Origin of the sequence: Escherichia sp. E4736 (assembly GCF_005781225.1) — a bacterium.
Lineage (GTDB): Bacteria > Pseudomonadota > Gammaproteobacteria > Enterobacterales > Enterobacteriaceae > Escherichia.
This window is the reverse complement of the sequence record NZ_VATT01000025.1, coordinates 1-114372: the sequence shown is the minus strand read 5'-3', so window position 1 is coordinate 114372 and position 114372 is coordinate 1. Positions and strand designations below refer to the sequence as shown.

Here is a 114372-nt window from a genome sequence, read left to right as displayed (position 1 = left end):
TGCAATTCAGTATTTCCAGAAAAACGATTACCTGGCTAAAACAGCACTGGCAAACCCAACCAGCGCACAGAACGCCATCATCAATGTTGCGGCGATCGGCATCACCTTAAACCCGGCCAGCAAACTTGCTTATCTAGTTCCGCGCGACGGCATGGTTTGCCTTGATATCAGCTATATGGGATTACTTCACCTTGCGCAATCGACAGGTTCAATTAAGTGGGGGCAATGCAAACTGGTGTACTCAAACGACACCTATGAATCAAATGGCCTTGATTCAGCACCAACCCACAAATACAACGCATTTGGTGAGCGAGGCTCTATTGTTGGTGGTTATTGCACGGTTAAAACAGCAGATGGTGACTACCTGACTGAAGAAATGAGTCTGGCAGAAATTAAAGCAGTGGAAGCAACGAGCAAGGCAAAGAATGGACCGTGGAAAACATTCTGGGAAGAGATGGCGCGTAAAACAATAGTTAAACGCGCCAGCAAATACTGGCCTAAAGCCCAGCGACTGGATAATGCCATTCACCTGCTTAACGAAGATGAAGGTATGCATCAGGAACCAGTTATGCCGCAGAAATCAGAGGAAGATATCCACGAAGATGAACGGAAACGCCAGCAGGAAATAACGGATAAAGCACAACTTCTTTGTGATGAAATGGCCCAGGCTGAAAACATGGATGATTTGAAGCGATATTTTGCAGAAGCATATCGCCTGACATCTGGAATGAAATTGCAGCAGAACGTACAAGCCATTTACATAGAATGCAAAGCGAAACTGGAGGTTGCCAGTGAGCAAACTATATGAAATAGCCAATGAATACGCAAAATTGATGGATTCAGATTTAGAGCCAGAGATGATTGCTGACACAATAGAAGGCATGGAAGGAGAATTTACCGATAAAATAGAGCAACTTCTCGCCATTATTAAAAATGAATCTGGTTATGCTGAACGCCTCAAGGACGAGGCAAAGTCACTGAATGAACGAGCCGCAGTAATTCAAAATAAGATTGACAGCATTATGGCGTATATAGCGTCATCGCTTGAAATGGTTGGCAAGAAAAAGATTCGAGCAGGTATCCACCAGGTAACAATCCGCAAACCGTCAGAAACTGTAGAAATCATCGACTCAAGCGCCCTTCCTCAAGAATACGTTGAGTTTGAAACGACAATTAAAGCCGACAAACTGGCAATCAAACACCAACTAAAAGCAGGAATAAATATCCCCGGCGCTCAACTCAAAGTTGGGAAACCTTCACTTCTTATCAAATAACGGTATCGCCTATGAAAAAGACTCCATGGGAGAAATGGGAAGTCGATTTCTTGCGCGAAGTAGCGGCGACAATGCCAGTTGAAGTTATCGCTGAAAAACTGGAAAGGACTGAAAAAGCAGTAATGGCGAAAGCAACAAGGATTGGCGCTGACATTGTTAGCCGACTTCGTGGAAGACGATGGACAAGAGCCGAAGTATCACTTTTCGGTAAGTTCTCCGCAGAAGAAATAGCAATTGCAACCTGCCGCTCAATTTATTCAGTAAGGGCTATGCGATACAAGCTAAAAAAACTCGATGAAAAAAGAGCAGGCATACAAATAAATTAACATGGAGTAATTAACAATGAAGCTAAACATCGACCTCGGTAAATACGTTATTACTGGAACAAAACACGACCTGATTCTTAATGAAAGAGGAATTATCAAAGAAGGTGAGAATGCAGGGAAAGAAACACTAAGCCGTATCGGTTATTACAGCAAGTTTGAGCATCTGGTCAAAGAGTTATGCAACCGTGAAATCCTGTTATCTCAGGCGCAGACGCTACAGGATATTCAGCAGCATATCGAAACTTTAGGTATGTCACTTAGCATGGCTATTGACCAGTTCGTGGAGAGTAAATCATGAGAGGACTTGCATACAATCCCGGCATTCTTCCAGCAGAAATGATTATTCGCCAACGCGTAAAGCCAATGCCATCGAGAGAGGAATTACTTAAGCGAAACTCGTTTCCATCAGTGAATCAAAACAAACATCTGAATGCGATGTGGCGCAAAGGAGGCGACCAGTGAGCAAGATTGACTATCAGGCACTGCGTGAAGAATTTCAATACATGCAGGAGCATTACAGCGATCCTGCGGATCGTGAAAAACAGGAACTTTATATTTACGCAGAAACGTTGCTGTATGAACTGGATAAAAGCCAGCAATACATAAAACGCCGCGACCAGGAGAACGAGGATATTGCGCTAACGGTTGGGAGGCTGCGTGTTGAGCTGGAAGCAGCAAAAAAGCGCATAGCAGAACTGGAAGCCGAACCTGTAAGCCAAACTTACAAGTTGCACGAGCTGTCGGGCAGCTCTCCGGTAACTCCGGATGGTTGGATAAGCTGTAGTCAGCGAATGCCTGATGATGGTCAGCACGTAATTATTTTATGTGATGGTGCATTCGTTCTTTATGCGCAATATCGAGACGGTGAGTTTTTTGATGTCGTCCGCAATGGTGAGGAGTTCTTCGAAACGCAGAGCCGCAATGTAACCCACTGGATGCCGCTACCAGAACCGCCGCAGGAGGTGAAATGATGGACTCCTTTGCAAAATATACGATTATTGACTGGATGGCCTTCCTTCAGGTTTTGCTCATCTGGTTTTATATGGCTTACAGGAGTGGGCAGTGGATTGTCAACGTGGCCTGTAGCAAGGGATGGCGTTGGTGGAACCGAAAGAATAAAAAAGCACTGGCCTTGGATTCGTTTTACGAAGCATTCAATCTCAACAGTCTTCAGCCTGGTTCTGCCATTGTAGTCACCACTCAAAGCGGCATGACAATACAAATTCACAAGCCAAAGGAGGAAGGTCGTGGCTAACCTGCAACTTGCCGTCAAAGGTGAATACTTCGATGCCATGATTCGCGGGGAGAAAACGGAAGAGTATCGCCTGTGTAATGACTACTGGAATAAGCGAATCATGTTCCGGGAGTATGACCGCCTGATTATCACAAAGGGATATCCGAAGCGCGACGATTCCAGTCGCAGAATTGATGTTCCGTATGACGGATATGAAGTGAAGACAATCACACATCCACACTTTGGCGATAAACCGGTAAAGGTGTTCGCTATAAAGGTGAATATCGGCAATGAATAATAATCCTCGCACTCGAGGGGATTTCTTTTATCTGAACTCGCTACGGCGGGTTTTGTTTTATGGAGACAAGAAATGTCAGATTTGGCTATGAAGATTTTGAAATGGCAATCGACTGGCGATGTCGGCATCAGTAGCGCAACTCTTGCCTCAATCGCATGTGGACTGAAAAAGAATATCTATGGTCATCACTTCGGCGCTCCACATGACGCAGCCGATTTCCGACGATGCGTTGCACTTGTTGAGCAGATTCCAGAAATCAGAGATTCATTCGACAAGGTTGCAAAGCGCGTTCCGGCATTCAAAGGCATCCTCAACGAATGGGATTCCCTCGTTGCTCTGTTGAAGTCTGAAATGAAGATACACGGAAACAAAGCACCAGAGACTTACAGAAGAATTAGCGAACTACGCAAGGACTAACCATGGAATCACACAGCCTCAAACCCAATGAGGCCTGTTCATTTCTCAAGATATCCAGACCTACCATCGCCGCATCAATGCGGTTTTTTTATTGCCTGATTTGCAGGTTCGATTCCCTATTCGGAGATAGCACTCATGCAACATGAACTACAGCCTGATTCACTGGTTGATTTGAAATTCATCATGGCTGATACTGGCTTCGGTAAAACCTTCATCTATGACCGTATTAAGTCCGGCGACCTGCCAAAAGCCAAAGTTATCCACGGGCGAGCAAGATGGTTATATCGTGACCATTGTGAATTCAAAAATAAGCTCTTAAGCCGCGCCGATGGGTAAAATAGCGGGTAAAATATTTCTCACATCTAAAAAACACCATTCCAATCAATCCTCTGCAGTGTCAAGTAGATGTCTGCAGGGGACACCATGTTAACGTCTTGATTACCGCCTTCCATACCCCACCATAAAGCGAATCATCAATCCGCAGGCTGGTGCAAGAAACATAAATATTCCCGTGACCAACTCATTGCCACTGGTTAACCACATCGTGGAGTAATAAATGAGTGCGGCAAGGATGACCATACCGAAAAATGAAGAGACAGCAGAAACTACATTTAATACCTGACCGATATATCCGCTAACGCAGACGATACACAGGGCGAGAAACATCCATAAATAAATCATAGCTCAACCTCCTGCCGTGCTAAAAAACGTGTTACTTCAATTACTCCAATAGTAAGACAATTCTTAACCACTGGCAATTTCAGCAAAACATCAATAAAAACAATATATTATCAACATAACTATAAATCACTGAAAAATATTCACTTGAGTGATAAATAATCAGTAGCTGAAAATAATCAGCTGGTGATAAAATAGAAATACCGTATTCATGCTCCTCGTGGTTATGTCCTGACTAGTCTTTACACTCTTTACAGGAACCATTGTCGTACATGATGGCCCAATCAATTGAGTGTACCGCTGTAGACATGGAATCTTCTGCGATACAACAATTCGTATCTACAGAAGGTAACTATGTTTCCACAATGCAAATTTTCCCGCGAGTTCCTGCATCCTCGCTACTGGCTGACGTGGTTTGGTCTTGGCGTACTCTGGCTTTGGGTACAACTTCCTTACCCTGTTCTGTGCTTCCTTGGCACGCGTATCGGCACAATGGCCAGACCGTTCTTGAAACGTCGCGAATCCATCGCCTGCAAAAACCTTGAGCTTTGCTTCCCGCAGCTTTCCTACGAAGAGCGCGAGAAGATGATTACTGACAACTTTCGCTCGCTCGGAATGGCGTTGGTAGAAACTGGAATGGCGTGGTTCTGGCCAGATCGTCGCGTGCGTAAATGGTTTGATGTTGAAGGGCTGGATAACCTGCAACGCGCGCAAATGCAAAATCGCGGCGTGATGGTTGTCGGTGTGCACTTTATGTCGCTGGAGTTGGGTGGCCGCGTAATGGGGCTTTGCCAACCGATGATGGCAACTTACCGTCCGCATAATAATCAACTGATGGAATGGGTACAGACCCGTGGTCGCATGCGTTCCAATAAAGCGATGATCGGTAGAAATAATCTGCGCGGCATTGTCAGTGCGCTGAAAAAAGGTGAAGCCGTATGGTTTGCACCTGACCAGGATTATGGTCGTAAAGGTAGCTCCTTCGCGCCGTTCTTTGCGGTAGAAAATGTTGCTACAACCAATGGCACCTACGTTCTCTCTCGCCTCTCTGGCGCAGCTATGCTAACTGTGACGATGGTACGAAAAACCGATTATAGCGGTTACCGTCTGTTTATTACGCCAGAAATGGAAGGCTATCCGGCTGATGAAATTCAGGCCGCCGCCTATATGAATAAAATTATTGAGAAAGAGATTATGCGCGCACCAGAGCAGTATCTCTGGATCCATCGCCGCTTCAAAACGCGTCCGGTGGGTGAAGCCTCGTTATACGTTTAACAAATAACCCAGGCTTTTTCCCTCCTCAGATAAGCCATAATAACATCATGGTTTTTATGGCTTTTTTCTTAAGATTTTTCCCTTCGCTGAATCGTGAATTATTACTTCCAGAAATCAATCTGTCGCCGATATGCGACACTCGTAAGTTACTAAAAGTAAATAAGAAAATGCCACTTGTTTCGATTTAGTTTTAGGCGTACATTAGCGCCGTCTCGAGCCAATATGCTCAGAATTCTGAGGTGATGCCCGCGGGTGTCAGCTCACTGTAACAGGTGTAATGAAGTCATTCAGGCGTAACAGTAATTACGCGGAGAGATGTAAAGTGAAATATTTCTTTATGGGCATTTCTTTTATGGTCATCGTTTGGGCCGGTACTTTTGCCCTGATGATCTAAAAGTTAACTGCGAAACGAAAAACAGGAGCCATCAGGCTCCTGTTTGCATTTCTGGCGATGGTGTTTATTCCGCGTTTTCGTGAATATGTTTGCTGCTGACGGGCAGTAAGCCGTCAGCGCGGAACATCGCTTTAATCCCACGAATCGCCTGACGAATACGGTCGCGGTTTTCAATCAGCGCAAAGCGGACATGCGTGTCGCCGTAGTCGCCAAAGCCGATGCCGGGTGAGACACAAACCTTCGCTTCGTTAAGCAGCTTCTTGGCAAATTCCAGCGAGCCCATTGCCGCATACGGTTCCGGGATTTTCGCCCAGACATACATCGAGGCTTTCGGCATTTCAACCATCCAGCCCGCTTCATGCAGCCCTTTTACCAGCACATCGCGGCGGCGTTTGTACTGTTCGGCAATGTCGCGCACGCACTGTTGATCGCCCTCCAGCGCCGCAATCGCCGCCACCTGCAACGGTGTAAAGGTACCGTAATCGTGATAGCTTTTAATACGTGCCAACGCGCTGACCAGCGTTTTATTGCCGACCATAAAACCAATTCGCCAGCCCGCCATATTGTAGCTTTTCGACAGCGTAAAGAACTCGACCGCTACGTCACGTGCGCCCGGCACCTGCATGATTGACGGCGCTTTCCAGCCATCGTAGACGATATCCGCATAGGCCAGGTCATGGACCACCAACACATCGTAGCGTTTCGCCAGCGCCACTACTTTTTCGAAAAACTCCAGTTCCACACATTGCGCGGTTGGGTTTGACGGGAAGCCAAGGATCATCATCTTCGGTTTCGGATAACTTTCACGAATAGCGCGTTCCAGTTCATTGAAGAAATCAACACCTTCCACTAGCGGCACTGAACGTACCTGAGCACCAGCAATCACCGCGCCGTAAATATGAATGGGGTAGCTTGGATTCGGCACCAGCACGGTGTCACCGTGATCCAGCGTCGCCAGCATCAGGTGCGCCAGCCCCTCTTTCGAACCGATGGTGACGATGGCTTCTGATTCCGGGTCGATTTCAACGTCGTAACGTTCCTGATACCAGCGGGAAATCGCGCGACGTAACCGAGGAATACCGCGTGAGGTGGAGTAACCGTGTGTGTCCGGTCGCTGCGCCACAGTACATAATTTTTCGACAATATGCGGCGGGGTCGCGCCGTCCGGGTTGCCCATACTGAAATCGATAATATCTTCGCCGCGCCGACGCGCAGCCATCTTCAGTTCAGCGGTAATGTTAAAAACGTAGGGCGGGAGACGATCAATGCGCGTAAAGCGACGTTCAGGGCGAGTGTCAGCCATAATTTCCTCAGATTAACGTTAGCGCCCGGACCGTCCGAGCGACGCTGCCACGATGGTGGCTGTTTTGAAAATAGCCTGATTAATTTCTGTCTGTCCAGCGTTTTGGAAAATTTTTATTAATGCGAAAAAAGAGGAACAAAAACTTAAAAACAAGAAAGTCAGATTCGCCAACAAGAAAATTATCACCCATTACATTAACAATATAATTTCAATAAATTTACCAATTAGCTTGATACTGACAAGAGATGTATTGCCAGTACACCATTTAGCTTTCAATCCCCTTTTAAATTTGTGGTTTTTCCTCAAAAGTAGCGCACTGGTCATCAGCCTTCAGGTTACCTATCATAGAGGTTTAAACCTTATTCAGAGTTACCCGTGCACGAAATATTCAACATGCTGCTGGCGGTCTTCGATCGGGCAGCGCTAATGCTTATCTGCCTGTTTTTCCTCATCCGTATCCGCCTGTTTCGCGAGCTGTTGCACAAGTCGGCGCACTCAGCGAAAGAGCTGCTCGCTGTTACCGCCATTTTCTCGATGTTCGCCTTGTTCAGCACCTGGTCCGGCGTACCGGTGGAAGGTTCGCTGGTTAACGTGCGTATTATTGCGGTGATGTCGGGCGGGATTCTGTTTGGCCCATGGGTGGGCATCATTACCGGGGTAATCGCGGGTATTCATCGTTATTTAATTGATATCGGCGGCGTGACGGCTATCCCCTGCTTTATCACCAGTATTCTGGCGGGATGCATCTCTGGTTGGATCAACCTGAAAATCCCCAAAGCGCAGCGTTGGCGCGTCGGTATTCTCGGCGGCATGCTCTGTGAAACGTTGACCATGATTCTGGTGATTGTCTGGGCGCCGACCACTGAGCTGGGGCTGGATATCGTCTCCAAAATCGGTATCCCGATGATCCTCGGCAGTGTCTGTATCGGCTTTATTGTGCTGCTGGTACAAAGCGTTGAGGGAGAAAAAGAAGCCAGCGCCGCGCGCCAGGCCAAGCTGGCGCTGGATATCGCCAACAAAACGCTGCCTCTGTTTCGCCATGTCAATAGCGAGTCATTACGCAAGGTCTGCGAAATTATCCGCGATGACATTCACGCTGACGCGGTGGCAATCACCAATACCGATCATGTGCTGGCGTATGTCGGCGTGGGCGAACACAACTATCAGAATGGCGATGACTTCATTAGCCCGACTACCCGCCAGGCGATGAATTATGGGAAAATCATTATTAAAAACAATGATGAAGCCCACCGTACACCAGAGATTCATTCCATGCTGGTGATCCCATTGTGGGAGAAAGGCGTTGTGACCGGAACGCTGAAAATTTACTACTGCCACGCGCACCAGATTACGTCATCATTACAGGAGATGGCGGTCGGTCTGTCGCAAATCATCTCTACCCAACTGGAGGTTTCTCGCGCCGAGCAGCTACGGGAAATGGCAAATAAGGCAGAGCTTCGCGCCCTGCAAAGCAAAATTAATCCCCATTTTCTGTTTAACGCTCTGAACGCTATTTCATCGTCGATTCGTCTGAATCCGGATACTGCTCGCCAGCTAATCTTTAATTTGTCGCGCTATCTGCGCTATAACATTGAATTAAAAGACGATGAGCAAATTGATATCAAAAAAGAGCTGTACCAAATTAAAGACTATATCGCCATTGAGCAGGCCCGCTTTGGCGACAAGTTGACGGTTATCTATGATATTGATGAAGAGGTGAATTGCTGCATTCCCAGCCTGCTGATCCAGCCGTTGGTGGAGAACGCCATTGTCCACGGTATTCAGCCCTGCAAGGGAAAAGGTGTTGTCACCATTAGCGTTGCGGAGTGCGGTAATCGGGTCCGTATTGCGGTAAGAGATACCGGGCATGGCATCGATCCAAAGGTGATTGAGCGGGTCGAAGCGAATGAAATGCCGGGCAATAAAATCGGCCTGCTGAATGTGCATCATCGCGTGAAGTTGTTATATGGCGAGGGGCTGCATATCCGCCGCCTGGAACCAGGAACGGAAATTGCGTTTTACATTCCTAACCAACGCACCCCTGTCGCCTCACAGGCTACGTTATTGCTTTGAGCCGGAGTGATATTGTGAAAGTCATCATTGTTGAAGACGAATTCCTGGCACAACAGGAACTTAGCTGGCTTATTAAAGAGCACAGCCAGATGGAGATTGTCGGCACCTTTGACGACGGTCTGGACGTGTTGAAGTTTTTGCAGCATAACCGCGTCGACGCTATTTTTCTGGATATCAATATTCCGTCGCTGGATGGCGTGCTGCTGGCACAAAACATCAGCCAGTTCGCCCATAAGCCGTTTATTGTGTTTATCACCGCGTGGAAAGAACATGCGGTGGAAGCGTTTGAACTGGAGGCGTTTGACTACATTCTCAAACCGTATCAGGAGTCACGGATTACCGGGATGCTGCAAAAGCTGGAAGCCGCCTGGCAGCAACAGCAAACCAGCAGCACGCCTGCCGTGCCGTTAACGCGTGAGAATGACACCATTAATCTGGTGAAGGATGAACGCCTCATCGTGACGCCGGTCAATGATATCTACTACGCCGAAGCGCACGAGAAAATGACCTTTGTCTATACGCGGCGTGAATCTTATGTGATGCCAATGAACATCACCGAGTTTTGCAGCAAACTGCCGTCGTCGCACTTTTTCCGCTGCCATCGCTCGTTTTGCGTCAACCTGAACAAAATCCGCGAGATAGAACCATGGTTTAATAATACCTATATTCTGCGGCTGAAAGATCTGGATTTTGAAGTGCCAGTCAGCCGCAGCAAAGTTAAAGAATTCCGCCAGTTAATGCATCTGTAATCGGGAACTTTCATGAAAGCAGCAGGCTTGCCCGCCGATCAACAATTTTTCGCCGATCTGTTCAGCGGCCTGGTGCTTAACCCGCAACTGCTTGGGCGCGTCTGGTTTGCCTGCCAGCCCGCCTCGCTGCCGGTAGGCAGTTTGTGTATTGATTTTCCCCGACTGGATATTGTGCTACGCGGCGAATATGGCAATCTGCTGGAAGCAAAGCAGCAGCGTATGGTGGAAGGAGAAATGCTGTTTATTCCGGCGCGCGCGGCTAATTTACCGGTCAACCACAAACCGGTAATGCTGTTAAGCCTGGTGTTTGCGCCGACCTGGCTGGGGTTATCGTTTTACGATAGCCGCACCACGTCGTTACTGCATCCTGCTCGCCAGATCCAGCTTCCCAGCCTGCAACGCGGCGAAGGTGAAGCGATGCTTACCGCCCTCACCCATCTTAGCCGTTCGCCACTGGAGCAGAGTATCATTCAACCGTTGGTGTTAAGTTTGCTGCATCTTTGCCGCAACGTGGTCAACATGCCACCGGGTAATTCGCAACCGCGCAGCGATTTTCTCTACCACAGCATTTGTAACTGGGTTCAGGATAACTACGCTCAGCCGCTCACTCGCGAGAGCGTGGCGCAATTTTTTAATATCACGCCCAATCATCTGTCAAAACTGTTTGCGCAGCATGGGACGATGCGTTTTATCGAGTATGTTCGCTGGGTACGAATGGCAAAAGCGAGGATGATTTTGCAGAAATATCATCTGTCGATTCATGAAGTGGCGCAGCGTTGCGGCTTTCCGGATAGCGACTATTTTTGTCGCGTCTTCCGGCGTCAGTTTGGCCTGACGCCGGGAGAGTACAGCGCCCGTTTTCAGGGCTAAGTTTAGAAGGTTATTTCCGTTTCCAGCAGCGTCAGGATGCTTTGCGCATCACTTGCGGCGAAAAGCGACTGGCGGAAGTTTTTATTCACCAGTTTACGCGCCAGCTGCGAGAAGACTTTCACATGATTCATCCCTTCGTTAGCGCCCAGCGTCAGCATGATCACCAGTTCGACTTCGCCCATTTCTGACTGCCAGTCAACCGGTTTCACCAGTCGGGCAATGCTGATACTGGAATGGCGGATCCACTGCGATTTGGTGTGCGGGATCGCCACGCCAAAACCAACGCCAGTAGTAACAATCTCTTCCCGCTGCCAGACATCTTCTTCCAGCTCGAACGGATGCTCAGTACGCCCGTTAACGCCGAGGTTACCGCACAGGAACTGAATCGCCTGCTCTTTATTGCTAAAGTCCTGATCAACGAAGATATTCTCCAGCGCCAGCAGTGGGCGAACGTCTTCTTCCGGCGTAAACGCGGTGAGTAACGCTTCAATTTCCTGCGCGCTGCGGCATTCACATGCCTGACGCGCCAGTTCCCGACACGCCTCGCTATCCAGTTGACGAAGCTGGCTTTTCACCGCCGGAATGCGTGGGCTACTCATGCTTAGCTCATCCAGGCCCAGCCCAAGCAGAAGCGGCAGATAACGGCTTTCACCACCCAGTTCACCGCAAATACCTACCCATTTGCCCCGCTGATGCGCAGTGGTAACTATCTGCTGCAACATGCGCAGAAACGATGGCGAGATCGGATTATATAGCGGCGATACCCGCGGGTTATTACGATCGACCGCATACAAATACTGGGTCATATCGTTAGAGCCCATGCTGAAGAAATCGACCTCATCGCAGAAGTGATCGATGATGTAACATACCGACGGCACCTCAACCATGATCCCCAACGGGATCGTTTCTGCATGACGCAGGCCATCGCGCTTAAGATCAACGATCGCTTTCTGGATCTCACCTTTCACCCATAAGATCTGATCAAGGCTGTGGACCATCGGGATCATCAACTGGGCGTTGCCGAAACTGGCCGCGCGCAAAATCGCCCGCAGTTGAGTGCGGAACAGGCCAGCAAATTCCGGATAAATACGTACCGCGCGATAGCCGAGGAACGGGTTCTCTTCCTGGGGAATGTTGAGGTAAGGAATGCTTTTATCACCGCCGATGTCCATCGTGCGAAAGATAATCGGTTTGTCGCCCGCCGCCAGTAATACCTGCTGGTAGGCTTCAAATTGCTCCTGTTCGTCCGGCGCGCTGTCACGATCCATATAGAGCATTTCGGTACGAAACAACCCGACGCCTTCCGCGCCGTTAGCAAACGCGCCTGGTGCTTCCAGAGCAGTGCCAATATTCGCCGCAATATCAATACGCTTGTTATCACGAGAATAGGCCAGCTGCGCGGCGGCCTGCGCCTGTTGCTGCTGACGTTTATCCGCCAGCGTCTGCGCAACCTGATAATAACCGCTCACCGCGTCATCAGGATTTACCGCCAGCACGCCACATTGTGCATCAAGCACCGCCGGTTGTTCGGCATAACGGGCAATGGCATCCAGCGGCAGGCCGCTCAAAACCGGGATCGCCGAGGCGCGGGCCAGAATCAGAGTATGCGAGGTGCGCCCAGTTTTCTCCAGAATCATGCCTGCAAGATTTTTTAAATCGAGGCTCAAAAACTGGCTAGGGGTTAAATCCTCGGCCACCAGAATGGTCGGTTTTTCGAGCACCAGATTATTACGCGGCTTCAGTTCCGGCCAAGTAATATGCAGCAACTGTTCGCTGATATCACGAATGTCGCTGACCCGCTCGCGCAGATAATCGCTGGCAGAGGCAGAAAGTTTGGCGCAAACCTGCTCCATATTGCTGATGATCGCCGCTCCCAGCCCCTGATGCTGTTCTGCCATCAGGCGACGGATATTCCCTGCAAATTCATCATCCTGAATCAGCGACAAATGGGCGCTGAGGATGGTTTTGCTTTCGCCGTCACGCTCGCGCAACTGCTGGTTCAGTTGCTCGGCAAGCGTTGCCAGGCTGTGTTCCAGCCAGGTGGAGTCTTGCGCACTGGCCGGGATTGCCCGATAACTGTCGAGGCTGTTGCTCTGTAACAGGGTCAGCGTACCCACGCCGACGCCGCTTGCCAGCACATTGCCGTACAGTAAATCAGGGTTCAGGCGGCTTAATGAACGCGGCAGCGGGTGCGCCGTCAGTTCTGCCTGCGTCGGCTGGACGCTGTCGCTGTCGATAAAGCGCACCTGGATGTACTCTTCCAGCACGCGCCGCGCCTGCTCTTCATCGCTGCCGCTAATGTTCAGGCTGCAACTGTCATTAAATAATGTGCCGGTGCCAATCAGCGCCAGCGAACTTTTGGCATCCGCCTTCGCGTTCTGGCGATGGTTGATGAAGGTGATTTCGCTTTGCCAGTGGCTGCACTGCTCTTTAAGTTCCCACGCCGGACGAGCATGCAGACCGTTTGGCAAAGGACAGAGAAATTGAATCGTTAACATAACCGCTCCGGGTTAATCAGGAGATCATCTGAAATCCGTCAATTGAACAACCGTCTCACGGGTAAGACGTTGAATAAGGGCAGATAAAAGCTGCTGCATCTGCAAAATGTCGCGGCAGTCGGCAATCGATGCGGCGCAATGTCCATGGCGGGTTGCTGGCCCCATCACCACTGTGGGTATGCCAGTACCGGTTAAGTGCACCGCTCCACCGTCCGTGCCGCCGTTACTGAACATATCCACCTGTAACGGCACGCCAATTTCTGCCGCCACAGTTTCGATCCAGGCGGTAAGTTTTGGCGGCGCAATCAGTGACTTATCGCTTAACACCAGCATCGGTCCGTGACCAATCTGGCGATGGTTAGCTGCGCCATAATCAAAGTTTTTCGCCCAGCAGGCGGTATCAAGCACAATGGCGACATCCGGCGACACCGCACGCGTGGCGGTTTGCCCGCCGCGTAAGCCCACTTCTTCGCTGGAACTTGCCACCAGCCACACTTCCGCAGGCAGTTCAGCGTCGTGCAGCTCGCGCAGCAAAGTCACCAGCAGGTAGCAACCGAGGCGATCATCAAAGGCTTTCCCCATCACCCGCTGGTGAGGGAGAACCTGAAAAGTAGTATCAAACGTGACGCGATCGCCTGGACGAATTCCCGCCTGCATCACTTCGTCATACGAGCGCGCGCCAATATCCACGCGCATGGCGCTAACGTCATTCCCCTGCCGCTCGCCATCAAGCAGGCCGGGAATTTTGCACTCTTCACGGGTGGTGATGCGCACCGGCTGCAACTGACGGGCAGTCATGCGCACATTGCCAACTGGCAGCACATCAATCGCCCCTTCGCGGGAGATGCTGCGCACCATAAATCCCACTTCGTCCATATGCGCACAGATCATCACCTTCGGACCTGTCGATTCATTGAGGCGGATCAGCACCGATCCCAGGCCGTCAAATCGCACTTCTTTTTGCAGGCGATCCGCTTCATCCAGCAGGATCTGCCGCACTTCCTGTTCCGAGGAGGCGATCGCATCTGCCTCGCTCAATGCTTTTAATAGCGATAAATCCATTATGCCTCTCCCGTGAGCAACACTGTTTTCGGCATGGCGTAGAGCACTTCTGCGCCTTGCGGGGTGACCAGCACGACATCTTCGATGCGCACGCCCCCTTGCCCTGGCAAATAAATCCCCGGCTCCACGGTCAGTAGCATGCCTGGCTGTAGCGTCGTGGTGTCCCGCGGTGAAAAACGCGGATCTTCGTGTACTTCAATGCCGATAGCATGACCGGTGTTATGACCGAAATAGTCGCCATAACCGGCTTCTGTAATCACCCGGCGCGCGGCATCGTCAACCTGTTGGCAGCGCACGCCGGGGCGAATCGCGGAGATTGCCGCTAGCTGTGCCTGCAGGACAATCTGGTAGACGTTAAACAGCGGGTGAGATTCGGCGCTCACCCCTTCGCCATTCACCAGCAAGGTGCGCGTCATATCAGAGCAGTACCCCTGATACAGCGCACCGAAATCGAGAGTGACAAACTCGCCTGCTGCAACAATCTTGTCGCTGGCTTTACCGTGCGGCAGCGCCCCACGCCAGCCGCTGGCGACAATGGTGTCAAAAGAGGCTTTTTCTGCGCCCTGCTGGCGCATAAACCACTCCAGTTCAGCGGCTATCTCGCATTCGCTCATACCTGCCTGAATAAAGCGGCGAATATGCTCTGCTCCGCGATCGGCAATCCCACAGGCGAGGCGGATTTTCTCCACCTCCTCTGGCGTTTTGATTTGCCGCAGCACATCCGGCGTGGCGCTTACCAGTTTCGCATTGAGTTCAGACTGCCAGTGGTGCGCGGTTTCCCAACTCACCTGTTGGCCTTCAAAACCGAGCGTTTGCAACTGCTCATCGGCAATGATTTGCCTGACGATGGTGGCAAGCGTGTGCATCGCGTCAAGCAAATGCAGCTGGTAGCCTTGCGCACGGGCTTCCACCTCAACGTAATAGCGCGAATCCACCAGAATGTGCGCACTTTCACGGCTAATCACCACATAACCTGATCCGGTGGAGATCCCCAGATGCGGCTGTTTGTTCTGCCGTGAGGAAAGGAGCACCGCATCCAGTTGTTGCGCCTTAAGCCAGTCGCGCAGCGAAGCGAGTAATGTCATCTGGATTTTTCCTTCTTACAGGCTATCGATTAACAATTTGCCTTTGCGGAACATCATCAGACGCAGGAACACCACCATCAGCGCAGTAATGATTGCTCCCAGCGCGATCCCCGCCATATAGACGCCCAGATTAGTGACCAGCGGCCACGCCCAGATAGCGGATTCCGGGAACCATTGCACTGCGCCCAGCCAGACAGCAGCAGTGGAACCGACAATCGCGCCAACCATATAGGACGGAATAGCGGTGATGGGGCTTTCCAGCGCAAACGGAATCGCACCTTCACTGATCCCCATAAACGCCAGGAACATCGCGGTTTTACCCTGCGGATAAAGCTGGGCGTTAAACAGGCGTTTGCCAGTTAAGCGACGATCGATAATGGTCGCCAGACCCAGACCAATCGGCGGAATAACAATAGCGATAGAACGCGCGGTGACTGGTAATACATGGTCGGTGGTAAAGCTGAAGGCGACGAAACCAGCTGCTTTGTTGATTGGACCACCCAAGTCGATTGCGGTCGCCGCAGCAATGCCCATTGCGTACATCAGCGCACCCTTCTCACCAGCAGCGGTCAGCACGGTACGGATCCCGCCGTTGATCCAGCCACCAAACGGCGTGATCACGTAGTACATCGCCAGCATGACAAAAATGGCGGAAAGAATCGGTAGCAAAAATGTGGTTTTGAACGCTAACAGGAAATCCGGTAACTGGATTTTCTGGTTCATCCATTTCACGAGGTAACCCGCGACGATAGAAATAATCAGCGCACCAATGAAGGTAGACGGAACTGGTGAAGAGGTCGCCCACTGCATAGTGCTGGGATCGAAGTTCAGCAGTTGCGTGGGCTGGGTAGACATCAACCCGCCGATAAACCCAGCCGGGAACGCCAGTTTGCCGCCAATAGAATTCGCCACAAAAGCGGCAAACATCGGAATGGCAAAGCCAAACAGCACGCCGCCAAAGGACTGCGACAGCCAGGCAAATTTCAGTAAGGAGAGGTCGAAACCGGAAAATTTCCCGCTATTAAGAGCATCCATAATGCCGATGTCTGCGGGAATTTTAAGCCAGCTATAAGCAATCAGCTGGCTGAAAGCGAGGATCACACCGCCCATAATTAAGGTCGGCACCATGCGTGAAATCCCTGACATCACATGCTGCGGGAGTTCACCCCAGAAGCTGGTTTTAGAGGCCTGCGGATTCTTAACTGCCGCTGCCGCACCGGATGCGCCAGGCACAACGGTTGCACTGCGTTTTTTAATGGCCATAACAATTATCCCTGTCGAATATTACTGTTGTTCAGCGGCAATCATCTCTTCGATTTCTTTGATGATGCCCGCAGCGTTTTTAATTGCGTCCTGCAAAGTGATTTCATAAACGTCGCGTGATTCGAAACGCTCGTTATCTTCTGGTGTTACTGCCACGGAATGAATGATGATGGTCGCTTCGGCGATATCCTGCGCCGTCAGGCGGTTCTGGATGCCGTCCGCGCCCTGGGTTTCAATTTTCACTTCATAGCCGGCTTCCACTGCCGCTTCTTCCAGCGCCTGGGCGGCCATAAAGGTGTGAGCCAGGCCCATTGGGCAGGCACATAAGGCAATCAGTTTCTTACTCATCGTTATTTCCTCGTTTGTTTATAGTTGACGAATGAAATTATGAACGTGCAAAACAAATTGCCGTTACCAGACAAATAATGCATTTACTGGAGAATTAATCCCGTAGTGCGGAAGTGTGACGCAGGTCGGCCTTGTGAAGAGACACAAAGAAAAATTGAATTAACTGATTGATTTAAAAGATTATCGGGAGAGTCACCTCCCGATATGACAGGAAGGATTTACAGAATGTGGCCTAAGGTCTGGCGTAAATGTGCACCGGAACCGAGAAGCCCAGGGTTATCGTGCACAATTAAATAGACCGGAATATCATGAACATAATCTTTAAAGCGCCCTTTGTCTTCAAAAGCGGCACGGAAACCGGAGGCTTTGAAGAACTCAAGGAAACGCGGAACGATACCGCCCGCAATATAGACGCCGCCAAATGTTCCGAGATTGAGCGCCAGATTGCCGCCAAAACGCCCCATAATGACGCAAAACAGTGACAACGCGCGGCGGCAATCGGTGCAGCTGTCAGCCAACGCGCGTTCGGTAATATCTTTTGGCTTGAGATTTTCCGGCAGGCGGTTGTCCGCTTTCACAATCGCGCGATACAAATTCACCAGTCCAGGGCCAGAGAGCACGCGTTCAGCCGAGACATGGCCAATTTCCGCGCGCAGTATTTCAAGGATAATGGCTTCTTCTTCACTGTTTGGCGCAAAATCAACGTGACCGCCTTCACCAGGCAGGCTTACCCAGCGTTTATCGACATGGACCAGATGTGCGACCCCAAGCCCTGTCCCGGCACCGTACACCGCGACAGGTTTACCTTCAACTGGTTCTGCGCCGCCAAACTGGATCAGATGCTCTTTTTTCAGCATCGGGATCGCCATCGAAACCGCCGTAAAATCGTTAATAATCTCCAGGTGGCTAAAACCGAGATTCTTTTTCATTTCGGCAATCGAAAACGCCCAGGTGTGGTTGGTCATTGCCACCCAGTCACCAGTAATTGGGCAAGCAATGGCGATGCAGCCATCTTTCACCTCGACTTTATTCTCTTCAAGATAAACGCGAATGACCGCTTCCAGGCTGGGATAATCAAGCCCTGAATAGGTTTTAGCCTGCGAGATTTCACCACTGGCAATATCACACAGAGCAAGACGTGCGTTAGTACCGCCCACATCACCGACTAATGCATACTTTGTCATTCTTCAACTGCTCCGCTAAAGTCAAAATACTTCTTTCTCACACTGTAAATACGTGGGGGCATAACAACAACGCCGAAAAGGCAGGCTCCCTGTAAATATCGATCTGGGTCACACATTTACTTTATCGTTTCAGCATCAATTGCAGCGATGTCTTTGTGCAAGCTGGGCAAACTAAATATCTGAACCCGCATAAAGGAATAGAACATGCTCCATCCGCGAGCCAGAACCATGTTGTTATTATCGCTCCCCGCTCTGGCAATTGGGATTGCGTCCAGTCTTATTCTGATGGTGGTAATGAAAATCGCCTCGGTATTACAGAATCTGCTCTGGCAACGACTGCCGGGAAGTCTGGGGATAGCCCAGGATTCACCGCTCTGGATCATCGGAATTTTAACGCTGACAGGGGCTGCTGTTGGGCTAGTCATCCGTTTCAGCCGGGGTCATGCCGGGCCGGATCCTGCCTGTGAAGCGCTGATAGGCGCGCCAGTCCCTCCCTCTGCGCTACCAGGACTGATCGTAGCATTAATTCTCGGTCTTGCTGGCGGCGTCAGTCTTGGGCCGGAACATCCCATTATGACCGTCAATATCGCCCTCGCGGTGGCGATTGGCGCGCGTCTGTTACCACGAGTGAACCGGATGGAGTGGACTATTTTAGCCTCTGCGGGCACCATCGGCGCACTGTTTGGCACACCTGTTGCGGCGGCGTTGATATTTTCGCAAACCTTAAATGGCAGCCACGACGTTCCACTTTGGGATCGTCTCTTTGCGCCGTTAATGGCAGCGGCGGCTGGTGCGCTAACCACCGGATTGTTTTTCCATCCTCATTTTTCGCTGCCCATTGCTCGTTACGGACAGATGCAGTTAGCAGACATCATCAGTGGTGCAATTGTGACGGCGATCGCCATTGCGGCAGGTATGGTTGCAGTGTGGTGTTTCCCACGGGTGCACGCGATGATGCATCAGATTAAAAATCCGGTCCTCATGCTGGGGGTTGGCGGCTTTATTCTCGGTATTCTGGGTGTTATTGGTGGGCCTGTTTCGCTATTTAAAGGGCTGGACGAGATGCAGCAAATGGTGACAAATCAGGCTTTCAGCACCAGCGATTACTTTTTGCTGGCGGTAATCAAACTCGCCGCCCTGGTCATTGCCGCCGCCAGCGGGTTTCGCGGCGGGCGAATCTTCCCGGCGGTATTTGTCGGCGTAGCGTTAGGGTTGATGCTGCATGCGCACGTTCCCGCCGTTCCAGCGGCCATTACCGTCTCCTGCGCGATTCTCGGCCTCGTACTGGTGGTAACGCGCGATGGCTGGCTAAGTTTGTTTATGGCGGCGGTCGTTGTACCTGATTCCACATTGTTACCGCTATTGTGTATCGTCATGCTTCCGGCATGGTTATTACTGGCAGGTAAACCGATGATGATGGTGAATCGTCCAAAACAACAGCCACCCCACGATAACCTTTAGCAAAAAATGCTCTCCCTTATGATTTAAGAGTTATGGCGATGAAACGGGGCTTTACCTCCCCGTAATATTGCGTTAACAGGCCGCTGACGGCTTCGATCGTGAAGGAGAATAACAATGTTCAGGTCACTGTTTCTGGCGGCCGCCCTGATGGCATTTATCCCGCTTGCAGCAAACGCAGGTGAAATTACCTTGCTGCCATCAATTAAATTACAAATTGGCGATCGCGATAATTATGGTAACTACTGGGACGGTGGTCACTGGCGCGATCGTGACTACTGGCACCGTAATTATGAATGGCGTAAAAACCGCTGGTGGCGTCATGATAATGGCTATCACCGTGGCTGGGATAAGCGTAAAGCGTATGAGCGTGGCTATCGCGAAGGCTGGCGTGACCGTGATGATCATCGCGGAAAAGGCCGTGGACATGGGCATCGTCATTAAACACATTCGCTAATGAAGCACAATGCCTGATGCGACGCTTGCGCGTCTTATCAGGCCTACAAACCCACTTCATTTAACGCGTAGGGCGGATAAGGCGTTTACGCCGCATCCGCCAGTGGTGCCTGATGCGACGCTCATTCAACTACAGCCCCAATGCCGTTCCCACCAACAACCAGATATTCAGCGTTACCACCAGCACCACAATCATCCAGCCGATTTGTTTAACCCATTTGCTATTCACCAGATCGCCCATCAACTTGCTGTCACTGGTGAAAATCAGCAGCGGCACCAGCGCCAGAGCAATACCAAAACTGAGCAGCACCTGACTCATAACCAAAATCCGTGTCGGATCCAATCCCATCAGAATGACAATAAATGACGGCAGCATGGTTACCGTACGGCGTACCCACAGCGGAATATGAAAGCGAATGAACCCCTGCATCACCACCTGCCCTGCCAACGTCCCCACTACCGTTGACGAAAGCCCCGCCGCCACCAGACTTAAACCAAAAACCGTTGCCGCAGCATTGCTTAACAGCGGTTGCAGCGTAAGGTAAGCCTCATCAAGATCGGCAACACCAGTATGACCAGAAAAATGAAACGCTGCGGCAGCCGTTGCCATCATTGCCAGATTGACAAAGCCAGCGATGGTCATGGCAATCGCCACATCCCATTTAGTCGCAGAGTAACGTTGTTGGCGTGAACCACCGTGTAGATGCTGGGTAAGCGAAGAGTGAAGATAAATCACATGCGGCATAATCGTCGCCCCTAACACGCCAGCCGCCAGGAAGACCGCTTCCGAGGTCGGTAAACTCGGTATCGCCATACCTTTGCTCAACTGCACCAGATTCGGTTGGGAGAAAATCAGCTCAACAATGTAGGCCGCCGCGACAAACAACAGAAGCCCACCAATCACTTTCTCCAGCGGTTTTTGCCCGCGACGTTGCAGCATTAAAATCAGGAAAGTGGCGATACCTGTCAGCACCGCCCCCTGCAATAAAGAAACACCAAGAATGAGTTTGAAACCGATCGCCGCACCAATAAATTCCGCCAGATCGGTCGCCATCGCAATAATTTCCGCCTGGACCCAATAGAACCAGACTACCGGACGTGGATAGTGATCGCGAATTTGCTCCGCCAAATTTTTACCAGTGGCAATCCCGAGTTTGGCCGAGAGAATCTGAATCAGCATTGCCATCAGGTTGGCCCAGACGACCACCCACAGCAGTTGATAGCCGAAGCTGGCGCCCGCCTGAATATTGGTCGCAAAGTTACCGGGATCGATATAACCAATCGCCGCAATGAACGCAGGTCCCATTAATGCGAGCCTCATCTTGCGCGCTGCCCGACCGCTGCTACTCTCAACGCGATAGTTCGTCATCTTGTGCCTCTAAAACATAGCCTTTGCTATGTTTCATGCTATGTCAAACGAGAATGATTATCAAATTCATTTAAATGGATTGTGGTGATTTCTCTGATAGACCAGGATTATGACTACGAAAAGATTGATGATTTGAATGTTATGATTATGTTTAATGTTAGCACATTTACATAACTTTCAGCTTCCATACACAACATAGCAAATATGTATGACAGGTCACTATTTTTGAAGCTTGTCACAGGACGTCATTATAGTGTGTGTCAGATCTCGTTTTCCTTACCCATGTTACATAGAATGTGCACGGAAATTTAACCTGCCTCATATTTGGAGCAAATATGGACCGCGTCCTTCATTTTGTACTGGCACTTGCCGTTGTTGCGATTCTCGCACTGCTGGTAAGCAGCGACCGCAAAAAAATTCGTATCCGTTATGTTATTCAACTGCTTGTTATCGAAGTGTTACTGGCGTGGTTCTTCCTGAACTCCGACGTTGGTCTGGGCTTCGTGAAAGGCTTCTCCGAAATGTTCGAAAAACTGCTCGGATTTGCCAACGAAGGGACTAACTTCGTCTTTGGTAGCATGAATGATCAAGGCCTGGCATTCTTCTTCCTGAAAGTGCTATGCCCAATCGTCTTTATCTCTGCGCTGATCGGTATTCTCCAGCACATTCGCGTATTGCCGGTGATTATCCGTGCAATTGGTTTCCTGCTCTCCAAAGTCAACGGCATGGGCAAACTGGAATCCTTTAACGCCGTCAGCTCCCTGATTCTGGGTCAGTCCGAGAACTTTATCGCCTATAAAGATATCCTCGGCAAAATCTCCCGTAATCGTATGTACACCATGGCAGCCACGGCGATGTCCACCGTTTCTATGTCCATCGTTGGTGCATACATGACGATGCTGGAACCGAAATACGTAGTTGCTGCGCTGGTACTGAACATGTTCAGCACCTTTATCGTGCTGTCGCTGATCAACCCTTACCGTGTTGATGCCAGCGAAGAAAACATTCAGATGTCCGACCTGCACGAAGGCCAGAGCTTCTTCGAAATGCTGGGCGAATACATTCTGGCAGGCTTCAAAGTGGCCATTATCGTTGCCGCAATGCTGATCGGCTTTATCGCCCTGATCGCTGCACTGAACGCTCTGTTTGCTACCGTGACTGGCTGGTTTGGCTACAGCATCTCCTTCCAGGGCATTCTGGGCTACATATTCTATCCGATTGCATGGGTGATGGGTGTTCCTTCCAGTGAAGCACTGCAAGTAGGCAGCATCATGGCGACCAAACTGGTTTCCAACGAGTTCGTTGCGATGATGGATCTGCAGAAAATTGCGTCCACGCTCTCTCCGCGTGCTGAAGGTATCCTCTCTGTGTTCCTGGTATCCTTCGCTAACTTCTCTTCTATCGGGATTATCGCAGGTGCCGTTAAAGGCCTGAACGAAGAGCAAGGTAACGTGGTTTCTCGCTTCGGTCTGAAACTGGTTTACGGCTCTACGCTGGTGAGTGTGCTGTCTGCGTCAATCGCAGCACTGGTACTGTAAGCGAATCCATTAAAAAAGCCGGGGATAATTCCCCGGCTTCAGTTTGTTGACAACGTGTGCTCTGTTTATGCCGGATGTGGCGTGAACGCCCTACCCAGCCTACAAAACAACGCAAATTCAATAGATTGTGTTTCCATGTAGGCCTGATAAGCGCAGCGCATCAGGCAATTGTCCGTTTGTCATCAACCTCAAATGCCGGGGATAATTCCCCGGCATTTTTACGCCTGTTAATCAACTAATGGTTGCGGGCGACCAATTAAATACCCTTGCAGATATTGCACCCCGAGCTTATGCAATAGCGCCTGCTGCTGTTGCGTCTCGACAAACTCCGCGACCACACTCAATGACTTCGCTTTCGCCAGATCGGTAATTGATCTCACTATCATCGCATCCAGTGTATTAGTGACGATATCCTTAACGAAGACGCCATCAATCTTGATGATATCAGCCTGCAAACGTTTTAACCGTTCGTAGTTGGCATAGCCTGTGCCAAAGTCATCAATCGCAATACGGAAGCCAAACTTATGCAGTTGTTCGATATTGTACATACTGCTTTCTGCGTTAGAAAACGCCTGCTCCTCGGTGATCTCAATAATCACAGCCTCCGGGGAGACACGGTAACGTTTAAACAGACGAATAATTCGCCCGGCGATATTCTTTTGCAGCAGAGTGAGCGGCATTAAATTGACTGAAAAGCGCGGGCCTTTCTTGTCGCAAGGGTGGGTTGCCAGCCACTTCAGCAGGGATTCCAGCACCTGTAAATCGAATCGCGCGCTAAGGTTAAACTGAGCAATAAGGGGCAGAAACTTATCCGGGGTCATAATGCCGCCGTCATACTTCAGTCGCGCGAGGATCTCATCATAACCTTCACCCTCTTTGTTGCGAATTGGCTGGGCGTAGAGAAGCAAATCACCCTGATCTAACGCCGTGCGAATGGTATTCAGCAATAGCACCTGTTTAGTGGTCTGCCCGGAAACCATCTCCTCTCTGCTGTCCAGCGCCAGCACATGATGATGTGCGCAGGATTGCTCCGCCAGCCAGCTTAACTGCCCCAGCATTGGCTGCAGAGTATCCTGATTACCGTCAAAACGTCCCCAGGCAGCACCATAGCCCATATCCAGCCCGGTATTGTTCCAGTGGATTTGCCGACTGTTGAGAATGTTAACCATATGCTGTAACCGCCCTTCCGTTTCCGGCCCGGTCAGTACCAACAGCAATTCGCTCCCCGGCAATTGATACAACTTTTCGTTTTCCTGCATCAACGGCAGCAATGTACGGTAAATTGAGCGAATACAATGAACGCGCATCATTAACCCGTAATGGCGACTCATAAACTCAAGATTATCAATGCGCAGACAGCAAAAACTCTTACCAGCCTCTTGCTCCTGCGATTGCTCCAGTGCGCGAAAGTTGGGTAATAGCGTTAACGGATCGGTCAGTGCCTGCAAATGCCAGCGACGGTTAAGCCATTCGCTACGATAATAAATGCGTACCATATAGAGCAGGCAAACGCTAAAGGAAATCAGCACTGCGAGAATAAATGCCAGCGAATATTCGGTTAGTACCCCTTGCAAAAAGTTCTGGTTGTAATTCAGAAGGCAAAGCGTTGAAACAGCCCAAGTGAGATTTAAAAACGGATAGCGAAGCTTACCGACACCGAGGGTAAAGATGATAAAGAAAACAGGTACCAGATAACCGGCAATAAAGTCATTTTCATACGGTGTGCACATCAGAAGTAGCAGCACGCTAAGAGCTGCCAGCCAGCTTAAGGTAAATGCGCGTTTCTCTTTGCTCAACGACGGAGCGATATCCCTACGCCACAATATCTGTGCAAAGTGGGGACTTACAATCATGCGGGTGAGATAGTAAAAAAGCATGTTGTAAATCAGCACTGCGGTGAAAAGGCTTAGCAAATCAACGACCGTGAAAATGGCATCCGCATCGCCGAAAAAGGTAGATATCTTTAGCGGGAAATCAAAGAAGCTCCCCACAAGATACATGCTGCATTTGATGCCGATCGGTGTCACCAAACCAAGCCAGAACAGACGTTGCCAGACATATCGGCTGGTCAATCCATAACGCCAACGCGTCCCCAGCTGCCAGCGTAATATTGCGCAGGCACACAACACGACAAACGTCTGGCTGCCGAGCATGACCGCGGTCTGTAAAAAAGAGAGATGAAAGTTCCACAGATTGGTGCAAAACATCCCGCATAAAACAGGAACGACACCGCGCCAGCCAAAGATAAACAAGATTGACAGCATTACGCACAGTGGCATCCACGCCAGGAAAATATAGCTGGAATGGATAACAGCAAGTGGCGAGATAAAACGGGATAGCTGAATAAGTACCACGGTGAGCGTAAACGCTAGTGCAAATATCTTGATATTTTTTATCAGGTTATGCTCCACAAACATGAGTACACTACTCTCACTGATCGGGGTTTTAAGGCACACAAATAATATGTTTATTCGCATCGCGAAGCAAACAGGGACCGACCTGTTGCCGATATTTCATCCAATGATGTTTCCAACAGGCAACACTAACCTGGAAGGTAGACTGTATTACAAAAGCGGCAAAAAGCAGAGACAAAAAACCCCCGCTTCGCAGCGAGGGTTTGAAATTTGGTGGAGCTAAGCGGGATCGAACCGCTGACCTCTTGCATGCCATGCAAGCGCTCTCCCAGCTGAGCTATAGCCCCACGAGTCGTTTACGTACCAAATTTGCTGGGTGCAAAATTTGGTGGAGCTATGCGGGATCGAACCGCAGACCTCCTGCGTGCAAAGCAGGCGCTCTCCCAGCTGAGCTATAGCCCCATCACGTAAAGCTTGTCGAGTTGACGGGCGGCATCATATGAATTCCGCCCGAATGTGTCAACGGCAAATTGCAAGGCGTAGTTTCAATCGCTGAAAAATCAGGCAAATGAACTATTTTGGATAGTCGCTCGCATTCAGTAGTTATTCCTGTCACGGTTTCTTGTAAAGTGGTGTTATAAAATGAACCACTAATAGACCCGCAATCATTCAGGGAATTGTTATGTTCAAGGAGAGGATGACGCCAGATGAACTTGCCAGGCTGACCGGTTATAGCCGCCAGACCATTAATAAATGGGTACGCAAGCAAGGCTGGACGACATCACCAAAACCAGGTGTCCAGGGTGGCAAGGCCCGGCTGATTCACGTCAATAAACAAGTTCGTGAATATATTCGTAATGCAGAACGTCCGGACGATCAAAGAGAGGCACCTGAACTGTCTGCCGATACGCCTCTTGAAGTGCTGCTGGTGACGCTGGCGAAAGAGATGACGCCTCTTGAACAAAAACAGTTTACATCCTTGCTTCTGCGGGAAGGGATTATCGGATTATTACAACGCTTAGGGATTCGCGACAGCAAATAATATGAAAAGATTACGTAATAAAATGACCACCGAAGAGCTGGCGGAATGCCTGGGTGTGGCTAAACAAACTGTTAACCGTTGGATCAGAGAAAAAGGCTGGAGAACGGAAAAATTTCCCGGCGTGAAAGGAGGTCGTGCCAGACTTATTCTGGTCGATTCGCAGGTTTGCGAGTTTATTCAGAACACGCCTGCGTTCCATAACACACCAATGTTGATGGAAGCTGAAGAGAGAATTGCTGAATACGCTCCTGGAGCACGCGCCCCGGCGTATCGACAAATTATCAACGCGCTAGATAATATGACTGACATTGAGCAGGAAAAAGTCGCGCAATTTTTGTCACGTGAAGGAATTCGCAATTTCCTCGCCCGTCTCGATATTGACGAATCAGCATAAATAAAAAAACGGCAGGATATTATCTCCTGCCGTTTATCTTTTTATACGCTAATTACTGCTGATTTTCGCGTTCAGCAATAAAGGCCAGCGCTTTGTTGATACGCTCAATGCTACGTGTCTTACCGATCGCGTGAACGGTAACGTCCAGCGCCGGAGACTGCCCCGCACCGGTAACGGCGACACGCAGCGGCATACCAACTTTACCCATGCCCACTTCCAGCTCATCCGCCGTTGCCTGAATTGCGTGGTGAACATTTTCCGCCGTCCAGTCAGTGATAGCAGACAGTTTATCGCGCACTACTTCCAGCGGCTGACGCGCTACCGGACGCAGATGTTTTTTCGCAGCATCGGCATCAAACTCAGCAAAATCTTCGTAGAAATAACGGCAGCTTTGCGCCATCTCTTTGAGAGTTTTGCAGCGTTCGCCCAGCAGTTTCACCAGCTCAGCAAGCTGCGGACCGTTACGGGTATCAATATTTTCCTGCTCGATGTGCCACTGTAAGTGAGTAGCCACATACTCCGGCGGCAGCGCGTTAATATAGTGATGGTTCAACCACAGCAGTTTGTCAGTGTTGAACGCACTGGCAGATTTGCTGACGGCATTCAGGGTGAAGTACTTGATCATCTCTTCACGGGTGAAGATTTCCTGATCGCCGTGAGACCAGCCCAGACGCACCAGATAGTTCAACAGTGCTTCTGGCAGATAGCCGTCGTCGCGGTACTGCATTACGCTGACTGCACCGTGACGTTTGGACAATTTTTTACCGTCATCACCGTTGATCATAGAAACGTGCGCGTAAACCGGTACGGGCGCTTTCAGTGCTTTCAGGATGTTGATCTGGCGCGGCGTGTTGTTGATATGGTCTTCACCACGGATGACGTGAGTAATTTCCATATCCCAGTCGTCGACAACCACACAGAAGTTATAGGTCGGAGAACCATCGGTACGGCGGATAATCAGATCATCCAGCTCCTGGTTGCTGAACTCGATCGGACCACGGATCTGATCGTCAAAAACAACGGAACCTTCCTGTGGGTTAGCAAAACGTACAACGCACGGTTCATCATCAGCGTGATGTTCATGGCTGTGGCGGCAACGGCCGTCATAACGCGGCTTCTCGCCTTTTGCCATCTGCTCTTCACGCAGCGCTTCGAGGCGCTCTTTAGAGCAGTAGCATTTATAGGCAGTACCCTCTTCCAGCATCTGATCGATCACCGCGTTATAGCGATCGAAACGTTTGGTCTGGAAGTACGGGCCTTCATCCCACTCCAGACTCAGCCAGTTCATGCCATCCATAATGGCTTCGATAGCTTCCGGCGTGGAACGCTCAAGATCGGTGTCTTCAATACGCAGCACGAACTCACCGCCGTGGTTACGTGCAAAAAGCCAGGAGTAAAGAGCAGTACGCGCGCCGCCAACGTGCAGATAGCCTGTTGGGCTTGGCGCGAAGCGAGTTTTGATTTTCATGAAATGGCCTTACGTTTAGAAAGATGCCGACAACCGGCAAATCCTGGAAAAATTGAGTGGGCGATATTCTATCACTCCCGCCTGATTCCTCAATGTAGTTCGGGTTGCTACCTTACGCATTATTGTTTTCGTTGACAAATTGCGCAATACGGTCTGTTTTGCGATCACCTTGCTTAAATTTACGACGAACAAACAATTTCTTTAGAAAATGCGTTGACTCATTTCCAACTCTCCCTATAATGCGACTCCACACAGCGGGGGTGATTAGCTCAGCTGGGAGAGCACCTCCCTTACAAGGAGGGGGTCGGCGGTTCGATCCCGTCATCACCCACCAACTACTTTATGTAGTCTCCGCCGTGTAGCAAGAAATTGAGAAGTGGGTGATTAGCTCAGCTGGGAGAGCACCTCCCTTACAAGGAGGGGGTCGGCGGTTCGATCCCGTCATCACCCACCACTTTCTCGCCAGCTAAATTTCTTGTAAAAATGTGAAGTACCGAAGTGGGTGATTAGCTCAGCTGGGAGAGCACCTCCCTTACAAGGAGGGGGTCGGCGGTTCGATCCCGTCATCACCCACCACTTCGGGTCGTTAGCTCAGTTGGTAGAGCAGTTGACTTTTAATCAATTGGTCGCAGGTTCGAATCCTGCACGACCCACCAATGTAAAAAGGCGCCCTAAAGGCGCCTTTTTGCTATCTGCGATACTCAAAGATTCGAACCTGCAGCAGGTTCGAGTTGAGCGCAGCGAACTCCGTGTAACATTCTTTATTCAATAAAATACCCGTTCTAAAACCAGCGCTGACCACGCTAAAACTGCTATGTACATCAGTAGTAATAACCTCCTGTGATTTTTTCGGCTGTCACATAGTTTCCTCAGTTAACAGCCCCTATTTGTCAACCAGGCGAAGCTCCCCCTGACTTCCCATTACCACGCACAAATTGATAAGCAATTCAGTTTTATTTATCAATCAGAACAACGCACAATGAAAGCATCGGTCATCTGGAGTCTTTATGAAACTTTTTCGTATCCTCGATCCTTTCACTTTAACCCTGATCACGGTGGTATTGCTGGCTTCTTTCTTTCCGGCCAGAGGCGGTTTTGTCCCCTTCTTTGAAAATCTGACCACGGCAGCTATTGCCCTGTTGTTCTTTATGCACGGTGCGAAGCTGTCGCGTGAGGCGATAATTGCTGGCGGTAGTCACTGGCGATTGCATTTGTGGGTAATGTGCAGCACCTTCGTACTGTTTCCGATTCTGGGCGTACTGTTTGCCTGGTGGAAACCGGTAAATGTCGATCCGATGCTCTATTCCGGTTTTCTCTATTTGTGCATTCTCCCGGCTACCGTGCAGTCTGCAATCGCCTTTACTTCAATGGCGGGCGGTAATGTTGCGGCGGCGGTTTGTTCTGCGTCGGCATCCAGCCTGCTGGGGATTTTCCTTTCGCCGTTGCTGGTCGGTCTGGTAATGAATATCCACGGAGCAGAAGGCAGTCTGGAACAGGTCGGTAAGATTATGTTGCAACTACTGCTGCCGTTCGTGCTGGGACATCTTTCTCGCCCGTGGATTGGTAACTGGGTAGCACGCAATAAAAAGTGGATAGCAAAAACCGACCAGACATCCATTCTTTTGGTCGTTTATACGGCATTCAGCGAAGCCGTCGTTAACGGCATCTGGCACAAAGTCGGTTGGGGTTCGCTGCTGTTTATTGTGGTAGTTAGCTGCGTATTGCTGGCTATTGTGATTGTGATTAACGTCTTTATGGCGCGTCGACTGGGTTTCAATAAGGCGGATGAAATCACTATCGTCTTCTGTGGCTCGAAAAAGAGTCTGGCGAATGGTATTCCGATGGCGAACATTCTGTTCCCCACATCGGTGATCGGTATGATGGTACTGCCGTTGATGATTTTCCATCAGATCCAACTGATGGTCTGCGCGGTGCTGGCGCGTCGTTATAAGCGCCAGACCGAGCAACTACAGGCGCAGCAGGAAAGCAGCGCCGGAAAAGTTTAAAGCGGACGTTTCAGGGGCTGGACCAGTTGCGCCAGCCCCTCGGTTTTAATCAGCAACGTGATTTGCATTAACTCACCGAGTTTGCCTGCCGGAAACTCATCTTTGCGGGCAAACCACAGCAGATACTCTTCCGGCAGGTCGATTAAGCGACGCCCTTTGTACTTGCCAAACGGCATCACCGTATTGGCAATTTCAATCAGCTGCTCTTTCTCCACCTCAGCTCCCCAGCAAACGCAGCATTTCAGCTTCGTAGATGACTTCAATACCCAGTTCCTGCGCTTTCGCCAGTTTAGAACCTGCAGCTTCTCCGGCAATCACCAGATCGGTTTTCTTCGACACGCTGCCCGCCACTTTCGCGCCCAGTTCGATCAAGCGAACTTTAGCGTCATCACGCGACATCTGACTTAAGCTACCGGTGAGCACCACGGTTTTACCGGCAAACGGGCTGTCGATCTCTTCCGCGTTAATCACCACCGGCGCAGGCCAGTGAACGCCTTCAGACAACAGTTCACTGATGACATTACGGTTACTTTCTTCGGCAAAGAAGTTGTGAACATGAGATGCCACCACGATCCCGACGTCTGGCACTTTTTGCAGCTCTTCAATCGAGGCTGATTCCAGCGCTTCCAGCGTGCCAAAATATGCCGCCAGACCTGCTGCGGTAGCCTCACCGACTTCACGGATGCCAAGGGCATAGAGGAAGCGGGCAAAGGTGGTTTCTTTCGCTTTTTCCAGCGCGTTAACCACATTTTGTGCCGATTTCGGCCCCATTCGCTCCAGTCCGGTAAGTTTGCCTGCGGTGAGTTTGAACAGGTCCGCCGGAGTGTGAACGTATTCTTTTTCAACCAGCTGGTCGATAATTTTGTCACCCATGCCATCAACGTCCATCGCACGACGGGAAACAAAGTGTTTCAGCGATTCTTTACGTTGAGCACCGCAAATCAGGCCACCAGTACAGCGAGCAACCGCTTCACCTTCCACACGTTCCACGTCAGAACCACATACCGGGCAATGCGTCGGGAATACAACCTCACGGGTATCTTCCGGGCGTTCAGAAAGCACGACGTTAACCACTTGTGGGATCACGTCACCTGCGCGGCGAATCACCACTTTATCGCCAATGCGTAAACCGAGACGTTCAATTTCGTCGGCATTATGCAGTGTGGCGTTGCTCACCAGCACGCCTGCAACATGGACAGGTTCCAGACGCGCAACGGGCGTAATCGCTCCTGTACGCCCAACCTGAAACTCTACATCGCGCACAAAAGTCATTTGTTCCTGCGCAGGGAATTTAAACGCAACAGCCCAGCGCGGGGCGCGGGAAACAAAGCCAAGTTGCTCCTGCTGCGCCAGCGAGTTGACCTTAATGACTACACCGTCAATATCAAAGCCCAGCGTCGGGCGGTCTTCTTCCACTTTGTGGTAAAACGCCAACACGTCTTCTGCTGATTCGCAAAGCGTTACCCGATCGCTGACTGGTAATCCCCACGCTTTAAACTGCATTAAGCGGCCCAGATGAGTATCCGGCAACTCGCCACCTTCCAGTACGCCAACGCCATAGCAGAAGAAAGTAAGCGGTCGCTTCGCAGTAATACGCGGATCAAGCTGGCGCAGAGAACCTGCCGCCGCATTACGTGGGTTAGCAAACACTTTTCCGCCCGTGCGTCGCGCCTCTTCGTTAATCTTCTCAAAGCCCGCCTGCGGCAGGAACACTTCACCACGCACTTCCAGACGTGCTGGAATATTCTCACCATGCAGTTTCAGCGGAATGGCGCGAATGGTACGCACGTTAGACGTGATGTCTTCCCCAGTAGTGCCATCGCCACGGGTTGCCGCGCTTACCAGTACACCATTCTCATACAGAATGCTGACGGCAAGCCCATCGAGCTTTAACTCGCAGCACCAGGTCACTTTTTCGTTGCTTTTCAGACGATCCTGTACGCGTTTGTTGAAGGCGAGAAAACTCTCTTCATCAAATACGTTATCCAGCGACAGCATTGGTACTTCATGACGGATCTGGCTAAAGGCTGCCAGCGGCGCAGCACCTACACGTTGGGTAGGTGAATCAGGGGTAATCAGCTCTGGATGTTTGGCTTCCAGCTCACGTAACTCGCGCATCAGCCTGTCGTATTCAGCGTCGGGAATTTCCGGCGCATCCATCACATGATAAAGATATTCATGGTGGCGAAGCGTCGTTCGCAGTTCTGTCAGTTGTTGTTCGATTGATTCCATATCGCACCATCAATGCTAAAAACCCCCGACAAGCGGGGGTTCGAAAAGAAGTTAATTTGCCTTAAGTGTATCAGGCGTTGGCGTCTTTGACTTCGCGGATGATGTCCTGATACTCGCGCAGTTTCTGCGGAGTCATCATACGGCGCTGATCGTCAAGCACTACGCCGCCTACTTCATCGGCAATATGCTGCGCGGATTGCAGCATCAGCTTGAAGTTTTGCAGTTCATCACCGTAAGACGGCACCTGCATGAAGATAGTGACACCCGGCGTTGTGAAATCCTTCATTTCAGGATCAAAGGTTCCCGGTTTCACCATATTCGCCAGGCTGAATAACGCAGGGCCGCTGCCATCCGGGCTAAGATGGCGATGATAAATATTCATATCGCCAAAGATAAAGCCCGCCTGTTGAATGCTATTAAGAAGCAGTTCACCGTTTAGCTCGCTACCGTGATGCGCCGCGACGTTCATGATGATCACCGCTTCTTTGCGCTTCGGCTTATCCATCACAGGCGCTGGTTCAGCTACAGGTTCAGGCTGTGGTGCCGCTACAGGTTCCGCGGTCTGGAAAGTAGGCTGCGGAGCTGGAGGCACCTGCGAAACAACCGGCTGTTCAGGCTGCGGCGGGTAAGCCGGCTGCTGTACTGGCTGCGGTTGTTGCACTGGCTGCGGTTGCTGAACAGGCTGCGCTGAATGCGGAGCATGTTGCGGCGGTACCTGCGCTTCAGGCGGCTGCTGAACCGGTTGACGCGGTTGCGCAGACGCATAAGGCGGTTGGTACTGGTGTTGCGGCGACGGACGAGCAGCCTCATGCTCCTGGGCGTTAGCCGGGGCATGATTTACGCGGTGAACACGAACCTCACCAACGCCCTCATCATCTTCGACATCCTCGTCATAAGAATCGTCGTCACGTTTTGACTTCATTCGTTTTAGTGGCCGATCGCGAAACATAGAAGATCGTTCTTTACGGCTGGTCCAGAAACCATGTACCAGTAAAGCGATTATGGCGATCGCGCCAACAATGATTAATATCAGACGCAAATCCTGCATCATTATATTCTCTGTTGTTCTAACACCTTGCCACCACGGCAAACATTTACTCACTAAGAGTATTTGTCGATTACCTCAAGTGCAAGTGCACTATTAACTTTCACAGCACAAAGATAGATGAAATCGTGCTTTTTGCTGGTTTTTCGAACATATCCTAACTGTCCATTGCGCAAATACCCGGTAAAATACGCAGAACTTTCCTGGGATTGGTCAAAAGGAGCATATCCTGATTATGGTTTCAACATTCACATCTGCCTCACGCAGCGGTTTTTACTATTTTGCGCAAGGCTGGAAGCTCGTCTCGCAACCTGGGATTCGCCGTTTTGTCATCTTACCGCTGTTGATCAATATCTTGTTGATGGGAGGCGCATTCTGGTGGCTCTTTAGCCAGCTGGATGTTTGGATCCCGTCGTTAATGAGTCACGTACCTGACTGGCTGCAATGGTTGAGCTATTTGCTGTGGCCTGTAGCGGTTATCTCCGTGCTACTGGTTTTTGGCTATTTTTTCTCCACCATCGCCAACTGGATTGCCGCACCATTTAACGGTTTGTTGGCTGAACAACTGGAAGCAAGACTGACTGGCGCTACGCCACCGGATACCGGTATTTTCGGCATCATGAAAGATGTGCCGCGGATTATGAAACGTGAATGGCAAAAGTTTGCCTGGTATCTGCCGCGCGCGATTGTATTGCTGATCCTTTACTTCATCCCTGGCATTGGGCAAACCGTCGCACCGGTGCTGTGGTTCCTGTTCAGCGCCTGGATGTTAGCCATTCAGTACTGCGACTATCCGTTCGATAACCACAAAGTGCCATTCAAAGAGATGCGCACTGCCCTGCGCACGCGCAAAATCACTAATATGCAGTTTGGTGCTTTAACCAGCTTGTTCACGATGATCCCGGTACTCAACCTGTTCATCATGCCGGTGGCCGTTTGTGGCGCTACGGCGATGTGGGTCGATTGCTACCGCGCTAAACATGCATTATGGCGGTAACAATTTACCGATTATTTTGTAAACATTATGTGTGGAACAGGGGTGGCTTATGCCGCCCCTTATTCCATCTTGCGAGCCATTATTTCCCTTCTGCATATAGATATGCTAAATCCTTACTTCCGCATATTCTCTGAGCGGGTATGCTACCTGTTGTATCCCAATTTCATACAGTTAAGGACAGGCCATGAGTAAGATTTTTGAAGATAACTCGCTGACTATCGGTCACACACCGCTGGTTCGCCTGAATCGCATCGGTAACGGACGTATTCTGGCGAAGGTGGAATCCCGAAACCCCAGCTTCAGCGTTAAGTGCCGTATCGGTGCCAATATGATTTGGGATGCCGAAAAGCGCGGCGTACTGAAGCCGGGCGTTGAGTTGGTGGAGCCAACCAGCGGCAATACCGGGATTGCACTGGCGTATGTGGCTGCCGCTCGCGGTTATAAACTCACTCTGACCATGCCGGAAACCATGAGTATTGAACGCCGCAAGCTGCTCAAAGCGTTAGGTGCAAATCTGGTGCTGACCGAAGGTGCTAAAGGCATGAAAGGTGCGATTCAAAAAGCGGAGGAAATTGTTGCCAGCAATCCAGAAAAATACTTGCTGCTGCAACAATTCAGCAATCCGGCAAACCCGGAAATTCATGAAAAAACCACCGGCCCGGAGATCTGGGAAGATACTGACGGCCAGGTCGATGTGTTTATTGCTGGTGTCGGCACTGGCGGTACGCTGACCGGCGTCAGCCGCTACATTAAAGGCACCAAAGGCAAGACTGACCTCATCTCTGTTGCCGTAGAACCAACCGACTCTCCCGTTATCGCCCAAGCGCTGGCAGGTGAAGAAATCAAACCCGGGCCGCATAAAATCCAGGGCATCGGTGCTGGCTTTATCCCGGCTAACCTTGATCTCAAACTGGTCGACAAAGTTATTGGCATCACCAATGAAGAAGCCATCTCTACTGCGCGTCGCCTGATGGAAGAAGAAGGCATTCTTGCCGGGATCTCTTCCGGCGCGGCTGTTGCTGCGGCGTTGAAACTACAAGAAGATGAAAGCTTTACCAATAAGAATATTGTGGTTATTCTTCCATCATCGGGTGAGCGTTATTTAAGCACTGCACTGTTTGCCGATCTCTTTACCGAGAAAGAATTGCAACAGTAATGCCAGCTTGTTAGAAATGCGTAAAAAAGCACCTTTTCAGGTGCTTTTTTGTGGCCTGCTTCAAACTTTCACCCCTCCTGGCATTGATTCAACTTGTCGGAACTGGTATTTAACCTGACTAATTATTTTGATGCGCGAAATTAATCGTTACAGGAAAAGCCTTAGCTGAATCGATTTTATGATTTGGTTCAAGTCTTCCTTTAGCGGCATAATGTTTAATGATGAACGAAACGTCAGCGGCCAACATCCGCCAGCAATGGACTGTATAGAGCACTTCGTGCGTCGCGTCTGTTAAAACTGGCGCTAACAATACAGGCTAAAGTCGAACCGCCAGGCTAGACTTTAGTTCCACAACACTAAACCTATAAGTTGGGGAAATACAATGTTCCAGCAAGAAGTTACCATTACCGCTCCGAACGGTCTGCACACCCGCCCTGCTGCCCAGTTTGTAAAAGAAGCTAAGGGCTTCACTTCTGAAATTACTGTGACTTCTAACGGCAAAAGCGCCAGCGCCAAAAGCCTGTTCAAACTGCAGACTCTGGGCCTGACTCAAGGCACCGTTGTGACTATCTCTGCAGAAGGCGAAGACGAGCAAAAAGCGGTTGAACATCTGGTTAAACTGATGGCGGAACTCGAGTAATTTCCCGGGTTCTTTTAAAAATCAGTCACAAGTAAGGTAGGGTTATGATTTCAGGCATTTTAGCATCCCCGGGTATCGCTTTCGGTAAAGCTCTGCTTTTGAAAGAAGACGAAATCGTCATTGACCGGAAAAAAATTTCTGCCGACCAGGTTGATCAGGAAGTTGAACGTTTTCTGAGCGGTCGTGCCAAGGCATCTGCCCAGCTGGAAACGATCAAAACGAAAGCTGGTGAAACGTTCGGTGAAGAAAAAGAAGCCATCTTCGAAGGGCATATTATGTTGCTCGAAGATGAGGAGCTGGAGCAGGAAATCATAGCCCTGATTAAAGATAAGCACATGACCGCTGATGCAGCTGCTCATGAAGTTATCGAAGGTCAGGCTTCTGCCCTGGAAGAACTGGATGACGAATACCTGAAAGAGCGTGCGGCCGACGTACGTGATATCGGTAAGCGCCTGCTGCGCAACATCCTTGGGCTGAAGATCATCGACCTGAGCGCCATTCAGGATGAAGTAATCCTGGTTGCCGCTGACCTGACGCCGTCTGAAACCGCACAGCTAAACCTGAAGAAGGTGCTGGGTTTCATCACCGACGCAGGTGGCCGGACTTCCCACACCTCTATTATGGCGCGTTCTCTGGAACTGCCAGCCATCGTGGGTACCGGTAGCGTCACCTCTCAGGTGAAAAACGACGACTATCTGATTCTGGATGCCGTAAACAATCAGGTTTACGTCAATCCAACCAATGAAGTTATTGATAAACTGCGCGCCGTTCAGGAGCAAGTTGCTTCTGAAAAAGCAGAGCTTGCTAAACTGAAAGATCTGCCAGCAATTACGCTGGACGGTCACCAGGTCGAAGTGTGCGCTAACATCGGTACTGTTCGTGACGTTGAAGGTGCAGAGCGTAACGGCGCTGAAGGCGTTGGTCTGTATCGTACCGAATTCCTGTTCATGGACCGCGACGCGCTGCCAACCGAAGAAGAACAGTTTGCTGCTTACAAAGCGGTGGCTGAAGCGTGTGGCTCACAGGCAGTTATTGTTCGTACCATGGACATTGGCGGCGATAAAGAGCTGCCGTACATGAACTTCCCGAAAGAAGAGAACCCGTTCCTCGGCTGGCGTGCTATCCGTATCGCGATGGATCGTAAAGAGATCCTGCGCGATCAGCTTCGCGCTATCCTGCGAGCCTCTGCTTTCGGTAAATTGCGCATCATGTTCCCGATGATCATCTCTGTTGAAGAAGTGCGTGCACTGCGCAAAGAGATCGAAATCTACAAACAGGAACTGCGCGACGAAGGTAAAGCGTTTGACGAGTCAATTGAAATTGGCGTAATGGTGGAAACACCGGCTGCCGCGACAATTGCGCGTCATTTAGCCAAAGAAGTTGATTTCTTTAGTATCGGCACCAATGATTTAACGCAGTACACTCTGGCAGTTGACCGTGGTAATGATATGATTTCACACCTTTACCAGCCAATGTCACCGTCCGTGCTGAACTTGATCAAGCAAGTTATTGATGCTTCTCATGCTGAAGGCAAATGGACAGGTATGTGTGGTGAGCTTGCTGGCGATGAACGTGCTACACTTCTGTTGCTGGGGATGGGTCTGGACGAATTCTCTATGAGCGCCATTTCTATCCCGCGCATTAAGAAGATTATCCGTAACACGAACTTCGAAGATGCGAAGGTGTTAGCAGAGCAGGCTCTTGCTCAACCGACAACGGACGAGTTAATGACGCTGGTTAACAAGTTCATTGAAGAAAAAACAATCTGCTAATCCACGAGATGCGGCCCAATTTACTGCTTAGGAGAAGATCATGGGTTTGTTCGATAAACTGAAATCTCTGGTTTCCGACGACAAGAAGGATACTGGAACTATTGAGATCATTGCTCCGCTCTCTGGCGAGATCGTCAATATCGAAGACGTGCCGGATGTCGTTTTTGCGGAAAAAATCGTTGGTGATGGTATTGCTATCAAACCAACTGGTAACAAAATGGTCGCTCCGGTTGACGGCACCATTGGTAAAATCTTTGAAACCAACCACGCGTTCTCCATCGAATCTGATAGCGGCGTTGAGTTGTTCGTTCACTTCGGTATCGACACTGTTGAACTGAAAGGCGAAGGCTTCAAGCGTATTGCTGAAGAAGGTCAGCGCGTGAAAGTTGGCGATACTGTGATTGAATTCGATCTCCCGCTGCTGGAAGAGAAAGCCAAGTCTACCCTGACTCCGGTTGTTATCTCCAACATGGACGAAATCAAAGAACTGATCAAACTGTCCGGTAGCGTGACTGTGGGCGAAACCCCGGTTATTCGCATCAAGAAGTAATTCTTGCCGCAGTGAAAAATGGCGCCAATCGGCGCCATTTTTTATGCTTCCGCCAACGGCGGCAAAATCAATTCATCGCTCTCATGTTGCTGGGTGTAGCGCATCACCTCCAGTACGCGTAAGCCTGCGCTATGTACCGCGTCAGTTAATTCCTTACCTTTCAACAAGCCACTGATGAGCTGGGCGCAAAACAGATCGCCTGTTCCTTTAAGGTCCGTCTTTACCCGAGAATGGGAAATGACATTCACGCTGTCGGCACTGACCACTACCACCTGCATCTCCTGATTTTCTTCGTTACCAGAGGCGCTGGTAATAACCACCCATTTTAATGTGTCTGAAAGCAAACTTTTTGCTGCGGCAATGGCGCTGTCGAGATCGCGGCAGTTTTTACCGGTCAGGATTTCCAGCTCAAAGATATTTGGCGTAATTCCCTGCGCCAGTGGCAACAAATATTGCCGATACGCATCGGGCAGGTCAGGTTTGACGTAGATACCGCTATCAATATCGCCAATCACCGGATCTACCATAATCAATAAGTCAGGATGGTTTTCGCGTAATACAGTCAGCCACTCGGCAAGTATTTTGATTTGCGACGCGGTTCCCATATAACCGGTGGTGACAGCGCGCAGCTGGCGCAGCGCATCGCGCTCCTGTAGTGCGCGTAAATATCCGCTAAACCATTCGTCCGGAATCGCACCACCGTAGAACGTATCATAATGTGGCGTATTGCTGAGCAACACGGTCGGCACGGCAAAGACATTCAGGCCGTTCTGTTTAATAGCAGGCACGGCAATGCTGTTGCCTACGCTGCCATACACCACCTGCGACTGCACAGCGACAATATCCGCCTGCAACGCTCTGCTCTTATCGTTAAACAACAACAAACTACTCATTTAATTTTTCTCCTTGCCGATGATCCTCATCGCATCCCAACCGAAACTTTACCTGATTTTGGCAGTCAAATCGGCTATCACAAAACAAGGATATGGTAATTCAGTGAAGAAAATCATTTGTCTGGTCATTACGCTGCTAATGACACTCCCCGCTTACGCGAAGTTAACTGCCCACGAAGAAGCCCGCATCAACGCCATGCTGGAGGGATTAGCACAGAAAAAGGATTTGATATTTGTGCGCAACGGTGATGAACATACCTGCGATGAAGCAGTTTCGCATCTGAAGTTGAAGCTCGGCAACACGCGCAACCGCATTGATACCGCCGAGCAGTTTATTGATAAGGTGGCTTCGTCATCATCGATTACCGGTAAGCCGTATATCGTGAAGATGCCCGGTAAGAGCAATGAAAATGCACAACCTTTTTTACATGCGTTAATTGCGCAGACGGATAAAACAGTGCCTGCGCAATAACCTTAAATCCCCGCCCCCTGGCTAAAGTGCTCTTCCCCGAATACCCCGGTGGAAAGGTAGCGATCGCCGCGATCGCAGATGATCGCTACCACCACCGCGCCAGGGTTAGCTTTTGCCACGCGTATCGCGCCAGCAACCGCACCGCCGGAGCTTACGCCGCAGAAAATCCCTTCCCGCACCGCCAGTTCGCGCATGGTGTTTTCCGCATCGCGCTGATGAATATCCAGCACCTCATCCACCAGCGAAGCGTTAAAGATGCCAGGCAGATATTCCGCAGGCCAGCGGCGAATGCCGGGAATACTGCTGCCCTCTTCCGGCTGCAGGCCGACAATGGTCACCGGTTTGGATTGCTCACGCATAAAGCGTGACACGCCGGTAATGGTGCCGGTCGTCCCCATGCTGGAGACAAAATGGGTAATGCGACCGCCAGTTTGCTGCCAGATTTCCGGCCCAGTGGTGGTGTAATGCGCATAAGGGTTATCGGGATTATTGAACTGATCGAGCAGCTTGCCTTCACCACGATTTGCCATTTCAAGCGCCAGATCGCGCGCGCCTTCCATGCCCTGCTCTTTGGTAACCAGAATCAGTTCCGCGCTGTAAGCCAACATCGCCGCACGACGTTCCTGGCTCATGTTGTCGGGCATCAGCAATTTCATGCGATAGCCTTTTAGCGCGGCAATCATCGCCAGCGCAATGCCAGTATTGCCACTGGTGGCTTCAATCAGCACGTCGCCCGGTTTAATTTCCCCGCGCTTTTCCGCCTCGGCGATCATCGATAGCGCCGCACGATCTTTCACCGAGCCTGCCGGGTTATTGCCTTCCAGTTTTAACCACACTTCACTGCCGTTATCCGGCCCCATTCGCTGCAACTTTACCAGAGGCGTATTGCCAATTGTTTGTTCTAATGTACTCACGATCTCTGTCCATACGTGGTGTTGCCTGATGCGACGCTTGCACGTCTTATCAGGCCTACAGGTTACAAACCTTGCCATTAAAAAGCCCGGATCGCGGGAAGCGCCTCCGGGCGTTTAACATTCACTCAACCTATCAGGCGCTTTGTGCAAGAGCAAGTTCCTCATCGCGGGTTTCAATACGCTCGTCGCCGTTATACAGCCGCGCATGTTGCAGGCCAACGAATAAACGCTCGCCACGCTGCGGGGCATCGTCGCCATGCATCACGACCGTCAGCGGATCTTCATACCACCCCAGTGGCTGCACGACTAATTGGGTGTAGTGGCCTTTCGGGCTGGCTTCCAGCACCTGTACCGGCAGCGGCGATTCAAGGCTGGTGCGGCGGCTGATATCCACTTCCCACGGGCGCAGGAAGAGATCCACCGGCCCCTGATACGCAGGTGTATACCCCAGCGGCCAGCGGTGCGCGCCAACGTGGAACTGCCCGCCGCGAATCGTTCCCTGCAGGCGGTTCACTTCGCCCATAAATTCGAGCACAAAACGGGTCGCCGGTTCGCGCCATACCTGATCCGGTTCATCGGCCTGTTCGATATTGCCCTGACTCATCACCACCACGCGGTTGGCGACTTCCATCGCCTCTTCCTGGTCGTGGGTAACGAATACACTGGTGAATTTCAGCTCTTCGTGCAGCTGACGCAGCCAGCGACGCAGCTCTTTACGCACCTGCGCATCCAGCGCGCCAAACGGTTCATCAAGCAGCAGAATTTGCGGTTCCACGGCAAGCGCGCGCGCCAGCGCTACACGCTGTTTCTGGCCGCCGGAAAGCTGGGCCGGATAACGATCCGCCAGATGGGCAAGCTGCACCATCTCCAGCAATTTTGTCACTTTCGCTTTGATCGCCGCGGCATTCGGGCGCTCGCGACGCGGCAGCACCGTCAGGCCAAAGGCGATATTGTCGAACACCGTCATATGACGGAACAGCGCGTAATGCTGAAACACGAAACCGACTTTACGATCGCGCGCGTGCAGGCGGCTGACGTCGGTGCCGTGGAAGCGAATATGCCCACTGGTTTGATGCTCCAGCCCGGCAATAATGCGCAGCAGCGTGGTTTTCCCGGAACCGGACGGCCCCAGCAATGCGACCATCTGACCAGAAGGAATATCCAGTGAGATATCGTTCAGCACCTGGGTGCGACCAAACGACTTCTTAATATTGGCAATCTCAATGCTCATGATGTTCCTCCTGCTGCGCGCGTTTTTCCTGATTTTCCAGGCGCCACTGCAACATACTCTTTAAAAACAGGGTGATAATCGCCATCAGCGTCAACAGCGCAGCAGCGGTAAAGGAGCCGACGGTGTTGTAGTCCTGCTCCAGCAATTCAATCTGTAACGGCAGCGACAGGGTTTCGCCGCGAATCGAGCCGGAAACCACCGATACCGCGCCAAACTCGCCAATCGCGCGGGCGTTGGTCAGCACCACGCCATAAAGCAGCGCCCAGCGAATATTCGGCAATGTGACGCGGCGGAACATCTGCCAGCCGGACGCGCCAAGCAAAATCGCCGCTTCGTCCTCCTGGCTGCCCTGGCTTAACATCACCGGCACCAACTCGCGCACCACAAACGGGCAGGTGACGAAGATAGTGACCAGCACCATTCCCGGCCAGGAGAACATAATTTGCAGATTATGTTCATCCAGCCAGCCGCCCAGCGGGCCGTTAGAGCCGTAGAACAGCAGATACACCAGGCCTGCGACCACCGGAGAGACGGCAAACGGGATATCCAGCAGCGTCAGCAGCAACTGACGCCCAGGAAAATCAAAACGTGTTACCAGCCAGGCCAGCAGGATGCCGAACACCAGGTTTACCGGCACGGCAATCAGCGCAATCATCACCGTCAGCCAGATGGCGTGCAACATGTCCGGGTCAGCCAGATTCTGTAAAACTGGCATCAGCCCTTTGCTGAACGCCTGCACAAAGATGTAAATCATCGGCACCAGCAGGATGAACGCCGAAACCAGCATCCCGATACCAATCAGAAACCATTTGCCCCAGTTAATCGGGCGCGCGTCATAACGCTTCAACTGTGTCACTTCCGCCATTAATGACCTACCACACGCCGACCAAAGCGACTTTGCAGAGTATTAATTGAGAACAGCAGCAGCAGGGATGCCGCGAGGATCACCGAAGCAATCGCGCTCGCCGCCGGGTAATCAAACTCCTGTAAGCGAACAAAAATCATCAGCGACGTCACTTCCGTCTTCCAGGCGATGTTCCCGGCGATAAAAATTACCGCGCCAAACTCACCGAGGCTACGGGTAAACGACAGCGCCACGCCCGCCACCAGCGCCGGAGAAAGCTCCGGCAGCACCACTTTACAGAAACTCTGCCAGCGCGTTGCGCCGAGCGTTTCTGCCGCTTCTTCATATTCTGGGCCTAACTCTTCCAGCACCGGCTGCACAGTACGCACCACAAACGGAATGCTGGTAAAGGCCATCGCCACCGCAATCCCCAGCCAGGTATAGGTGACTTTGATATCAAACTTCGCCAGCCATTCACCGTAAAAACCATTCACGGAAAAGAGCGAGGCCAGCGTCAAACCGGCCACCGCCGTCGGCAACGCAAAGGGTAAATCCATCAGTGCATCAAGCAGCGTGCGGCCAGGGAAGCGATAACGGGTTAAAATCCACGCCATCAACAGGCCGAAAACACCGTTAAAAATCGACGCCACAAACGCCGACAGCAGCGTCACTTTGTAGGCCGCGACCACCTGCGGGTTGGTGATCACTTCCCAGTACTGCGCCCAGCTCATCTCAGAGAGCTGCATCACCAGCGCGGAGAGCGGCAGCAATAAAATCAGGCACACAAACAGCAGACTGGTGCCGAGGCTTAAGGTAAAGCCCGGCAGCACGCGTCTGGAGGAGACAGCAAACATCAGTTACGCCCCGCGGCTAACAGCTTGTCTAACTCACCGCCGCTGGTGAAGTGGGTTTTCATCACTTCCGGCCAGGAGCCAAATTTGTCTTCCACGCGGAACAGCTCGGTCTGCGGGAATTTATCTTTCAGTTTGTCCATGACTTCTGGGTTATTCACGCGGTAGTAATAGTCGGTGATAATGGTCTGCGCCTGCGGGCTGTAGAGCCAGTTCAGGTAGGCTTTTGCGGCTTTTTCTGTGCCGTTGGCCTGCACGTTTTTATCGACCCATGCCACCGGAAATTCCGCCAGAATATTGGTTTTCGGAATCACCACTTCGAAGCCCTGCGCTTCATACTGTTTACGGATGTTGTTCACTTCCGATTCAAAGCTAATCAGCACATCGCCCAGGCCGCGCTCGGCAAAGGTGGTAGTTGCGCCACGACCGCCGGTATCGAACACTTCAACGTTTTTCAGGAACTGCGTCATAAACTGTTCGGTTTTGGCTTTATCGCCACCGTCGGCTTTATCCGCTGCGCCCCACGCGGCTAAATAGGTGTAACGCGCGTTACCGGACGTTTTCGGGTTCGGGAAAATCAGCTTCACGTCGGAGCGCACCAGATCGTTCCAGTCGTGGATATTCTTCGGGTTGCCCTTACGCACCAGGAAGCCCATGGTGGAGTAGAACGGCGAGCTATTATTCGGCAGGCGCGACTGCCAGTCCGCCGGGATCAGCTTGCCTTTGTCGTGCAGGATTTGTACGTCGGTCACCTGGTTATAAGTGACAACGTCTGCTTTTAAGCCCTGTAAAATCGCCAGCGCCTGTTTTGATGACCCGGCATGAGATTGTTTAATCGTCAGTTTGTCGCCGCCGTTATCTTTTGCCCATTGCTGTTCAAACGGCGGGTTCAGGGCGGCAAACAGCTCGCGGGAGACGTCATAAGAACTGTTCAGCAGTTCTGTTGCCTGTACATGGCCTGCCAGCAGCAGAGAAGCGACCAGCGCGAGTGAGTTCTTTTTCAGTAAGTTAACGGCCATTGCGCACCCTTATATATTTAATGACTTTCTAATAGCCATCATATTTATAACGGGCATGAAAGGAGTAACGGTTTTATATACCGTTTGGTGATTTGGAAGTTGAAAAGGGAATAAGAACCGGGTTCAAAACGAAATCCTCCCCACACAAATGCAGGGAGGAAACAGAGGTGAATCAGATGCCGACGCTAACCGTCTCCGGCAGTGTGCTGCCGCCATCGATCACATTCTGTGTACCGGTTAAATAGCTGGATTCATCGGATGCGAGGAAGGCCGCGAGTTCGCCGACTTCCAGCGGATCGGCGAGGCGACGCATCGGGATTGCTTTTGCCATTTCAGTCAACACCGATTCTGGATCTTCCGGGTTCGACTGACGGGCAATACTTTCTGCCATTGGCGTGCGCACGTAGCCCGGACAAATCGCATTTACGCGAATACCAGACTGCGCGTACTCCACCGCCAGCGATTTAGTCAGGCCAACAATCGCCGCTTTCGTTAAGGCATACGCCGTTTCGCCAGGATCGGCCACCATATCGCCAGTGACCGAAGACATCATCACAATGCGGCCATCTTTGCGGGCAATCATCTCCGGCAGCACCGCCTTTGTGACGTTCCATACGCCTTTAATATTGATATCAATATGGAAATCGCGATCGTCATCGCTCATATCGAGGAAACTACCCAGGCGACAAACGCCTGCGTTATTCACCAGGATATCAATGCGCCCTTCTTTTTCCTTCGCGCGCTTGATAGCAGCGGCTACCGACGCCGGGTCACGCACATCGGCGACAACCGCCGTACAGCGATGACCACGACCACACAGTTCGTCCGCCAGCTTTTCGATCTCAGGGGAGATATCCAGCAAGATTAGATTCGCGCCATGACGTGCAAAAGTTCTGGCAATTCCTTCGCCAATTCCCTGCAATGCGCCTGTAATCAGTGCTGTCTTGCCCGTGAGTTTACCCATTTTAATGCTCTCCTTGTTAATACAGAGCGTTACACTCCATTCCCTCTGAAAATACAGGATAAACAAAATATTGCTGCGTATCAGCTCACTAATTCAGGAAAATCTCAATCCAGTCGCTGCTTTATGCATCATTTCAGGCGTTGTGTTAGCTCACTGCTGCGCTCAATCATTTTCAATGACTCCACATCATTGAGTTGCACCAGGCCAACAAACAGTAAATCGGTAACAGAATTTTGCGCCGTGCGGGTAGACATCGACGAGCTACGCCATTCGGTTTCGCCGGAAACGGTATCGAGCGTGAAATGCGCCAGCCGCCGCAGCGGAGAGTCAGTCAGAGAAGTAATGGCAATCACCGTTGCCCCCTGCTTTCGTGCCGCTTCTGCGCACAAGACAATCTCTTTTTTACTGCCGCTGTAAGAGATAGCGATTTGTACATCGCCTTTTTTTAACGCCTGGGAAACGGTGGCTTGTACGTGCGTGTCGGCTTCGCAGGCCACGCGATAGCCAATTTTCATCAGTTTGAACGACAGATCGCGCCCCACCAGCGCCGATCCGCCCAGGCCCGTTATCTGAATAAATGGCGCTTTACTGATGACATCAATGATTTTTTGCAGCCGCGCGTAATCGAGCAACGCGCAGGTCTGTTCCAGCGCCAGCTCTTTTTCGCGATTCAGTTTGCGGGCAATCACTTCCAGCGAATCATCACTGGTAATCGAACTGTGCAGGTGCAGCGCCGTGGCATTCGTTTTCTCCCGGCTGGCACTGTATTCGCCAATTAACGCCATACGCAATTCAGTAAATCCTTGTGCGCCGAGCTTCTGGGCAAACTTCACAATACTCGACTGACTGATGCCGAGCTGTTTCGCCATCTTGCGCGAAGAGACGGATTTCAGTTCGCTCACCCTGGCTTGCAGAAAGTCGGCTATCTTTTGCTCATTTTCAGTAAAGTCACTTTCTGCATTGCGTAATTTTGTCAGGTACAACATCTTCCACTCCCTCACCACATCCTGCGCGCAGCATAGCACACGGATTTTGCCCTTTGACGCTCTTCACACTCTGTGATTTCAGACTCAATGATTCCTTTAAAACTAGCAAATTGAGATATATGATTCCATCAATATGCAATTATTTGATTGTGAATACTAAGGTCACCACTGATGCAACTTGAAAAGATGATTACAGAAGGCTCGAATGCCGCCTCGGCTGAAATTGACCGCGTTTCGACACTGGAGATGTGCCGGATTATCAACGATGAAGATAAAACCGTACCACTCGCCGTTGAGCGCGTACTGCCAGATATTGCAGCGGCGATCGATGTTATTCACGCCCAGGTGAGCGGCGGCGGCCGTCTGATTTACATCGGTGCGGGGACCTCTGGTCGTCTGGGTATTCTTGATGCCAGTGAATGTCCGCCGACCTACGGCGTGAAACCGGGCCTGGTAGTTGGTTTGATTGCTGGCGGCGAATATGCCATTCAGCACGCGGTGGAAGGCGCGGAAGATAGCCGGGAAGGCGGCGTTAACGATCTGAAAAGTATTAATTTAACGGCACAGGATGTGGTGGTTGGTATTGCCGCCAGCGGTCGTACGCCGTATGTGATTGCCGGACTGGAATACGCCCGCCAGCTCGGTTGCCGCACAGTGGGAATTTCCTGTAATCCGGGGAGCGCCGTTTCAACTACCGCAGAGTTTGCTATCACGCCGATTGTTGGGGCCGAAGTGGTCACGGGTTCTTCGCGAATGAAAGCTGGCACGGCGCAGAAACTGGTGCTCAATATGCTCTCCACCGGTCTGATGATTAAGTCAGGCAAAGTGTTCGGCAACCTGATGGTCGATGTGGTCGCCACCAATGAAAAACTGCATGTACGCCAGGTCAATATCGTTAAAAACGCCACCGGATGTAGCGCTGAGCAAGCGGAAGCGGCATTGGTTGCCTGCGACCGCCATTGTAAAACGGCTATTGTGATGGTGCTGAAAAATCTCGATGCCGCAGAAGCTAAAAAACGCCTGGATCAACACGGCGGCTTTATTCGCAAAGCTCTGGAAAAGGAATAACCCATGGCTAAAGAGATCAGCAGTGAACTTCTGAACACCATTCTTACCCGGGTCGGTGGCCCGGGTAACATCGCCAGCTGTGGTAACTGTATGACGCGTCTGCGTCTGGGTGTACATGACAGTTCACTGGTTGATCCCGATATCAAAACCCTGGAAGGCGTAAAGGGCGTCATTTTGACCAGCGATCAGGTGCAGGTGGTTTTTGGGCCGGGCAAAGCGCATCGTGCCGCAAAAGCCATGAGCGAGTTGCTGGGCGAAGCACCGATACAGGATGCCGCAGAGATCGCCGCCCAGAATAAACGCCAGTTAAAAGCCAGACAAACTTCCGGCGTGCAACAATTTCTCGCCAAATTCGCCACCATCTTTACACCGCTGATCCCCGGTTTTATTGCTGCGGGTCTGTTGCTGGGGATAGCGACGCTAATCGCCACGGTGATGCACGTTCCGGCAGATGCTCAGGGAACGCTGCCCGACTCGCTGAATTTTATGAAGGTGTTCAGCAAAGGCTTGTTCACCTTCCTGGTAATTCTGGTGGGCTATAACGCGGCCCAGGCGTTCGGCGGCACGGGCGTCAATGGCGCAATTATTGCCGCGCTCTTTTTGCTCGGTTATAACCCTGCTGCCACCACTGGTTACTACGCCGGATTTCACGATTTCTTCGGTCTGCCCATCGATCCGCGCGGCAATATTATCGGCGTGTTGATTGCCGCCTGGGCCTGCGCCCGCATTGAAGGCATGGTGCGCCGCTTTATGCCGGACGATCTCGACATGCTGCTGACCTCGTTAATCACTCTGTTGATCACCGCTACGCTTGCGTACCTGATCATTATGCCGCTGGGCGGCTGGCTGTTTGAAGGCATGTCGTGGCTGTTTATGCACCTGAACAGTAATCCGCTCGGTTGTGCGGTTTTAGCCGGGCTGTTCCTGATCGCCGTGGTGTTTGGCGTGCATCAGGGCTTCATTCCTGTTTATCTGGCTTTAATGGACAGTCAGGGGTTCAACAGCTTATTTCCCATCCTTTCGATGGCGGGCGCGGGCCAGGTAGGCGCGGCGCTGGCGCTCTACTGGCGAGCGCAACCGCACAGTGCACTACGCAGTCAGGTGCGCGGGGCGATAATTCCCGGTCTGCTGGGCGTTGGTGAACCGTTGATTTACGGCGTCACCCTGCCCCGCATGAAGCCGTTTGTTACCGCCTGTTTAGGCGGCGCGGCGGGCGGTTTGTTTATCGGACTGATAGCCTGGTGGGGTCTGCCAATGGGCTTAAACAGCGCCTTCGGACCGTCTGGCCTGGTGGCACTACCGCTGATGACTTCCGCTCAAGGTATCCTTCCGGCAATGGCGGTATATGCAGGTGGGATTCTGGTGGCATGGGTTAGTGGGTTTATTTTCACCACGTTCTTTGGCTGCCGTAACGTCAATCTGGACTGATTATGAAACGGACAATGCTCTATCTTTCTCTGCTGGCTGTCAGCTGTAGCGTCAGCGCCGCAAAATACCCTGTTCTGACAGAAAGTTCGCCAGAGAAAGCAGGGTTCAATGTCGAACGGCTTAACCAGATGGATCGCTGGATTAACCAGCAAGTTGATGCCGGTTATCCCGGCGTAAACCTACTGATTATTAAAGATAATCAGATTGTGTATCGCAAAGCCTGGGGGATGGCGAAAAAGTACGATGGCAGCGTGTTGATGGCGCAGCCTGTAAAAGCCACCACCGAGACGCTGTATGACCTGGCCTCAAATACCAAAATGTACGCCACTAACTTCGCTCTGCAAAAGCTGATGAGCGAAGGCAAACTGCATCCTGACGATCTGATTGCGAAATATATTCCAGGGTTTGCCGACAGTCCAAATGACACCATCAAAGGCAAAAACACGCTGCGGATTTCTGATCTGCTGCATCACAGCGGCGGTTTCCCGGCGGACCCACAATACCCGAATAAAGCGGTCGCGGGCGCGTTATATTCGCAGGATAAAGGCCAGACGCTGGAGATGATCAAGCGCACGCCGCTGGAGTATCAGCCCGGCAGCAAACATATCTACAGCGATGTCGATTATATGTTGCTTGGATTTATCGTCGAGTCAGTTACTGGCCAGCCGCTTGACCGCTATGTTGAAGAGTCGATTTATCGACCACTCGGCCTGACGCATACGGTATTTAACCCGCTGCTGAAAGGCTTTAAACCGCAGCAAATTGCCGCGACGGAACTGAACGGCAATACCCGCGATGGCGTGATCCACTTTCCGAATATCCGCTCCTCCACTATCTGGGGTCAGGTGCACGATGAAAAAGCGTTCTATTCGATGGGCGGCGTTTCCGGACACGCAGGTTTGTTTTCCAATACCGGCGATATTGCGGTGTTAATGCAAACGATGCTGAACGGCGGTGGCTATGGTGATGTGAAGCTGTTCAGTGCGGAAACGGTGAAGATGTTCACCACCAGCTCAAAGGAGGACGCCACTTTTGGCCTTGGCTGGCGCGTGAATGGTAATGCCACCATGACGCCGACGTTTGGCACGCTGGCAAGCCCGCAAACGTACGGTCACACGGGCTGGACCGGGACGGTAACCGTTATCGATCCGGTCAATCATATGGCGATTGTGATGTTAAGCAACAAGCCCCATTCGCCAGTTGCCGATCCACAAAAAAATCCCAATATGTTCGAAAGCGGTCAGTTACCGATTGCAACTTATGGTTGGGTAGTTGATCAGGTGTATGCGGCGTTAAAGCAGAAGTAATAAAAAGGCCAGTCAGTTTTGTTACTGGCTGGCCTGAGACTGCTGACAAACGCAATACTGCCTGATGCGCTACGCTTATCAGGCCTACGCGCCCCCTGCAATGTATTGAATTCGCACGATTTGTAGGCCGGATAAGACGTTTACGTCGCATCCGGCGTGTACAACGCGCACTTTATCAACAATCTGAAACCAGTCAGTAATGCTATTGGCTGGCCTTTAATCATCGAATCAGAAACGCTTACAGCGCCATCAGCTTGTCCAGCGACGGCGCGAAGTAATAGCCGCCGGTTACCGGTTTGGTGAAACGCAACATCGCATCACGCTTACCATCGGTATCGCCAAACATGCTCAGCAATTGCTGCTCAATGTTATGCAGACGCGCACAGTAGGCGCAGAAGTACAGACCGTGAGTGCCACTGGCGGTGCCGTACGGCAGGCTCTGGCGAACAATCTTCAGTCCTTTGCCATCTTCTTTCAGATCAACACGGGTCAGGTGAGAAGTTTCCGGACGTTCGTCGCCATCAATCTCTTCGTTGGCTTCTTTGGTACGGCCGATCATCATCTCCTGATCGTGAACGCTCATACGGTTGAGTTGCTTCAGGTTGTGCTCCCAACGCTGCACAAACACATAGCTGCCGCCCGCATCCACGCCGTCTTTGATAACCGCAACTTCGCGACGCGTCTCTTCACCCGCCGGGTTTTCTGTGCCGTCAACAAAGCCGCTCAGGTCACGCTCTTCCACCCAACGGAAGCCGTGGATCTCTTCTTTCACTTCAATGCAGTCACCAAAGGCTTCCATCGCCGCCTGGGCGACAGAAAAGTTTACGTCATGACGCAGAGAAAGAATGTGGATTAACACATCGAACTGAGTGGTCGGCGCAAGACCTTTGCCGTAGCCCGGAAAATCTTTCAGCTCTTCGGCACCAACGCCGCCGCTCAGAGCACGCCAGGTGTTGTTACCAAAGGCAACGACTGCACCAAGATGTGCGTCCGGGAATTTCGCTTCAAAAGTTGCCAGTTTGTCGGCAAATGTTTTACTGGCCGCACGCAGGGCATCAACTTCCCCTTTTACGTTGGCTTCGATCCAAATCGCCGCGCGGCAATGTTCTGGCAAAATGCCACTCTGAACCTGAGACATTGTTCCTCCTGAAAATAATAATGCCACGCAATCCGTGGCATTGTTGGGCGCTATTTTACGTGTTTTTTGTGATTAGCGGTTTGCTCAGACGCAAATTAACGTCGCCAGATAATTTTACTGACTTTCCAGTTTTTCAAGGTATCGTCCGAAGGCATTAACCCTTCAGGACCACTCCATTCACCGCTGAACTGGTAGCTAATATGTTGACTGCCTTCAGCTTTACATTCGACAGCACGATCATCACCATCTGCTTTTTGGCAATTGCCAAATGCTTTGCTGTAAAGGTCGCTAAACGGTGTACCGATTTTAACACCGGAGTCCGCAGGAATATTGCTGTCTGAAACGTCAATGCGGCTGATTGTACCTTGATCACCATTGATGACCATCGCCACGCTGTCGCCTTTCATCACTTCAAAAAAGCGCACTACATTACCGTTAGCGGTTTTCATTCCGCTGCGCAGACGATAATCACCATCAAGCGCATCGGCAATAGCTTGTTCTTGTAATGGTGTGGACGCCGTTAATTCGCCCACGCCCTGCTCGCTCACTTTGGTAGATGAACCAAACCAGTTCCACGGATTAGCGGCAGACCAGTTAACTGACGACATAGTGGAACAGCCGGTCAGCATCAACGGCATAGCGCATAACATTAAACGCAGCGATTTCATCTCACTTCCTTTGGTTATTCAATAACGTTGCTTGGAGTGCGAATTTGCAAAAAAGTGCCGTTAGAGGTAGATGACAAACACAAAATTGCCTGATGCGCTACGCTTATCAGGCCTGCTTTTTCCTGCAATATCTTGAATTTTCGATGTTTTGTAGGCCGAATAAGGCGTTCACGCCGCATCCGGCATAAACAAAGCGCACCTCTGCGTTATTCTTTTTCTTCATTAAAACAAGCGCGTAAACGTCGATTAGTCAGCAGCCAGATTAACGCCACAATATCCGCCACTACCAGCGCCAGACCGATTCCGCTAACCGATTCACCGTTCAGCCACAGCCACGGTTGCCAGCAAAGTAAAACCACTTGCGCCAACAGCAACAGAAAATAGAGCCCATGCCAGATACGGGGAAACGTAGCCCGCCGACCACTCAGCAAAAACGCCAGCACTGCTGGAATGCCGGGAATTAACCCCAGCCAGAAATTATCATGATCGGGATAAAACAGATTCAACAGCGCAGTACCCTGCTCACGCGACGCACCGGCAATCACAAACAGCACCCAGGTTCGCGCCTGAAGCAGTAGCACAAGCCAGAAAAGGAAGGGTAAACGCAGGCGTCCGTGCGCATCATAATGGACAGGATGAAACTCAGTACTCTTCATCTTCAATCAAACGCTTACCCAGACTCAGCACATCAGCGTGTTCGTATCCCAGGCGTTCGTACATTCCGAGCACCATGTCATTGTCTTCCGGCACGTTGATCTGAATTTTCGGGCAACCGCGGGCAATCAGCTTTTTCTCCAGCCGATTAAGCAAGGCGTTAGCAATGCCGCGCCCGCGAAACTCCGGATGCACGCCAAGATAATAAGCAGACCCACGATGCCCGTCATAACCGCCCATCACCGTTCCCACCACTTCACCATTCACTTCCGCGACCAGGAACAAACTGACGTCATGGTTCATCTTGCGTTCGATGTCCATTTCCGGATCGTTCCACGGACGCAGCAAGTCGCAACGCTCCCAAAGGGTGATGACCTCTTCGAAATCTTCCTGGCGAAATACGCGTATCTCCATGGTATGAGTTACCTTTTTGGGGGTTAAAAGGGTGATTATGGCGTGAACGACCGAATTAGCCAATATCTGACGAAAATCGGTTGAAAAAGTGGCATAATGACGCGTTGTCATTTATTGAAATGAAAAGTAAAACAATTCTCACCAGCAAACCGTCGTAACGGATTACGCGATACGATATAACATCTGGAACTTCATTATTACAACTCAGGCCGTATGAGCACTTTTAAACCACTAAAAACACTCACTTCGCGCCGCCAGGTGCTGAAAGCCGGATTGGCTGCCCTGACGTTGTCAGGAATGTCACAAGCCATCGCCAAAGAAGAACCTTTAAAAACCAGCAACGGACACACTAAGCCGAAAGCCAAAAAAGCTGGGGGCAAGCGGATAGTCGTTCTCGATCCGGGTCACGGCGGGATTGATACCGGTGCGATTGGCCGCAACGGGTCAAAAGAAAAACACGTGGTGCTGGCAATCGCCAAAAACGTCCGTTCAATTTTGCGCAATCATGGCATTGATGCGCGGCTGACGCGTTCTGGCGATACCTTTATTCCACTGTACGATCGCGTTGAAATCGCCCATAAACATGGCGCTGACCTGTTTATGTCAATTCACGCCGACGGCTTTACCAACCCGAAAGCCGCTGGTGCATCGGTCTTTGCCCTCTCTAACCGTGGCGCAAGTAGCGCGATGGCAAAATATTTGTCGGAACGCGAAAACCGTGCTGATGAAGTTGCCGGGAAAAAGGCGACCGACAGGGATCACCTATTGCAACAAGTGCTGTTTGATCTGGTGCAAACAGATACCATTAAAAATAGTCTGACGCTCGGCTCGCATATTCTGAAGAAGATTAAGCCGGTGCATAAACTGCACAGCCGCAACACCGAACAAGCGGCATTTGTGGTGTTGAAATCACCGTCGGTTCCTTCGGTGCTGGTGGAAACTTCGTTTATCACCAACCCGGAAGAAGAACGGCTATTAGGCACGGCGGCGTTTCGTCAGAAAATCGCCACAGCGATTGCTGAAGGCGTGATCAGTTATTTCCACTGGTTTGATAACCAGAAAGCACACTCGAAAAAGCGGTAAGTTATGAAACCCGACGCACACCAGGTTAGACAGTTTCTCCTCGACCTTCAGGGTACAATTTGCCAGCAACTGGCCGCCGTAGATGGCGCAGAGTTTGTCGAAGATAGCTGGCAACGTGAAGCTGGTGGCGGCGGGCGTAGTCGGGTGTTGCGTAATGGTGGTGTTTTCGAACAGGCGGGCGTCAACTTTTCTCACGTCCATGGCAACGCGATGCCCGCTTCCGCGACCGCTCATCGCCCGGAACTTGCCGGGCGCAGTTTCGAGGCAATGGGCGTATCGCTGGTAGTGCATCCGCATAATCCGTACGTTCCCACCAGCCACGCGAATGTGCGGTTTTTTATTGCCGAAAAACCGGGTGCCGATCCCGTCTGGTGGTTTGGCGGCGGCTTCGACTTAACTCCATTCTATGGTTTTGAAGAAGACGCCATTCACTGGCATCGCACCGCCCGTGACCTGTGCCTGCCATTTGGTGAAGACGTTTATCCCCGTTACAAAAAGTGGTGCGACGATTACTTCTACCTAAAACATCGCAACGAACAGCGCGGCATTGGCGGGCTGTTCTTTGATGATCTGAACACGCCAGATTTCGACCACTGTTTTGCCTTTATGCAGGCGGTAGGCAAAGGCTACACCGACGCTTACTTACCGATTGTTGAACGGCGTAAAGCAATGGAATACGGCGAACGCGAGCGCAATTTCCAGTTGTACCGCCGCGGGCGCTATGTCGAGTTCAACCTGGTATGGGATCGCGGGACGCTGTTTGGCTTACAAACCGGCGGGCGCACCGAGTCTATTCTGATGTCGATGCCGCCACTGGTACGCTGGGAGTATGATTATCAGCCAGAAGCAGGCAGCCCGGAAGCGGCGTTGAGTGAGTTTATTAAGGTCAGGGGTTGGGTGTAACTCCCTCATCCCCTCTCCTGCATCCGCTGATGCAGTGTCAGTGACGGCTTCTCGGCAAACAGTTGCTGATAATCCGTGGCGAATTGCCCCAGATGCCAGAATCCCCACTGCATGGCGGCGTCTTTTACCGTCATACTTTGCGACCATGGGCTTATCAGTTCACGGCGCACGGCGTTCAGGCGAATGCGTTTTAGCCACGCATTCGGGCCAATGCCCAAAATAGCATGAAATGCGTTTTGTAAGGTACGGCGGCTGACGTGCAGTTGATTACACAAGTCCAGTACGGTTACCGGTTCGGACATGTTTTCCAGCACATATTCACGGGCGCGGGAAAGCAAACGTCGGTAACTCTGATGACTAATACTTTCCGCTGTCACCATTGGTTGCGCTTCTTCCAGCATCGCCCCCATCGCCATCAGCAAATTATCCCCCAGCACTTTACGCACCGCAGGCTGATGAAGATTCTCCGGGTTCTCGCAAAATGTCGCCAGCGCCTGTTGGACAAAGCCCCACAGCGCGGCTTTATGCTGCTCTTTCACTTCCAGCGCCGACTGGTTACGTAACATATGCAGCACCCTTTCCGGGTTATGCAAAAAATTAGCCTGCCGGGTAATGACATCTTCAGAAAGCACTACGCCAAGGATCGTATAATCATCTGGTGTACTCAGTTCAAACTCGGTGCCGCCAGGGCGCGTGGCAATTTCCGCGCTTCCCAGGCATTGTGAGCCGATAAATCCCTGTTCGCCGCGTGTCGCCGGAATACCAAACCAGAAAGAGTTCGGCCAGACCAGGCACGACTGACGCAGTGCCAGACCAGTGTATTCACGGAAAACCTGAATATCATCAAGCAGAATTTCCGTAAATTCACCATGAAATTTGCCCGGATGCAGCTGATCGTAAATCTGCTGCCAGGCGGTAATCGTCAAAGCATGTTCATAGACATCCGTTGTCTGTCGTTGATGAACATTATCCACTTCGACCTTCGGCGTAAGCTTCAGGTTTTCGGATAAGGGTTCATGATAAAGATGGTGCAAATTAGCTGTACGGGGCTTTTTCATGATGTTAATGCCGGGTGTTATATGACACCCGGCACCTCCGACAGATTAATGAGGCTTGAGACGATAACGACTACTGCGTTTACGTAACGTCCCGGCAGAAAAGAGCTGTTCGAGCGCATTTCTGGCTTTTTCCAACGGCCAGCCAAAGTGGGCAGCCACTTCTCCTGCCGTCATTCCCTGACGTACTGATGTTAACAGCGCCAACAACTCGTCAGCAGATTCCGCAACGATAGCTGGCACGCAGGGTTCCTTTACAGCTTGCTTCGGCTGGCGGTTAAAGCCAGTAACCAGCCACTGGGTGTCATCGTCTGGCCGACCGATCTCCTTGCGGCTGATAACGCGTCCGGTACGCATCGCAGCAGCACAACCTGCGTCCAGCGCCGCACGACACGCCGCCAGATCGCCTTCCACCACCAGCGTCAACCTACCAGGGTCAAGTACTTCATGACTGAGCAGACGTACGTTGGCCGCTTTCAGCATCGCATCCGCCGCATCGATTGCTGCGACCATGCCGTCCACTTCCAGCAATCCCAGTGCATTGATCATCGGCAACCTCCGTTACGCACGCTGGATTGGATTCCGCGCGATTTCCAGCACTGCATCGGTAAAGGCATTACAGGCCGCTTTACACGCCGCCTGGCTTCCCGTTAAGAATGCGGCGGAATAGTTGGTTTCTGACGGCGGCGGGACATAAGTCACCAGCTGTACGTCGGCAGATTTTAACGCTGCATCAATGCCATAAGTCGCTTCCAGCGGCGGCGCCACCAGATACGCCATCGGATCGCCAAGCGTAATACCCGCAGTGGAAGAGAGATAAGAACCAGTGCGCGAAACCACATGTGCAAGGAATGCCGTATCTTGCGCATCGTTGGCCCACTGGAAGGCCGCACCGTTTTCAATATGCGCAACCATTGCATCCAGACCAGCACGCACTTCCGCCGGGTTTGGCCCGCCCAGCATAATCAGCACTTCACCGGCAGTCGGTGACGGGCCGTGTGCGGCTCCTGCATACAGCGAGCGGCCATACACCACTTCCACCATCGCCTGTTTGGTCGCTTCATCAGCGGCAATGTAGGTGACGTCATCGGAGTCGGCGGAAATCAGCCCAAGGCTACGAATATGCGGCGGCAATTTCAGCTCACGCGCAAAATCGGCGTTAACGGAGGCAATCACCCGCATGGCGGTGACCGACGGTCGAATCAAATCTAAAGCTGGCATGATGCCTCCTTATCGGGTCATATTGATGCCGGATGCTTTCTGCTCCAGCATACGTTTCGCCAAATCCACAATAACTGCTGCGGCTTCAACTGGCGGCGTGCCGCCCTGGTGAATGTTAGAGATACAGGTGCGATCGGCCTCAACGGTGGTCGCCATACGCGGCGAGTAAACGGCGTAGCAGGAGAGACTTTCTGACTGCCCTAACCCCGGGCGTTCGCCCACCAGCAGGATCACCACTTTCGCGCCGAGGATCTCACCGATCTGATCTTCAATTTTCACGCGACCGTAACGCACAAAGAACGGCGTGCCGACTTTCAAACCAGCTTGTTTCAGGCCCGCCATCAGCGGTGGCAGGATCTCTTCATAGTTCACGGTGATCGCGTCAGTAGACAGGCCATCAGAAATAACGACCTGTACGTCCGGACTGGCGACACACTGTGATTTCAGGGCTTCAACAGCTTCTGCACACAGGCGGCGACCCATATCCGGGCGAGTCAGGTAGAGATTTTTGTCGCTAATTTCAGAGCGCACCTCCAGCAAGCCCTGCGCTTTCACCCACTCTTCCGGCACTTCTTTCAGTACGGTATCTTTCGAACGAGAGTGATCGGCCAGGAAACGCAGCAGCGCCTGGGTACGCGGACGCGGACCAGCACGACCGGTACAAACGCGGGCCACGGTGCTGCGGCGCAGTTCTGTTAATACGTCTGCGCGATGCGGATTTTCAACGCCAATCCACGCCTTCGCTTCAGCGGAACCTAAATCCAGCACACAGCTTTCCGAGGTCACCGGTGCCGAACAGGCTGTGGTGGTGCATTTGGCTTCTGATGGCGCGGGGGCTGCTTGTCCCATTGACGCCATCACGCTGCGTACAATTTCTTCAATCTGTTTTTGATCCATGATGTGTTATCTCCGCGTCATCAGAAGAACAGTGACGGATCGCCCGCCCGTTTGGTCAGGCGACCGTTTGCCATAATGCCCATGCTTTCCAGCCAGCGTTCAAACTCCGGTGACGGACGCAGGTTGAGTAACTGACGCACAGTGGCGGTATCGTGGAACGCCGTGGTCTGGTAGTTGAGCATGATGTCATCGCCCAGCGGCATCCCCATGATGTAGTTGCAGCCTGCGGTGGCGAGCAGGATCATCAGGTTTTCGTTGAGGTTCTGGTCAGCGTCAGCGTGGTTGGTGTAGCAGCAGTCACAGCCCATAGAGATGCCGCTCAGCTTGCCCATAAAGTGATCTTCTAAGCCCGCACGAATAATCTGGCGGTCGTTGTAGAGGTACTCCGGCCCAATAAAGCCGACCACGGTGTTGACGATAAACGGATCGTAATGACGCGCCAGCCCATAGTTACGCGCTTCCATCGTCACCTGGTCAGCGCCGAAGTTAGCACCTGCGGACAGCGCAGAACCTTGTCCGGTTTCGAAGTAGAGGCAGTTTTCCCCGGCGATACGGTTGAACTCCGCGCCCACTGCGCGCGCTTCATCGAGCATCGCCAGTTCCACGCCAAACTCTTTCAGCCCTTTTTCGCTGCCGCAAATACTCTGGAAAATCAGCCCGCCCGGCGCGCCGCGACGAATCGCTTCAATCTGGGTAGTGACGTGCGCCAGCACGCAGCCCTGGGTCGGAATGTTGTATTTGTCGATCACGCCATAGATGGTATCCAACACGCGGCTTAAGTTTTCCACGTCGTCAGTCACTGGGTTAACGCCGATCACCGCATCGCCCACCCCGAAGGAAAGCCCTTCGTAGATTTGCGCGGCGATACTTTGCACGTCGTCACGGGTATCGTTCGGCTGCAAACGGGCGCTAAAGGTGCCCGGAATACCGATGGTGGTATTGGCCTTTTTGATCACCGGCATTTTCTTCGCGCCGTAGATCAGGTCCGCGTTGGAGCAAATCTTCGCTACCGCCGCGACCACTTCCGAGGTCAGCCCTTTGCGGGTAAAGGCAATGTCGTCCACGCTGGTTTCATCGCTCAGCACATACTCACGCAGTTCGCTGATGCTCCAGTTTTTAATCTGGTTGTAGGCCGTTTCGTTAACGTCGTCCTGAATCAGCCGCGTGACGCAGTCATCTTCATAGGCAATCACCGGATTATTGCGGATGTCCGCTACGGTCATTTCCGACAACACCTGCTTTGCCGCCACGCGCTCCTGTGAGCTTGCCGCTGCAACGCCCGCCAGCACATCCCCCGAACGCAGTTCGTTGGCTTTTGCCAGCACCTCTTTTACATCCTTAAACTGATATACATTGCCGAACAATGTGGTCTTTAGTTTCATAAGTCGTTCCCTCAGGAAGGAAATGCGAGTGATTTCACCGTCACCGGCACAACCGATCCGCCAAAAAGAGGCGTACCAATGTCGATATAGTCCCCCGCGCGGACAATCACTTCGTCAATGACTGCCAACGGGAGTTGTTGTAGCTGTGGGCGCAACAACATGCCCAGAGCTTTACCAAAGTCCTGCCCGGCCACCACCAGCAGGGGATGCGGATTCGGAAAACGCGCGACGAAATCGACCAGCGCGTTGATGACCGTCAGTACCGCGGCGTAACGCACAGGCAGCGAGGCGGGAAGCGCCAGCACGTACGCGTCAGTTTTGGGATCAAGATCCAGCTGAATCAGCGCCTGTTGCCAGGCACTCACCAGATCCGTTTCATCAATTGGGATCGCCACCGGCAAATTACGCAGCGGCAGTTGTACGCCCTCCAGCCAGATTGTGCTGCCAGAGAGCGAAAGAGTATGTGCGCCCGCGCCAATCACCGTGGCGCGCACGGTTTGCGCCGGAAACTGCACGTTCATCTCACGCAGGCGCGGATGGTCATGCAGCGCCGTTGCCAGCAGCGGGCCAATATCGGCAAAACAGAACGGATCGGCGGGCTGGTGGCGATAACATTCGCCCACGCCGCCAGAAAGCGTAATGATTTCGGGCGTAACACCTGCGGGCAGTAAACCGGTTTGCATCAATGCCTGCGCGAGCGGCGAGAGCGTTCCGTCAATCACTTCGACAATTAGCGCCGCCATTCGTCGGGTAACCTGCACCAGCTGCGCGCCAGTCAGCGAACGGGCGTCAGTGCCTGCGCCGAAACACTCATCCACAATCATCTGCCCCGGTTTATGGGCGTACACCACGCGCCCCTGGCTGTCGGTTTCCAGCAGGCGACCGCCGACGTTGAGGCAGGCAGTACCACTGATTTTTCCGGCATCGAACAGGGCGTAGTTCGCCGTGCCGCCGCCGATGTCGATATTCAGTACCCGACACAGCCGTTGTTCAGAGAGTATTTGCGCCCCGGCACCGTGACCCGCGATCACAGATTCGAGATGCGGTCCGGCGCTGGCGACGACAAAATCCCCCAGCGACTGGGAGAGCGTCATCACCGCCGGACGGGCATTGCGGGTTTTTGCGCTTTCGCCAGTAATGATGATGGCACCAGAATCAACGCTTTCCGGCGCAATGCCCGCAGCCTGATATTGCTCGAGGATTAAAGTTTTCAGCTCCGCTTCTTTTAAACCGCCCTGTTTATCGACAGGGGTAAAGAACACCGGGCTTTGCCAGCTAATTTCGCGTTTGATGAATTCGTAGCGCGGCACCTGCGACACTGCCGCACGGTTAACCAGCTCCAGGTGGGAGAAAATCACCTGGGTGGTGGTGGTGCCGATATCGATACCGACGCTTAGTAGCTGGCGAGTGTTCACGATTGCGCCTCCACTTCGGCTTTAGCCGCAGTCGCGTCTTCTTTTGGTACCAGCATCATCGCCACGCCAATTGCCGTTACGCCGCCGATCAACTTGCCGACAATCATCGGGAAGATCATGGCGTTCATGTTGGCAGCGGCGAAGCCTAAGTGGTCGCCCAGAGCGAAGGCTGCGGAAACGGCGAAGGCGCAGTTGATGACTTTGCCGCGGGTATCCATCTGCTTCATCATACCGAACATCGGGATGTTGTTAGCAAGCGTTGCCACCATGCCAGCTGCCGCGATATTGTTCATATTCAGCACTTTACCGACGCTCATCAGCGGTTTTTCAAACCAGCGGGTCAGCAACAGCACCATCGGATATGCCCCTAACAGCACGCAGGAGATAGAACCGATAACTTCAATGGCGCGCATCACCTCACCTGGTTTATCGCCAGGGGCCATGAAGATCGGATCCAGGCCCGGGATCAGTTCCCAGCCAAGCAGGAATTTCACCACCGCGGCAGCAAGGCCGAGGGTAATCAATGCAACGAGGAATTTGGCGAAGATCTGGAAGCCGTTGATCATTTTTTCCGGGATGAATTTCAGCCCCAGCGCCACCAGTACCGCGACGATCAGTACCGGGATCATGTTCATCAGGATCAGGGCAAAGGTGAATTCCACAGGCTGGCCGTTGATTTGTACGCCGGAATACATAGCTACCAGACCACCAGCAATACAGCCAATTGGAATGGTCACAATGCCGGCCAGCACACCGAGCGCCAGATAACGACGGTCAGAAGGTTCGATAATGCCGAGCGCCACCGGAATGGAAAACACAATCGTTGGCCCCATCATCGACCCGAGAATTAACCCAGAGTATAGCCACGCTGCTACGTCGCCGCCCGCCAGCTCTTTGGCGAGGAAGAAGCCGCCCATATCGCACGCCAGCAGCGTTCCGGCGAACATCGACGGGTTGGCGCCGAGCATTTCGTAAACCGGGATGATCACCGGCCCGAGTACGTGGGCCAGTACCGGTGCCAGCGCGGTCATACCGACCATCGCCAGGCCCAGTGCGCCCATTGCCATAAAACCTTCTTCGAACTGCCCGCCGGATCCTTCGATACTTTTACCGAACTTACCGAGGAAACGTGCAGAACCGCCAAACTGCGACAGGATCCTGTCTACGGCAGCTATCAGCATAAAGAACATCATGATGTACATGATGATTTCGTTAATTCCCATCGCCTTTACTCCCTGTTAGTTGTTATTTATTGGCGGATACGGTGTAAACACCTTATCCGCCCTACATGTGCAATCCTGTAGACCGGATAAGACGCGACAAGCGTCGCATCCGGCATTTATTGCGCCGCTGCGTACAAGCCGACAATCTGCTCCAGGCTGGCGGTACGCGGGTTGCTGCGCAGACAAATATCTTCCTGCGCGGCCTGCGCCCATGCACCGTAATGCGCAGATGTCGCACCAACATCGCCCAGTCGTTTACCAATCCCAACTTCCGCTATCAGCTCACTTACCGCATTAATAGCGTCACGATCGTCGGATTTTTTAGTTCGCAGCGCCCGACCAACCTGGCTAAAGCGTTCGCGACAAACCATCCGGTTAAACTCCATCACCGTTGGCAGCAGCATGGCGTTCGCCAGACCGTGCGGAATATGCAGCGCCGCCCCCGGCTGATGCGCCATCGCGTGGCATAACCCAAGCCCCGCACTGGAAAACGCCATTCCCGCCATACATGAAGCCAGCAACATGCTCTCGCGGGCGGTAAGGTCGTGACCGTAGCCCACCGCTTTCGGCAGCGATTGACCAATCATCGCAATGGCGCCAATCGCCAGACTGTCGGTAAATGGGGTGGCGTTCAGCGCGCTATACGCTTCAATGGCGTGAGTTAACGCATCGATGCCAGTCATCGCCGTGACATGCGACGGCACGCCTTCGGTTAGCGCAGCGTCGAGAATCGCGACATCCGACATCAGCGAGGCATGTGCTAACACCTGTTTGCGCCCGCTTACCGCATCGATAATCACCGTCACGTTAGTCGTTTCAGAGCCGGTTCCGGCGGTCGTTGGAATGGCAATTAACGGCAATCGTGGTTGCAGAACGCTGGTTTCTGACATTTTTGCCAGCGTGCTATCGGAATTCGTCACCAGCAACGCTACGGCTTTCGCTGCATCGAGCACCGAGCCACCGCCAAACGCGATGACACCATCGCAGCCTGATTCACGCAGCTGCGCCACGGCTGCGCACACGTCTGTAATGCACGGTTCGCCCACCGGACACGGCCAGAGCGTCATAGCGATACCTTTGACGGTCAGACTGCGAATCAGCCCGGCGGTCATCCCCGACTGATGCAAAAAGCCATCCACCATCACAAACAAATGTTTCAGCCCGCGCGTTTGTGCTTCCTGCCCGCAACTGCTCACTGCGCCCAGACCGCAGAGTGTGACAGGCGGGACGCTAAATATTTTTACCCGTTGCAGATTCAGGGTATCGAACGCCTGAAAGAGCGCGGTCTGCAATTCATTTTGCATAGATCCCCTCCGCTTTCTCTCGCCCACTACTGGCGATCGCCAGCGGGGTCATAAACAAACTGTGCTGCGGTAGATGCACCTGTAACGCCGGGAATTGTTTGCGAAACAGTTCCGCCACGCCCGGTTGCATACAGGAGCCGCCCGCCAGCCATAAATCAGTAATGCCCTGCCCTTCAATATGCCGGGCGACAATGTCCGCCATTTTTTCGTACACCGGCTTCACCGCAGGCCAAATCTCTTCACCATGTCCGCGCTTGTACTGCTCCGCCTCTTCCAGCGAAATTCGGCGATTTCCGGCGAGAGTCAGAGAGATGTGATGTCCGCCGGTGGCTTCATCCGCCGAGTAAGTCACCTTGCCCTTTTTCACGATGGCAATGCCGGTGGTGCCGCCGCCGATATCCACTACACCTGCGTTATCCAGTTGCAGCAGATCCGCAACTGCAGTTGGCTCATCCAGCACATGGCTCACTTCCAGCCCGGCGGATTCCAGCACGTTGATGGATATACGCGGGTCCGTACCAGGAGGAAATGAGGTCGCCGCATGGCTAAAACGGCGACCGAATTGCTGCTCAAGCGTGTCGAGATGGCGACGAACAATGGTGACAGCGCCGAAGAAATCCCAGACGATGCCGTCGCGGACCACATCGGCCCAGTCGAGGCATACCGCCACCGGCTGACCGTCGCGATCGACAACCATCGACACCACATCGCAGGTGCCCAGATCCACCCCCAGCCACAGCGGAGATTCCGTCGCGGCGGGCGTCTGGTTACACCGCGTTGCCGCCGTTTGCAAACGCGGGGTGAGCCATTGTTCGTCGTGCGCCATCGGTTACTCCTTAAACAATGCGAAACGCATCGACTAATACACAGCGACGCAGACGGACAAAAGTACGCGCGCTGGTTACCCCTTCACCGGTTGGCGTGGTGATGGTCATGGTGGTCCAACCTTCCCCGCCCAGCCCCAGCCCGGCAATGCACGGTCCGTTTTTGACGAAAATGCTGGTATCAATAGCGTTTGCCATCTGGTTCATGTTTTCGATATTGCGCGAGTGCATCGCCGCCGTGTGGTGGCAACCGCCTTCCAGTTTCACCGCCAGCGCAATGGCATCCGCCACGTTGGCGACGCGCACGACGGGCAGCACCGGCATCATCAGTTCGGTCACGGCAAACGGATGTTCTGCGGTGGTTTCTACAAACAGCAATCGCGTTTCTGACGGGACGTTCAGGCCGATTGCCGCCGCGATTTTCGCCGCATCGCGACCAACCCAGTCACGGCTGACGGAGCCTTTTCCGCGCTCGTCGATATTTTTCAGCAACACCGGTTGCAGCTGCTGCGCCTGCTCTGTGGTCAGTTTCACCGCGTGCTGGCCTTCCATCAGACGCATCAGTTCATCGGCTACGCTATCAACAACAATCAGCACCTTTTCATCGGCACAGATGATGTTGTTATCGAAAGAAGCGCCTTTGACGATGGACTGAGCGGCACGGGCGAGGTCGGCGGTTTCATCCACCACCACTGGCGGATTACCGGCACCTGCGGCAATCAGGCGTTTATTGGTGTGTTTGCGCGCCGCTTCCACTACCGCTTCGCCGCCCGTCACCACCAGAAGGCCGATGCCTGGAAACTTGAACAAGCGTTGCGCGGTTTCGATATCCGGATTGGCCACGGTAACCAGTAAGTTTTCCGGCCCGCCTGCGGCAACAATCGCCTGGTTGAGCAGCGTAATCGCCCGCTGGGAGACTTTTTTCGCCGCCGGATGCGGGGCAAAAATGACGCTGTTGCCCGCGGCAATCAGGCTGATGGCGTTATTAATTACGGTTGCCGCCGGGTTAGTGGAAGGCGTCACCGAAGCCACCACGCCCCAGGGCGCGTTTTCAATTAAGGTCAGGCCGTTGTCACCCGTCAGCACCTGCGGAGAGAGACACTCAACGCCCGGCGTACCGCGCGCCTGGGCGACGTTTTTGGCAAATTTATCTTCAACGCGGCCCATACCGGTTTCACTGACGGCAAGTTCCGCTAAATCTCTGGCGTGTTTTTCGCCTGCTTCACGAATGGCTGTTATCGCCAACTGGCGCATTGCCACACTTTTTAATCCTTGCTGGGCAATTTTGGCTGCCGCAACGGCGTCATCCAGGGAAGCGAAAACGCCCATCTCATGAACGGCGGCGGGCGGCATGTCACTGCTTTGCATTTTCAGCAGTACCGCTTTCACCACCTGTTCAATATCCTGTTGATTCATGATGTTCTGCCTTATTTGTGGAAAATAACCTGACCGCCAGACACCACCTCATCGACGATGCCAATCACGCACAGATCGACCGGTGACGTTTCGCTTTTATGCGCCTGGCGGGCGGAACTGCCACTCACCAGCAACACCCACTCCCCGGTTCCCGCGCCAATATTGTCGATGGCGACGGCACATTGCCCGTCAGGATTACCTTGTGGATCAATCATTTCCACCATCAGCAATTTGTCATGCGCCAGTCCGTGATGGCGTACGGTACAAACAATTTGTCCAGTGACGACTGCCAGTTTCATACCCGCCTCCGTGGCGTATTTCAGGTAAAAGCTCCCCCTACCCTCCGCGGAAGGTAAAATGAAAAAGGAGAGAGCGTGACGCCCGAATCGACGTCACACAGGGTGATTACAGGTTGCTGCTGTCGCCTTTCAGGCCGATCGGGAAGACTTCTTCCAGGTCGCCGTGCGGACGCGGGATAACGTGTACGGATACCAGCTCGCCAATACGCTGTGCCGCTGCGGCACCAGCATCGGTCGCGGCTTTACAGGCTGCAACATCACCGCGAACCATCGCAGTGCACAGGCCGCCGCCAATCTGCTTCACGCCGACCAGTTTGACGCGCGCAGCTTTCACCATCGCGTCAGAAGCCTCAATCAGTGCAACCAGGCCCCGGGTTTCGATCATTCCTAATGCTTCCATTGTGTTTTCCTCTTTATCAGGGTCCAGAACGGGACCGTTCATTCAACCAGTGTTTGTAAACTGCTTTCGCGGTTCACTTCTGTCTGACGCGGTACGGCTGCCACCAGCGCCAGTTCGATAATTTCCTGCACGCTACAACCACGAGAGAGATCGTGCATCGGCGCGGCAAGTCCTTGTATCAATGGCCCGACGGCACGATACCCGCCAAGCCGTTGTGCGATTTTGTAGCCAATATTTCCGGCTTCCAGCGACGGAAAAACCATCACATTGGCTTTGCCCTGTAGCGGGCTGGCAGGCGCTTTTTGCGCCGCCACTTCCGGCACGAAGGCGGCATCAAACTGCAACTCGCCATCGACTACCAGCTGCGGCGCGCGCTCACGGACGATTTCTGTCGCCTGCTGGACGTTGGCAACGCAGGGGTGACGGGCGCTACCGTTACTGGAAAACGACAGCATCGCCACGCGCGGCTCTTCTCCGGTGATGGCGCGCCAGGTTTCGGCGCTGGCAAGCGCGATATCCGCCAGTTGCGCCGCCGTCGGCTGCGGCACCACGCTGCAATCGGCAAAGCCCAACGCCGGACCGCTGTACTGTGGCAGCATCAGGAAAATGGAAGAGAGCGTTTTACAGCCAGACTGCAAGCCAATAATGCGTAATCCGGCACGCAGCACATTCGCCGTGGAAGAGAGGTTGCCCGCAATGCAGACATCCGCTTTACCGGCGCTGACCATTGCGGCGGCGAACATCAGCGGTTCGGTGAGTTTTTCCAGCGCATCCGGCGGCGTTTTTTCGCCCGCGCGGGCCAGCCAGCGATGAGCAAATTCTTCCCGCATTGCGAGGTTGCCATGCGGATCAATCACCTGTAGCCCGTCCATCGCCACGCCGTGACTGAGCGCAAACTGACGAAGTTCAAACGGATTGGCGACCAGAATGGGCGTTGCCAGACCTTGTTGATGTAAATATTGCGCAGCTTTCAGCACACGTTGATCTAACGCATCCGGAAAAACCACTCTGGCGGGCGCTCGCAACGCCAGTTCACGACAACGTTCAATAATCATTGCGTCTCCCCCAGTCGTTGTTGGATCTGCTTCACCGTTAGCGGCTGCTTCGTAACGCTCAGGATCATCATCACGTAAACCGTGCTCGAAAGGCGGTTCAGCGCCTGCAAGATGTCCGGGCGTAATACTTCAAAACTGCGGGTGATAAACACCTGCGCCGCTACGGTTTCGGTTTCACGCACTTTGGTGCGTAGCAGATTCAGCAACGCCGCATCGCGCCCGTGGCTGGCTTCCGGCACCAAATGATCGTGGTCGAGATAGCGCAGCGGCTGGTGAGAAAGTCGATGCAGATCTTCGTCAGAAAGCCCGACAATCGCCTGGCAGCCCAGCGGTTCCCCCAGCGCATCGGCACGCATAATGTTGCCAAGACGCGAACGGATATCGGCCAGCCACGGCTGCCACGGTTCCGCCAGTTCAATTTGCAGCCACACAGCCAGCGCAATGGTGCTGTCGAGAACAGCGCGAAAACCCAGGCGCGGATCGCTTTTGGCAACCATTTTTTCCGCCGACAGATGAGTCAGTGTGTCTGGTTTTTTCGCCACCGGCTGGCGGCACAGTTCGCAGCACGCCTGCGGATGTTCATCGCTACTGGTCAGCCCGTGAACGGGCTGCGGCTGCTGCTGTTCATCATCAACAAACAGGCTACCCTGCTCGTCAATAAACTTGATGCGCAGATGGCGGCTTTCCAGCAACTCCCGGGCAGAGGGCGTCAGGCGACTGTTCGCAGGGAGATGGATCTCTGCGCCTTCGCTGAGCGTATGGTTCGCTCTTAGCCATGCTTCGGTGATGAAATCTTTCATAGGGATTGCCAGTTAGCCGGCCAGGCGACATACAGGAATTTCACGCTGGATGTCGTACCAAATTCAATGCTGGAGCCTTTCGGGATAAACATCACATCGCCCGCTTTGGCAATCATGGTTTCGCCTTCGTGGCGAACATGCAGCTCCCCTTCCAGCACCATGTCGATTTCGTCGTAGTTCAGGGTCCACGGGAAGAAGGCGTTGTCCCACTGCATGAAACCAGCGGCCATACTGCTGCCGTCGTCTCCGGTCACAAGATCAGTTAAGCCCACGCAGTGCGGTTCAGCGCCATCGAAACGACCAAACTTGACGCTGCTGCCATCAATCACTTTGATGCCGCCTTTGCCGGTCACCGATTTGAAGCTCGGCTGCATCGCGCCCTGCTCCAGTGACTGTTTTTCCTTCATCACTTTTTCCATCAGCTGTGCGACCAAGCTTTCGGTAAACTGGCCTTCTGGCAGCTGGGCAATGATGGTTTCGCGGATGCGCTGGCTTTCGGTTTTATCGGCTGATGCACTGGCGGGAACGGATGCCGTTACAGGCGTCGATTCATCGCACTCGGTGATGGTAAAACCCAGTAGATCCGCCACTTCGCGTGCTTCAGGGGTAATAATGCTGGCGCGCAGAACCACGGACATTGCCTGTTCGCCGCGCGCGTGTGCTTCACGAATATCATTCGCTGTGATGAGTTTTTTCACCTGCTTCCTCCTGTTCGGTGAGAGATGCCAGATAATCCACCAGTTGCTGCACGCTTTGCGGGTCGTGGTTGTTTAGCGCGAAAATTGGCTCTTCAAAGCCAGTCTCAAGCAATAACTGTCGCGTTGCGGTGACGTCAGCATCCGGCATGTCCGTTTTACTGATGACGGCGATTTGCCGTTTACTGGCGCCAATATCCAGCAGCCCGGCAGGTAATCGGCTTTCTGGATCATTTGCGCCGTGGACATATATCAGCATGTCCACATCCTGTAGCGTGGTTATTAAGGCGTGATACCAACGGGGATGGCTAAAATATTCACCCGGAGTATCAATATCGCCATTATCATTAAATTCCACGGCCTGTGTTTTTCTGGCGAGGGTATAATCTCCCTGCAACGCATTAAATAACGTTGTTTTTCCTGCCCCGACGCTACCCACAAACGCAATTCGTTTCATGAATGCCTCGTATTAACTTTTAGTCATTTCACACAGCGTATAATTTAATAAGCGTCCTAAACCACTGACGGTTTGTGATAACGCTTCTTCTACTGCGCCCACCGAGCCATAAATCACCAATGCGCCGCTGAAGCGGTCGAGAAAACCGATGTGTACATCGGCAGCTTTTAATGCTAAATCACCGGCAATCATCGCTGTTTCGCCGGGAGTTAGCGTCATAATGCCAATTGCGCCAGCATCCGGAACGCCGATTTTCTTCGCCAGTTCTTCACCCGGATGCGCAATCAAATGCGCCAGCGTGACCTGTTTCCCGGGTACAAATTCCTGAATGATGCGTTCTTTGTCCATGAGTCGCCGCCTGTAAAAAACGTGCGTGTATCGTGACAATTTTTCGTCAGAGTAAATAACAAAATTCGGCAAGCGTGTTTAAAAGGTGAGGTAGATCACTAAGAATGGAGAGATATTTACCGTGATACATAAACTTTCATATGCAGAGCATGAATAAATATAAAGATATTGCTTTATTTTATGTCGGGTAATTTATTTGCTATTAGTAAAAGCAGTAAGACGTATTAATAATATAAAAATCGCTTACCCCGAATTACTCAGGGTAAGCGTGATAGTTAAGCAAGAATTACAGCGGTTGGGTTTGCGCTTCAACCACGGCGAGCGCCACCATGTTGACGATACGACGCACTGACGCGATCGGTGTTAACACGTGAACCGGTTTCGCCACGCCCATCAGCACCGGGCCGACGGTGACACCTTCCGAGCTGGAAACGCGCAGTAAGTTGTAACTAATACGAGCAGCTTCCATGTTCGGCATCACCAGAATATTAGCGGAACCTTTCAGGGTGCTGTCCGGCATACGGTCGTTGCGAATCGCTTCTACCAGCGCCGCATCACCGTGCATTTCGCCATCAATCATCAGCTCAGGCGCACGTTCCCTGACCAACTCCAGCGCTTGACGCATTTTGCTCGACGACGGGCAGTTGGAAGAACCGAAGTTGGAATGCGACAACAGAGCAACACGCGGCTCAATACCGAAACGACGGACAGTTTCTGCCGCCATCAGCGTGATCTCCGCCAGCTCTTCTGCGTCTGGGTCATCATTAACATAGGTATCAGCAATAAAGGTGTTACCACTCGGCAGCAACAGCGCGTTCATTGCGCCTGCGGTGTGAACGCCATCGCGATAACCAAAGACATTTTTCACTACGCTAAAGTGTTCGTGATAATCGCCCACCGTTCCGCAGATCATCGCATCGGCTTCACCACGCTGAACCATGATCGCACCGATCACCGTCGGGTTGCTGATCAGCGCACGTTGTGCCTGTTCCTGAGTGACACCACGACGCTTCATGATCTGGAAGTATTCGCTCCAGTACTCTTTAAAGCGTGGATCGGATTCGTTATTGACGATCTCAAAATCAACGCCAGCTTTGATCTGCAAGCCCAGTTTCTGAATACGCATTTCGATCACGTTCGGACGACCAATAAGGATCGGTTTTGCCAGTCCCAGGGTTACCAGTTCCTGCGTCGCATGCAGAACGCGCGCCTCTTCCCCTTCCGGCAGAACAACGCGCTTCGGCGCTTTGCGAGCCTGGGAGAATATCGGCTTCATAAACAGGTTGGTTTTGTAAACGAACTCGGTCAGCTTGTCGATGTAGACGTCAAAATCGGCAATCGGACGCGTCGCCACGCCGGACTCCATTGCCGCTTTGGCGACCGCAGGGGCGATCTTAACGATCAGACGCGGATCGAACGGTTTTGGAATGATGTATTCAGGGCCAAAGCTCAGATCCTGATCGCCATACGCAGAAGCCACCACTTCGCTCTGTTCGGCATGGGCCAGTTCCGCAATCGCGCGGACTGCCGCCAGTTTCATCTCTTCATTGATAGCCGTTGCGCCAACATCCAGCGCGCCTCGGAAGATGAACGGGAAGCAAAGCACGTTGTTAACCTGGTTCGGATAGTCGGAACGACCGGTACAGATGATGGCATCCGGACGCACTTCTTTCGCCAGCGGCGGCAGAATTTCCGGTTCTGGGTTCGCCAACGCCAGGATCATCGGCGCGCGGGCCATTTTCTTCACCATATCCTGAGTCAGCACTTTCGGGCCGGAACAACCAAGGAAAATATCCGCGCCTTCAATCACATCGTCGAGGGTACGTTTGCCGTCATCCACCACCGCGTAAGCCGCTTTGGTTTCCGCCATGTTCGGCTCACGACCCTGATAAATAACGCCTTTTGAGTCGCATACCACGATGTTATGTTTTTGCAGACCCAGCGCCACCAGCAGGTTCATACAGGCAATTGCCGCTGCGCCCGCACCAGAAACTACCATCCGTACGTCAGAGATATTTTTCTCTACTACGCGTAAGCCGTTGAGAATGGCGGCGGTGCTGATGATTGCCGTCCCGTGTTGGTCGTCATGGAATACCGGAATGTTCATCCGCTGGCGCAGTTTCTGTTCAATATAGAAACATTCTGGCGCTTTAATATCTTCGAGGTTGATACCGCCGAAGGTCGGCTCAAGTGCGGCGACCACTTCGATAAATTTGTCCGGGTCGAGTTCATCAACTTCGATGTCAAACACATCTATCCCGGCGAATTTCTTAAACAGAACGCCCTTACCTTCCATCACCGGTTTGCCTGCCAGCGCGCCAATATTACCCAACCCCAGCACCGCCGTACCGTTAGAGATAACTGCCACCAGGTTACCGCGCGCGGTATATTTGTAGGCGTTTAACGGATCTTTTTCGATTTCAAGACAAGGCGCGGCGACACCCGGTGAATAGGCCAGCGCCAGATCGCGCTGCGTTGCCAGAGGTTTGGTCGGAGAAACCTGGATTTTTCCTGGTACAGGAAATTCATGGAAATCAAGTGCACTTTGTTTTAACTGCTCATCCATTTGGTTGTTCCTTTCACGTAACGTTCACAAAAATAGGTGTGGGCAACTGCCTCAGCCCACAACGTGGCGCACATTATTACCTTGCCGGAGCTTCGAGATTCTGAGCAAGCCCAAACTCTCTCCCATCAAATAATGTTTTGGTAATAATCCCATAACACTGATGTTACCTGCTTCATCCAGCAATACCATGCCTGTCTGCTATGCTTTTTTGATGCGTTTAGCGAAATTTCTCAGAAGTGTGAATTAACGCACTCATCTAACACTTTACTTTTCAAGGAGTATTTCCTATGAACGAGTTAGACGGCATCAAACAGTTCACCACTGTCGTGGCAGACAGCGGTGATATTGAGTCCATTCGCCATTATCATCCCCAGGATGCCACCACCAATCCTTCGCTGTTACTCAAGGCTGCCGGTTTATCACAATATGAACATTTAATAGACGATGCTATTGCCTGGGGTAAAAAAAATGGCAAGACCCAGGAACAACAAGTCATCGCGGCCTGCGACAAACTGGCAGTCAATTTCGGTACAGAAATTCTCAAAATCGTACCCGGTCGCGTGTCGACAGAAGTTGACGCACGCCTCTCTTTTGACAAAGAAAAAAGTATCGAAAAAGCACGCCATCTCATGGAGTTGTACCAACAACAGGGCATTGAGAGATCTCGCATTCTGATCAAGCTGGCCTCCACCTGGGAAGGAATTCGCGCAGCAGAAGAACTGGAAAAAGAAGGCATTAACTGCAACCTGACGCTGCTGTTTTCCTTTGCTCAGGCACGGGCCTGTGCAGAAGCGGGCGTTTTTCTGATTTCGCCGTTTGTAGGTCGTATTTATGACTGGTATCAGGCGCGCAAACCGATGGACCCGTATGTGGTAGAGGAAGATCCGGGTGTCAAATCTGTGCGCAACATCTACGACTACTATAAGCAGCATCGCTACGAAACCATTGTGATGGGTGCCAGCTTCCGTCGTACCGAACAAATCCTCGCCTTAACCGGATGTGACCGTCTGACCATCGCGCCGAATTTGCTGAAGGAGTTGCAGGAAAAGGTTTCGCCAGTGGTTCGCAAACTGATCCCGGCATCGCAATCCTTCCCTCGCCCCTCCCCGATGAGCGAAGCGGAATTTCGTTGGGAGCACAATCAGGATCCGATGGCGGTAGAAAAACTGTCTGAAGGCATCCGCCTGTTCGCCGTTGATCAACGCAAACTGGAAGATCTTCTTGCCGCCAAATTCTAAAACCAGCCACGGAGTGTTTTATGTCCCGAAAAGACCTTGCCAATGCGATTCGCGCGCTCAGTATGGATGCGGTGCAAAAAGCCAATTCTGGTCATCCCGGCGCGCCGATGGGCATGGCCGATATTGCCGAAGTGCTGTGGAACGACTTTCTCAAACATAACCCCACCGATCCGACCTGGTATGACCGCGACCGCTTTATTCTTTCCAACGGTCACGCCTCGATGTTGCTCTACAGTTTGCTACATCTGACTGGTTATGACCTGCCGCTGGAAGAGCTGAAGAACTTCCGTCAGTTGCATTCGAAAACCCCAGGTCACCCGGAGATTGGCTATACGCCAGGTGTTGAAACCACCACCGGTCCACTTGGACAAGGTTTGGCGAACGCGGTTGGACTGGCGATAGCGGAGCGCACGCTGGCAGCGCAGTTTAACCAGCCGGATCATGAGATTGTCGATCACTTCACCTATGTGTTTATGGGCGACGGCTGTCTGATGGAAGGTATCTCTCATGAAGTCTGTTCACTGGCAGGAACGTTGGGACTCGGCAAGCTGATCGGCTTTTACGACCACAACGGTATTTCGATTGATGGTGAAACCGAAGGCTGGTTTACCGACGATACGGCAAAACGGTTTGAAGCCTACCACTGGCATGTTGTCCACGAGATCGACGGCCACGATCCGCAAGCGGTGAAGGAAGCGATTCTTGAAGCGCAAAGCGTGAAAGATAAACCATCGCTGATTATCTGCCGCACGGTGATTGGCTTTGGTTCGCCTAATAAAGCGGGTAAGGAAGAGGCCCACGGTGCTCCGCTGGGCGAAGAAGAAGTCGCGCTGGCACGGCAAAAATTGGGCTGGCATCATCCACCCTTTGAGATCCCCAAAGAGATTTATCACGCCTGGGATGCCCGCGAAAAAGGTGAAAAAGCCCAGCAGAGCTGGAATGAGAAGTTTGCCGCTTATAAAAAGGCCCATCCACAACTGGCTGAAGAGTTTACTCGCCGAATGAGCGGTGGTCTGCCGAAGGACTGGGAGAAAACGACTCATAAATATATCAATGAGTTGCAGGCGAATCCGGCGAAAATCGCTACCCGTAAAGCGTCGCAAAATACGCTTAACGCCTACGGCCCTATGCTGCCGGAGCTGCTTGGCGGTTCGGCGGATCTGGCCCCAAGTAATCTCACCATCTGGAAAGGGTCTGTGTCGCTGAAGGAAGATCCCGCAGGGAATTATATTCACTACGGGGTACGCGAATTTGGTATGACTGCTATTGCCAACGGCATTGCACACCACGGTGGCTTTGTGCCGTATACCGCAACGTTTCTGATGTTTGTTGAATACGCCCGTAACGCCGCGCGGATGGCGGCACTGATGAAAGCGCGGCAGATTATGGTTTATACCCACGACTCAATTGGTCTGGGCGAAGATGGTCCGACGCACCAGGCGGTGGAGCAACTGGCAAGTCTGCGCTTAACGCCGAATTTCAGCACCTGGCGACCGTGCGATCAGGTGGAAGCAGCGGTGGGCTGGAAGCTGGCGGTTGAGCGCCACAACGGACCGACGGCGCTGATCCTCTCCAGGCAGAATCTGGCACAGGTAGAACGAACACCGGATCAGGTAAAAGAGATTGCTCGTGGTGGTTATGTGTTGAAAGACAGCGGCGGCAAGCCGGATATCATTTTGATTGCTACCGGTTCAGAGATGGAAATCACCCTACAGGCCGCAGAGAAACTGGCGGGAGAAGGTCGCAATGTTCGCGTGGTTTCCCTGCCCTCGACCGATATTTTCGACGCCCAGAATGAGGAATATCGCGAGTCGGTGTTGCCTTCTAACGTTGCGGCCCGCGTGGCGGTAGAAGCGGGTATAGCCGATTACTGGTACAAATATGTTGGTTTGAAAGGGGCGATTGTCGGGATGACGAGTTACGGGGAATCTGCTCCGGCGGATAAGCTGTTCCCGTTCTTTGGCTTTACCGCCGAGAATATTGTGGCAAAAGCGCATAAGGTGCTGGGAGTGAAAGGTGCCTGATGCTGATTGCCGGATGCGTCTTATCCGGCCTACCTGTCCCCGCCATGATGTTTAACGGGTGATCCACAACGTGGGCCAGGCGTCTGGCCCATGCCAGTTATCGCAGGTCGGTTCTGCGGCGTAACGCACCAGGCGAAAACGCTGGCCGTCAAAACGCCAGCGCGCCTGAATGCCACAATCGCTTAATCCGCGACCTTTCGCTAAGGTCACCAGTTCACGCGTTTTTTCATCAAATGTTGCGTTCATCAACTCCAGTTCATTCGTCTCCTGACCGTTGTTGAACGGCAAACGTAACCGTACCGGGCGCGAGGCCAGTGGCTTTTTACGCGATACAATCCATGCCAAATCAATGGTGTTATAAGCACCTGCCTCACAGCTAATCATCATTAATGCTTTATCATCGGTCAGTGCCGTAACGCTCACTTCACGACGCAACGGATCAAGCGAGCAGCGCAGACCATTCATCCGCCAGTTACCATAATCCAGCAAATCGTTACGTTCTTCGAGTGAGAGTGGTGTCGGCGTTGGGTTAACCACCGCGACCTCTTTCAGCGCAGGCGCGGGCGGTACGCTGAGCGGCGGTTCGTCCCCTTTCTTTATCCACGCGGTTTCACTGCCAACGCGCTTTTGCTGGGCATCAATAAACAACAACGCCGCTTTTAAGCCATTCAAAGAAATGGTCTGATCGCCATCGCGTAAGGTGATTGCCTTCCCTTCCTGAATCATCTGCAAAAACGTGGTGATGGTTGCCGTATCATCGGTTACTAATAACCATGGTGAAATCCGCCACTTGTCACCACTTAACGCCAACGGCTCACCATCTAACAGCAGCCGTGGCGCTATTTCCCCTTCCGACACATCCGGTGATTTCAACCCGCCGCGCTCAATACGTAAAACGGCGTCGGTATGCGCCCCGGCGCTGCGGCTCAGGGTCATCACCAGTCCATTATGATCGCCAGTATTGCGTGCCACACAGAAGTTTTGGTTATTACAGGTGACCTGCCAGTCGGAAAACGCCCGTTGCGCTGGTGCCGCCCACGCCAAAGACGTCGGCAACAAAGCGAAAAAAAAGAGAAGAAAAATGCGATAGCGCATGGACGGTACGACCCCAGAAGTTCAAACAAACAGCACAAGTCGTATCTTCGTTGCGCAGGTAGCGCGGCTCAATCGGATTTATCGGATTGAGCCAATAATAAACAACGAAATATTATTGTTATTTTTCAGTCCATTAAATGTGACGTTTGCAAATAGTTAAGCAATAACACCGTCTTACCGTCACGTATCTCGCCGGTTTTGATCATCTCCAGCGCCTGGCTGAACGGCAGCTCGAGCACTTCAATATCTTCATCTTCGACACCGCCACCGGCGTTAGCGCGCTGATTGTCACTGTATTCGGCGATAAAAAAGTGGATTAGCTCAGTCACACCGCCTGGCGACATATACAGTTCAAATAATTTGCGCACTTCGCCCACTTCATAGCCCGTCTCTTCAATCGCTTCTTTGCGAATACAGACTTCCGGTTCGTCGTTATCCAGCAGCCCGGCGCAGGTTTCAATCAGCTGCCCGCTTTCATTGCCATTAACCCAGGTAGCGACGCGGAACTGACGAATCAGAACAACGGTCTTTTTCTTCGCGTTGTAGAGGAGGATCGTCGCACCATTACCGCGATCGTAAACTTCACGTTTATGGCGGATAACTTCGCCATCTTTGCGCGTGAGATCGTAGGTAATGTTGTGCAGGGTGAAATAGTTATCGGAGAGAATTTTGTCTTTGATGAGGGTGATTTGTTGCGTCATACCGACTCCACAGCGCGAAATGAACAATTATCTTACGCTGTGAAGTCGGGTTTGTCTGCGTAGGCTATCAGTGAGATTTGACTGATTTTACGCCTAGCCAGTCAATGATCCCCTGTGCCGCATGACGTCCTTCTGCCATTGCGGTAACCACCAGATCCGCGCCACGCACGGCGTCGCCACCGGCGAAGATTTTCGGATTGGTGGTCTGGTAACGGTACTGGCTTTCAACGTCCGCCACGATGCGGCCCCACTTATCCACCGTTACACCGTGCGACTCCAGCCACGGCATCCCGTGCGGGTTGAAGCCAAATGCCATGATCACCGCGTCGGCTGGCATCACAAATTCACTGCCCTCAATCGGTACCGGACGCCGACGCCCTTGTGCATCCGCTTCGCCAAGACGCGTGCGCAGAAAACGAATCCCGCAGACGTGACCTTGTTCATTCAGCTCAATCGCCACTGGCTGAACATTAAACTCAAAGTTCGCCCCCTCTTCGCGGGCGTTCTTCACCTCTTTCTTCGAGCCTGGCATGTTGGCTTCATCACGACGGTAGGCACAGGTGACATTGCTCGCGCCGTGGCGCAGCGCGGTACGCACACAGTCCATCGCGGTATCCCCACCGCCCAGTACTACCACATTCATCCCGGCGGTATTAATAAACGGCTCTTCCGGTAGCTCTTCTAGTCCCATCACCTGTTTGGTGTTGGCAATGAGGAACGGCAGCGCGTCATAAACGCCCGGCGCATCTTCATTAGGTAAACCCGCTTTCATGGAACGGTAAGTGCCTACGCCAACGAAGACTGCATCGTATTGTTCCAAAAGCGAATCCAAAGAGACATCTTTACCCACTTCACAATTGAGTTCGAAGTGAATCCCCATCACGCTGAAGATCTCCCGACGGCGTGCCAGCAGGGATTTATCCAGTTTGAAAGAAGGAATGCCGAAAGTGAGCAAGCCACCGATTTCGGGATGGCGATCGTACACCGTCACCGCCACGCCATTGCGGGTCAGAACATCCGCACAGGCCAGCCCTGCCGGCCCCGCGCCAATAATCGCCACTCGCTTGTCGACTTTGGTGACATGACTTAAGTCAGGACGCCAGCCTTTCGCCAGCGCCTGATCCGAAATGTAGCGTTCAATATTGCCGATAGTCACCGCACCGTGCTCATCGCGAATAGTACAGGCACCTTCGCACAGACGGTCTTGCGGGCAGACGCGTCCGGTAATTTCCGGCAGGGTGTTGGTCTGGTGAGAAAGCTCAACGGCGGCGTCGATGTTTCCAGATTTCACCAGTTCAATCCATTGTGGAATGTGGTTATGCAACGGGCAGGTCCATTCACAGACGCTATGCTCGCCGCACTTCAGGCAGCGCGAGGCTTCCTGTTGTGCCTGGTCGGCACGAAACGGCAGATAAATTTCATCAAAACCAGTTTTGCGCGCTTCAATCGCCAGTTTATCCGGCTCGCCACGCGCGGGCGTTGCCTGCATTTGCTCGACTTTACTCATTACCGGCATTTCTTGTGCCGCGGTACTGGCATGCCACGGTTGATGTTCCTGGCGCGCGGTGCGCAGGCGGCGGGATTTCGCCATGCCGGAGAGTGCAGCGTCAGTGACCAGTTGCAGCGCGTCCGCCGGGCAATTCTCGACACAGGCAGGGCCGTTTTCGCGCCCTGCACACAGGTCGCATTTATGCGCGGTGGCTTTAACTTTGCCCTCCGCGACGGGCGTCAGGACGATTTGCATCGTACCAAATGGACAGGCCACCACGCAGGATTTACAGCCAATACACTTTTGCTGATTGACCTGAATGCTGTCATCAACGTGGCTGATCGCGCCATTAGGGCAGCTACGGGCGCAGGGCGCATCTTCACAATGGTGACAAGTCACTGCGCTACGTTGCTGCTGATGTTTAATAACCGTAATTCGGGGGTGGAAATGGTGCTGACTCAACACGTGTTGCTCATCATTGTGAGCCATCACACAGGCCACTTCACAAGCATGGCACCCCAGACATTGCTGACTGTTGGCCATAATAAAACGATTCATAACGACCTTCTTTTTTGGTTGTAAAAACCTTATTCTTTATATGAGTGTTGTTATTACCCGACTTAGACGGGGATCGGCAATGTTCATGTGCCCAGAACAAGTAACTATTTCGCTATAAACTGTGGCAGATCAAATAATCTCATCGCTTATCAAATTGCGTTTCAGCGAGCTGTAACATTCATTATTTTATGTGGAGAAGACGCGTGTGATTGTCAAACGCCCCGTCTCGGCCAGTCTGGCCCGGGCCTTTTTTTACATTGTGCTGCTGTCGATTCTTTCCACGGGTATCGCTCTGCTAACTCTGGCGAGCAGTTTGCGCGACGCTGAGGCTATCAATATTGCCGGATCGCTGCGTATGCAGAGTTATCGTCTGGGTTACGATCTGCAAAGCGGAAGTCCACAGCTTAACGCACACCGCCAACTGTTCCAGCAGGCACTGCATTCACCGGTATTAACCAATCTCAACGTCTGGTATGTGCCAGAGGCAGTAAAAGCCCGCTATGCGCATCTGAATGCCAACTGGCTGGAGATGAATAATCGGCTCATCAAGGGTGATTTGCCGTGGTATCAGGCCAATATTAATAATTATGTTAATCAGATAGACCTGTTTGTGCTGGCTTTACAGCACTACGCTGAACGCAAAATGCTGCTGGTAGTGGCGATTTCACTGGCTGGCGGCATCGGTATTTTCACGCTGGTCTTTTTTACTTTGCGCCGCATACGCCATCAGGTGGTAGCCCCGCTGAATCAACTGGTTACCGCCAGTCAGCGTATTGAACACGGGCAGTTCGACTCGCCGCCGCTGGATACCAGCCTGCCCAATGAACTGGGCCTGCTTGCAAAAACCTTTAACCAGATGTCGAGCGAGCTGCATAAGTTGTACCGCTCGCTGGAAGCGTCAGTAGAAGAAAAAACTCGCGATCTCCACGAGGCCAAGCGTCGCCTGGAGGTGTTGTATCAGTGTTCGCAGGCACTGAACACCAGCCAGATTGATGTGCATTGTTTCCGCCATATTTTGCAGATTGTTCGCGACAATGAGGCTGCTGAATATCTGGAGCTGAACGTTGGGGATAACTGGCGGATTAGCGAAGGGAAGCCAAACCCTGAGCTGCCAATGCAGATTTTACCGGTCACCATGCAAGAGACGGTTTACGGCGAGTTGCACTGGCAAAATAGCCACGTGTCATCATCAGAACCACTGCTTAACAGCGTTTCATCGATGCTGGGACGCGGTTTGTACTTTAATCAGGCGCAGAAGCATTTTCAGCAGTTGCTGTTGATGGAAGAACGCGCGACCATCGCCCGCGAACTGCACGACTCGCTGGCCCAGGTGCTTTCTTATTTACGTATCCAGTTGACGTTACTGAAGCGTTCGATACCCGAAGATAACGCCACTGCACAAAGTATCATGGCCGACTTCTCCCAGGCGCTGAATGATGCTTATCGGCAGTTACGCGAGCTGTTAACCACTTTCCGACTGACGCTACAGCAAGCGGATCTTCCCTCTGCGCTGCGTGAAATGCTGGATACATTACAAAACCAAACCAGCGCCAAACTGACGCTCGACTGCCGTCTGCCAACCCTGGCGCTGGATGCGCAGATGCAGGTGCATTTGTTGCAAATTATTCGCGAAGCGGTGCTGAACGCCATGAAGCACGCCAACGCCAGCGAAATTGCCGTTAGCTGCGTCACCGCGCCGGATGGCAATCACACAGTTTATATTCGCGACAACGGTATTGGCATCGGTGAACCGGAGGAACCCGAAGGCCATTATGGTCTGAATATCATGCGCGAGCGCGCGGAAAGATTGGGTGGGACGCTGACTTTTTCGCAACCTTCCGGCGGCGGCACGTTAGTGAGTATTAGCTTTCGCTCTGCGGAGAGCGAGGAAAGCCAGCAGATATGATGCTGCCTACTATTCATTAAATACTGGCATTTTAGGTTCAGTATAAAAGGGCATGATAATTTACATTATCTCCTTTTTTTCTCCACGATTGGCTCGTACCTTGCCGCTACAGTGAAGCAAGGCATGCCCATAACGATACGCAGAACTACGAGGTCCTCTTTTAATGGCGAATTTCTTTATTGATCGCCCCATTTTTGCCTGGGTGCTGGCAATTCTGTTGTGTCTGACAGGAACCCTGGCCATTTTCTCATTGCCCGTTGAACAGTACCCGGATCTCGCGCCACCGAATGTGCGAGTGACCGCTAACTATCCTGGCGCGTCAGCCCAGACGCTGGAAAACACCGTGACCCAGGTTATCGAGCAGAATATGACTGGTCTCGATAACCTGATGTATATGTCATCACAAAGCAGCGGTACTGGACAGGCGTCAGTAACGCTCAGTTTTAAAGCTGGCACAGATCCAGACGAAGCGGTGCAACAGGTGCAAAACCAGTTGCAGTCGGCCATGCGTAAACTACCGCAGGCGGTGCAAAATCAGGGCGTAACGGTGCGTAAAACCGGCGATACCAACATTCTGACCATTGCCTTCGTCTCAACCGATGGTTCGATGGATAAACAGGATATTGCCGATTACGTTGCCAGTAATATTCAGGACCCGTTAAGCCGCGTGAACGGCGTTGGTGATATCGACGCTTACGGTTCGCAATATTCGATGCGTATCTGGCTGGATCCGGCAAAACTGAACAGTTTCCAGATGACCGCTAAAGATGTCACTGACGCCATTGAATCGCAGAACGCACAGATTGCGGTTGGACAGCTTGGCGGTACGCCTTCTGTCGATAACCAGGCACTCAACGCCACCATTAACGCCCAATCACTGTTGCAAACGCCAGAACAGTTCCGTGATATCACTCTGCGGGTAAATCAGGACGGTTCGGAAGTGAAACTGGGTGATGTCGCCACCGTCGAAATGGGAGCGGAGAAATACGATTATCTTAGCCGTTTCAACGGTAAACCAGCCTCGGGGCTGGGGGTAAAACTGGCCTCCGGTGCGAACGAAATGGCAACGGCAGAACTGGTGATCAACCGTCTGGATGAACTGGCGCAGTATTTCCCGCCCGGACTGGAGTACAAGGTGGCGTATGAAACCACCTCGTTTGTTAAGGCCTCCATTGAAGACGTAGTGAAAACTCTGTTAGAAGCTATCGCGCTGGTTTTCCTCGTCATGTATCTGTTCCTGCAAAACTTCCGCGCTACGCTGATTCCAACTATCGCCGTGCCGGTAGTGTTGATGGGAACCTTCTCGGTGCTTTATGCCTTCGGCTATAGCGTCAACACCTTAACCATGTTCGCGATGGTGCTGGCTATCGGCCTGCTGGTGGATGACGCCATTGTGGTGGTGGAAAACGTCGAACGTATTATGAGTGAGGAAGGACTCACTCCTCGCGAAGCCACACGTAAATCGATGGGGCAAATCCAGGGCGCACTGGTCGGGATTGCAATGGTGCTTTCTGCTGTATTTGTGCCAATGGCCTTCTTTGGCGGCACCACCGGGGCTATCTATCGCCAGTTCTCTATAACCATTGTTGCGGCAATGGTGCTGTCGGTTCTGGTGGCGATGATCCTGACTCCGGCATTGTGCGCTACGCTACTTAAGCCACTGAAAAAAGGTGAGCATCACGGGCAGAAAGGCTTTTTTGCCTGGTTTAACCAGATGTTCAACCGCAACGCCGAACGCTACGAAAAAGGGGTGGCGAAAATTCTCCACCGCAGCCTGCGCTGGATTTTGATTTACGTCCTGCTGTTAGGCGGCATGGTGTTCCTGTTTCTGCGTCTGCCGACGTCGTTCCTGCCTCTGGAAGACCGTGGCATGTTTACCACCTCGGTACAGTTACCCAGCGGTTCGACTCAGCAACAGACTCTGAAAGTGGTGGAACAGATCGAGAAGTATTACTTCACCCATGAGAAAGACAACATCATGTCGGTGTTTGCCACTGTCGGTTCTGGCCCAGGGGGGAACGGGCAAAACGTGGCACGAATGTTTGTCCGCCTGAAAGACTGGAGCGAACGCGACAGTAAAACAGGCACCTCGTTTGCCATTATCGAACGTGCAACAAAAGAATTTAATAAAATCAAAGAAGCTCGCGTTATCGCCAGTAGCCCGCCTGCTATCAGCGGTCTTGGCAGTTCCGCTGGATTTGATATGGAGTTGCAGGACCACGCCGGGGCTGGTCACGATGCGCTGATGGCCGCGCGTAATCAGCTGCTGGCGCTCGCGGCGGAAAACCCAGAACTTACTCGTGTGCGCCATAACGGGCTGGACGACAGCCCGCAATTGCAGATTGATATCGACCAGCGCAAAGCGCAGGCACTGGGCGTTGCCATTGACGATATTAACGACACGCTGCAAACCGCGTGGGGCTCGAGCTATGTGAATGACTTTATGGATCGCGGTCGCGTGAAGAAAGTCTATGTGCAGGCTGCCGCGCCGTATCGCATGCTGCCAGATGACATTAACCTGTGGTATGTGCGTAACAAAGACGGCGGCATGGTGCCTTTCTCCGCCTTCGCGACCTCTCGCTGGGAAACAGGCTCGCCGCGCCTAGAACGCTATAACGGCTATTCTGCGGTAGAAATTGTCGGGGAAGCCGCCCCGGGCGTCAGTACGGGTACCGCGATGGATATTATGGAATCGTTGGTGAAGCAGTTGCCGAACGGCTTTGGACTGGAGTGGACAGCGATGTCGTACCAGGAACGACTTTCCGGAGCACAAGCTCCGGCGCTGTACGCCATTTCATTGCTGGTGGTATTCCTGTGTCTGGCTGCACTTTATGAAAGTTGGTCAGTACCGTTCTCGGTAATGCTGGTTGTACCGCTGGGGGTTATCGGCGCGCTGCTGGCAACCTGGATGCGTGGGCTGGAAAACGATGTTTACTTTCAGGTTGGCCTGCTAACAGTCATTGGTTTGTCGGCGAAAAACGCCATCCTAATTGTTGAGTTTGCCAACGAGATGAATCAAAAAGGCCACGACCTGTTTGAAGCGACACTCCACGCCTGCCGTCAGCGTTTACGTCCGATTCTGATGACATCGCTGGCGTTTATCTTCGGCGTATTGCCGATGGCGATCAGCAGTGGTGCCGGTTCCGGTGGTCAACACGCCGTCGGTACTGGCGTAATGGGCGGGATGATTTCTGCCACCATTCTGGCGATTTACTTCGTGCCGCTATTCTTTGTGCTGGTGCGTCGTCGCTTCCCACTGAAGCCTCGACCAGAATAAGCAATAAAAAAGGCGACATACGTATGTGTCGCCTTTTTCAACTCTCTGATAAAGAACCTGACGTCAGGTTCTTTCATTTCCTGTTCTGAAAATTACTTACGAAGCATAACTTCGATAAAGTCTTTCCAGTTCCCCAGTTCACGTTCAATCATAACAACCTCTCTTATAATTATGGGTATTCTACGGAAACAATATACCGTGGTGAAGCTAATTTATTCGATTGCTGTGATTACTACCTCCGGGGTAAAGCCTACGTTAATACTATGGCCCTGTGACAGGGATTTTTATGTGATGAACAGCAACATTTCGACATATTCATACGGATTCTAATACTGAATTAATTCTGTTTAAAATACAAAAATATACCAAGAGGAACATTCTTAATAATTGCATTAAAATTGTTCACAACCATTTAATAATTGTTAAGTTAAATACCTTAATAATGTTATATTGCCTGATAATCATTTGCGGGAAATATGTATTGACCGTTAAATGATTAGTTATTCTTAATAATCGCAAAAGGATTCATTATGGTTACCCTTTACGGTATCAAAAATTGTGACACCATTAAAAAAGCACGTCGTTGGCTGGAAACCAATAACATCGACTTTCGCTTTCACGATTACCGTGTTGATGGCCTGAACAGTGAATTGTTGAACTCTTTTATCAATGAATTAGGCTGGCAAGCGTTACTTAACACCCGTGGCACCACCTGGCGCAAGCTGGACGAAGCTACCCGCAACAATATCACCGATGCGGCCTCCGCTATGGCATTAATGACTGAAATGCCTGCAATCATCAAACGCCCATTGCTCTGTGCGCCAGGGAAGCCTATGCTGCTGGGTTTCAGTGGATCCAGTTATCAGCAATTTTTCCATGAGGTGTAGTCTATGTCGTGTCCGGTTATTGAGCTGACACAGCAGCTTATTCGCCGCCCATCCTTAAGTCCTGATGATGCAGGATGTCAGGCAATCATGATCGACCGTCTGCAGGCAATCGGTTTTACCATTGAACGCATGGATTTTGCGGATACGCAGAATTTTTGGGCGTGGCGTGGACAGGGAGAAACCCTGGCCTTTGCCGGACATACTGACGTAGTCCCTCCAGGCGATGCCGATCGTTGGATCAACCCACCATTTGAGCCAACCATTCGCGATGGCATGTTGTTCGGGCGCGGCGCGGCTGATATGAAAGGCTCGCTGGCGGCAATGGTAGTGGCAGCAGAACGTTTTGTCGCGCAACATCCCAACCATAAAGGCCGACTGGCATTTCTGATCACCTCAGACGAAGAAGCCAGCGCCCACAATGGCACGGTCAAAGTAGTCGAAGCGTTAATGGCGCGTAATGAACGGCTGGATTACTGCCTGGTCGGTGAGCCGTCGAGTATCGAAGTGGTTGGCGATGTAGTGAAAAATGGCCGTCGCGGATCGTTAACCTGCAACCTCACCATTCATGGCGTGCAAGGGCATGTGGCCTACCCGCATCTGGCTGATAATCCAGTACATCGCGCAGCACCTTTCCTTAATGAATTAGTGGCTATTGAGTGGGATCAGGGCAATGAATTCTTTCCGGCGACCAGTATGCAGATTGCCAATATTCAGGCGGGAACGGGCAGTAACAACGTTATTCCGGGTGAACTGTTTGTGCAGTTTAACTTCCGCTTCAGTACCGAACTGACTGATGAGATGATCAAAGCGCAGGTGCTTGCCCTGCTTGAAAAACATCAACTGCGTTATACAGTGGATTGGTGGCTTTCCGGGCAGCCATTTTTGACCGCCCGCGGTAAACTGGTGGATGCGGTGGTGAACGCCGTTGAGCACTATAATGAAATTAAACCGCAGCTATTGACCACAGGCGGAACGTCCGACGGGCGCTTTATTGCTCGCATGGGGGCGCAGGTGGTGGAACTCGGGCCGGTCAATGCTACCATTCATAAAATTAATGAATGTGTGAATGCTGCCGACCTGCAGCTACTTGCCCGTATGTATCAACGTATCATGGAACAGCTCGTCGCCTGATGAGTCGTTCTGTAAGAGGAAATAAGCATGGACTGGCTGGCTAAATATTGGTGGATTCTGGTGATTGTCTTTTTGGTGGGCGTCCTGCTGAACGTGATTAAAGATCTCAAGCGCGTCGACCATAAGAAATTTCTCGCCAACAAGCCGGAGCTTCCCCCGCATCGTGATTTCAACGATAAGTGGGACGATGACGACGACTGGCCGAAAAAGGATCAACCGAAGAAGTAAGCTGAGGGGCCGGATAAGGCGTTAACGCCGCATCCGGCAACGGTGAACAATGCCTGATGCGACGCTCACGCGTCTTGTCAGGCCTACGCAGCTGTTATTACATCATTTCAATTACATCATCATCGCCAGGCTTACCGCCACTTAGCGCTTCGTCGAAATAATGTTTCGGAATGGTATAACGCAAGTGATCCAGGGCAAATTGCATACTGCGATTGTCGATCGCATGGCCTAAATCCTCCACGATATCCAGCGTCACATCACCACCGGCACTGATTAACGCTTCCTGCGCCGCAACCGCATGCGCCAAATCGATAACCGGATCTTCACCACCATGAATCAAGTGAATTGTCGTGGCTGTAGACGCGGTTTCCGGCAGGCTGGCATAGCGTCCGTTAAAAGCAATGACGCGTGAGGCAAGGCCCGGTTCGGCTTTAATGCTCTCCAGCGCCATAATCGCGCCTTGGGAGAAACCGATTAGCGCCGTGGCGTTAGCCGCTACTCCGCTCTGTTTCTGCCAGTAGCGCACCGTCTCAATAAAGGTCGGCATGATGGCATCCACACGCGCCTGGCGATTATCTTCCGTTATGCCCTGCACCGAAAACCACTGACGCCCCGCCGGATTACCGCTCGGCTCCGCGCCACCGACACTCACCACCAGCGCATCCGGGAACAGCGGTGCAAACCAACTGCCGATCTCCCCCATCGCTACCGGGTTATCGCCGACACCGTGAAAAAGCAGCAACAACTGTTGCGCAGGTTTATCCGGGCTTTGAACAACAAAATGGTCATGTTTCATGGCGAACTCCTTAACTGATGTCATTAATTTTACGCCGCTGACTCACAATGACCATGGGATAAAATTGAAGGAGTCAGTGAAAAAATTGCCATTGCGTTATGCGATCGCGCAGGCGTTCAGCGCGGGTATCATCAAGCGCGAATAGCGCCTGTGCCGCCTCTTCACGCTGACGGGCCAACAACGCCTTACGCCCCGAAAGTTTAAGTGTGGTACATAACTGCGCGTCGCTGACGTTTTTCTGCAAGCGCCCACGCAGCGCTGGTAATGTCAGTTCGCTGATTTGCAGCAGACGCATTAAACAGCCTAATGACGTTAAAAGCGGACGATGAGCGAAAGCAAAACCAGCCAGTTCCAGCCAGTCGCCGTCAGTAACCACGATATCGTTAAGCGGATCGACTGGAATAGTTTCGCCATTCCACTGCGCGATAATTTGCGCATCGCGGCGTAAACGAAAATGCTCACGTTCTGCCAGCTGTTTACCCGCTTCGCTAATCGGTAACAACGCCATCGCCGTATAAAAGCCGCTGCTGGCTTCGCGATGATTGCCCATCCGCACCAACACAAAACCGCATCGTTGCCAGAAACGCCATAATTCCTCGGTGTAGCCAAAGCTTACCGAAAAGTAGTCGAGGCCATGCGTATATTGCAAAGCGCTGGCAATGAGCTGTTGCCCAACACCTTCGCGCTGACGCGCCGGATGGACTGCAATCCGGCTGACCCGCCGTCCGCGCAATGTCGCCGCCTGTGGATTGCTGCCGTGCGCCGCCAGCGACTGGGCCACCAGATTACCCCGCGGGCGACGAAAACCCGCCCATACCGCCTGACTGAGTTCTTGAGATAATCCGCCCTCATCCACCAGCCACAGCGCCCCGGCGATCTCGTTTTCGCCAGCCGCCTTTAAAAAATGTTGCCCTGGTGCATCCATCATCCGGCGTAAATCCAGCGGCGAGGTCCGGTAGTGCGCACCAGACAATAGCTGATATACCTTTAACGGTGTATCTGGTTCGCTTCTCCATAACGCCTGTTCAAAAGCGGAAATGACGATGTCACCTTGTGGTTCGTGAGTGAAGTTTTCATCGTCAAAAACCAGTGCCTCACTGACTATTTTTTCCAGCGGGCATCCCTGCGCCCAGCGGATCGGCTGTTGCAGTTCAAAACGGTGTAAATGCGGAAAGCGGGCGCAAAATTTCAGCAAAAAACCACGTCCGGTGCCTTCATAGCCCTGTACCGTTGTAGTTAACAAAGTGCGTGAGAAACGCGATACAAGCTGATGCAACAGTGGTGCAGGAATGGCTGCGGCTTCGTCAACCACCAGCCAGTCGGCTTTTTCATCACTGGCTAATAAGGCATCTGGCGCCACAAAGCGATACTTCTCGCCCGCAAACTGCGCTAGCACATCCGTTGCAGCCTTCGCAGGTGCTGTAACAATCGCACTGCCAGAGATACGGGAAATGAGTTGCCCCGCCAGCGCCGACTTACCGCGCCCGCGCGCAGCAGTTACCGCAGCCACGCCCGGCGGCATGGTCAGCAGTTGCTGTAATATGTGCTGTTGTTCTGGTTGCGGCTCGCCAGTAGCAGGACGCCAGTCTGGATAAGGAGCAAAATGCACCAACTTGAACGGCTGATTTTGTCGCCAGAGGATAGCGTTGTTATCCGCCGCAAGTACACGTTTGAGATGTTGGACAAAATGCGGCGTCGCAATAGGACCAAGGCAATCACTCCAGCGCAGCGAATCGACATCAGGATGGTTTTCCCATTCTTCCCACGCAGGGAGCAACAACACCAGCCAGCTTCCCGCTTTCAGCGTTCCGCTAAGTGCCGCAAAAGCGGCGGCATCAAAACCCTGGCGGGCGTCGAATACCGCATGCTGAAACTCGCGCCCAAGTAAAGTTTGTAGCGCTGATGGCGTACAGTGGTTTTCAGAAGCTGGCTGCGGCGAAACCCACAGCCAGTCGCCCGGTAATACGTCACGCAACTTAAGCGCATGCTCACCGCACCAGCTTCCTTCGCCGCTCAACACTAACAAGCGGCGAATCCCTTCACGTTTCATTTGCGCTGTTAATGTGTGAAGCGCAGTCAGTTCAGCCATCCCTGCCCCGGAAGTTAAATGCTTTTACCAAAAGTATTGCATTGTGCCGGATCGCCGCTGTCGAAACCACGTTTAAACCAGCTGTAGCGCTGCTGAGATGTACCATGGGTAAAGCTATCTGGCACCACCTGCCCCTGACTTTGCTGTTGTAAACGGTCATCGCCGATGGCCTGCGCCGCGTTCAGCGCCTCTTCCAGATCGCCGGTTTCCAGAACGCCTTGCTGCTGCATGCTATGCCCCCAGACACCGGCAAAGCAGTCGGCCTGGAGTTCCATACGCACAGATAAGCGGTTGGCTTCCGCTTGCGTCGCGTTTTGTTGTAGTTGACGGACTTTCGGCTCGATACCTAACAGTTTCTGCACGTGATGACCGACTTCATGGGCGATAACGTACCCTTGAGCAAAATCACCATCCGCGCCCAGTTTGTCTTTCATGTCATCATAGAAGGAGAGATCGATATAGACTGTGCCATCCGCCGGGCAATAAAACGGTCCCATAATGGACTGCCCCGCCCCGCAACCGGTGCGAGTCATTCCACGGTACATGACCAGCTTCGGTTGCTGGTAGGTCTTACCCATCTTCTCGAATTGCTGTCCCCAGGTGTCTTCCGTGGTTGCCAGAATCACCGAAGTGAATTTTGCCGCTTCGTCTTCATTTGGGCTAATTGAACGCGTTGATTGCTGTTGGGAAACGGGCTGCCCGGTCATCAATCCAGTTAAATCAACACCATAGTAGCCAGCGACCAACACAACCACCAGTAAAATTAACCCGCCTTTACCGGTTGGTAGGCGAAAACCGGGACCGCCCATTGACGGACCACCGGAACTGTTTCGCCTGTCTTCAACATTGTCACTTTCACGACGCCCTTGCCAGCGCATAGATACCTCAACAATATATTCATTATAGGAATGATCGTAGGTGGTTCAGGGGAAGATTACCACAGGAAAACGGGAGGAAATGATGGAGGAATGAGCGTTCAATGCACATCTTACGAGAGCGGTTGTCTTGCCGTGCCAGCAGCACGGCAAGACGATGAACAGAAAAATCAGTCCAGCTGTACACCCAGGCGGCGGGCGACGGCTTCATAGGCTTCGATCAGGCCACCGAGGCTCTGGCGGAAACGGTCTTTGTCCATTTTCTCCAGCGTTTCTTTGTCCCACAGGCGGCTACCGTCCGGGGAGAACTCATCACCCAGTACCACTTCGCCTTTGTACAGACCAAACTCCAGCTTGAAATCGACCAGAATCAGACCGGCATCGTCGAACAGTTTTTTCAGCACGTCGTTCGCTTTGTAGGTCAGCTCTTTCATGCGCGCCAGGTTCTCTTTGCTTACCCAGCCAAAGGTTTCGCAGTAAGATTCGTTGACCATCGGATCGTGCATGGCGTCGTTTTTCAGGAACAGATCGAACAGCGGCGGGTTCAGCTCAATACCTTCTTCGATTCCAAGACGTTTCACCAGAGAGCCAGCAGCACGGTTACGCACGACACATTCAACCGGCACCATATCCAGTTTTTTCACCAGACATTCGGTATCAGAGAGCAGACGCTCCATTTGAGTCGGGATACCCGCTTCAGCCAGTTTGCTCATAATGAAGTAGTTGAACTTGTTGTTCACCATACCTTTGCGATCAAACTGCTCAATGCGCGCGCCATCCCCTGCTGACGTATCATTGCGGAATTCGAGCACCAACAGGTCCGGGTTTTCCGTGCTGTATACGGTTTTCGCTTTACCACGATACAACTCAGCTTGCTTTTGCATCTTTATCACTCCTGGGTGTGAATTAACGTTTTAAAATCTTTTGCTGTCTGGTGTGCCTGTCGTTTTGTCGGCTGTGCCGTGAACGCCTTAACCGACCTACGCCGACAAACAAATTTCGTGCGAATTAACGCTAAAATCGCGATTTTCTGCTGACGCACACGTTTGCGTATCATATCAGAAAAAAGGGCCGGATGACTCCAGCCCTGTATTTTTACTTGCTAAACGCAGCCTGGAAGACTGATACCAGTGCGTCGTTTTGGCTTTGGGTCAGCGTATGACCTTTTGGATCAATAAACTGTAAGCTGCTGCGGTTATCTAAATCACCGACTTGCAATTTGTAGTCGCCGGATGCCAGTTCAGGATCACGGGCGCCCAGTTCCTGCCAGTCGCTGTCAGACAGTGGCTTGTAAGTTACGGCCATGCTGCCCTGTGAACGAGTGCTGTCGGTCACTTTCATGCCCACTTTTTCCAGCGCAGCAGGCAGACGTTGCCATACTACGTTGAACGGACCACGCACGACCAGCATCGGTAAACCAGTGTCGTCAGCGCCGCTTTGTACATCCATTGTTGTGGAAGCACGGTTTTGCGCCGCATTAGCCGCGTCAGTGACGGATTTATCCAGGCCAGCGGAAATGACGTTCATCATCTCAGCACTGTAACGCTGCATAGACGCCGCATCTGCAACCGGCTTGCCAGCCTGCTCCAGGTTCAGCAATTTCACCGTTACCGCCTGCTGATACCCCTGCGGTTTAACGGAGATTTGATAACGACCACGATATTGCTCGTCTTCGTCCAGACGGTTCCATTGTACCCAATCGGTGGTCAGAGTCTGACCGGCATCATCGCGTTGGGTAATGGTATAGTTTTTCGCCTGCAGCACGCTAACGACCTGCGGCCACAGAGTATTGCCACGACCATTTTCCACCAGCAGCGAAGCGGTATCGCCCGTGAACTGGGTACGCGCACCTGAAACCAGCGCCAGCGGCTGGGCTGGTGGACGAATATCTAACGCTTTGCCAACTGCGCCACTACCGTTAGTTACCGGAATCGCATAGTCGCCGGAGGTCACCGGCAAAATCATTCCTGCCGGGGCGTGAAGTTCTGCAAGCGGTGCCGCTTCCAGGTAGGCTTCATCGCCGCTCACCTGACGCTTATAACGTGAGTCCGAACTACAGGCTGCGAGTAAAAGAACAAGCGAAACACCCGCAACCTTCGCCAGGCGCGACTTTTGTACAGAGTAAGCCATCAAATCTCCCTAAACTTTACAGCAAACCGGCATGCTTAAGCGCCGCTCTGACCGTCTCACGACCACTGTCGGTGATTGGCGTCATTGGCAGGCGTAGCGTATCGGTCGCCACAAGACCCAGTTCCTTACATGCCCATTTCACAGGGATTGGATTGGGTTCGACAAATAGTTTGTTGTGTAATGGCATCAGACGCTGATTAATAACGCGTGCCTCGGCAAAATGCCCTTCTGCCGCCAGTTTGCACATCTGGGCCATATCTCGCGCTGCGACGTTAGCCGTAACGGAAATTACGCCATGACCGCCTAACTGCATGAAATCCAGCGCGCTCGCATCATCGCCGCTCAGCAGAACAAAATCGTCTGAAACCAGCTCTTTGATCTGGTTTACCCGCGTTAAGTTCCCTGTTGCTTCTTTGATACCGACAATATTTTTTACTTTCGCCAGACGGCCCACCGTTTCTGGTAGCAGATCGCAACCAGTACGGGACGGCACATTATACAGAATTTGCGGCAGGTCAGTATGTTCAGCGATGGCTTTGAAATGCTGATACAGACCTTCTTGCGATGGGCGGTTGTAATAAGGGGTTACCGTCAGGCAGCCAACAACACCGCTGTCGTTGAAGCGCTGCGTCAGGTTAATGGCTTCTGTGGTGGCGTTAGCACCGGTCCCGGCAATCACCGGAATGCGCCCATCAGCCAGCTCCAGCGTCATCATCACGACATCGACATGCTCGTCATGGTTCAGAGTGGCGGACTCACCAGTAGTACCAACAGAAACGATCGCCGAAGTACCGCTGGCGACATGATAATCAATCAGTTTTTTTAAGCTAGCCCGACAGACATTACCTTTTTCATCCATCGGAGTAACAATCGCGACAATACTTCCCGTGAACATGGGCCATCCTCTGTGCAAACAAGTGTCTCAATGGTACGTTTGGTATGGCATTAAAAGCAAGCAAACAGAACCGTTCTGATTGTTGTATGCATGTTTTTTTTATGCTTTCCTTAGGAACATCTCACCCCCTTAAAGGAATAACCAGTTTGACACTGTCATCGCAACATTATCTGGTGATCACTGCGCTGGGTGCCGATCGCCCAGGAATTGTGAATACCATCACCCGTCATGTCAGTAGTTGCGGCTGTAATATCGAAGACAGTCGCCTGGCGATGTTGGGAGAAGAGTTCACGTTTATCATGCTGCTTTCCGGTTCATGGAACGCCATCACCTTGATTGAATCAACGTTACCGTTGAAAGGCGCCGAGCTGGATCTTTTAATCGTGATGAAACGAACGACCGCTCGCCCACGTCCACCTATGCCCGCATCTGTCTGGGTTCAGGTCGATGTGGCGGACTCCCCGCATTTAATTGAGCGCTTCACAGCACTTTTCGACGCGCACCATATGAACATTGCAGAACTGGTGTCACGCACGCAACCTGCTGAAAATGAAAGGGCTGCGCAGCTACATATTCAGATTACCGCCCACAGCCCGGCGTCTGCGGACTCAGCAAATATTGAGCAAGCGTTCAAAGCACTATGTACAGAACTCAATGCGCAAGGCAGTATTAACGTCGTCAACTATTCCCAACATGATGAACAGGATGGAGTTAATTAATGAATCCACTGAAAGCCGGTGACATCGCACCGAAATTTAGCTTGCCGGACCAAGACGGAGAACAAGTTAATTTGACCGACTTCCAGGGACAGCGTGTTCTGGTTTATTTCTACCCGAAAGCCATGACCCCCGGCTGTACCGTACAGGCCTGCGGCTTACGCGATAACATGGAAGAGTTAAAAAAAGCGGGCGTTGATGTGCTCGGTATCAGCACCGATAAACCTGAAAAACTTTCCCGTTTCGCAGATAAAGAACTGCTTAACTTTACGCTTCTGTCCGATGAAGACCACCAGGTATGCGAACAATTCGGCGTCTGGGGCGAGAAGTCTTTCATGGGCAAAACCTACGATGGTATTCACCGTATCAGCTTCCTGATCGATGCCAACGGCAAAATCGAACACGTATTTGACGATTTCAAAACCAGCAATCACCACGACGTAGTGCTTAACTGGCTCAAAGAACACGCCTGATTACTTTGCTCCATTCCGTGCTGGCTGCGCTTGCGGCCAGCACATTTCACATCCGGTGATGTAAATCACGCCCTGCGACACTCGTTTCAAAGCCCTTTTCGCTGAAGATTACTCTTGCGGGATTTGACCATCCGGCCAGGCATGGATTACTGCTTTGATTAGCGTTGCCAGTGGGATAGCGAAGAATACGCCCCAGAATCCCCACAGCCCGCCGAAAATCACCACCGATAAAATAATCACTAGCGGATGCAGGTTCACGGCTTCAGAGAACAACACCGGTACGAGTAAGTTACCGTCCAGCGCCTGGATAATCAGATACACCGCGAAGCAGCTCCAGAACTCGGTGCCAGCGCCAAACTGGAATAGCGCCACGCCGACCACCGGAATGGTCACCACAAATGCGCCAATGTACGGAATAAGCACCGAGAAACCAACCAGCACCGCCAGCAGCAGCGAATAGTTCAGCCCAAAGAGTAAGAATCCCAGCCAGGTGGCGATCCCCACCACGATCATCTCCAGTACCTTGCCACGGATGTAGTTGGTGATTTGCTGGTTCATCTCCTTCCACACCTGCCCTGCCAGTCCACGGTTGCGCGGCAGCACCCGACGAACGGCATTCAGCATTTGCTCTTTGTCTTTCAGCAGGAAGAAGACCATCAATGGCACCAGCACCAGATAGACGGCAATGGTCAGCAAACCGACCAGCGAGGCGAGGGAGATTTTCACCACTGAATCGCCCATGGTAAGCATCCGGCTACGCATATTCTCAGCCATCGCATCAATAATGCCCGCGTCCATCAACGCCGGATAGCGGCGCGGCAACGTGGCGGCAAAATCAGAAAGCTTATTGAGCATACCCGGCATATCGCGGATTAAATAAATGCCCTGTTGCCAGGCGATAGGCATGACCACAAATGCCATCAGTAGCAGGATGCCAACAAACAGGACCAGCACAATCGACGTCGCCCAACGGCGGGAACAGCCAATAGATTGCAGGCGCACAGTGGGCCATTCCAGCAAATAGGCCAGCACAATAGCCACCAGCAGCGGCGCGAGTAATCCACTAAAGAAAAAGATAATGCCAAAACCGGCAACTAAAATAACCAGCAAGGCAATCGCTTCCGGGTCGCTAAAACGGCGGCGATACCATTGCATCAACATTTCGAGCATAAAGACCTTCCCTGAACCTCAAGAGGGGGATTGCGATCCGCAATTGTATCGAAATGTCACAAAAAAGACTTCGCTTTTTATGACGGATTCAGGAAACTAAAAAGTCATTTGAGTGGGTTAATCTTCACCGTTACACTCAAAGACGGCGCGGTGGGAACGATATTTCACAGTATCGGTCAAATGACTATCTCCAGAAATACAGGACAGAGGTTATGTTCAGGCAGTTGAAAAAAAACCTGGTTGCTACCCTCATTGCTGCTCTGACCCTCGGTCAGGTGGCCCCGGCGTTTGCCGATAGCGCAGACACCTTGCCGGATATGGGAACCTCCGCAGGAAGCACGCTTTCCATTGGTCAGGAAATGCAAATGGGCGACTATTATGTTCGCCAGTTACGCGGCAGCGCGCCGTTAATTAATGATCCGCTATTAACGCAATACATTAACTCGCTGGGGATGCGTCTGGTTTCGCATGCCAATTCAGTTAAGACGCCATTCCATTTCTTTCTGATCAATAACGACGAAATTAACGCCTTTGCTTTCTTTGGCGGCAACGTAGTGCTGCATTCTGCCCTGTTCCGTTATTCCGATAACGAAAGCCAACTGGCTTCGGTTATGGCGCATGAAATCTCCCACGTCACCCAGCGACACCTGGCGCGAGCGATGGAAGATCAGCAACGTAGCGCACCACTCACCTGGGTCGGGGCGTTAGGTTCTATTTTACTGGCGATGGCCAGCCCCCAGGCGGGAATGGCAGCGCTGACCGGTACGCTGGCGGGAACACGCCAGGGGATGATCAGCTTCACCCAGCAAAACGAACAGGAAGCAGACCGCATTGGGATTCAGGTGCTGCAACGCTCGGGGTTCGATCCGCAGGCGATGCCGACCTTCCTCGAAAAATTGCTCGATCAGGCGCGTTACTCTTCGCGTCCGCCGGAAATTTTGCTGACTCACCCGTTGCCGGAAAGCCGTCTGGCTGATGCTCGTAACCGTGCTAATCAGATGCGCCCGATGGTGGTGCAATCGTCAGAAGATTTCTATCTGGCGAAAGCGCGTACTCTAGGGATGTACAATTCCGGACGTAATCAGCTCACCAGCGACTTGCTGGATGAATGGGCGAAAGGCAATGTTCGTCAGCAACGTGCGGCACAGTATGGCCGTGCTTTACAGGCGATGGTAGCCAATAAATTCGATGAAGCACGGAAAACGCTTCAGCCATTATTGGCGGCAGAACCGGCTAACGCATGGTTTCTCGATCTGGCAACCGATATTGACCTTGGGCAACACAAAGCCAATGACGCGATCAATAGGCTGAAAAATGCCCGCGATTTACGCACCAGTCCGGTGTTGCAGCTCAACCTGGCAAACGCGTATCTGCAAGGCGGTCAACCGCAGGAAGCGGCCAATATTCTGAATCGCTATACTTTTAATAATAAAGATGACAGCAATGGCTGGGATTTGCTGGCACAGGCGGAGGCCGCGCTAAATAACCGCGATCAGGAACTGGCTGCGCGAGCAGAAGGTTATGCGCTGGCCGGGCGACTCGACCAGGCCATTTCTCTGTTAAGTAGCGCAAGTTCGCAGGTGAAATTAGGCAGCCTACAACAAGCGCGTTACGATGCGCGCATCGACCAGTTGCGCCAGTTGCAGGAACGCTTTAAGCCTTATACCAAGATGTAATTCGCATTAAAGGAAGAACAATGACCAAACAGGTAAAAATCTACCACAACCCACGCTGCTCAAAGAGCCGTGAAACGCTGAACCTGCTGAAAGAAAATGGTGTGGAGCCGGAAGTGGTGCTCTATCTTGAGACACCCGCCGATGCGGCAACGCTACGTAATTTGCTGAAAATGTTGGGTATGAATAGCGCCCGTGAACTGATGCGCCAGAAAGAGGACCTTTATAAAGAGCTGAATCTTGCAGACAGTTCGCTTAGCGAAGAAGTGCTGATTCAGGCGATGGTGGATAATCCGAAGCTAATGGAACGCCCAATTGTGGTCGTGAATGGCAAAGCGCGTATTGGTCGCCCACCGGAGCAAGTGCTGGAAATCGTGGGTTAAGATGTACCCCTTCGGTAGCTAAGGCATATTGCCGGATGCGACGCTTGCCGCGTCTTATCCGGCCTACAAATACAATGAACTTGATTCGAGTAGGTCGGATAAGGCGCTCGCGCCGCATCCGACAATAAACGTCCTGTCTACAGCTTAAGGATCTCTTTCACAAACGGAATGGTCAACTTACGTTGTGCAGTAATCGATGCGCGATCCAACTGATCCAACGTCATAAATAGCGTGCGCATTTCTCTGTCGAGCCGCTTCAGCAAGAAACGTCCCACATCTTCCGGCAGTTCAAAACCACGCAAACGGGCGCGTAACTGTAAAGCCTGCAATTTGTCTTCATCAGAAAGTGGCTGCAACTTGTAGATCTGCCCCCAGTCGAGACGTGATGCAAGATCCGGTAACCCCAGATTCAACTGACGTGGTGGACGATCGCCAGTGATCAGCAACCGTGTTTTACCTGACTCCAGAATCCGATTGTAGAGATCGAAAATCGCCATCTCCCACAACTCATCGCCAGCAATACACTCAATATTGTCGATGCAAACCAGCGACAGTTGTTCCATACCATCGAGCACTTCCGGAACAAACCAGGTGCGTTTATCCAGCGGGACATAACCTACCGCATCGCCACGCTGCGACAATTCCGCGCAAGCCGCGTGCAGCAGATGGCTGCGCCCCGCGCCTTCGCGTGCCCAGAGATAGATGTAACCGCTATGTTCCTGACGCAGCACGTTTTTCATCGCGGCCAGTAAAGAGGAGTTATCCCCCGGCCAGAAACTTGCAAAGGTTTCGTCGTCAGGAAGATAAAGTGGCAAAGAGAGCTGTGCCGGTGTGTTCAGAGATACCTCAACCAGGGATTTCACAAAATCACGAGAAGTTTACCACAGAATTCCATCATGTTTGAACCGGGCAGCATTACTGCCCGGTCGCTACATTATTTTTCTGTTATATCGGCGTCTTCTGCATCCAACACCACTTCTTCCGGACGGAGCACGCTAATCAATTTAAAGATCAGGCTTAAGCCAATGCCGACGATGGTCGCCAACGCCATACCTTTCAGCTCTGCCGCACCGATGTTTACCTTCGCACCGCTGACACCGATGATCAGGATCACGGAAGTCAGGATCAAGTTCTGTGCTTTGTTGTAGTCCACTTTCGATTCAATAAGTACACGAATACCAGAAGCGCCGATGACACCGTAAAGCAGCAGCGAAACGCCGCCCATCACCGGCAGTGGGATCATCTGGATAGCCGCAGCCAGTTTACCAACACAGGAGAGCAGAATGGCGAAGATCGCCGCACCACCGATTACCCAGGTACTGTAGACTCGGGTGATCGCCATAACGCCGATGTTTTCCCCGTAGGTAGTGTTTGGCGTGGAACCAAAGAACCCGGAGATAACGGTCGACAGGCCATTAGCGAACATGGAACGGTGCAGGCCCGGATCGCGCAGCAGATCTTTTTTCACGATGTTAGCCGTTACCACCAGATGCCCCACGTGTTCGGCAATAACCACCAGCGCCGCAGGCAGAATGGTCAAAATGGCAAACCACTCAAAGCGCGGCGTGTAAAAGGTCGGCAGAGCAAACCAGTGAGCGTTAATAATCGGCGTGGTATCGACAATACCCATTGCGAAGGAGAGCGCGTACCCCACCAACACGCCAATCAAAATCGGGATAATCGCCAGGAAACCGCGGAACAGAACGGAACCTAAAACCGTAACCGCAAGGGTAGTAATGGAGATAATGATGGTTTTGGAATCTGGCATTTGCCCTTCAGTCGGGAGTAAGCCAGCCATGCCAGCGGCCACGCCCGCCAGCTCCAGACCGATGACAGCAACGATTGCCCCCATTGCCGCTGGAGGAAACAGCACATCCAGCCAGCCAGTCCCTGCTTTCTTCACAATAAAAGAAACCAGACAGAACAGCACGCCGCACATAATAAAGCCGCCCAGCGCGACTTCATAACCCAACGGCAACAGCAATAACACCGGAGAAATAAAGGCAAAGCTCGAACCAAGATAAGCCGGGATTTTCCCTTTACAGATGAAGAGATACAGCAGCGTTCCGATACCGTTAAATAACAGTACGGTCGCCGGGTTGATATGAAATAAGACGGGCACCAGGACGGTTGCACCAAACATGGCGAACAAATGTTGTAAACTAAGCGGGATTGTCTGTAAAAGTGGCGGTCTTTCACTCACCCCGATAGCACGGCGCGTCATAGTATTATCCTCTGTATATTATGTGTTATAGGCGCTTTACTCAAAAAAAAGCCGACTCTTAAAGTCGGCTTTAATTATTTTTTATTCGTTATTTCGTACCAAAGATTTTATCACCAGCATCGCCGAGGCCCGGGATAATGTATCCGTGCTCATTCAGCCCCTGGTCAATCGATGCGGTATACAGCTCGACGTCCGGATGCGCTTTTTCCAGCGCAGCGATACCTTCTGGCGCAGCCACCAGCACCAGCACTTTAATGCTGCTGCAGCCCGCTTTTTTCAGCAGGTCGATGGTCGCGATAACGGAACCACCGGTTGCCAGCATTGGGTCAACGATCAGCGCCATACGCTCATCGATGTTAGAAACCAGTTTCTGGAAGTACGGTACCGGCTCCAGTGTTTCTTCATCACGGTACATACCGACTACGCTGATGCGCGCGCTCGGAACGTTTTCCAGAACACCGTCCATCATCCCCAGACCCGCACGCAGAATTGGCACCACGGTAATTTTCTTACCTTTGATCTGGTCAATTTCTACCGGGCCGTTCCAACCTTCGATAGTGACTTTTTCCGTTTCGAGGTCGGCGGTCGCTTCGTAAGTCAGCAGGCTACCCACTTCGGAAGCGAGTTCGCGAAAGCGCTTGGTACTGATATCTTGCTCACGCATCAGTCCCAGCTTGTGTTTGACGAGTGGGTGTTTGACTTCCACGATCTTCATACTCTTTCTCCTTTGAGGGCAGCCACAAAAAAAATCGACGGATTATACCGCCATTCTTTTCATCGACAACATTTTTTTACTTGATGCTGATCAAGCATAGGCGGGGTTGCCAGGAATAGAGTAGCAAATCTCAGTACTCATCAGCTTTTGCGCCAGGATGCGCGAGACATGAAAAAACGGAAAAGTAAAAAAGAGCAAGCGTGGGCGGAAGCCTCTACTTTTGAGAAGGTGTTATACCGGAGCTATCAGGCAGCTTTTGTGATTTTTAGCCTGTGGACTGGCTGGGTGGTTTATGATGAAGTGCAGATGCGGCAAGACTCAGTTGCGACGATGTCGACGATTTACAATGTGCGTTTCATCTCACCGGAAGAAGCTGCAAGTAAAGGCTTATGTAAACTACATGGCCGGAACGCGAATTGCGATTTTCGATATACCTTCACCGTTGAATTTCAGGCGAGTGGACGCAAAAGAACAGCAGAATTTATTGATACATCCTGGAATCCCGGCAACAGAAAGTCTGTCTGTATCAATTATGTGAAAAGCGACCCCGAAATTGTAAAATTTTGCCACGCCTTCTGGTTCAAACTTCACAAAGGCTATTTTGGATTCCCCTTTGGCTTCTGGTCATTGACCATAATGGGTGCATTAGGCATCGCTGTAACCATTGCCGCTGAAAAAGTAAAACAGCGATTTCGGCGAGCATCTCAACCTCCACCAAAACAGCAGTGGTATCGGATTAGCGACAGGCAAACCGGACAGCTACTGTTGGAAACAAATAATAAAAAAGAGGTCAATATTCTGCTGAATCAAAAGAAAATAACCGCCATCAGAGGCGGGGGAAACAGCGAGATTGTGACGATCAACGGCAGGAAAATAGCGCGTTCCTGGGTTATTTACGAGGTGATTGAACGCAATTCCAGACGCACGAAGAAAAAAGCATCCTAACGCGGCCAGCTTTCGCTGGTCGTTCCATGATTACAGCTTCTCGCCGTTAGAGACGATCACCTCTTTATACCAGTTGAACGATTTTTTACGGCTGCGTGCTAGCGTGCCGTTACCTTCGTTATCTTTATCAACGTAAATAAAGCCGTAGCGTTTTTTCATCTCGTTAATATGGGCTGCGAGATAATCAATACGGTACTGGTCGTTCACCGTACCGTCGCTTTCCTGCACGTCGATCGAGCCAAAACCGTTCTCTACGATAAACAGCTGTAGCTGATAGTGGTCACAGAACCAGTTCAGCGAATAGCGCAGCCCTACCGGGTCAATCTGCCATCCCCAATAGAATTTATGCACGTATGGGTTAGAAACCAGGCTGGTTGTTTATCTCGTTAAAGGTCATCCAGTACTTCACTGGATGCTGATAATGGGTGAAGACAACCTGGGCAAAGCGCACGAAGAAGTCGATGAGTTTACGGTTACGCCTGCCGTCATTACATCAGCCACGTTTTCATAGCAAAGTTATCGAAGCGACGGATAGCGCCGCCCATTTTTAGCGCGGTGCCGCCAATATCAAATGCTGCAATGCCCATCGTTCTCATCCTTCCCGAATGGTAAAACGACACGCTGACTTCTCGTTTTCGCAAAAACAGAAACCGATTTCAGTTGCACCATGTGCATTCAACGCAACTGATGCAAGGACAAAAATGTACCCGGTTTCATTTTCGTGAATAGTATCAAAGTTGACCGCGTTCTCAGGCCGAACGGCAAAAATCCACCCCCTAAAAAATGGATGCACAATGGGCTCGCAAACGTTTGCTTAGACTGTTAGAATTGCGCCGATTTTTCTTGCTAACGCAAACGCGTGGAGACTTAGCAGTGACCGACAAAACCTCTCTCAGCTATAAAGATGCCGGTGTTGATATTGACGCAGGAAACGCTCTGGTTGACCGAATCAAGGGGACGGTGAAGAAAACCCGTCGCCCGGAAGTGATGGGGGGATTGGGGGGATTCGGCGCATTGTGCGCGCTGCCGCAAAAATATCGAGAACCCGTACTGGTTTCCGGCACTGACGGTGTAGGCACCAAGCTACGTCTGGCGATGGACTTAAAACGTCACGACACCATTGGTATTGATCTGGTCGCCATGTGTGTTAATGACCTGGTGGTGCAAGGCGCGGAACCGCTGTTTTTCCTCGACTATTACGCAACCGGAAAACTGGATGTTGATACCGCTTCAGCGGTGATTAGCGGCATCGCGGAAGGTTGTCTGCAATCGGGCTGTTCGCTGGTGGGCGGCGAAACGGCAGAAATGCCGGGGATGTATCACGGCGAAGATTACGATGTCGCTGGTTTCTGTGTTGGGGTGGTAGAAAAATCAGAAATCATCGACGGTTCTAAAGTTAGCGACGGCGATGTGCTCATTGCGCTCGGCTCCAGCGGCCCGCACTCGAACGGTTACTCGCTGGTACGCAAAATTCTCGAAGTCAGCGGTTGCGACCCGCAAACTACAGAGCTGGACGGAAAACCTTTAGCCGATCATCTGCTGGCGCCAACCCGTATTTATGTGAAGTCAGTGCTGGAATTGATTGAAAAGGTTGATGTTCACGCCATTGCGCACCTGACCGGCGGCGGTTTCTGGGAAAACATTCCTCGCGTATTACCAGAAAACACTCAGGCAGTGATTGATGAATCCTCCTGGCAGTGGCCGGAAGTGTTCAACTGGCTGCAAACGGCAGGTAACGTCAGCCGCCATGAAATGTATCGTACCTTCAACTGCGGCGTCGGGATGGTTATCGCCCTGCCTGCTCCGGAAGTGGACAAAGCTCTCGCCCTGCTCAATGCCAACGGTGAAAACGCGTGGAAAATCGGTATCATCAAAGCTTCTGATTCCGAACAACGCGTGGTTATCGAATAATGAATATTGTGGTGCTTATTTCCGGCAACGGAAGTAATTTGCAGGCAATTATTGATGCCTGTAAAACCAACAAAATTAAAGGCACCCTACGGGCAGTTTTCAGCAATAAGGCCGACGCGTTCGGCCTTGAGCGCGCCCGCAAAGCAGGTATCGCAACGCATACGCTAATTGCCAGCCAATTTGACAGTCGGGAAGACTATGATCGGGAGTTGATGCACGAAATCGACATGTACGCCCCCGATGTGGTAGTTCTGGCCGGTTTTATGCGCATTCTCAGCCCAGCGTTTGTTTCCCACTACGCCGGACGTTTGCTAAACATTCACCCTTCCCTGCTACCGAAATATCCCGGTTTGCATACCCATCGTCAGGCGCTGGAAAATGGCGATGAAGAACACGGTACATCAGTGCATTTCGTCACCGATGAGCTGGACGGCGGGCCGGTGATTTTGCAGGCTAAAGTTCCGGTTTTTGCCGGTGATACGGAAGATGAAATCACCGCTCGCGTGCAAACTCAGGAACATGCTATTTACCCGCTGGTCATTAGCTGGTTTGTTGATGGTCGTCTGAAGATGCATGAAAACGCCGCGTGGCTGGATGATCAGCGTCTCCCACCGCAGGGCTACGCCGCCGACGACGAGTAATCTTCCGCATATTTAAAGCGCCAGCGCTACTGCTGGCGCTTCTCATTTCTCCTGTAAATCGCAGGCTTCAGCAGTTTTTTTCCCCCTTTTCTGGCATAGTTGGACATCTGCCAACATTGCTCGCCATAATATCCAGGCAGTGTCCCGTGAATAAAACGGAGTAAAAGTGGTAATGGGTCAGGAAAAGCTATACATCGAGAAAGAGCTCAGTTGGTTATCGTTCAATGAACGCGTGCTTCAGGAAGCGGCGGACAAATCTAACCCGCTGATTGAAAGGATGCGTTTTCTTGGGATCTATTCCAATAACCTTGATGAGTTCTATAAAGTTCGCTTCGCTGAACTGAAGCGACGGATCATTATTAGCGAAGAACAAGGTTCTAACTCTCATTCCCGCCATTTGCTGGGCAAAATTCAATCCCGCGTGCTGAAAGCCGATCAGGAATTTGACGGCCTTTACAATGAACTGCTACTGGAGATGGCGCGTAACCAGATCTTCCTGATTAATGAACGCCAACTCTCCGTTAATCAACAAAACTGGCTGCGTCATTATTTTAAGCAGTATCTGCGTCAGCACATTACGCCGATTTTAATCAATCCTGACACTGACTTAGTGCAGTTTCTGAAAGATGATTATACCTATCTGGCGGTGGAGATAATTCGTGGCGATACCATCCGTTACGCGCTGCTGGAGATCCCATCGGATAAAGTTCCGCGCTTTGTGAATTTGCCGCCGGAAGCACCGCGTCGACGCAAGCCAATGATTTTATTGGATAACATTCTGCGTTACTGCCTTGATGATATCTTCAAAGGCTTCTTTGATTATGACGCGCTGAATGCCTATTCGATGAAGATGACCCGCGACGCCGAATACGATTTAGTACACGAGATGGAAGCCAGCCTGATGGAGCTGATGTCTTCCAGTCTGAAACAGCGTTTAACCGCAGAGCCAGTACGTTTTGTTTATCAGCGTGATATGCCTAACGCGCTGGTTGAAGTGTTGCGTGAGAAACTGACTATTTCCCGTTACGACTCAATCGTCCCTGGCGGTCGTTACCACAATTTTAAAGACTTTATTAATTTCCCTAATGTCGGCAAAGCGAATCTGGTTAACAAACCACTGCCGCGTTTACGCCATATCTGGTTTGATAAAGCCCAGTTCCGCAACGGTTTTGATGCCATTCGCGAACGCGATGTTCTGCTCTATTACCCTTATCACACCTTTGAGCACGTACTGGAACTGTTGCGTCAGGCCTCGTTCGATCCGAGCGTGCTGGCGATTAAAATCAACATTTACCGTGTGGCAAAAGATTCACGCATCATCGACTCGATGATCCACGCTGCGCACAACGGCAAGAAAGTGACCGTGGTGGTTGAACTACAGGCACGTTTTGACGAAGAAGCTAACATTCATTGGGCGAAGCGACTAACCGAAGCTGGCGTGCACGTTATCTTCTCTGCGCCGGGGCTGAAAATTCACGCCAAACTGTTCCTGATTTCACGTAAAGAAAACGGTGAAGTCGTCCGTTACGCGCATATCGGGACCGGGAACTTTAACGAAAAAACCGCACGTCTTTATACCGACTATTCGCTGCTGACCGCCGATGCGCGCATCACCAACGAAGTGCGGCGGGTGTTCAACTTTATTGAAAACCCATACCGTCCGGTGACATTTGATTATTTAATGGTGTCGCCGCAAAACTCCCGCCGTCTGTTGTATGAAATGGTGGATCGCGAGATCGCCAACGCACAACAAGGGCTGCCCAGCGGTATTACTCTGAAACTGAATAACCTGGTCGATAAAGGACTGGTCGATCGTCTGTATGCGGCATCCAGTTCCGGCGTGCCGGTAAATCTGCTGGTACGCGGGATGTGTTCGTTGATCCCCAATCTGGAAGGCATTAGCGACAATATTCGTGCTATCAGCATTGTTGACCGTTACCTTGAACATGATCGGGTATATATTTTTGAAAATGGTGGCGATAAAAAAGTTTACCTCTCTTCCGCCGACTGGATGACGCGCAACATTGATTATCGTATTGAAGTGGCAACGCCGCTGCTCGACCCGCGCCTGAAGCAGCGGGTACTGGATATCGTAGATATTCTGTTCAGCGATACGGTGAAAGCACGTTATATCGATAAAGAACTCAGTAATCGCTACGTTCCCCGCGGTAATCGCCGGAAAGTTCGGGCGCAGTTGGCGATCTACGACTACATAAAATCACTCGAACAACCAGAATAACCTATGCCAATACACGACAAATCCCCTCGCCCGCAGGAGTTTGCTGCGGTCGATCTTGGTTCAAACAGTTTCCACATGGTTATTGCCCGTGTGGTGGATGGCGCCATGCAGATTATTGGCCGCCTGAAACAACGGGTACACCTGGCAGATGGTCTGGGGCCAGATAATATGTTGAGTGAGGAGGCGATGACGCGCGGTTTAAGCTGTCTGTCGCTGTTTGCCGAGCGCTTGCAAGGTTTCTCTCCCTCTAGTGTCTGCATTGTCGGGACACATACACTGCGTCAGGCGCTGAACGCTACTGATTTTCTGAAACGCGCCGAAAAGGTTATTCCCTATCCGATTGAAATTATTTCCGGCAACGAAGAGGCTCGTCTGATTTTTATGGGTGTGGAACATACCCAGCCGGAAAAAGGTCGCAAACTGGTTATTGATATTGGCGGCGGCTCAACGGAGCTGGTAATTGGAGAAAATTTCGAACCGATTCTCGTCGAAAGCCGCCGGATGGGTTGCGTTAGCTTTGCCCAGCTTTATTTTCCGGGCGGAGTCATCAATAAAGAGAATTTTCAGCGCGCACGCATGGCGGCTGCACAAAAACTGGAAACATTAACCTGGCAATTCCGTATTCAGGGCTGGAACGTTGCTATGGGGGCTTCCGGCACCATTAAAGCCGCCCACGAAGTGTTGCTGGAAATGGGCGAGAAAGACGGCATCATCACACCAGAGCGCCTCGATAAACTGGTGAAAGAAGTATTGCGTCATCGTAATTTCTCGGCGTTAAGTTTGCCGGGTCTGTCGGAAGAACGGAAAACGGTTTTTGTTCCTGGTCTGGCTATTTTGTGTGGTGTATTTGATGCCTTAGCCATTCGTGAACTACGGCTTTCTGACGGGGCGCTGCGTGAAGGCGTTTTGTATGAAATGGAAGGACGTTTCCGCCATCAGGATGTGCGTAGCCGCACCGCCAGCAGTCTGGCCAACCAGTATCACATTGACAGTGAACAGGCCCGACGGGTGCTCGACACAACTATGCAAATGTACGAACAATGGCGGGAACAGCAACCGAAGCTGGCGCATCCACAACTGGAAGCATTACTGCGCTGGGCCGCCATGCTACATGAAGTCGGATTAAGCATTAATCATAGCGGCCTTCATCGCCATTCTGCGTATATCCTGCAAAACAGCGACTTGCCAGGGTTTAATCAGGAACAACAACTGATGATGGCGACGCTGGTGCGTTATCATCGTAAAGCGATTAAGCTCGACGATTTGCCACGCTTTACGCTGTTTAAGAAAAAACAGTTCCTGCCGTTAATTCAACTGTTGCGTCTTGGCGTATTACTTAACAATCAACGTCAGGCAACCACAACACCGCCGACATTGACTCTGATTACTGATGATAGCCACTGGACGTTACGTTTTCCGCATGACTGGTTTAGCCAGAACGCGCTGGTATTGCTTGATCTGGAAAAGGAGCAAGAATACTGGGAAGGCGTGAATGGCTGGCGGTTAAAAATTGAAGAAGAAAGCACGCCGGAAATCGCGGCTTAATATGAAATGAAAACGGGCCAACCTGTTGCGTTGGCCCAAATGAATTACGCGCTTTCTCGAACAGGTTCTCTTTCAGCCGTAATCGCAATTAACGGCTGCGGTTCACCAATCAAAAAGCCTTGCAGGTAATCAATACCCAAAGAGTGTACGGCTTTGCGAATCTCTTCATTTTCAACATACTCCGCAACCACTTGCATTTTCTTCATTCGTGCCAGATGACAAATCGATGCCACTATCTGGTAATCCAGACTATTCGAGGCAATATTACGGATGAAGCTGCCATCAATTTTTAATAAATTGGCATTCACATTTTTTAGCCGCGCATAACTTGCGTATCCGGTGCCGAAATCATCAATAGCAATCTGGCATCCTAACTCCTGAAGATGTTGTAACGTATTCTGTGCCTGCTTAACATTGGTAAGGGCATTACTTTCGGTGACTTCAAAGATAAGCTGCCACGCCTCTATTTGGTATTTCGCTAATAACTTACTAATTTTAACAGGAAAGCGGGCCTGACAAACTGAAGTTGGCGACAAATTAATCGCAAATCGTTGGGCGGGCATTTTCTCTTTATTTTCCGCCATAAATTGCAATGTATGTTCGATGACCCACATGTCGATACTGGACGATAAGCCAAATTCATGCGCAACCGGCAAGAAATTATCAGGATTGATGAGTTCATCATTCTCCCCTCGCATACGCAGCAAAATTTCATGATAGATATCGCCGCGCGCTCCAGTAATTGGCTGGGCCATAAGGCAAAAATCGTCGTGCTCAAGCGCCTGCTGTAGCCGATTCATCATTGCCACTTTGTCTTTTAATTCTCGCTGCAGATACATTGCTCCGCGACGCTGCATATTTTCCGGGGCATTAGTCACTATAGAGAGTTCAGCAACCGTACTTAACTCGCCTAACAGCAAATAAATATGATTCACTGGCGAACGGACATAGCAATAGCTGACACCAATCTGTGGTTGCAATGGCATATCATCCCAAAAGAAACGAAACTGCTTAAGATGGTTATCCAATGCGATAATGCGCTCCTGGTGAGACTCTGTATTCAGTCGCAGCGCGAGATCATTGCCAGAAAGCTGATAAACGTCTTCTCCGGGTTCCAGTAAAGGTGCCAGCCAATGTGAAAGCTTTTGTTTGTATTGGATACGCAGCATGATGCCATAGTTCTTTACCAGCATTTCCATACCGGGAATGCGTAAAAAACATAGCGCGGACCAGGGCGCATCACGCAACGCGCGATTCAAAGCTCGAACATTCGGCAGATGAACAACCGGGTCCACGTAAGCCAGCCGCTGAATGCGTTTGGTCACCGCTCGTTGACGCGTTGCCAGAACCGCCATGTAATTGACGATAAAAGAAAATACCAGATAGCTGGAGGAGGTTATGGTTAGTTGAGTGGTATACCCATGATAAAGGGGAATATAATTCTGGTAGCTATGGATACTGATCATCAGCACTATTGCCCAGAGCAACGAGATCAGCTTGTAGCCATAACGCATCGCTCCCCACATCATCAGCGGCAGCAATAACGACAAGGTATAGTTGGTGCTGAAAATTGTGCTTTTTTCATTTAAAGGCATACATAGCAGAAATAACAATGCGCCCAGAGCAAGCAACCACAGCGCGAACTCTTTTTTTGTAACTTTACTGTCAATCTGTTGTTTTAATTGAGAATAATAGCTTCGCAAATAAAATGGATTTCGTACAGAACGAACGATGAAGTAGCAAAGCGGGACGCCTATCAGATTACCCACCAGTAAAGCCTGATAATTAATTAAGGTTCCCAGATTAAAGGGCATGACGCCAACCAGATTTGTTCTGTTCGCCAGTAAACCTACAAACGCCGCAAACTGGAAGAGCACCAGAAACAACGTTGCAGGGAAAACAATCTGCCAAAAAATGCGCTGGGAAATTAAGCGGGTATCGCCATGTGAAACGTTGTTACGTCGGGGAGTAAACACCCTGTAGCCGCCCCAACAAAGAATGATAATGATAATGAAATTAACCGTTAACGAGAGCGTTTCATAAAAACCAAGCTCGGCATACTTGCGAATAAAAATCCCTAAAGCAATACCTGGCAATGCTGCCCAGCTAAAAAACATCATCATACTGATCATCAGCGCTAGCGGCAGATAAAAGAGAAAAACTTCACCAGAAGAAATATGTGCGTACGTATTTATATGGGCAAAAACAGGCAAGATTATAGACGGCAGGATCAGCGGAAGCCCCCACCATTTATCACGTATATTTATATAAGTTGCATTCAGTTTCATAGATGCTCAGCAGAACCCCTTACATCCTGAAAGGGTGTATTCAGACAGGCATCCCACCTGACTTCGATGGATGATTATTCATCGCAATTAAGGAGCATTGATTCTAATTGTCATATGAAAGTTCCAATTGATATATATCAAACAAAATTACCCTGTTCAATGAATTATTACGTTTATCATGTTAACCCGTCATTATTACATCATTATTGTAAATAATTAAATTAACTTCCATAACATTAAAATATGTATCAACTGACGCTTTTTTACATAATGAACAATTGACCATTGCGCCCGGGTATGCCTTAATGTAAGTACCGTCCATGGCATGGACATACCTTGAGGAACCCTTTGTGAGTCAGCCAACCAGTATGCGAAAACGACACCGATTTAACAGTCGCATGACTCGTATCGTATTGCTTATCAGCTTTCTCTTCTTCTTTGGCCGCTTTATCTACTCCTCCGTTGGCGCCTGGCAGCATCATCAGAGCAAAAAAGAAGCTCAGCAATCCACATTCTCTATCGAATCCCCGGTACAACGTTAGCGGTTACCTTCGTCACCTTTACTGAACAAGACGGCTCAATGCTGTCAGATACGGTTGCTCTTTGTTGTTATCAAAGCGGCAGGCATTTATTTATCTAAATTTTTACCTCTTTGTTCTGATTTCGAATCATTCTGCAATAAGACGCAATGTATATTAAACATAATATATATGTTTTTATTATGCGTTAATGCATATATATTTATTCAATGAATTTAAATAAATTTAATCTATTCCTTCATAGTCTATACATTTACTTTCCTCTTTCGATGATCTTAAATGTCTTGTTTTTCGTAAAGTCTATAACAAGGAATAGTGATGAAATTTAAAAAATGTCTTCTGCCTGTGGCAATTTTAGCGTCATTCATGTTGGCAGGATGCCAATCAAATGCTGACGATCATGCCGCCGATGTTTATCAAACTGATCAACTGAATACCAAGCAAGAAACTAAAACCGTTAATATCATTTCCATTCTTCCCGCAAAAGTTGCCGTAGACAACTCCCAAAATAAACGGAACGCACAAGCCTTCGGCGCACTTATTGGCGCAGTCGCTGGCGGCGTTATCGGCCACAACGTCGGGTCTGGCAGTAATTCCGGAACGACGGCAGGTGCAGTTGGCGGCGGAGCTGTAGGCGCAGCAGCAGGTTCTATGGTGAATGATAAAACCTTAGTGGAAGGTGTTTCTTTAACTTATAAGGAAGGCACCAAAGTGTATACATCCACACAGGTGGGTAAAGAATGCCAGTTTACGACGGGTTTAGCTGTCGTTATTACCACGACGTATAACGAAACGCGTATTCAGCCAAATACCAAATGTCCTGAAAAGAGCTAATAATCAGGAGGAGTCATGAAGAAAGTTTTTCTTTGCGCCATCTTAGCCTCCTTAAGCTATCCGGCTGCCGCCTCATCATTGCAGGATCAACTCTCGGCTGTCGCAGAAGCAGAACAGCAAGGTAAAAATGAAGAGCAAAGGCAGCATGACGAATGGGTCGCGGAGCGCAACAGGGAAATTCAACAAGAGAAACAGCGTCGCGCAAACGCTCAGGCAGCCGCCAATAAAAGAGCGGCGGCAGCAGCAGCGGATAAGAAAGCTCGCCAGGATAAACTGGACGCCGAAGCCACTGCGGATAAAAAACGCGATCAAAGTTATGAAGATGAGCTGCGCAGCTTAGAGATTCAGAAACAAAAACTGGCGCTGGCGAAAGAAGAAGCCCGCGTTAAGCGCGAGAACGAATTTATCGATCAGGAGCTGAAGCACAAAGCCGCGCAAACTGATGTCGTGCAATCTGAAGCTGACGCTAACAGGAATGTGACAGAAGGTGGTCGCGATTTGATGAAAAGCGTGGGTAAAGCAGAAGAGAATAAATCGGACAGTTGGTTTAATTAATCGTCTTTCTACCACAAAGCCCATGATTCGTGAGAGTTATGGGCTTTTAATATGAACAATAAACGCCAAGGGATGTACTACCCCAAAAAGTTGGACTACCAACAAAGTTATGTGAACAGGTCAGAATTGTTCAAAAAATCGAGTTAACTAAAACGATTCGATGCGTTTCCAATATAGTTGTTTTCTAGCGAGTTAATTTATCTTTTCTATGTTATTAGGATTTTCTTATTGGTTCGCTTTTGACTGGTAAACTATATGGTTTATTTTGAATTCTTCGAGCAATCGCATGTCCGATAGTTACAAAAGGCTTCTCTATAAAATTATAAGATATAATTGATACTATGAAGGTTGCGCAGATCAAAGCAAGAAAAACCCCAAAACCCTTACTATCCAACATCCCATAAGGCTTAAGGTATACAACTGCCAGGGTATAAACAACCATATGATTAATGTAAAGTGAATAGGATATTTCGCCAATATACGTTAGCGCCTTATTACAATATACTTCCCTGCATTTAGAAATAAGAACCAGAGGAGCAACAATCATAAATGAATACCCCCCCCACGCCACAATTCCAGGACCAATTTTTAAACCAAGGCATAGTAGAAGGAGGGCAAACAGAGCAGTAATATTAAGAAATTGAACAACAGGCATTTTATCTAAAAAATCAAAAGGCACATTAATATACGCCTCTGCCACAATCATCCCCAATATAAAATCATAACTTATGGGATTAGAAATAAATACTAGATTGCGAATAATCCCATCTCCAAATGGAGGTTGCGTAACGGGGTTTAAAAAAATATTTCCATGGAAGTACAGTTGGCTCAACATACAAATAGTTATTAATATAGACGTAGCAATTACAGTCCTGTATTTGTGGTTTATGCATAATGAAATGCAAAATACAGTATAAAACCAAATCTCATAAGTTAATGTCCATGCTGGTATTATTATACTATACCCTGACCAAGGTCCAATGAAATTATAATCTATAGGTATGAGCATATAGCTTTTTATAATCTGCGATATAGTATATATTGTTTCATAATTCAGGGATATAACTAAGGTCAATACTATAAAATATACTGGATACAATCTAAAAAAACGTTTTATTGCAAACTCCAATGGTTTGTTTCTATCTTTATTGATTGAAGAATAAGTTATTATAAATCCGCTTATGATCTTGACCCGCTATC

112 protein-coding genes, 6 tRNA genes and 2 pseudogenes (1 of these 120 only partly in view) are annotated in these 114372 nt (G+C 51.4%); 55 read left to right on the top strand and 65 right to left on the bottom strand.

Annotated features, from left to right (window positions below; all coding sequences use genetic code 11):
* The 10 genes from FEK46_RS16465 to torI form a co-directional block, all read left to right on the top strand.
* Positions 1–808: the 3' portion of a RecT family recombinase gene (locus FEK46_RS16465; protein WP_135559770.1), read on the top strand. 95 nt of this gene lie to the left of the window's left edge; only the last 808 of its 903 coding nucleotides appear in the window; its start codon lies off the left edge, out of view; it ends in the stop codon at positions 806–808.
* Entirely contained in the window at positions 792–1274 is a 483-nt protein-coding gene (locus tag FEK46_RS16460; protein WP_023351789.1) for a siphovirus Gp157 family protein, read from the top strand. The genes FEK46_RS16465 and FEK46_RS16460 overlap by 17 nt, the downstream gene beginning before the upstream one ends.
* 11 nt (positions 1275–1285) lie before the next feature.
* Positions 1286–1600, top strand: coding sequence for a hypothetical protein (locus tag FEK46_RS16455; protein ID WP_135559771.1), 315 nt, complete (start codon positions 1286–1288; stop codon positions 1598–1600).
* A gap of 16 nt (positions 1601–1616) precedes the next feature.
* A complete protein-coding gene (locus FEK46_RS16450) occupies positions 1617–1898 on the top strand; it encodes a DUF5405 family protein (RefSeq protein ID WP_021514419.1) in 282 nt (93 codons plus the stop codon).
* Positions 1895–2062 (top strand): DUF2737 family protein, encoded by a 168-nt coding sequence (locus tag FEK46_RS16445; RefSeq protein WP_021548195.1) that lies wholly within the window; start codon positions 1895–1897, stop codon positions 2060–2062. The genes FEK46_RS16450 and FEK46_RS16445 overlap by 4 nt, the downstream gene beginning before the upstream one ends.
* Entirely contained in the window at positions 2059–2571 is a 513-nt protein-coding gene (locus FEK46_RS16440) for a DUF551 domain-containing protein (protein ID WP_135559772.1), read from the top strand. Before FEK46_RS16445 ends, FEK46_RS16440 begins: the two co-directional genes overlap by 4 nt.
* Positions 2571–2855: a DUF4752 family protein gene (locus FEK46_RS16435; protein WP_135559895.1), complete on the top strand. Its 285-nt coding sequence runs from the start codon at positions 2571–2573 to the stop codon at positions 2853–2855. The genes FEK46_RS16440 and FEK46_RS16435 overlap by 1 nt, the downstream gene beginning before the upstream one ends.
* Positions 2848–3132 carry an ASCH domain-containing protein gene (locus FEK46_RS16430; RefSeq protein ID WP_086251790.1) on the top strand — a complete coding sequence of 95 codons (285 nt, stop codon included), beginning with the start codon at positions 2848–2850 and terminating at the stop codon, positions 3130–3132. The genes FEK46_RS16435 and FEK46_RS16430 overlap by 8 nt, the downstream gene beginning before the upstream one ends.
* A 72-nt stretch (positions 3133–3204) precedes the next feature.
* Positions 3205–3549, top strand: coding sequence for a hypothetical protein (locus tag FEK46_RS16425; RefSeq protein ID WP_032255648.1), 345 nt, complete (start codon positions 3205–3207; stop codon positions 3547–3549).
* Between the two features lie 135 nt (positions 3550–3684).
* Complete coding sequence (torI, locus tag FEK46_RS16420; RefSeq protein WP_064238086.1) at positions 3685–3885, top strand: response regulator inhibitor TorI; 201 nt, start codon at positions 3685–3687, stop codon at positions 3883–3885.
* Between the two features lie 102 nt (positions 3886–3987).
* Here the strand turns inward: torI and FEK46_RS16415 are convergent, their stop codons facing one another.
* The gene (locus FEK46_RS16415) at positions 3988–4230 is read right to left on the bottom strand and encodes a YfdY family protein (protein WP_130216891.1); all 243 of its coding nucleotides are present in this window, start codon (positions 4228–4230) and stop codon (positions 3988–3990) included.
* A 351-nt stretch (positions 4231–4581) separates the two neighbouring features.
* On the opposite strand from FEK46_RS16415, the gene lpxP reads away from it, so the two are divergent.
* Positions 4582–5502, top strand: coding sequence for a kdo(2)-lipid IV(A) palmitoleoyltransferase (lpxP, locus tag FEK46_RS16410; RefSeq protein WP_130207330.1), 921 nt, complete (start codon positions 4582–4584; stop codon positions 5500–5502).
* Between the two features lie 322 nt (positions 5503–5824).
* On the top strand, positions 5825–5896 hold the full coding sequence (gene ypdK, locus FEK46_RS16405) for a membrane protein YpdK (protein ID WP_010723117.1): 72 nt from the start codon (positions 5825–5827) through the stop codon (positions 5894–5896).
* 64 nt (positions 5897–5960) lie between these two features.
* Here the strand turns inward: ypdK and alaC are convergent, their stop codons facing one another.
* On the bottom strand, positions 5961–7199 hold the full coding sequence (alaC, locus tag FEK46_RS16400) for an alanine transaminase (protein ID WP_130207332.1): 1239 nt from the start codon (positions 7197–7199) through the stop codon (positions 5961–5963).
* Positions 7200–7574: 375 nt separating this feature from the next.
* Between alaC and ypdA the strand changes: the two genes are divergently transcribed.
* The 3 genes from ypdA to FEK46_RS16385 are packed head-to-tail and all read left to right on the top strand — an operon-like array spanning position 7575 to position 10891.
* Positions 7575–9272, top strand: a complete 1698-nt coding sequence (ypdA, locus tag FEK46_RS16395; protein ID WP_130207334.1) for a two-component system sensor histidine kinase YpdA — start codon at positions 7575–7577, stop codon at positions 9270–9272.
* A gap of 14 nt (positions 9273–9286) precedes the next feature.
* Positions 9287–10021, top strand: a complete 735-nt coding sequence (gene ypdB, locus FEK46_RS16390; protein ID WP_130237839.1) for a two-component system response regulator YpdB — start codon at positions 9287–9289, stop codon at positions 10019–10021.
* 12 nt (positions 10022–10033) lie between these two features.
* Positions 10034–10891, top strand: coding sequence for an AraC family transcriptional regulator (locus tag FEK46_RS16385; RefSeq protein WP_135559773.1), 858 nt, complete (start codon positions 10034–10036; stop codon positions 10889–10891).
* 2 nt (positions 10892–10893) lie between these two features.
* Here the strand turns inward: FEK46_RS16385 and ptsP are convergent, their stop codons facing one another.
* The 6 genes from ptsP to glk all read right to left on the bottom strand — a co-directional run bounded on the left by ptsP (position 10894) and on the right by glk (position 18331).
* Entirely contained in the window at positions 10894–13389 is a 2496-nt protein-coding gene (ptsP, locus tag FEK46_RS16380; protein ID WP_135559774.1) for a phosphoenolpyruvate--protein phosphotransferase, read from the bottom strand.
* A 24-nt stretch (positions 13390–13413) separates the two neighbouring features.
* Positions 13414–14451: an aminopeptidase gene (ypdE, locus tag FEK46_RS16375; RefSeq protein ID WP_135559775.1), complete on the bottom strand. Its 1038-nt coding sequence runs from the start codon at positions 14449–14451 to the stop codon at positions 13414–13416.
* Positions 14451–15536 (bottom strand): aminopeptidase, encoded by a 1086-nt coding sequence (gene ypdF, locus FEK46_RS16370; RefSeq protein ID WP_135559776.1) that lies wholly within the window; start codon positions 15534–15536, stop codon positions 14451–14453. Before ypdF ends, ypdE begins: the two co-directional genes overlap by 1 nt.
* 15 nt (positions 15537–15551) lie before the next feature.
* The gene (locus FEK46_RS16365) at positions 15552–16799 is read right to left on the bottom strand and encodes a PTS fructose transporter subunit IIC (RefSeq protein WP_000985352.1); all 1248 of its coding nucleotides are present in this window, start codon (positions 16797–16799) and stop codon (positions 15552–15554) included.
* A gap of 21 nt (positions 16800–16820) precedes the next feature.
* Positions 16821–17147, bottom strand: a complete 327-nt coding sequence (locus FEK46_RS16360; RefSeq protein WP_000038455.1) for a PTS fructose transporter subunit IIB — start codon at positions 17145–17147, stop codon at positions 16821–16823.
* Positions 17148–17365: 218 nt separating this feature from the next.
* Positions 17366–18331: a glucokinase gene (gene glk / locus FEK46_RS16355; protein ID WP_130207348.1), complete on the bottom strand. Its 966-nt coding sequence runs from the start codon at positions 18329–18331 to the stop codon at positions 17366–17368.
* Between the two features lie 204 nt (positions 18332–18535).
* Here glk and FEK46_RS16350 point away from each other — a divergent pair, with 204 nt between their 5' ends.
* Complete coding sequence (locus FEK46_RS16350; RefSeq protein WP_135559777.1) at positions 18536–19792, top strand: ion channel protein; 1257 nt, start codon at positions 18536–18538, stop codon at positions 19790–19792.
* Positions 19793–19906: 114 nt separating this feature from the next.
* The gene (gene ypeC, locus FEK46_RS16345) at positions 19907–20233 is read left to right on the top strand and encodes a DUF2502 domain-containing protein YpeC (RefSeq protein WP_130216879.1); all 327 of its coding nucleotides are present in this window, start codon (positions 19907–19909) and stop codon (positions 20231–20233) included.
* 142 nt (positions 20234–20375) lie between these two features.
* Here the strand turns inward: ypeC and FEK46_RS16340 are convergent, their stop codons facing one another.
* Entirely contained in the window at positions 20376–21614 is a 1239-nt protein-coding gene (locus FEK46_RS16340) for an Nramp family divalent metal transporter (protein ID WP_130216878.1), read from the bottom strand.
* A gap of 335 nt (positions 21615–21949) precedes the next feature.
* Between FEK46_RS16340 and nupC the strand changes: the two genes are divergently transcribed.
* On the top strand, positions 21950–23152 hold the full coding sequence (gene nupC, locus FEK46_RS16335; RefSeq protein WP_064526382.1) for a nucleoside permease NupC: 1203 nt from the start codon (positions 21950–21952) through the stop codon (positions 23150–23152).
* Between the two features lie 227 nt (positions 23153–23379).
* On the opposite strand, the gene FEK46_RS16330 is transcribed toward nupC, so the two are convergent.
* The 3 genes from FEK46_RS16330 to FEK46_RS16315 all read right to left on the bottom strand — a co-directional run bounded on the left by FEK46_RS16330 (position 23380) and on the right by FEK46_RS16315 (position 25968).
* Positions 23380–25569 (bottom strand): sensor domain-containing phosphodiesterase, encoded by a 2190-nt coding sequence (locus tag FEK46_RS16330; protein ID WP_130207356.1) that lies wholly within the window; start codon positions 25567–25569, stop codon positions 23380–23382.
* A gap of 208 nt (positions 25570–25777) precedes the next feature.
* Positions 25778–25853, bottom strand: a tRNA-Ala gene (locus FEK46_RS16320).
* Between the two features lie 39 nt (positions 25854–25892).
* Positions 25893–25968, bottom strand: a tRNA-Ala gene (locus FEK46_RS16315).
* 220 nt (positions 25969–26188) lie between these two features.
* Between FEK46_RS16315 and FEK46_RS16310 the strand changes: the two genes are divergently transcribed.
* Together FEK46_RS16310 and FEK46_RS16305 are read left to right on the top strand one after the other, a co-directional pair.
* Positions 26189–26548, top strand: coding sequence for a YfeC-like transcriptional regulator (locus FEK46_RS16310; RefSeq protein WP_130207360.1), 360 nt, complete (start codon positions 26189–26191; stop codon positions 26546–26548).
* Between the two features lies 1 nt (position 26549).
* Positions 26550–26942, top strand: coding sequence for a YfeC-like transcriptional regulator (locus FEK46_RS16305; protein WP_130207362.1), 393 nt, complete (start codon positions 26550–26552; stop codon positions 26940–26942).
* 52 nt (positions 26943–26994) lie between these two features.
* On the opposite strand, the gene gltX is transcribed toward FEK46_RS16305, so the two are convergent.
* A complete protein-coding gene (gene gltX / locus FEK46_RS16300; RefSeq protein ID WP_130207364.1) occupies positions 26995–28410 on the bottom strand; it encodes a glutamate--tRNA ligase in 1416 nt (471 codons plus the stop codon).
* 258 nt (positions 28411–28668) lie between these two features.
* Here gltX and FEK46_RS16295 point away from each other — a divergent pair.
* From FEK46_RS16295 to FEK46_RS16275, 5 genes are all read left to right on the top strand, one after another.
* Positions 28669–28744 (top strand) — tRNA-Val (locus FEK46_RS16295).
* A gap of 44 nt (positions 28745–28788) precedes the next feature.
* A tRNA-Val gene (locus FEK46_RS16290) sits at positions 28789–28864 on the top strand.
* Positions 28865–28910: 46 nt separating this feature from the next.
* Positions 28911–28986: transfer RNA gene (locus FEK46_RS16285), tRNA-Val, on the top strand.
* A gap of 4 nt (positions 28987–28990) precedes the next feature.
* Positions 28991–29066 (top strand) — tRNA-Lys (locus tag FEK46_RS16280).
* Between the two features lie 351 nt (positions 29067–29417).
* Positions 29418–30416: a bile acid:sodium symporter family protein gene (locus FEK46_RS16275; protein ID WP_130207366.1), complete on the top strand. Its 999-nt coding sequence runs from the start codon at positions 29418–29420 to the stop codon at positions 30414–30416.
* Here the strand turns inward: FEK46_RS16275 and FEK46_RS16270 are convergent.
* From FEK46_RS16270 to zipA, 3 genes are all read right to left on the bottom strand, one after another.
* Positions 30413–30631: a DUF3820 family protein gene (locus FEK46_RS16270; protein ID WP_130260674.1), complete on the bottom strand. Its 219-nt coding sequence runs from the start codon at positions 30629–30631 to the stop codon at positions 30413–30415. The two genes, FEK46_RS16275 and FEK46_RS16270, sit on opposite strands and share 4 nt — an antisense overlap.
* Position 30632: 1 nt before the next feature.
* Positions 30633–32648 carry an NAD-dependent DNA ligase LigA gene (gene ligA, locus FEK46_RS16265; RefSeq protein WP_135559778.1) on the bottom strand — a complete coding sequence of 672 codons (2016 nt, stop codon included), beginning with the start codon at positions 32646–32648 and terminating at the stop codon, positions 30633–30635.
* 70 nt (positions 32649–32718) lie between these two features.
* On the bottom strand, positions 32719–33699 hold the full coding sequence (gene zipA, locus FEK46_RS16260) for a cell division protein ZipA (protein ID WP_130260672.1): 981 nt from the start codon (positions 33697–33699) through the stop codon (positions 32719–32721).
* 229 nt (positions 33700–33928) lie between these two features.
* Here zipA and cysZ point away from each other — a divergent pair, with 229 nt between their 5' ends.
* The 5 genes from cysZ (at position 33929) to crr (ending at position 38808) form a co-directional block, all read left to right on the top strand.
* Positions 33929–34690, top strand: a complete 762-nt coding sequence (gene cysZ, locus FEK46_RS16255; RefSeq protein ID WP_130207372.1) for a sulfate transporter CysZ — start codon at positions 33929–33931, stop codon at positions 34688–34690.
* Between the two features lie 184 nt (positions 34691–34874).
* A complete protein-coding gene (cysK, locus tag FEK46_RS16250) occupies positions 34875–35846 on the top strand; it encodes a cysteine synthase A (RefSeq protein ID WP_000034402.1) in 972 nt (323 codons plus the stop codon).
* A gap of 382 nt (positions 35847–36228) precedes the next feature.
* Complete coding sequence (gene ptsH / locus FEK46_RS16245; protein WP_000487600.1) at positions 36229–36486, top strand: phosphocarrier protein Hpr; 258 nt, start codon at positions 36229–36231, stop codon at positions 36484–36486.
* Between the two features lie 44 nt (positions 36487–36530).
* Positions 36531–38258, top strand: coding sequence for a phosphoenolpyruvate-protein phosphotransferase PtsI (ptsI, locus tag FEK46_RS16240; RefSeq protein ID WP_000623129.1), 1728 nt, complete (start codon positions 36531–36533; stop codon positions 38256–38258).
* 40 nt (positions 38259–38298) lie between these two features.
* Entirely contained in the window at positions 38299–38808 is a 510-nt protein-coding gene (gene crr, locus FEK46_RS16235; RefSeq protein WP_000522247.1) for a PTS glucose transporter subunit IIA, read from the top strand.
* 41 nt (positions 38809–38849) lie between these two features.
* Here the strand turns inward: crr and pdxK are convergent, their stop codons facing one another.
* On the bottom strand, positions 38850–39701 hold the full coding sequence (gene pdxK, locus FEK46_RS16230) for a pyridoxine/pyridoxal/pyridoxamine kinase (protein ID WP_130207376.1): 852 nt from the start codon (positions 39699–39701) through the stop codon (positions 38850–38852).
* 103 nt (positions 39702–39804) lie between these two features.
* On the opposite strand from pdxK, the gene FEK46_RS16225 reads away from it, so the two are divergent.
* Entirely contained in the window at positions 39805–40173 is a 369-nt protein-coding gene (locus FEK46_RS16225) for a YfeK family protein (RefSeq protein ID WP_135559779.1), read from the top strand.
* A gap of 2 nt (positions 40174–40175) precedes the next feature.
* Here the strand turns inward: FEK46_RS16225 and cysM are convergent, their stop codons facing one another.
* From cysM to murR, 7 genes are all read right to left on the bottom strand, one after another.
* On the bottom strand, positions 40176–41087 hold the full coding sequence (cysM, locus tag FEK46_RS16220; protein WP_135559780.1) for a cysteine synthase B: 912 nt from the start codon (positions 41085–41087) through the stop codon (positions 40176–40178).
* A 133-nt stretch (positions 41088–41220) separates the two neighbouring features.
* On the bottom strand, positions 41221–42318 hold the full coding sequence (gene cysA, locus FEK46_RS16215; protein ID WP_130207380.1) for a sulfate/thiosulfate ABC transporter ATP-binding protein CysA: 1098 nt from the start codon (positions 42316–42318) through the stop codon (positions 41221–41223).
* Positions 42308–43183, bottom strand: coding sequence for a sulfate/thiosulfate ABC transporter permease CysW (gene cysW / locus FEK46_RS16210; protein ID WP_064526347.1), 876 nt, complete (start codon positions 43181–43183; stop codon positions 42308–42310). The genes cysA and cysW overlap by 11 nt, the downstream gene beginning before the upstream one ends.
* Positions 43183–44016 carry a sulfate/thiosulfate ABC transporter permease CysT gene (gene cysT, locus FEK46_RS16205; RefSeq protein WP_000458420.1) on the bottom strand — a complete coding sequence of 278 codons (834 nt, stop codon included), beginning with the start codon at positions 44014–44016 and terminating at the stop codon, positions 43183–43185. Before cysT ends, cysW begins: the two co-directional genes overlap by 1 nt.
* Complete coding sequence (cysP, locus tag FEK46_RS16200) at positions 44016–45032, bottom strand: thiosulfate/sulfate ABC transporter substrate-binding protein CysP (protein ID WP_000290223.1); 1017 nt, start codon at positions 45030–45032, stop codon at positions 44016–44018. The genes cysT and cysP overlap by 1 nt, the downstream gene beginning before the upstream one ends.
* A gap of 172 nt (positions 45033–45204) precedes the next feature.
* Complete coding sequence (gene ucpA, locus FEK46_RS16195; RefSeq protein ID WP_000517431.1) at positions 45205–45996, bottom strand: SDR family oxidoreductase UcpA; 792 nt, start codon at positions 45994–45996, stop codon at positions 45205–45207.
* 128 nt (positions 45997–46124) lie between these two features.
* Positions 46125–46982, bottom strand: a complete 858-nt coding sequence (murR, locus tag FEK46_RS16190) for an HTH-type transcriptional regulator MurR (RefSeq protein ID WP_135559781.1) — start codon at positions 46980–46982, stop codon at positions 46125–46127.
* A gap of 171 nt (positions 46983–47153) precedes the next feature.
* Here murR and murQ point away from each other — a divergent pair, with 171 nt between their 5' ends.
* From murQ to pbp4b, 3 genes are read left to right on the top strand one after another with little or no spacing between them, the layout of a single operon-like run.
* Positions 47154–48050, top strand: coding sequence for an N-acetylmuramic acid 6-phosphate etherase (murQ, locus tag FEK46_RS16185; protein ID WP_130207386.1), 897 nt, complete (start codon positions 47154–47156; stop codon positions 48048–48050).
* 3 nt (positions 48051–48053) lie between these two features.
* Positions 48054–49478: a PTS N-acetylmuramic acid transporter subunit IIBC gene (gene murP, locus FEK46_RS16180; RefSeq protein WP_135559782.1), complete on the top strand. Its 1425-nt coding sequence runs from the start codon at positions 48054–48056 to the stop codon at positions 49476–49478.
* A 2-nt stretch (positions 49479–49480) separates the two neighbouring features.
* Positions 49481–50785 (top strand): penicillin binding protein PBP4B, encoded by a 1305-nt coding sequence (gene pbp4b, locus FEK46_RS16175; protein WP_135559783.1) that lies wholly within the window; start codon positions 49481–49483, stop codon positions 50783–50785.
* Positions 50786–51023: 238 nt separating this feature from the next.
* On the opposite strand, the gene yfeX is transcribed toward pbp4b, so the two are convergent.
* From yfeX to FEK46_RS16155, 4 genes are all read right to left on the bottom strand, one after another.
* The gene (gene yfeX, locus FEK46_RS16170; RefSeq protein ID WP_000084590.1) at positions 51024–51923 is read right to left on the bottom strand and encodes a porphyrinogen peroxidase; all 900 of its coding nucleotides are present in this window, start codon (positions 51921–51923) and stop codon (positions 51024–51026) included.
* A gap of 95 nt (positions 51924–52018) precedes the next feature.
* Positions 52019–52591 carry an RpoE-regulated lipoprotein gene (locus tag FEK46_RS16165; RefSeq protein WP_135491696.1) on the bottom strand — a complete coding sequence of 191 codons (573 nt, stop codon included), beginning with the start codon at positions 52589–52591 and terminating at the stop codon, positions 52019–52021.
* Between the two features lie 206 nt (positions 52592–52797).
* A complete protein-coding gene (locus tag FEK46_RS16160; RefSeq protein WP_130207394.1) occupies positions 52798–53247 on the bottom strand; it encodes a DUF2919 domain-containing protein in 450 nt (149 codons plus the stop codon).
* Positions 53234–53659 (bottom strand): GNAT family acetyltransferase, encoded by a 426-nt coding sequence (locus FEK46_RS16155; protein ID WP_000406000.1) that lies wholly within the window; start codon positions 53657–53659, stop codon positions 53234–53236. The genes FEK46_RS16160 and FEK46_RS16155 overlap by 14 nt, the downstream gene beginning before the upstream one ends.
* A 213-nt stretch (positions 53660–53872) precedes the next feature.
* On the opposite strand from FEK46_RS16155, the gene amiA reads away from it, so the two are divergent.
* Complete coding sequence (amiA, locus tag FEK46_RS16150) at positions 53873–54742, top strand: N-acetylmuramoyl-L-alanine amidase AmiA (RefSeq protein ID WP_130207396.1); 870 nt, start codon at positions 53873–53875, stop codon at positions 54740–54742.
* Positions 54743–54745: 3 nt separating this feature from the next.
* Complete coding sequence (gene hemF / locus FEK46_RS16145; RefSeq protein WP_135559784.1) at positions 54746–55645, top strand: oxygen-dependent coproporphyrinogen oxidase; 900 nt, start codon at positions 54746–54748, stop codon at positions 55643–55645.
* 5 nt (positions 55646–55650) lie between these two features.
* Here the strand turns inward: hemF and eutR are convergent, their stop codons facing one another.
* From eutR to maeB, 18 genes are all read right to left on the bottom strand, one after another.
* Positions 55651–56703, bottom strand: coding sequence for an HTH-type transcriptional regulator EutR (gene eutR, locus FEK46_RS16140; RefSeq protein ID WP_135559785.1), 1053 nt, complete (start codon positions 56701–56703; stop codon positions 55651–55653).
* A 45-nt stretch (positions 56704–56748) separates the two neighbouring features.
* A complete protein-coding gene (eutK, locus tag FEK46_RS16135) occupies positions 56749–57249 on the bottom strand; it encodes an ethanolamine utilization microcompartment protein EutK (protein ID WP_130207402.1) in 501 nt (166 codons plus the stop codon).
* 12 nt (positions 57250–57261) lie between these two features.
* On the bottom strand, positions 57262–57921 hold the full coding sequence (eutL, locus tag FEK46_RS16130) for an ethanolamine utilization microcompartment protein EutL (RefSeq protein ID WP_001111027.1): 660 nt from the start codon (positions 57919–57921) through the stop codon (positions 57262–57264).
* A gap of 9 nt (positions 57922–57930) precedes the next feature.
* Positions 57931–58818, bottom strand: a complete 888-nt coding sequence (gene eutC, locus FEK46_RS16125) for an ethanolamine ammonia-lyase subunit beta (protein ID WP_130207403.1) — start codon at positions 58816–58818, stop codon at positions 57931–57933.
* A 20-nt stretch (positions 58819–58838) separates the two neighbouring features.
* Entirely contained in the window at positions 58839–60200 is a 1362-nt protein-coding gene (eutB, locus tag FEK46_RS16120) for an ethanolamine ammonia-lyase subunit alpha (RefSeq protein WP_000769975.1), read from the bottom strand.
* Positions 60201–60211: 11 nt separating this feature from the next.
* Positions 60212–61615, bottom strand: a complete 1404-nt coding sequence (gene eutA, locus FEK46_RS16115; RefSeq protein WP_135559786.1) for an ethanolamine ammonia-lyase reactivating factor EutA — start codon at positions 61613–61615, stop codon at positions 60212–60214.
* Complete coding sequence (eutH, locus tag FEK46_RS16110; RefSeq protein ID WP_130260661.1) at positions 61612–62838, bottom strand: ethanolamine utilization protein EutH; 1227 nt, start codon at positions 62836–62838, stop codon at positions 61612–61614. Before eutH ends, eutA begins: the two co-directional genes overlap by 4 nt.
* Before the next feature lie 116 nt (positions 62839–62954).
* Entirely contained in the window at positions 62955–64142 is a 1188-nt protein-coding gene (gene eutG / locus FEK46_RS16105) for an ethanolamine utilization ethanol dehydrogenase EutG (RefSeq protein WP_135559787.1), read from the bottom strand.
* Complete coding sequence (gene eutJ / locus FEK46_RS16100; protein WP_135407505.1) at positions 64132–64968, bottom strand: ethanolamine utilization protein EutJ; 837 nt, start codon at positions 64966–64968, stop codon at positions 64132–64134. Before eutJ ends, eutG begins: the two co-directional genes overlap by 11 nt.
* Before the next feature lie 10 nt (positions 64969–64978).
* Positions 64979–66382 (bottom strand): aldehyde dehydrogenase family protein, encoded by a 1404-nt coding sequence (locus FEK46_RS16095; protein ID WP_135407507.1) that lies wholly within the window; start codon positions 66380–66382, stop codon positions 64979–64981.
* An 11-nt stretch (positions 66383–66393) separates the two neighbouring features.
* Positions 66394–66681, bottom strand: coding sequence for an ethanolamine utilization microcompartment protein EutN (eutN, locus tag FEK46_RS16090; protein ID WP_000762196.1), 288 nt, complete (start codon positions 66679–66681; stop codon positions 66394–66396).
* A gap of 106 nt (positions 66682–66787) precedes the next feature.
* A complete protein-coding gene (gene eutM, locus FEK46_RS16085) occupies positions 66788–67081 on the bottom strand; it encodes an ethanolamine utilization microcompartment protein EutM (protein ID WP_000387713.1) in 294 nt (97 codons plus the stop codon).
* Between the two features lie 38 nt (positions 67082–67119).
* Positions 67120–68136 carry a phosphate acetyltransferase gene (gene pta / locus FEK46_RS16080; protein ID WP_135559788.1) on the bottom strand — a complete coding sequence of 339 codons (1017 nt, stop codon included), beginning with the start codon at positions 68134–68136 and terminating at the stop codon, positions 67120–67122.
* Complete coding sequence (gene eutT / locus FEK46_RS16075; protein WP_135559789.1) at positions 68133–68936, bottom strand: ethanolamine utilization cob(I)yrinic acid a,c-diamide adenosyltransferase EutT; 804 nt, start codon at positions 68934–68936, stop codon at positions 68133–68135. The genes pta and eutT overlap by 4 nt, the downstream gene beginning before the upstream one ends.
* Positions 68933–69634 (bottom strand): ethanolamine utilization acetate kinase EutQ, encoded by a 702-nt coding sequence (eutQ, locus tag FEK46_RS16070; RefSeq protein ID WP_130216810.1) that lies wholly within the window; start codon positions 69632–69634, stop codon positions 68933–68935. The genes eutT and eutQ overlap by 4 nt, the downstream gene beginning before the upstream one ends.
* Positions 69609–70088: an ethanolamine utilization acetate kinase EutP gene (gene eutP / locus FEK46_RS16065; protein ID WP_000820758.1), complete on the bottom strand. Its 480-nt coding sequence runs from the start codon at positions 70086–70088 to the stop codon at positions 69609–69611. The genes eutQ and eutP overlap by 26 nt, the downstream gene beginning before the upstream one ends.
* Positions 70089–70100: 12 nt before the next feature.
* On the bottom strand, positions 70101–70436 hold the full coding sequence (gene eutS / locus FEK46_RS16060; RefSeq protein WP_000356956.1) for an ethanolamine utilization microcompartment protein EutS: 336 nt from the start codon (positions 70434–70436) through the stop codon (positions 70101–70103).
* Between the two features lie 286 nt (positions 70437–70722).
* Positions 70723–73002: an NADP-dependent oxaloacetate-decarboxylating malate dehydrogenase gene (maeB, locus tag FEK46_RS16055; RefSeq protein ID WP_135407515.1), complete on the bottom strand. Its 2280-nt coding sequence runs from the start codon at positions 73000–73002 to the stop codon at positions 70723–70725.
* Positions 73003–73289: 287 nt separating this feature from the next.
* Here maeB and tal point away from each other — a divergent pair, with 287 nt between their 5' ends.
* Positions 73290–74240 carry a transaldolase gene (tal, locus tag FEK46_RS16050; protein ID WP_135559790.1) on the top strand — a complete coding sequence of 317 codons (951 nt, stop codon included), beginning with the start codon at positions 73290–73292 and terminating at the stop codon, positions 74238–74240.
* Positions 74241–74260: 20 nt separating this feature from the next.
* Complete coding sequence (tkt, locus tag FEK46_RS16045) at positions 74261–76264, top strand: transketolase (RefSeq protein ID WP_135559791.1); 2004 nt, start codon at positions 74261–74263, stop codon at positions 76262–76264.
* Positions 76265–76315: 51 nt separating this feature from the next.
* Here the strand turns inward: tkt and FEK46_RS16040 are convergent, their stop codons facing one another.
* The 3 genes from FEK46_RS16040 to aegA all read right to left on the bottom strand — a co-directional run bounded on the left by FEK46_RS16040 (position 76316) and on the right by aegA (position 80107).
* On the bottom strand, positions 76316–77359 hold the full coding sequence (locus tag FEK46_RS16040; RefSeq protein ID WP_135492882.1) for a DUF1176 domain-containing protein: 1044 nt from the start codon (positions 77357–77359) through the stop codon (positions 76316–76318).
* Positions 77360–77484: 125 nt separating this feature from the next.
* The gene (gene nudK / locus FEK46_RS16035; protein ID WP_000193711.1) at positions 77485–78060 is read right to left on the bottom strand and encodes a GDP-mannose pyrophosphatase NudK; all 576 of its coding nucleotides are present in this window, start codon (positions 78058–78060) and stop codon (positions 77485–77487) included.
* Between the two features lie 67 nt (positions 78061–78127).
* On the bottom strand, positions 78128–80107 hold the full coding sequence (gene aegA, locus FEK46_RS16030) for a formate-dependent uric acid utilization protein AegA (RefSeq protein ID WP_135559792.1): 1980 nt from the start codon (positions 80105–80107) through the stop codon (positions 78128–78130).
* A gap of 205 nt (positions 80108–80312) precedes the next feature.
* Between aegA and narQ the strand changes: the two genes are divergently transcribed.
* Positions 80313–82013, top strand: coding sequence for a nitrate/nitrite two-component system sensor histidine kinase NarQ (narQ, locus tag FEK46_RS16025; RefSeq protein WP_130207433.1), 1701 nt, complete (start codon positions 80313–80315; stop codon positions 82011–82013).
* A 163-nt stretch (positions 82014–82176) separates the two neighbouring features.
* Positions 82177–85290 (top strand): multidrug efflux RND transporter permease AcrD, encoded by a 3114-nt coding sequence (gene acrD, locus FEK46_RS16020; RefSeq protein ID WP_130207435.1) that lies wholly within the window; start codon positions 82177–82179, stop codon positions 85288–85290.
* A gap of 92 nt (positions 85291–85382) precedes the next feature.
* Here acrD and ypfM read toward each other — a convergent pair whose 3' ends face one another.
* The gene (gene ypfM, locus FEK46_RS16015) at positions 85383–85442 is read right to left on the bottom strand and encodes a protein YpfM (protein WP_001386977.1); all 60 of its coding nucleotides are present in this window, start codon (positions 85440–85442) and stop codon (positions 85383–85385) included.
* 378 nt (positions 85443–85820) lie between these two features.
* Here ypfM and FEK46_RS16010 point away from each other — a divergent pair, with 378 nt between their 5' ends.
* The 3 genes from FEK46_RS16010 to FEK46_RS16000 are packed head-to-tail and all read left to right on the top strand — an operon-like array spanning position 85821 to position 87536.
* Positions 85821–86177, top strand: coding sequence for an ArsC family reductase (locus tag FEK46_RS16010; RefSeq protein ID WP_135559793.1), 357 nt, complete (start codon positions 85821–85823; stop codon positions 86175–86177).
* A 3-nt stretch (positions 86178–86180) separates the two neighbouring features.
* Positions 86181–87308, top strand: a complete 1128-nt coding sequence (dapE, locus tag FEK46_RS16005) for a succinyl-diaminopimelate desuccinylase (protein WP_130207439.1) — start codon at positions 86181–86183, stop codon at positions 87306–87308.
* A gap of 27 nt (positions 87309–87335) precedes the next feature.
* Entirely contained in the window at positions 87336–87536 is a 201-nt protein-coding gene (locus tag FEK46_RS16000; protein ID WP_000383836.1) for a YpfN family protein, read from the top strand.
* Positions 87537–87633: 97 nt separating this feature from the next.
* Here FEK46_RS16000 and ypfH read toward each other — a convergent pair whose 3' ends face one another.
* The 6 genes from ypfH to dapA all read right to left on the bottom strand — a co-directional run bounded on the left by ypfH (position 87634) and on the right by dapA (position 94321).
* Positions 87634–88332: an esterase gene (gene ypfH, locus FEK46_RS15995; protein ID WP_135407525.1), complete on the bottom strand. Its 699-nt coding sequence runs from the start codon at positions 88330–88332 to the stop codon at positions 87634–87636.
* A gap of 73 nt (positions 88333–88405) precedes the next feature.
* Positions 88406–90421, bottom strand: a complete 2016-nt coding sequence (gene tmcA / locus FEK46_RS15990) for a tRNA cytosine(34) acetyltransferase TmcA (protein WP_135559794.1) — start codon at positions 90419–90421, stop codon at positions 88406–88408.
* A gap of 14 nt (positions 90422–90435) precedes the next feature.
* On the bottom strand, positions 90436–91299 hold the full coding sequence (locus FEK46_RS15985) for a neutral zinc metallopeptidase (protein ID WP_130207445.1): 864 nt from the start codon (positions 91297–91299) through the stop codon (positions 90436–90438).
* A gap of 167 nt (positions 91300–91466) precedes the next feature.
* Complete coding sequence (purC, locus tag FEK46_RS15980; protein ID WP_001295467.1) at positions 91467–92180, bottom strand: phosphoribosylaminoimidazolesuccinocarboxamide synthase; 714 nt, start codon at positions 92178–92180, stop codon at positions 91467–91469.
* A gap of 211 nt (positions 92181–92391) precedes the next feature.
* Positions 92392–93426 (bottom strand): outer membrane protein assembly factor BamC, encoded by a 1035-nt coding sequence (bamC, locus tag FEK46_RS15975; RefSeq protein ID WP_130207447.1) that lies wholly within the window; start codon positions 93424–93426, stop codon positions 92392–92394.
* Between the two features lie 16 nt (positions 93427–93442).
* Positions 93443–94321: a 4-hydroxy-tetrahydrodipicolinate synthase gene (dapA, locus tag FEK46_RS15970; protein WP_130207449.1), complete on the bottom strand. Its 879-nt coding sequence runs from the start codon at positions 94319–94321 to the stop codon at positions 93443–93445.
* A gap of 146 nt (positions 94322–94467) precedes the next feature.
* Here dapA and FEK46_RS15965 point away from each other — a divergent pair, with 146 nt between their 5' ends.
* Positions 94468–95040 (top strand): glycine cleavage system transcriptional repressor, encoded by a 573-nt coding sequence (locus FEK46_RS15965; RefSeq protein ID WP_130207451.1) that lies wholly within the window; start codon positions 94468–94470, stop codon positions 95038–95040.
* The gene (gene bcp / locus FEK46_RS15960) at positions 95040–95510 is read left to right on the top strand and encodes a thioredoxin-dependent thiol peroxidase (protein WP_130207453.1); all 471 of its coding nucleotides are present in this window, start codon (positions 95040–95042) and stop codon (positions 95508–95510) included. The genes FEK46_RS15965 and bcp overlap by 1 nt, the downstream gene beginning before the upstream one ends.
* Before the next feature lie 108 nt (positions 95511–95618).
* Here the strand turns inward: bcp and FEK46_RS15955 are convergent, their stop codons facing one another.
* Positions 95619–96680 carry an AI-2E family transporter gene (locus FEK46_RS15955; RefSeq protein ID WP_130207455.1) on the bottom strand — a complete coding sequence of 354 codons (1062 nt, stop codon included), beginning with the start codon at positions 96678–96680 and terminating at the stop codon, positions 95619–95621.
* 212 nt (positions 96681–96892) lie between these two features.
* Here FEK46_RS15955 and bepA point away from each other — a divergent pair, with 212 nt between their 5' ends.
* Entirely contained in the window at positions 96893–98356 is a 1464-nt protein-coding gene (gene bepA, locus FEK46_RS15950; protein ID WP_135559795.1) for a beta-barrel assembly-enhancing protease, read from the top strand.
* A gap of 20 nt (positions 98357–98376) precedes the next feature.
* The gene (gene arsC / locus FEK46_RS15945; RefSeq protein WP_130222014.1) at positions 98377–98736 is read left to right on the top strand and encodes an arsenate reductase (glutaredoxin); all 360 of its coding nucleotides are present in this window, start codon (positions 98377–98379) and stop codon (positions 98734–98736) included.
* Between the two features lie 137 nt (positions 98737–98873).
* On the opposite strand, the gene FEK46_RS15940 is transcribed toward arsC, so the two are convergent.
* The 3 genes from FEK46_RS15940 to upp form a co-directional block, all read right to left on the bottom strand.
* The gene (locus tag FEK46_RS15940; protein WP_074399451.1) at positions 98874–99575 is read right to left on the bottom strand and encodes a DnaA inactivator Hda; all 702 of its coding nucleotides are present in this window, start codon (positions 99573–99575) and stop codon (positions 98874–98876) included.
* Between the two features lie 95 nt (positions 99576–99670).
* Positions 99671–100960 (bottom strand): uracil permease, encoded by a 1290-nt coding sequence (gene uraA, locus FEK46_RS15935; RefSeq protein ID WP_130207461.1) that lies wholly within the window; start codon positions 100958–100960, stop codon positions 99671–99673.
* An 88-nt stretch (positions 100961–101048) separates the two neighbouring features.
* A complete protein-coding gene (gene upp, locus FEK46_RS15930) occupies positions 101049–101675 on the bottom strand; it encodes a uracil phosphoribosyltransferase (protein WP_130207463.1) in 627 nt (208 codons plus the stop codon).
* A 168-nt stretch (positions 101676–101843) separates the two neighbouring features.
* On the opposite strand from upp, the gene FEK46_RS15925 reads away from it, so the two are divergent.
* The gene (locus FEK46_RS15925; protein ID WP_135559796.1) at positions 101844–102620 is read left to right on the top strand and encodes a hypothetical protein; all 777 of its coding nucleotides are present in this window, start codon (positions 101844–101846) and stop codon (positions 102618–102620) included.
* 30 nt (positions 102621–102650) lie between these two features.
* Here FEK46_RS15925 and FEK46_RS15920 read toward each other — a convergent pair.
* Together FEK46_RS15920 and FEK46_RS23755 are read right to left on the bottom strand one after the other, a co-directional pair.
* A pseudogene (locus FEK46_RS15920) lies at positions 102651–102998 on the bottom strand (family 1 glycosylhydrolase); the annotation flags it as partial.
* Positions 102991–103095: pseudogene (locus FEK46_RS23755) on the bottom strand (family 1 glycosylhydrolase); the annotation flags it as partial. The pseudogenes FEK46_RS23755 and FEK46_RS15920, both read right to left, overlap by 8 nt.
* 398 nt (positions 103096–103493) lie before the next feature.
* Between FEK46_RS23755 and purM the strand changes: the two are divergent.
* The 4 genes from purM (at position 103494) to ppx (ending at position 108956) form a co-directional block, all read left to right on the top strand.
* Positions 103494–104531 carry a phosphoribosylformylglycinamidine cyclo-ligase gene (gene purM / locus FEK46_RS15910; protein WP_130207469.1) on the top strand — a complete coding sequence of 346 codons (1038 nt, stop codon included), beginning with the start codon at positions 103494–103496 and terminating at the stop codon, positions 104529–104531.
* On the top strand, positions 104531–105172 hold the full coding sequence (gene purN, locus FEK46_RS15905) for a phosphoribosylglycinamide formyltransferase (protein WP_130260487.1): 642 nt from the start codon (positions 104531–104533) through the stop codon (positions 105170–105172). The genes purM and purN overlap by 1 nt, the downstream gene beginning before the upstream one ends.
* A gap of 172 nt (positions 105173–105344) precedes the next feature.
* Positions 105345–107411, top strand: a complete 2067-nt coding sequence (ppk1, locus tag FEK46_RS15900) for a polyphosphate kinase 1 (RefSeq protein ID WP_130207473.1) — start codon at positions 105345–105347, stop codon at positions 107409–107411.
* Positions 107412–107414: 3 nt separating this feature from the next.
* On the top strand, positions 107415–108956 hold the full coding sequence (gene ppx / locus FEK46_RS15895) for an exopolyphosphatase (protein ID WP_130260486.1): 1542 nt from the start codon (positions 107415–107417) through the stop codon (positions 108954–108956).
* A gap of 44 nt (positions 108957–109000) precedes the next feature.
* Here the strand turns inward: ppx and FEK46_RS15890 are convergent, their stop codons facing one another.
* Both FEK46_RS15890 and FEK46_RS23425 read right to left on the bottom strand, forming a co-directional pair.
* Complete coding sequence (locus tag FEK46_RS15890; RefSeq protein ID WP_135559797.1) at positions 109001–111244, bottom strand: sensor domain-containing phosphodiesterase; 2244 nt, start codon at positions 111242–111244, stop codon at positions 109001–109003.
* Between the two features lie 181 nt (positions 111245–111425).
* Complete coding sequence (locus FEK46_RS23425) at positions 111426–111566, bottom strand: hypothetical protein (protein ID WP_165383276.1); 141 nt, start codon at positions 111564–111566, stop codon at positions 111426–111428.
* A gap of 28 nt (positions 111567–111594) precedes the next feature.
* On the opposite strand from FEK46_RS23425, the gene FEK46_RS15885 reads away from it, so the two are divergent.
* The 3 genes from FEK46_RS15885 (at position 111595) to FEK46_RS15875 (ending at position 113172) form a co-directional block, all read left to right on the top strand.
* Positions 111595–111786 carry a YfgG family protein gene (locus FEK46_RS15885; RefSeq protein WP_165383277.1) on the top strand — a complete coding sequence of 64 codons (192 nt, stop codon included), beginning with the start codon at positions 111595–111597 and terminating at the stop codon, positions 111784–111786.
* A gap of 312 nt (positions 111787–112098) precedes the next feature.
* Positions 112099–112617, top strand: coding sequence for a glycine zipper 2TM domain-containing protein (locus FEK46_RS15880; RefSeq protein ID WP_165382790.1), 519 nt, complete (start codon positions 112099–112101; stop codon positions 112615–112617).
* Positions 112618–112632: 15 nt separating this feature from the next.
* Positions 112633–113172: a DUF5384 family protein gene (locus FEK46_RS15875; protein WP_130207481.1), complete on the top strand. Its 540-nt coding sequence runs from the start codon at positions 112633–112635 to the stop codon at positions 113170–113172.
* A gap of 214 nt (positions 113173–113386) precedes the next feature.
* Here the strand turns inward: FEK46_RS15875 and FEK46_RS15870 are convergent, their stop codons facing one another.
* Positions 113387–114355 (bottom strand): acyltransferase, encoded by a 969-nt coding sequence (locus FEK46_RS15870; protein WP_276608986.1) that lies wholly within the window; start codon positions 114353–114355, stop codon positions 113387–113389.
* Between the last annotated feature and the right edge of the window lie 17 nt (positions 114356–114372).

What these genes read in the sequence shown, in the direction of transcription:
- pdxK (WP_130207376.1), bottom strand. Translation starts at nt 39,701, where the DNA reads ATGAGTAGTTTGTTGTTGTTTAACGATAAGAGCAGAGCGTTGCAGGCG.
- crr (WP_000522247.1), top strand. Translation starts at nt 38,299, where the DNA reads ATGGGTTTGTTCGATAAACTGAAATCTCTGGTTTCCGACGACAAGAAG.
- ypfH (WP_135407525.1), bottom strand. Translation starts at nt 88,332, where the DNA reads ATGAAACATGACCATTTTGTTGTTCAAAGCCCGGATAAACCTGCGCAA.
- hemF (WP_135559784.1), top strand. Translation starts at nt 54,746, where the DNA reads ATGAAACCCGACGCACACCAGGTTAGACAGTTTCTCCTCGACCTTCAG.
- dapA (WP_130207449.1), bottom strand. Translation starts at nt 94,321, where the DNA reads ATGTTCACGGGAAGTATTGTCGCGATTGTTACTCCGATGGATGAAAAA.
- murP (WP_135559782.1), top strand. Translation starts at nt 48,054, where the DNA reads ATGGCTAAAGAGATCAGCAGTGAACTTCTGAACACCATTCTTACCCGG.
- nupC (WP_064526382.1), top strand. Translation starts at nt 21,950, where the DNA reads ATGGACCGCGTCCTTCATTTTGTACTGGCACTTGCCGTTGTTGCGATT.
- ypdF (WP_135559776.1), bottom strand. Translation starts at nt 15,536, where the DNA reads ATGACATTACTCGCTTCGCTGCGCGACTGGCTTAAGGCGCAACAACTG.
- dapE (WP_130207439.1), top strand. Translation starts at nt 86,181, where the DNA reads ATGTCGTGTCCGGTTATTGAGCTGACACAGCAGCTTATTCGCCGCCCA.
- FEK46_RS16095 (WP_135407507.1), bottom strand. Translation starts at nt 66,382, where the DNA reads ATGAATCAACAGGATATTGAACAGGTGGTGAAAGCGGTACTGCTGAAA.
- ppk1 (WP_130207473.1), top strand. Translation starts at nt 105,345, where the DNA reads ATGGGTCAGGAAAAGCTATACATCGAGAAAGAGCTCAGTTGGTTATCG.
- nudK (WP_000193711.1), bottom strand. Translation starts at nt 78,060, where the DNA reads ATGACGCAACAAATCACCCTCATCAAAGACAAAATTCTCTCCGATAAC.
- pbp4b (WP_135559783.1), top strand. Translation starts at nt 49,481, where the DNA reads ATGAAACGGACAATGCTCTATCTTTCTCTGCTGGCTGTCAGCTGTAGC.
- glk (WP_130207348.1), bottom strand. Translation starts at nt 18,331, where the DNA reads ATGACAAAGTATGCATTAGTCGGTGATGTGGGCGGTACTAACGCACGT.
- acrD (WP_130207435.1), top strand. Translation starts at nt 82,177, where the DNA reads ATGGCGAATTTCTTTATTGATCGCCCCATTTTTGCCTGGGTGCTGGCA.
- FEK46_RS15955 (WP_130207455.1), bottom strand. Translation starts at nt 96,680, where the DNA reads ATGCTCGAAATGTTGATGCAATGGTATCGCCGCCGTTTTAGCGACCCG.
- eutP (WP_000820758.1), bottom strand. Translation starts at nt 70,088, where the DNA reads ATGAAACGAATTGCGTTTGTGGGTAGCGTCGGGGCAGGAAAAACAACG.
- FEK46_RS16385 (WP_135559773.1), top strand. Translation starts at nt 10,034, where the DNA reads ATGAAAGCAGCAGGCTTGCCCGCCGATCAACAATTTTTCGCCGATCTG.
- pta (WP_135559788.1), bottom strand. Translation starts at nt 68,136, where the DNA reads ATGATTATTGAACGTTGTCGTGAACTGGCGTTGCGAGCGCCCGCCAGA.
- FEK46_RS16425 (WP_032255648.1), top strand. Translation starts at nt 3,205, where the DNA reads ATGTCAGATTTGGCTATGAAGATTTTGAAATGGCAATCGACTGGCGAT.
- ypdE (WP_135559775.1), bottom strand. Translation starts at nt 14,451, where the DNA reads ATGGATTTATCGCTATTAAAAGCATTGAGCGAGGCAGATGCGATCGCC.
- arsC (WP_130222014.1), top strand. Translation starts at nt 98,377, where the DNA reads ATGACCAAACAGGTAAAAATCTACCACAACCCACGCTGCTCAAAGAGC.
- cysA (WP_130207380.1), bottom strand. Translation starts at nt 42,318, where the DNA reads ATGAGCATTGAGATTGCCAATATTAAGAAGTCGTTTGGTCGCACCCAG.
- tal (WP_135559790.1), top strand. Translation starts at nt 73,290, where the DNA reads ATGAACGAGTTAGACGGCATCAAACAGTTCACCACTGTCGTGGCAGAC.
- FEK46_RS15890 (WP_135559797.1), bottom strand. Translation starts at nt 111,244, where the DNA reads ATGAAACTGAATGCAACTTATATAAATATACGTGATAAATGGTGGGGG.
- tmcA (WP_135559794.1), bottom strand. Translation starts at nt 90,421, where the DNA reads ATGGCTGAACTGACTGCGCTTCACACATTAACAGCGCAAATGAAACGT.
- alaC (WP_130207332.1), bottom strand. Translation starts at nt 7,199, where the DNA reads ATGGCTGACACTCGCCCTGAACGTCGCTTTACGCGCATTGATCGTCTC.
- FEK46_RS16000 (WP_000383836.1), top strand. Translation starts at nt 87,336, where the DNA reads ATGGACTGGCTGGCTAAATATTGGTGGATTCTGGTGATTGTCTTTTTG.
- purN (WP_130260487.1), top strand. Translation starts at nt 104,531, where the DNA reads ATGAATATTGTGGTGCTTATTTCCGGCAACGGAAGTAATTTGCAGGCA.
- cysT (WP_000458420.1), bottom strand. Translation starts at nt 44,016, where the DNA reads ATGTTTGCTGTCTCCTCCAGACGCGTGCTGCCGGGCTTTACCTTAAGC.
- eutN (WP_000762196.1), bottom strand. Translation starts at nt 66,681, where the DNA reads ATGAAACTGGCAGTCGTCACTGGACAAATTGTTTGTACCGTACGCCAT.
- FEK46_RS15875 (WP_130207481.1), top strand. Translation starts at nt 112,633, where the DNA reads ATGAAGAAAGTTTTTCTTTGCGCCATCTTAGCCTCCTTAAGCTATCCG.
- yfeX (WP_000084590.1), bottom strand. Translation starts at nt 51,923, where the DNA reads ATGTCTCAGGTTCAGAGTGGCATTTTGCCAGAACATTGCCGCGCGGCG.
- FEK46_RS16360 (WP_000038455.1), bottom strand. Translation starts at nt 17,147, where the DNA reads ATGAGTAAGAAACTGATTGCCTTATGTGCCTGCCCAATGGGCCTGGCT.
- purC (WP_001295467.1), bottom strand. Translation starts at nt 92,180, where the DNA reads ATGCAAAAGCAAGCTGAGTTGTATCGTGGTAAAGCGAAAACCGTATAC.
- eutJ (WP_135407505.1), bottom strand. Translation starts at nt 64,968, where the DNA reads ATGGCGCACGACGAACAATGGCTCACCCCGCGTTTGCAAACGGCGGCA.
- aegA (WP_135559792.1), bottom strand. Translation starts at nt 80,107, where the DNA reads ATGAATCGTTTTATTATGGCCAACAGTCAGCAATGTCTGGGGTGCCAT.
- eutS (WP_000356956.1), bottom strand. Translation starts at nt 70,436, where the DNA reads ATGGACAAAGAACGCATCATTCAGGAATTTGTACCCGGGAAACAGGTC.
- eutG (WP_135559787.1), bottom strand. Translation starts at nt 64,142, where the DNA reads ATGCAAAATGAATTGCAGACCGCGCTCTTTCAGGCGTTCGATACCCTG.
- ligA (WP_135559778.1), bottom strand. Translation starts at nt 32,648, where the DNA reads ATGGAATCAATCGAACAACAACTGACAGAACTGCGAACGACGCTTCGC.
- cysK (WP_000034402.1), top strand. Translation starts at nt 34,875, where the DNA reads ATGAGTAAGATTTTTGAAGATAACTCGCTGACTATCGGTCACACACCG.
- FEK46_RS16365 (WP_000985352.1), bottom strand. Translation starts at nt 16,799, where the DNA reads ATGGCCATTAAAAAACGCAGTGCAACCGTTGTGCCTGGCGCATCCGGT.
- eutC (WP_130207403.1), bottom strand. Translation starts at nt 58,818, where the DNA reads ATGGATCAAAAACAGATTGAAGAAATTGTACGCAGCGTGATGGCGTCA.
- eutH (WP_130260661.1), bottom strand. Translation starts at nt 62,838, where the DNA reads ATGGGAATTAACGAAATCATCATGTACATCATGATGTTCTTTATGCTG.
- FEK46_RS16155 (WP_000406000.1), bottom strand. Translation starts at nt 53,659, where the DNA reads ATGGAGATACGCGTATTTCGCCAGGAAGATTTCGAAGAGGTCATCACC.
- FEK46_RS16450 (WP_021514419.1), top strand. Translation starts at nt 1,617, where the DNA reads ATGAAGCTAAACATCGACCTCGGTAAATACGTTATTACTGGAACAAAA.
- FEK46_RS16275 (WP_130207366.1), top strand. Translation starts at nt 29,418, where the DNA reads ATGAAACTTTTTCGTATCCTCGATCCTTTCACTTTAACCCTGATCACG.
- eutM (WP_000387713.1), bottom strand. Translation starts at nt 67,081, where the DNA reads ATGGAAGCATTAGGAATGATCGAAACCCGGGGCCTGGTTGCACTGATT.
- lpxP (WP_130207330.1), top strand. Translation starts at nt 4,582, where the DNA reads ATGTTTCCACAATGCAAATTTTCCCGCGAGTTCCTGCATCCTCGCTAC.
- FEK46_RS16040 (WP_135492882.1), bottom strand. Translation starts at nt 77,359, where the DNA reads ATGCGCTATCGCATTTTTCTTCTCTTTTTTTTCGCTTTGTTGCCGACG.
- amiA (WP_130207396.1), top strand. Translation starts at nt 53,873, where the DNA reads ATGAGCACTTTTAAACCACTAAAAACACTCACTTCGCGCCGCCAGGTG.
- eutR (WP_135559785.1), bottom strand. Translation starts at nt 56,703, where the DNA reads ATGAAAAAGCCCCGTACAGCTAATTTGCACCATCTTTATCATGAACCC.
- murR (WP_135559781.1), bottom strand. Translation starts at nt 46,982, where the DNA reads ATGTTGTACCTGACAAAATTACGCAATGCAGAAAGTGACTTTACTGAA.
- FEK46_RS16455 (WP_135559771.1), top strand. Translation starts at nt 1,286, where the DNA reads ATGAAAAAGACTCCATGGGAGAAATGGGAAGTCGATTTCTTGCGCGAA.
- FEK46_RS16340 (WP_130216878.1), bottom strand. Translation starts at nt 21,614, where the DNA reads ATGACGAACTATCGCGTTGAGAGTAGCAGCGGTCGGGCAGCGCGCAAG.
- eutL (WP_001111027.1), bottom strand. Translation starts at nt 57,921, where the DNA reads ATGCCAGCTTTAGATTTGATTCGACCGTCGGTCACCGCCATGCGGGTG.
- FEK46_RS16310 (WP_130207360.1), top strand. Translation starts at nt 26,189, where the DNA reads ATGTTCAAGGAGAGGATGACGCCAGATGAACTTGCCAGGCTGACCGGT.
- FEK46_RS16435 (WP_135559895.1), top strand. Translation starts at nt 2,571, where the DNA reads ATGGACTCCTTTGCAAAATATACGATTATTGACTGGATGGCCTTCCTT.
- bamC (WP_130207447.1), bottom strand. Translation starts at nt 93,426, where the DNA reads ATGGCTTACTCTGTACAAAAGTCGCGCCTGGCGAAGGTTGCGGGTGTT.
- ppx (WP_130260486.1), top strand. Translation starts at nt 107,415, where the DNA reads ATGCCAATACACGACAAATCCCCTCGCCCGCAGGAGTTTGCTGCGGTC.
- ptsP (WP_135559774.1), bottom strand. Translation starts at nt 13,389, where the DNA reads ATGTTAACGATTCAATTTCTCTGTCCTTTGCCAAACGGTCTGCATGCT.
- FEK46_RS16415 (WP_130216891.1), bottom strand. Translation starts at nt 4,230, where the DNA reads ATGATTTATTTATGGATGTTTCTCGCCCTGTGTATCGTCTGCGTTAGC.
- tkt (WP_135559791.1), top strand. Translation starts at nt 74,261, where the DNA reads ATGTCCCGAAAAGACCTTGCCAATGCGATTCGCGCGCTCAGTATGGAT.
- ptsH (WP_000487600.1), top strand. Translation starts at nt 36,229, where the DNA reads ATGTTCCAGCAAGAAGTTACCATTACCGCTCCGAACGGTCTGCACACC.
- FEK46_RS15985 (WP_130207445.1), bottom strand. Translation starts at nt 91,299, where the DNA reads ATGCGCTGGCAAGGGCGTCGTGAAAGTGACAATGTTGAAGACAGGCGA.
- zipA (WP_130260672.1), bottom strand. Translation starts at nt 33,699, where the DNA reads ATGATGCAGGATTTGCGTCTGATATTAATCATTGTTGGCGCGATCGCC.
- torI (WP_064238086.1), top strand. Translation starts at nt 3,685, where the DNA reads ATGCAACATGAACTACAGCCTGATTCACTGGTTGATTTGAAATTCATC.
- maeB (WP_135407515.1), bottom strand. Translation starts at nt 73,002, where the DNA reads ATGGATGAGCAGTTAAAACAAAGTGCACTTGATTTCCATGAATTTCCT.
- FEK46_RS16305 (WP_130207362.1), top strand. Translation starts at nt 26,550, where the DNA reads ATGAAAAGATTACGTAATAAAATGACCACCGAAGAGCTGGCGGAATGC.
- FEK46_RS15925 (WP_135559796.1), top strand. Translation starts at nt 101,844, where the DNA reads ATGAAAAAACGGAAAAGTAAAAAAGAGCAAGCGTGGGCGGAAGCCTCT.
- ucpA (WP_000517431.1), bottom strand. Translation starts at nt 45,996, where the DNA reads ATGGGTAAACTCACGGGCAAGACAGCACTGATTACAGGCGCATTGCAG.
- gltX (WP_130207364.1), bottom strand. Translation starts at nt 28,410, where the DNA reads ATGAAAATCAAAACTCGCTTCGCGCCAAGCCCAACAGGCTATCTGCAC.
- FEK46_RS16165 (WP_135491696.1), bottom strand. Translation starts at nt 52,591, where the DNA reads ATGAAATCGCTGCGTTTAATGTTATGCGCTATGCCGTTGATGCTGACC.
- ypeC (WP_130216879.1), top strand. Translation starts at nt 19,907, where the DNA reads ATGTTCAGGTCACTGTTTCTGGCGGCCGCCCTGATGGCATTTATCCCG.
- FEK46_RS16445 (WP_021548195.1), top strand. Translation starts at nt 1,895, where the DNA reads ATGAGAGGACTTGCATACAATCCCGGCATTCTTCCAGCAGAAATGATT.
- eutT (WP_135559789.1), bottom strand. Translation starts at nt 68,936, where the DNA reads ATGAAAGATTTCATCACCGAAGCATGGCTAAGAGCGAACCATACGCTC.
- bcp (WP_130207453.1), top strand. Translation starts at nt 95,040, where the DNA reads ATGAATCCACTGAAAGCCGGTGACATCGCACCGAAATTTAGCTTGCCG.
- cysZ (WP_130207372.1), top strand. Translation starts at nt 33,929, where the DNA reads ATGGTTTCAACATTCACATCTGCCTCACGCAGCGGTTTTTACTATTTT.
- FEK46_RS16330 (WP_130207356.1), bottom strand. Translation starts at nt 25,569, where the DNA reads ATGTTTGTGGAGCATAACCTGATAAAAAATATCAAGATATTTGCACTA.
- upp (WP_130207463.1), bottom strand. Translation starts at nt 101,675, where the DNA reads ATGAAGATCGTGGAAGTCAAACACCCACTCGTCAAACACAAGCTGGGA.
- murQ (WP_130207386.1), top strand. Translation starts at nt 47,154, where the DNA reads ATGCAACTTGAAAAGATGATTACAGAAGGCTCGAATGCCGCCTCGGCT.
- ptsI (WP_000623129.1), top strand. Translation starts at nt 36,531, where the DNA reads ATGATTTCAGGCATTTTAGCATCCCCGGGTATCGCTTTCGGTAAAGCT.
- FEK46_RS23425 (WP_165383276.1), bottom strand. Translation starts at nt 111,566, where the DNA reads ATGGACGGTACTTACATTAAGGCATACCCGGGCGCAATGGTCAATTGT.
- uraA (WP_130207461.1), bottom strand. Translation starts at nt 100,960, where the DNA reads ATGACGCGCCGTGCTATCGGGGTGAGTGAAAGACCGCCACTTTTACAG.
- FEK46_RS16010 (WP_135559793.1), top strand. Translation starts at nt 85,821, where the DNA reads ATGGTTACCCTTTACGGTATCAAAAATTGTGACACCATTAAAAAAGCA.
- FEK46_RS16160 (WP_130207394.1), bottom strand. Translation starts at nt 53,247, where the DNA reads ATGAAGAGTACTGAGTTTCATCCTGTCCATTATGATGCGCACGGACGC.
- cysP (WP_000290223.1), bottom strand. Translation starts at nt 45,032, where the DNA reads ATGGCCGTTAACTTACTGAAAAAGAACTCACTCGCGCTGGTCGCTTCT.
- bepA (WP_135559795.1), top strand. Translation starts at nt 96,893, where the DNA reads ATGTTCAGGCAGTTGAAAAAAAACCTGGTTGCTACCCTCATTGCTGCT.
- eutK (WP_130207402.1), bottom strand. Translation starts at nt 57,249, where the DNA reads ATGATCAATGCACTGGGATTGCTGGAAGTGGACGGCATGGTCGCAGCA.
- FEK46_RS16350 (WP_135559777.1), top strand. Translation starts at nt 18,536, where the DNA reads ATGCTCCATCCGCGAGCCAGAACCATGTTGTTATTATCGCTCCCCGCT.
- eutB (WP_000769975.1), bottom strand. Translation starts at nt 60,200, where the DNA reads ATGAAACTAAAGACCACATTGTTCGGCAATGTATATCAGTTTAAGGAT.
- cysW (WP_064526347.1), bottom strand. Translation starts at nt 43,183, where the DNA reads ATGGCGGAAGTGACACAGTTGAAGCGTTATGACGCGCGCCCGATTAAC.